This window comes from Xanthomonas sp. DAR33341 (assembly GCF_003992815.1).
Lineage (GTDB): Bacteria > Pseudomonadota > Gammaproteobacteria > Xanthomonadales > Xanthomonadaceae > Xanthomonas > Xanthomonas cissicola.
The window spans coordinates 57432-171992 of the sequence record NZ_QEYV01000026.1 but is presented as its reverse complement, the minus strand read 5'-3'; the positions used below and the strand labels follow the sequence as shown (position 1 = coordinate 171992).

Genomic DNA, 114561 nt, shown 5'->3' with positions numbered 1-114561 from the left:
TTCGCCCGTAGAGCAGCCCAGCACCCAGATGCGCAGGCTGTCGCCGGTGTGTTTGCCCTGAAACAGCCGCGGAATCACCTGTTCCTCGAGGAATTCGAACTCGCGGCGGTCGCGAAAGAACTTGGTGACGCCGATCAGCAGGTCGTTGAACAGCTGCAACGGCTCGTCGAAACGATTGCGCAATATCTCCAGATACTGCTCCAAGGTTTCAACCTGTGCGACCTGCATGCGCCGTTGCACGCGGCGCAGGAAGGTGGCGCGCTTGTAACCATGAAAATCGTGGCCGGTGGTATTGCGCAGGATGGCGGCGACCTGGCTGAGCTTGTCGCTCTCGCTACCGTTGCGCACACCCATCGGTAGCGGATGACCAAAGCCGTGGTGGCGCTGCATGTGCGCAGCGATACGTTCAGCGATCTGCGGCAACGGCAGGATGTCGTCGGTAATGGCGGCCGGGTTGCTGGCGCTGCGCAGGTCCAGCCCATGCAGTGCGGCGTCGTCCACGGCCAGCGCCAGACCGCCGCATTCGCGGATCGCCGCGGTTCCCAGCGTGCCGTCGCCATCGAAGCGCCCCATGATCAGGCTGATCACATTGCCGTCCTGGTCATGCGCCATCGAGACGAAGAAGCTGTCGATCAGCCCGTGGTCGCTCTCGCCGCCGGACAAGGCGCGCAGGCGGATGCGCCCTTCTTCCAGGGTCACGACCGTATCGGCCGGAGGCAGATAGAAGCGACCCGGTTGCAGCCGCTCACCATCATTGGGCACCGACAGCAGGGTGGCCTGACTGCCAAGCAGTTCGCGCAGGCGCGCCTCATCCAACAATTGGCGGTCGCGCAACAGCAGCATGATGGCCAGATTCGAAGCGCCGCCAACCGCATCGAGCACTTCTGCCAGACGATCGGCGTCCATGCCTGCGGCGCCCACGCCAAGCACGAATAAGGGCGGCTGCGTGTTCGCGTCCGTGGCGATGTCGTTGGTGGAAGTTTCGTCGTCGGTCATGGCGGCACTATCGTCGCAGCGCTGGGTTCAAGCGCAATCGGTAATGATTGCGTAAAGCACGCCGGACTGCCATGCAGCACTTATTCCCATCACGCGCGCGCATTGCAGAGACCGGTCTTGGAAGCGTCTGCTTGCGCGCCGCGTTAACCTGCAGTGCGAGCACCATGCTTGCGCGCGTTGCCTGAAACGCCACCGCTCTGGAGCCTGTCATGCACGACACTGCACTCGCCGGCCGCCGCATTCTTGTTGTCGAGGACGATTACTTGCTGGCCGAAGCGCTCAACGACTTGTTGGTGGAAGCCGGCGTCAACGTGGTGGGACCGGTCGGCAATGTGCCCGACGCGCTCTCGCTGGTGGCGTCGGGTCAGGCCATCGATGGCGCCTTGCTGGATGTCAACGTGCGCGGCCAGGCGGTGTTTCCGGTCGCCGATGCATTGATGAAGCGCGGCGTGCCGTTCTCCTTCTGCTCCGGCTACGACCGCTATACGCTGCCGCAGCGCTTTGCGCATCTGTCGTACTGCATGAAGCCCTATAACCCGCGCACGATCGCCAGCTTGCTCAGCCACCAGAGCGAGACGGTCAATCACTGATCGGCGCAGGCGGGCTGGCCGTTATCGCCCGGTTCCACGCCGGGCTGCTGCAGGGCGCGCTCTTGCTCGCCGAGCTGATTGAGCAGTTCGACAGCGGCCTGATGCGCCGTGCGCAGCGTTTCCAGCGGCTTTGACCTCTCGTTGCGCAACGCATACAACGCAAAGCCCATCACGTTGAGACGGTTGCGCAACTGGTGCAGCAACTCGCGCCGCTGCCCACGCGGTGCGTCGCTCACTCCGCATCCTTGTCGCTGAGCCGGTTATGCAAGGTGCGCACGCTGATGCCCAGTTCGCGCGCGGCGGCCTTTTTGTTGAAGCGCGTACGCGCCAGTGCCGATTCGATCATCGCGTCTTCGGCCTGGCGCATGGTCCAGCCGGCAGGAATGAGCAAGCCGTCCTGATCGGCCTGCGGCACGGTCTGCTCCACATCCGGAGCGCTCAACAGATCGCCATCGGAGCGCAGATACAGATAGTGGATGAACGAGCGCAGCTCGCGCACATTGCCCGGCCAGGCATGGTAGGCCAGGTAGCGCAGCAACGATTTGGTCGGCAACTTGCGCTTGCCGTATTTGGCGTTGAGCTCGTCGATCGCGCGCAAGCCAAGCAGGCGCGCGTCGCCGCGGCGCTCGCGCAGCGGCGGCACCTGGATCGGGTATTCGTTGAGACGGTAGAACAGGTCTTCGCGCAGCACCGCCTGCTCGCGCTGCACGTGCTGATGGGTGGCTGCCACCACGCGCGCATCCAGTGCGATTTCCTCGTTGCCGCCCACGCGCATGAAGCTGCGCGATTCGATCGCCCGCAGCAGATACACCTGCAGCCGCTTGGGCATCTCGCCGATTTCATCCAGGAACAGCGTCCCGTCTGCGGCCTGCTCCAGGAACCCGGCATGCCGACGGTCGGCGCCGGTGAAGCTGCCGCGCTCGTGGCCGAACAACTGGCTGGCCAGCAGCTCCTCCGGAATGGCCCCGCAATTGACCGGTACGAAGCGTCCGCGGCGACCGGACACACGGTGGATGGCGCGCGCCACCAGATCCTTGCCGGTGCCGGTTTCGCCGGTCACCAGTACATTCAGATCGGTCGGCGCCACGCGCACGATGTCCTTGCGCAGCATGACGATGCTGTCGCTGTTGCCGACGATGCCCAGGTTGCCCTGTTGCGCTTCGCGCAGTCCCCCGAGCACCCGTTCCAGGCGTTCGGGCGCGAACGGCTTGGTCAGGAATTCGCTGACCCCGAACTGCTGGGCGCGGCCCTGGGTTTCGCGCGCGTAATCGCCCGACACCACAACGATCTGCGGGGTGTGGTCCGGGTCGAGCCGTTCGATCAGATCGAAACCGCTGCCGTCTGGCAGGCCAACATCCACTACCAACAGGTCGGGAAAGTTGATGTCCAGCCAGCGGCTGGCTTCGCCAAGGGTGTGAATGCCCTTGGCATGGAAGCCGCTATCGGTGGCAAGTTCAACCACCTGATCGCAGAACTCCACGTCGTCGTCGATGATGGCGCAGGAAAGACGGTCCATGAGCGCTTCTGTCCGCAATGACTGATACATGTTCAGTTGAGAATTGTGAGGGCCGCGCGAAATGCGCTGACACACCACATCGAAAATTGCCTGTTGCTGTCACGCTCTGTGAATGATGCGGCGCCCTTCCCCCAGTCGAGCCCGCCCTGAGGGTGGTGAGCGAAGTACGCATGGAAGCGCTCGTTCGCGCCAGTGCCAAGCGTCACGCTCTGGGTAGGCCGCCGCGTCGAGAATGCCGAAACGCCAAGGAGTGCAAGGTTTGCCGCGGCAGCGCCAGTCCAACGACGGGTGCCGTCTTGATCGAGCGCTGGCTGAGCTCGCTTGCGTGCCTGTATCGGAGCCAGGATATCAGCCGGGGCTGACGTAAGCCGACGCCACCATGGCGCCGCATGAACCTCAGGAACCGCATCGGGTCTGCTGGGTTACCCACAGCCTACGCACCGCTTGTGGAGGCAGCGTGCACAACGCGCTCACGCATTCCTTCTGGGGTGCGGCGAACACTCGCCCGATCCAGCGAGCGAGGTGTCCCATGCACGCAGTCTCGGCGCCCGTGCAGGCCGATGTGCAAACCGAATTGGACTACTGGCGTGGCGAACACCGCCGAGGCCAGCTTGGCTATTACGCATTCGATGGCATTCCCGAAGGCACGATCCGGGCAGTCTGCGCGGCATACAACGCGCGCCCGCACCTGACCGATGCGGAAGCGATCAAGGCCGTGCGCGATGCGCTGCGCCTTACCCCCGGCTCGATGAATGCCGTGCTCGCCGATTGGCTGGCGCCGCGTTGCCTGCGTCACTTACGCCAAGGATGATGCGCCCACCGGTTGGGCTCGCTTGATTGGTGCGTTGCACGCCTGCCGTGATCGCAGCGGGATTCTAAGGGGGAGCAAGGTGCCCCACGGTGCGCCAGGTCAATCTTTTCCGCGCGTGATGGGCGCAGGCTTGGTGTTGGAAATATGCGTCGGCACGCGGTGGTCTTGCGCTGCCACGTCCCGCTGCTCGCGCGCCGGGCAGGTGCCAGCTGCGCCTGACCGGCCGGCATCCCGTCCCGTGGCCCCTGTGCCGGCACTACCGTACCCGACCAGGCGTTAGGAGAAACCTGTGGAAGCGCTGCTGCTGTCCCGTATCCAGTTCGCCTTCGTCATTTCGTTCCATGTGTTGTTTCCGGCCTTCACTATTGGCCTGGCGAACCTACTCGGTTTTCTGGAATGGCGGTGGCTGCGCACGCACGACGAGACCTGGAAGCGGCTGTACTTTTTCTGGTTGCGCATCTTTGCGGTGTCGTTCGGCATGGGTGTGGTCAGCGGCATCGTCATGGCCTTCCAGTTCGGCGCCAACTGGCCCGAGCTGAGCCGCATTGCCGGTAGTGTGATCGGCCCGTTGCTGAGCTATGAGGTGCTTACTGCGTTCTTCCTGGAAGCCAGCTTCCTGGGGGTGATGCTGTTCGGCTGGGGCAGGGTTTCCGAACGCCTGCATTTCTTCGCCACCTGCATGGTGGCGATCGGCACGCTGGTGTCCACGTTCTGGATCTTGTCGTCCAACAGCTGGCTGCACACCCCGCGTGGCTACGCGATGGTCAACGGCATCGTGCAACCGGTCAGCTGGCTGCAGATCATCTTCAACCCGTCGTTTCCGTATCGTCTGGTGCACATGGCCCTGGGCTCGTTCATCACCACCTGCTTCGTGGTTGGCGGCGTCGGCGCTTACTACCTGCGCAAAGGGCTGCATGTGGATGCCGGCGCCCGCATGTTGCGCTTGTCGGTGGCATTTGCCGCCATCGTGCTGCCGATCCAGATACTGGTGGGCGACCAGCACGGGCTCAACACGTTGGAACATCAGCCGCTCAAGGTCGCCGCGATGGAGGCGCACTGGCACAGCGAAGGCCATGGCGCCGGCGTGCCGTTGGTGGTGTTTGCGCTGCCCAATGCAGAGGCCGAGCGCAACGACTATGAGGTGGCCATCCCGCGCCTGGGTAGCCTGATCCTGACCCACAGCGCAGACGGCGACATTACGCCGCTGACGTCGGTGCCGCCCGATCAACGGCCGCCGGTGGCGCCGGTGTTCTTCGCCTTCCGCATCATGGTGGGTCTGGGGATGACGATGCTGTTGCTGGCGTGGATCTCGGCCATTGCATGGTGGCGTGGACGCCTGCATGCCAGGCCGCTGATCCTGGCATGGAACCTCATGCTGCCGGCGGGATTCATGGCGCTGGTGGCCGGCTGGTTCGTCACCGAGATCGGGCGCCAGCCGTGGGTGGTGTACGGGCTGCTGCGTACTGCCGACGCGGTGGGCCCGCAATCGACTGCGACAGTGGCGGTATCGCTGCTGGTGTATTTGCTGGGCTACGCATTCGTGTTCGGCTTCGGCATCTTTTATCTGACCAAGCTGGTACGCGCCGGGCCGCAACCCAGCCGCGACGGGCCGGATGTGGCCGGTGGCGACCACACGCCGGCACGCCCGCTGTCTGCAGCAGAGACGTCACTGGAACAGGAGAACACGCCATGGAACTGAGTTACTGGTTGCCGGTGGTGTGGTTTGGCGTGATCGGTTTCGGCGTGCTGATGTACGTGGTGCTGGACGGCTTCGTGCTCGGGCTGGGCATGCTGGCGCCGTTCGCGCGCGACGAACAGGAAGTGGACCTGATGATGAACACCGCCGCGCCCATCTGGGACGGCAACGAAACCTGGCTGGTGCTTGGCGGCGCCGGTCTGTTCGCTGCGTTTCCCACGGCGTATGCGGTGATCCTGTCCGGCCTGTACCTACCGGTGCTGTTGATGGTGATGGCGCTGGTGTTTCGTGGGGTGGCGTTCGAATTCCGTTTCAAGGCACAGCGCTCGCGGCGGCTGTGGACCTTGTCGTTCATTGCCGGCTCGATCCTGACCGCGTTCGCGCAAGGCATCATCCTCGGCGCGCTGGTGGAAGGCATGCCGCTTACCAACGGGCGCTATACCGGCGGCGTGTTCGGCTGGTTCAGCCCGTTCACCATCCTCACCGGTGCTGCGCTGGTATTCGGTTATGCACTGCTTGGCAGCACCTGGTTGATCCTCAAGACCGATGGGCGCACCCACACCTTGGCGCGGCAGCTGACCAAGCCGCTGGTGGGCGTGGTGGTGACCTTCGTCGTGCTGGTCAGCGCGTGGCTGCCGTTCCTGAGCTCGCATGTGATGGCGCGTTGGTTCGAGCACGGCAATTTCTGGTGGCTGTCGCCGATTCCGCTGATGACCGCAGGCATAGCGCTTGCGCTATGGCGCAGCAGCGACAGCTCGCGCAGCGATGCATGGCCCTTCCTGTTGACCCTGGCGATCTTCGTGTTGGGCTTCATTGGCCTGGTGTTGGGCATGTGGCCGTATCTGGTGCCGCCGAGTTACACCATCTGGCAGGCGGCCTCGCCGCCCTCTTCGCAGATCTTCCCGATGGTGGGCCTGGTGGTACTGCTGCCGCTGGTGCTCGGCTATACGGTGTGGTCGTACCGTGTGTTCCGCGGCAAGATCGCCGCCGATGTGGGCTATCACCATCACCACTAGGCGATAGTGCGGCGCGCATGCGATATGCAGTGCGTTGAGACACATGCATCCAGGCAAACGAACAGCGCCCGCGCGGCGGGCGCTCCAGCGATACTGGCGGCTTGCTTCAGCGTTTTTCCGATCCGTCCGGCCGTTCGTAGTCGTGTTCGGGATCGGCCTTGTTGACGTCAGGATCATCGTCGGGCATGTCGTGCACCTTCCATTCGACATCCTCGTTGCGACGCTCCTGCGGCGTAAACGGCTTTTTCTGGTCGTCTTCCGGGCCCCAAGGCTTTTTCGGTTCGCTGCCCATGCTCATCTCCTGCGTGGTCGTCATCACCCAACGCTAGGCGCGCAGGCATTGCGGGGTGGTGAACGAAGCCCGGTGGTTGCGTGAAGTGCGTATCTGGCGATTCACTCTCACAGTGGAGCGCGCAGGCCCGGCTTCGCACGCCTCGCCGCCTCGCAAACGGCTCAAGCCGCTTCACCCGCCAGTCTGCGAATGCGGCGCCTCGACCGGCTTGGACTGCGGCGAATCCTTCTGCCGCAACCAGATGGTCAAGACCACCAGCGAGAACACCGCCAGGAACTCGCTCTGCCAGTTCTGCATCGATTCGAACCAGAACGATGCGCTGGTGAAATGCTCCAACACCGTGACCGGTGGCAAGCCCTTCTGCGCACGTTCCGCTACCTCCAGCCGCCAACTGCCGACCAGGTGCAGCGCAAAGCTCATCAGGAATAGCGCCGCGAACGCGATTGCCAGGGAGTGGTCGTACAGCCGTCTCCATACCCCACCGGCACGTACCGGCCAGGGCGTGGGTCCGGATTTGATCTCAACGGTTTCTTCCGTGGGAGCGAGCGGGCGCGATTCGGCAGAGCCCACCTGACGCAACTTCACGGTGAGCAGCACGTACATCCCCATCTGCAGGAATTCGCTCTCCCAGTTTTCGAACAATGCAGACATGAAATGCGGGCTGTGCAGATACGCAGACAGCAGCAGCGTCGGCTGCCCCTGCTCGCGCAACTCATCGTTGTACGCGTGCAATCCGGCATAGACCTGGCAACCGATGAAGAAGATAGTCAACGCAAGCAGACACAACGACAGCCCATTACGACGCAAGAACATGGATGACCTCCTGGCGATGCGCGCAGTATCGAGCGTCCTCGGCAAAACCGCATGAAGTTTACGTGCAGCCGCGCTGTTCTGCATGCCACCGCATTGCCGGTGTACTGCCTGCCGCGCACAGGGCGCGATCGGCAACACACGCCATGCGCACATCGTTTAGCCCGGATATTTACGTTTGCGTCACCACACTGGCGTGCAACCAACAAAGTCACTGCCAGGAGACCACGATGCCCGTACCCAACTATCCACGCCCGCCCTTCAAGCCACAGAAGCAAAGCTTTCCCGGCCGCACCGAGAAGATGGATCCGCGCCCGGACCATGGCGAAGACAGCTACGTAGGCCACGGCCAGTTGAAAGGCAAGCGTGCACTGATTACCGGTGGCGACAGCGGCATCGGCGCTGCGGTTGCCATTGCCTATGCACGCGAAGGCGCGGATGTGGCGATTGCCTTTCTTCCCGATGAGCAGGAAGACGCCGCGCGCATTGGCGCCTTGATCGAAAAGGCCGGCGTCAAGGCGCTGCTGGTGGGATGCGACATCAGCGACCCCAGCCAGGCAGCGGCCTTGGTCGACAAAGTCAACAGCACCCTGGGCGGCCTGGATATTCTGGTCAATAACGCCGGTTACCAGAAGTACTTCGAGACCTTCGAGGACATCACCCTGGACGAATGGCGCAAGACCTTCGACACCAACGTGCATGCGGCCTTCAATCTGGTACGCCTGTCGGTGCCGCTCATGACCGACGGCGGCTCCATCATCAACACCGCCTCGGTGCAGTCGAAGAAACCTACGCCCAACATTCTGCCCTACGCCGCGACCAAGGGCGCGCTGGCCAACCTCACCATCGGCCTGGCCGGTGTGCTGGCGGAGAAGAACATCCGCGTCAACGCGGTGCTGCCGGGCCCGATCTGGACACCCTTCATTCCCTCCGGCATGGACGAAGAATCGGTGGAAAACTTCGGCGGGCAGACCCCCATGGGGCGCCCGGGTCAGCCGGTCGAGCTGGCATCGGCGTATGTCATGCTTGCGGCCGACACGGCCAGTTACACCTCCGGCACCTTGCTGACCATCTCTGGCGGCGCGGTCACGCTGTAACGCTGTCGCATTGTTGCCGGGCCCGCGTCGCTGATCGAGCGACGCGGGCTTTTTATTGGGCCACTTCTTTCGTGGATTCTCGGCGCGCATTAGCGCACGCCACATCGCGCTCGCTTGCCGTGCAGTCACTCGGGGGCATTGCCACAGCGCGCAAAACGCACAGCCGAGGTGAGCTTCCGGTCAACGTTGCGCTCGCGTGGCACACACCCCTTCCTGCGGTTGCGCTCACGGTCGGCCTCCTACCGTAGATGACGTTGGAACGTGATGCACGACCCCTCTTCGAAACAGTGCTGCCCGCCACGCCTGCGTGGCGCAGGTGCAAACCCACTGCTGGCGTGACGACATCACCCCTCGCGCATCGACGCATACGACGTGATGCATCCGCGCCATCGGCAGGCCAGCGCAGTAGCGCCCCTATGAGGCAGACGACAATGAGAATTCTGGTCACCGGCGGCACCGGCTATATCGGCTCGCACACCTGCGTGGAACTGGCGCAGCGTGGGCACGAAGTGTGCATTGTCGATAATTTGAGCAACTCCTCCGAACGCGTGCTCGACCATCTACAGCATCTGATGGGATTTCGCCCGGAGTTTCATCGCATGGATGTGCGTGCGCCCGAGCTTGCCGATTTACTGATCGGCAAGCGCATCGACGCCGTCCTGCATTTTGCCGCGCTCAAGGCCGTTGGCGAATCGGTGCGCGAGCCGCTGCTGTACTTCAACAACAATGTCACCGGCACGCTGGCGCTGCTGCGCGCGATGCGGACTGCCAAGGTGTGCAACCTGGTATTCAGTTCTTCGGCCACCGTGTATGGCGACGCCAACCGCAGCCCGATCGACGAAAGCGCGCCACTGAAGGCGATCAACCCCTACGGGCGCACCAAGCTGATGATGGAAGAAATGATCGGCGACCTCAGCGCCGCCTGGCCGGATTTCAACGCGGCGTTGCTGCGCTACTTCAACCCGGTGGGTGCGCACCCGAGCGGATATCTGGGCGAAGACCCGCGAGGAGTACCGAACAACCTGATGCCCTACATCGCACAGGTGGCAGTGGGGCGTCGCGAGGCACTGCAGGTTTTCGGCGACGACTATCCGACCGACGACGGCACCGGCGTGCGCGACTATCTGCATGTGATGGATCTGGCGCGCGCACATGTGGACGCCATCGATTACCTGCAGCGCCAACGCAAGGGCTTGGTGGTCAATCTGGGCACCGGGCGTGGCTACAGCGTGCGCGAGGTGGCGGCCGCGTTCGCGCGCGCCAGTGGCAGGCGCATTCCGCTGAGCATCGCGCCGCGTCGCGATGGCGATGTGGCGGTGTACTTCGCCAGCACCGCGCTGGCCAACCGGCTGCTGGGCTGGACCGCGGAATACGACCTGGACCGCATGTGTCGCGACACCTGGCGTTGGCAGTCGATGTATCCGGATGGCTATGCCGGTTCGCGTTTGCCGCGCCCGCGCACCGCGGCGGCCGTGCCAGAGCGCGAAGGTGCGCGCGAGCTGCCGGCACCAGCGCCCCGGCTATCGCCCGGCCCGGACACGCGCCGTCGCAGCGAGCCGGTAAGCACGCTCGTGGTCGCCACTGGCTTTTCCCGCGTGTAATGCGCAACGGCCCGTTTCTTTCCTACGAGGGCATTCCATGAGTTGGGCTGGTCAGTTCCAATACGCGATCGGCAAGACCCGCCGCGCGGTTCCATCCGACAGTACGCCGCGGTTCGATCCCGCGCGGCCCACGCTGTTGTGTCTGTCGCATCTGCGCTGGAGTTTTGTCTATCAGCGACCGCAGCACCTGATGTCGCGCTTTGCACGCGATGCCAATGTGCTGTTCTGGGAAGAGCCCATCGCCTGCGATGCAGCCGAGCCCTGGTTGGAGGTGCGTGGCGAAGAGCACGGCGTGCACGTCTTGGTGCCGCGCCTGCCCGCCGGGTGTGAGGGCGAGGATGCCGTGCAGGTGCAACGCCGCTTGCTGGATGGCTACCTGGCCGAGCTGGGCGTACGCGACTTGTTGCTGTGGTACTACACGCCGATGAGCCAGAGCTTCAGTGCGCATCTGCCTGCGCGCACGGTCATCTACGACTGCATGGACGAGCTGTCGGCCTTTCGTGGTGCGCCGCCGGAGCTGGTGCAACGCGAGCGTGCACTGCTGCAGCGCGCCGATGTGGTCTTCACCGGCGGTTACAGCATTTGGGAGGCTAAACGCGCGTTGCACGCCAACGCGCACGCATTCCCGAGCAGCGTGGACGTGGCGCATTTTGCCGCCGCGCGCTTGCCGCAGCAGGAGCCTGACGACCAGGCCGGCATCGCGCACCCGCGGCTGGGCTTCTACGGTGTCATCGACGAGCGATTCGATGTCCAGCTGCTACGCGCGATCGCGACGCAGCGGCCGCACTGGCAATTGGTGATGATTGGCCCGGTGGTCAAGATCGCCCCCTCCGAGCTGCCGCAGGCCGCCAACATCCACTATTTGGGTGGCAAGACTTACGACGAACTGCCTGCTTATCTCTCCGGGTGGGAGGTGGCGTTGATGCCGTTTGCGATGAATGCCTCCACGCGCTTCATCAGCCCGACCAAGACGCCCGAATACCTCGCTGGCGGCTGCCCGGTGGTGTCCACGCCCATCCACGATGTGGTGCGCACCTATGGCGACACCGGCGTGGTGCGCATTGCCGCGACCGCCGATGCGTTCGTGGCCGCCTGCGAAGCGGCACTGCAGGACAGTGCCGATCGCGCACAGTTGCTCGACCGCGCCGATGGCGTGCTGGGCGATATGTCCTGGGACCACACCTACGATTTGATGAAGGAGACGCTTTCTTGGACCCAATGACCCCGCCAGCCGCGGCGCCGCTTGCCGCCCGTCGCACGCGCGGCAACGCGCGGCGCGGTTTCGATTACCTCATCGTCGGCGCCGGGTTTGCCGGCAGCGTGTTGGCCGAACGGTTGGCCGCCGGCCTCGGCAAGCGTGTGCTGGTGCTCGACCGTCGCCCGCATATCGGCGGCAATGCCTACGATTTCCATGACGATGCCGGCGTGCTGATCCATCGTTATGGTCCGCACATCTTCCATACCAATGCGCAGCGCATCGTGGATTACCTCTCCAGCTTCACCCAGTGGCGTCCGTATGCGCACCGCGTGCTTGCGCAAGTTGGCGAGCAGCAGGTGCCGATCCCGATCAACATGACCACGTTGAACCGGCTGTACGGCCTGCAACTGGCCACCGAAGAACAGGCCGCAGCGTTCCTGGCCGGCCGCGCCGAGCCGGTGGCAGACATCCAGACCAGCGAAGATGTGGTGATCAATCAGGTGGGCCGCGAGCTCTACCAAACCTTCTTCCGCGGTTATACGCGCAAGCAGTGGGGGCTAGATCCCTCGCAGCTGGACAAGTCGGTGACCTCGCGCGTGCCGACCCGCACCAACGACGACGACCGCTACTTCACCGACACCTTCCAGCAGATGCCGCTGCACGGCTATACGCGCATGTTCGAGCGCATGCTCGATCACCCCAACATCAAGGTGATGCTCAATACCGACTACCGCGAGATCTGCGACGAGCTGGAGTACGACCAGCTGGTATACAGCGGGCCGGTGGACGAATATTTCGACTACTGCTACGGCAAGCTGCCGTACCGCTCGCTCAGGTTCGAACACAGCACGCTGGACCAGGAGCACTTCCAGGCGGTGGCCACGGTCAATTATCCGGACGAAGCGGTGGCCTACACGCGTATTACCGAATACAAGCACCTCACCGGCCAGCAACATCCGAGTACCAGCATCACCCGCGAGTATCCTTCGGCCGAGGGCGACCCGTATTATCCGATTCCACGCGCGGAGAATGCCGAGCTGTATCGGCGTTACGAACGCCTGGCGGCCGAGACGCCCAAGGTCACCTTCCTTGGCCGGCTGGGCACCTACAAGTACTACAACATGGATCAGGTGGTCGGCCAGGCACTGGCCTTGTACAAGCGCATCGAAGACGCCGAACAGCGTCGCGCCGAGCTGGCGGTCTGACAACGCACGCCCCGCCCTGCAGCGCCGTCGCTGCAGGGCAGTTATCGACGCATCGCTGCAACCCAGCGGCGCGCGCAGCAGGATGTTGGATGCATACCCCCACACTGTTCGAGAGTTTTTTCATGGCGGGGTTCGAGTGTTCGACCCACCGCCGCCGCGATGGGCGCAGGCTCGATCTGATTGCCGCCACCAGGCACGACCGCTGGGCCGCCAAGGACTATGCGGCGTTGTCGGCGCATGGCCTGCGCACCGCGCGCGATGGCCTGCGCTGGCATCTGATCGAGCAACGCCCCGGGCGTTACGACTGGTCCAGCTTCCTGCCGATGCTGCACGCGGCCAACAGCGCAGGCACTCAGGTGATCTGGGACCTGTGCCATTACGGCTGGCCGGACGATGTGGACATCTGGACCCCGCAGTTCGTCGACCGCTTCGCGCGCTTTGCCGCCGCCGCCGCGCAGTGCGTCAAGGACGCCTCCGACGCGGTGCCGTTCTACGCGCCGCTCAACGAGATCTCGTTCTGGGCATGGAATGGCGGCGATCACGCGCGCATGCATCCGCTGGCGCGCGGGCGCGGTTTCGAGCTCAAGCATCAGTTGGTGCGCGCCACCATCGCCGCGATCGACGCGATACGCCAGGTGGATCCTCGCGCGCGCTTCCTGCAAGTGGACCCAGCGATCCATGTGGTGCCGTCCAACGACCGGCCCGGCCCGCGTCGCGAAGCCGAACGCCTGCGGCTGGCGCAGTTCGAAGCCTGGGACATGATCTGCGGCAAGCAGTGGCCCGGACTCGGCGGTGCGCCGGAGTATCTGGACATCATCGGCCTCAACTACTACTCCGATAATCAGTGGTATCTGGGCGGCGTGCCGATCCTGCGCAACTCGCCCGACCACCGCCCGTTCTCGAGCATCATGCTGGAATTCTGGCAGCGCTACCGCCGCCCGATGATCGTCTCCGAAACCGGTGCCGAAGCCGATCAACGCGCACCCTGGCTCGATCATGTCGGCAGCGAGGTTGCGCTGGCCCTGCAGCACGGCGTGGCGATGGAAGGCATCTGTCTGTATCCGGTGCTTGACTACCCCGGTTGGGACAACAACCGGCATTGCCCCACCGGCGTGCTCGGCTATGCGGACGAGCACGGCGAACGACCGTTGCATGCAGGCCTGGCCGATCAACTGCGCCACGAGCACGACCGTTTCGGTCTGCGCGCACCGCAGTTCGCGCTGGCCGACATCGCCCCGTGAGTACGTTCGCCCATTCCGCCTTGTTGCCGGATACGCCAGCGCGGTTTCTCTGGCACTACGTTGGCCAACGACCGTGGCATTTCAGTGGCTTGCTGCTCCTGATCGTAGGCGCAGCCGGCTGCGCGGTGTCGGTGCAATACGGCATGAAAATGCTAGTGGACGCGATGGCCACCGAGCAACGCAGCCAGGCCAACGTGTGGCTGCCGCTAGGCCTGTTCATTAGCCTGATCGCGGTGGAAAACCTGCTGTGGCGACTGGGCGGCTGGCTGGGCTGCCGGACCGTGGTGGCCAGTGTGGTGGATATCCGCGTGGATCTGTTCCGCCACCTCACCGGCCACCCGATGCGCTACTTCACCGAGCATTTTGCCGGTGCGCTGGGCAACCGCATCACCGCGCTCGGCAGTGCCGCCGGGCAGATCTTCGGTGGATTGGCGTGGAAGATCGTGCCGCCCATCGTGGATTTCATCGGCGCCATCGTGCTGCTGCTGACGGTGGACTGGCGCATGGCCGCCACGCTGGTCGGCTTCATTGCGATCGTGGCGGCCATCATCACCAGCTTCGGCATCCGCGGCCGCGCCAAGCATCAACGCTTTGCCGCGCAGGCCGCCCGGGTGGGTGGCGAGTTGGTGGATGCGGTTTCCAACGTGTGGACGATCAAGGCATTCGCCGCGCGCGATCGCGAAAGCGCGCGGCTGGCCGAACAGATCGGTCACGAGGCCGTGGCGCATCGGCGCAGCTGGATGTACGTGGAAAAGGCGCGGGTGATTCACGACATCTGCCTGTCGCTGATGGCCGGCGGCATGCTGATCTGGGCCATCAGCATGTGGCGCTCCGGAGCGGTGAGTGCAGGCGATGTGGTGTTGGTCAGTGCGCTGACCTTCCGCATCCTGCATGGCTCGCGCGATCTGGCGCTGACCCTGGTGGACACCACCCAGCAACTGGGCGCCATTGCCGACACCTTGCAGATCATTCTGCAACCGCACGCCATCGTCGATGCGGACGTGCCGCTGGCATTGGCCGAAGGCGATGTGCGTTTCGAAGACGTGCGTTTTGCCTATCCCGAGCGCGCTGCGGTGCTGGAGGGATTGAACCTGCATATTCCGGCCGGCCAGAAGGTGGGCATCGTGGGTCCGTCCGGTGCCGGCAAGTCCACCTTGATTGCGCTGATCCAGCGCCTGGACGATGTGGAATCCGGGCGCGTGCTGATCGACGGGCAGGACATTCGCGGGGTCAGCCAGGACAGCCTGCGCGAAAAAATTGCGGTGGTGCCGCAGGAAACTGCGTTGTTCAATCGCAGCATCGGCGACAACATCCGCTACGGACGTCCCGATGCCAGCGATGCCGAGGTGCACGAAGCGGCGCGGCATGCATTCTGCGATGGCTTCATCCGGCAATTGCCTGAGGGCTACGACACCCAGGTGGGCGAGCGCGGGGTGATGTTATCGGGCGGACAACGACAACGGCTGGGGATTGCCCGCGCCTTTCTCAAGGACGCGCCGATCCTGATTCTGGATGAGGCCACCTCGGCACTGGACACCGAATCGGAAGCCGAAATCCAGGCTGCGCTGGATCACCTGATGCGCGAACGCACCGTGTTGGCGGTCGCCCATCGCCTGTCCACGGTGATTGGTTTCGATCGCATCGTGGTGCTGCAGGACGGCCGCGTGGCCGAAGACGGCAGCCCTGCGGAACTGCGCGGCAGTGGTGGCGTGTTCGATAGTTTGTGGCAGCGGCAGGCAGCCGGGTTCGAGACTGCAACCGACGCACTGTGAGGCGACTACGCGGAGACGCGCTGGTTGCCTTGCGCGCTGCGTGGTGAGCCACATCAAGCCTACAGCCGACCAATACAACGTGGATGGCGTGAGACGCGCTGTCGGCCCTGAAAGCAATCCACGTTTCGCAAGCGCTGGCGCAGAAAACAGGCAACGTTCGCTGCCTGTTTACGTCCTGCAGGACGCCTCAATGCGGTGGTCGATAGTCGCGTAGTTTGGTCGTCACGTTGCCGACCTCCTGCACCGCGCGCTTGAGGTCGTCTTCGGACATTCCCAGTTCGCGCGCCCAGTACTGCAACTCCCATTCCTCGTTGATGTTTACATTGTGCATGTCGATGGGTTGACGATTTGCATCCTGTGGTTCGCCCATGGCGATCTCCCGTGTAGGGCAACGGGTGGCCGGCTGCGACTCGGGCGGCTCGCACGCTTGCCAGAGCCGCAGTATCGACGCGTTGCCTGGCGACCTGCGGTCAGTGGGGCTGGCCCTGCTTGGCGCGCAGCGCCTTTGCATGTTCCAGATGCTCGGCAATGGTGTCGCGTGCGCGCTGCAACTCTTTGCCCAGGTCGCTGGAGCCCGGCTCGCTGCTCAGCTGTGTGTCGAGCAGGGCCAACGCCTGCTCGTGGCTGTCCACGCTGGCTTGCAGATAGTGCGATTCAAACTGCTGCCCATGCAGCTCCTGCAGGCGCTGGCGCATGCCTTCGGCGCCCGCTCCGGCAGCCTGACCAAGCGTGCCGTTGCGATCCGGCGCAAACCGGCTGAGATCCGTCAACGCGGCGCTGTGGGCCTCGTCCATCTTGCGTGCGAATGCCAGCACCTCTCCTTCCACACCCTTGACCACCGCCAGCTGCGCAAGCGTGCGCTCGTTTTCGTTAAACACTGCCAACGCACCAAGCGCCTGCTTGCGGTCGCGGGCATCGCCCACGCTGTCGCGCAATGGGTCGCCGTGAGGCGGCGTGCTACCGACCACCGTGGGTGTGGTGCTCCGGGGATCCTGTGGATCGCTCGCCTGCCCCTGCCGACGCTGCCAGGCCTTGTACGCCACATAGCCCACCGCCCCAGCGGTCACCATCTTGAAAAGTCCCATTGCTGTCTCCTGTTGATCGCGATCTTGCATCGCATCTGGCGGTCATTGATTGTTGGGTTCGCATGGATTGCGCAAGCCGCATGCCCTGCGTCCCAGCGCGTCGTATGAGCCTGCGAGCGGGGCGGTTATCCAGACGTGACCTGCGCATCAACGCGGCGTCGGCGATCGAGCGCGTCCACACCGCGCCTACGTCATGTGCTGACGGGCTTAACACCGCTGCACCAACACTGATAGTGCGCTGCCGCGTCCCGATGCCCACAGGAGACAAAGATGCTTGCCCTCAACTACCACGGCTCACGCGATGTACGAGTGGAAACCGTGCCCGATCCACTCTTGGTCGAACGCGACGACCTGATCCTGCGCGTCACCGCCACGGCCATCTGTGGCTCTGACCTGCATCTGTATCGCGGCAAGATTCCCGACCTGCGCCCCGGCGACATTCTCGGCCACGAATTCATGGGCATCGTGGAAGAGGTCGGCCCGGACGTCGCGGCGGTCAAGCCGGGCGACCGGGTCGTGATTCCGTTCGTGGTCGCGTGTGGACGCTGTTTCCACTGCGTGCTGCAGGAATTTTCCGCGTGCGAAACCACCAATACCGGCAAGGGCGCGGCGCTCAATCACAAGGACATGCGCCCGCCCGCCGCGCTGTTCGGCTTCAGCCATTTGTACGGCGGATTGTCCGGCGGCCAGGCCGAATACGTGCGCGTGCCCAAGGCCAATGTCGGCCCGCTGGTGGTGCCCGATGCCTTGCACGATGAACAGGTCTTGTTCTTGTCCGACATTCTGCCGACCGGGTATCAAGCCGTCGTCAACGCAGGCGTCAAACAGGGCTCGACCGTTGCCATCTTCGGTGCCGGCCCGGTTGGTCTGATGGCCGCGGCGTGCTGCCGCATGTTGGGCGCAGAGCGCGTCTTCATGGTCGACCGGCACGCGTACCGGCTCGATTTTGCGTCCAGGACCTATGGTGTGATCCCGATCAATTTCGACGAGGTCGACGATCCGGCCGACGTGATCGTCTCGCAAACCGATGGCCGGGGCGTCGATGCCAGCATCGAGGCGGTCGGCTTCGAGGCCGAAGGCAGCGCCATCGAAACCGCACTGACCAACCTGAAGCTGGAAGGCAGCAGCGGCGTGGCGATCCGCCAGTGCATCGCCGCAACCCGTCGCTGCGGTGTGGTGAGCGTGCCCGGCGTATATGCAGGCTTCATCCACGCCTTCATGTTCGGCGATGCGTTCGACAAGGGCTTGACCTTCAAGATGGGCCAGACGCATGTGCAAAAGCACATGCCGCACTTGCTGGAATGCATCGGCAATGGTCAGCTCAAGCCAAGCGCGATCATTTCGCACCGCATGTCGTTGGCTGATGCAGCGCGTGGCTATGACCTGTTCGACAAGAAACAGGACGATTGCCGCAAGGTTGTGCTCACGCCTTGAATGCATGAGTGACGCATACGCAGACGGCGCGATCTCGGCCGCGCCGTCTGCATTTTGTACAGCCGTTGAGCGCTGGGAAGCAGGCTCAGTCCAGTGGCTTGGCCGGCACGAACGGGGACACGGGGTCGCTGGCCGGGAAAGTTTCTTCCACCGCTTCGTCCTGCAGCGCGTCCTGCTTTTTCTTGTCGTGCTGCGCTTGGTCGTGCTGCTCTTGGTCGTGGTGTTCGGCTCGGTCGTGCGCAGAGGGAATCTGGTTGGATGTGCTCATGTGTTGTCCTGCGGCGTGATGCGGGCCACTACTCTACGGTGCGCCGCGTTGGCACAGGTGAAAAACGTCTTCGCACATCAACGACAAAGGCAACGTCCGTGCCGTACTGTGCATGGTGGCGGGCCACCCGGTGCATTTGGTGTGGTTTCGCATTCTTGCCCGATGCGGCGCAACCAGATTTCCTCTCGATCGCGCGCGGCGCCGTGGCGTGACCTGTGCTTGCACAGATGAGGTCACGCAGCTGCAGCAACCAGCAGTGTCGGCGAACTCGGCATCCCACAACCCGCGCAGTTGCGTTTGCACCGTCGCAGCCATGCGACGACGCGCCATGGGTTCACATCGGTGCCCGCCCAGGGTGTATGGTGCATGGGCGGCCGGAATCCGGTGTCGCCCTCATTTCATCTGGCCCTTTCCATCGACAATCTCTGCGAACGTTGCGACGCCGTCTGCTGCCGGCTCACCGTCATGGTCGATCCCTCCGACCGTATCCCACACCATCTCACCAGCGTGACGCCGCAAGGCTGGCATGTGATGGCGCGCGACGAGGAAGGCTGGTGCGTGGCCATCGACGCTGCGCGCATGTGTTGCTCGATCTACGAGACGCGACCGGCGATCTGCCGGCGTTTCGTCATGTCCGGCCCGTATTGCCGCGACGTACGTGCCACCTACGACGATCAACGCCGCCGGGGCATTCCCTTGACGCTGTACAGCGCATGAGGATTTGCGATGCATCATTCCCGCCGCCAATCGATGACCGTCAGTAACCAGCTGGGCAAGCCGCGATTGTCCGAACAGCGACTGGCCGCCGATCTGCAAGCGTTTCAGCAATCCGGCGGCGCAATCGAGCGCCTGGGCGACACACCGCTACGTCGCGAAAAAAAGCGTGGTGCGGTGGAAGCTGCGCCAGCCGCTGCAGTTGCACCGGCCGCCGCAGCCAAGGCCGAGTAAACCCGCGACGGCAACAGGCGTCTTGCGCCTGCCGTGTCAGTGACAGCCTCTGCAACATGCAACATGCCGATTGCAGCGCGACGCCTGCGGGGCGTTCACCGCGAGCGCATCGCACCGTGCAGCGGCCGTCTCGCCCAGTGGAGCCCTTGTCATGCAGGGGCGATTGCGATTGGCCGGCTGTCCCGCGCTTACCGCTGCATCTACGTCGGAGCGGCGTCTGAGCTAGTGCGTTGCCAGATGCCTCGCGGGTGCCTACGCGCATCCGTCCGCGGTCACCGACGCGATGCAACGTAGACGGCAAATCGGCTTCAACCACGCAATCACGGCAGCTGCAGCTCTGCATGGCACTGCAGGCGCCTAAGCGAGCAGCTATTTCATGCAGGGCGCGGTGCTCAAAAACTCAGGCACGCCGCGCAGGCGTCACCGCCCGCACGACATTGGCGGTTACAGCAGTTGCGCGCGCTTGGTCGCACCAAGCCCCTGTGCCAACGAGGCCATTTCGTTGGCCAAGGCGACCATATTGCCGCCGGCCTGCGCCGCGATGCCCATGATGCGCTGGTAGGCGTCCCAGAAGTCGGGCCCATTGCCATAGGCATCGTGGAACCCTTGCAGCTCCAAGACCAGCAGATCGGACACTTGGATGTCGGAGCGGTCCATTGTGGTTACCTCGCTGGGGGATTTCCCCGGCCCGCAGCTTATCCCCGTTCACCTTACAAAACCGGGTCAGCCGGACAGCCGGAAGCCTGGACCTGAATTGGTTACAAACCCTGACGGTCGTCCGCATATCGGGCTTGTGGTTGGGGCTGCTTACCGCCGCTCTACCGGCCGGTGGCGTGCAGCGCCGCACGTCAGGCCGTCCGCCACACACGGCCCGCCGCCCGCACCAGGACGGCTGAATGCCAGCACGCATGGACCCGACAGCTCGCGCGCGACTCCCGCCCGACGCGCCGACCTGCGCGCGTTCCCGTGTAAAATGCCCGGTTTTTGACCGGAAGAATGGCGAAAGTTTCTCCACGGGCGCCCTTGTCGGGCCCGGCGTTCATTCGCCTGCTTGCTCGCCTCAGCAACGCGCACATCGCCCAGTCCAGCCACGCGCTGGCCGACCGGCTGAGCCAGTGGATCGATTGGACGCGCGCGATTGCCGTGTCCAAGGCGCTGGACGGCAAGCTGCCCGACACCGACGACCTGCCCGAACCGCGCCCGCTCGATGCGGAGGCGTGCGCACGCGTGCGCACCGGTCTCGCCACCAGCAGCGTGGCAGAGTTGGACACGCTGGTCGCGCGCATGCGTGCCGAGGCGCGCAACGCCGCGCTCGCGGATGCGCCCGTCGCCGCGCCGGACTTCGCACCATTTCGGCAGCACTACTTGGCCATGCAACGCGCCATGCGCACTGCCACCGGCGATCTGCGCGGGCGCCTGCGCGACCTGCTCGCATTGGTCTCCACCGACATGGCGCGGTTGGCCGAAGTGGATGCGGTGATGGAGCTCACCCTGAGCCCGCGCGAGCAGAGTCTGTTGAACACCGTGCCGAGCCTGCTCGGCGCACATTTCGAACGCCTGCGCGATGCTGCACAGGCGCAGCACCGGCCGACCGCTGACGAGGCCGCGCCACGCGCGGTGCCCGATGGCTGGCTGGATGTCTTCCGCAAAGACATGCAGAGCGTGTTGCTCGCCGAACTGGATGTTCGTTTTCACCCGATCGAAGGCCTGCTTGCAGCGCTTCGTACCCGCTAACTGGGACGTCATGTTCAGAACTCTCGTACACGTGTGTGTGTTTCTCGTCGGCCTGCTGGCGGTTTGCTGGGTCGGCATCGGTTATCTCGGCTCCAACCCGATCGGCGCCTGCGTCGCGGCGGTGATCGGCGCCTGTTATGTGGCCGGCGCGCTGGAGCTGTATCGCTACCGCCAGGCCACTGCGACGCTGGAAGCGGCAGTCGATGGGTTGACCACGGCGCCTTCTGCCCTGAGCGATTGGCTGCAGGCGGTACACCCCGGCCTGCGTAATGCGGTGCGCCTGCGTATCAGGGGCGAGCGCGTGGCGTTGCCGGCACCGGTGCTGACGCCGTATCTGGTCGGCTTGCTGGTGTTGCTCGGCATGCTCGGCACCTTGCTCGGCATGATGGCCACGCTCAAGGGCACCGGCTTTGCATTGCAGAGCGCCACCGATCTGCAGGCCATTCGCGGCTCGCTCGCAGCACCGGTGGAAGGCCTGGCGTTCGCGTTCGGCACCTCCATCGCCGGTGTGGCGACATCGGCCATGCTGGGGTTGTTGTCGGCGCTGTGCCGGCGCGAGCGCCTGCAGGCGGTGCAACGCCTGGACCTGAAGATCGCATCCGAACTGCACCCGCATTCGGATGCGCACCGACGTGGCGAAGCATTCAAGCTGCAGCAGCAGCAAAGCGCCTTGATGCCGGCCTTGATCGACCGGCTGCAGACGCTGATGCACACCATCGAACAGCACAGCATGGCTGCCGAACAGCGCTTGACCGCACAGCAGGCCGACTTCCACGCCAAAAGCGAAGCGGCGTATGCGCGGCTAGCCACAGCCATGGAACACGCGCTGCAGGCCGGTGTTGCCGAAAGCGCACGGGCGGTCGGTGCGGCATTGCAGCCGGCGATGGAAGCCACCATGGCCAGCATCGCGCGCGATACCGCCGCATTGCAGGCACACCTCACGCAAGCCGTGCAGCAACAGCTGGACGGCATCACCCACGGCTTCCAGACCAGTGCCAGCACCACGGCGCAGCACTGGAGCATGGCATTGGCGGCGCAGGAACGCGCCCAGCAGGCCCACAACGCGCAGTTGCAGGCCACGCTGGAACAGATTGCCGCGCACAGCGTGGCCGTGCAGGACAGCGTGAGCAGCGCCGTGCATCAGCAATTGCAAGGAGTCAGTGCAGCCATCGAGCAGAACGCGCACGCGGCGACCGAGCATTGGCAGGTGGCCTTGGCCGCGCAGGAACGCACGCAGGCCACGTTGACCGAGCAGTTGCAGGGCACCCTGGAACAGATCGACCAGCGCAGCATTGCCGTGCAGGACAGCGTCACCCAGGCCGTGCAGCAGCAATTGAGCGCACTCAACGATGGCTTTGCCAGCAGCACCGCGGCCAGCGCCGCCACCTGGACCGCCGTGCTTGCCGAACAGCAACGCGCGACCGAAACGCACAGCGCGCAGTTGCACGCCACCCTCGATCAACTAGTGCAGCAGACCAGTGCCCTGCACGAAGCTGTGCAGCAGGCCGTGCAGCAGCAACTCGATGGGCTGAGCAACGGTTTTGCCGACAGCACCGCCACTGCCGCGGCGACATGGACGGCCGCGGTGGCCGAGCAGCAGCGCGCCAATCACGCGCTCACTCAGGAACTGCAAGGCACGCTCGCGCAATTCGCCAGCACCTTCGAGACACGCTCCGCCGCGTTGGTGGATGCGGTCTCGCAACGCATGCAGCAATCCAGCACTGACGCTGCCAGTGCGTGGAGCGATGCACTGGCCCAGCAACAACAGGCCAGCGCCACGTTGTCCAGCCAGCACCACAGCGCACTTGCCGCAGCCACCGCCAGTTTCGATGCGCATGCCGCGGCCCTGGTCGGCACCTTGCAGCAATCGCACACCGATCTGCAGGCGGCATTGGAAGCGCGCGACACCCAGCGCCTGGCGCTATGGAGCGAGCGCTTCGGCGCGATGAGCACGGCCCTGACCAGGCAATGGGAACAGGCCGGCGAACGCGTCGTCCAGCAGCAGCAGGCCATCTGCGACACCCTGGCCAGCACCGCCAGCGAGCTGTCCACGCAGGCGCAGGCGCAGGCCAGCGCGACGATCAGCGAAGTGTCGCGCCTGATGCAGATCGCCTCAGAAGCGCCCAAGGCCGCGGCCGATGTCGTGGCCGAGCTGCGCCAATCGCTGTCCGAGAGCATGGTGCGCGACACCGCCATGCTGGAAGAACGCAGCAAGCTGCTCGCGACCCTGGACACCTTGCTCAACGCAGTCAATCACGCCTCCACCGAACAACGCGAAGCGGTGGATGCCTTGGTGACGACCTCGGCCGACCTGCTCCAGCGCGTGGGCAGCCAGCTCACCGAACAGATCGGCAGCGAAACCGGCAAGCTGGGCGCAGTGGCCGCGCATGTCAGCGGCAGCGCAGTGGAAGTGGCCAGCCTGGGCGAAGCGTTCGGCATGGCGGTGCAGTTGTTCAGCGGCGCCACCAGCGCGCTCAATGAGCGCCTTCAGCACGTTGCCACCGCGCTCGATGCCTCGCTGGCACGCAGCGACGACCAACTTGCCTACTACGTGGCACAGGCGCGCGAAGTGGTCGACCTCAGCATGCTCTCGCAGAAGCAGATCATCGAAGAACTGCGCCAGCTCGATCGCGGGCGTGGCGAACGCGGCGAAGCAGAAACGGCATGAGCGACGAGATCGAAAGCGACGGCGAGCTGGGCACGCCCATCTGGGCGGCATTCGGCGACCTGATGTCGGTGTTGCTGGGCGCGTTCGTGCTGATCCTGGTCGGCGTGATCGGCGTGCAGTTGCAACTGTCCAGCCGCCTGGACGCGGAGGTCAAACAACGCCAGGCCGAAGCGCAACGTCGGCAAACGCTGGAACAGGCATTGGCCGCACCGTTGGCTGCCGGCCGCGTGACCCTGGTCGATGGCCGTATCGGCATTCGCGGCAATGTGCTGTTTGCGTTCAACTCCGACCAACTGCAGCCGGAAGGACGCGAGGTATTGAAATCGCTGGCGAGGCCGTTGACGCAATACCTGCGCGCGCGCGACGAGATCCTGATGGTCAGCGGATTTACCGACGACCGCCCGGTGCTGGGCGGCAATCGCCGCTACGCCGACAACTGGGAACTGTCCGCGCAACGCGCGCTCACGGTGACCCGTGCCCTGATCGCCGAAGGCGTGCCGGCGTCATCGGTGTTCGCGGCCGCATTCGGCTCGCAGCAACCGGTGGATTCCAACGCCGACGAAGCCCGCCGCGCGAAAAATCGCCGCGTGGAGATCGCGCCGATCGCGCGCCCGTCGTCGCGCGCAGGCGCATCGGCGCAGCCCGCAGCAACCACCGCACCGCGATGAGCAAGCCGGCACTCTCCGTGCGCGCGCAACTGGAGCGCTGGCGCAGCCAGGGCGCCGATCGGCTGGATCCGGCGCGCTTCCATCTGATGGAAACGTTGGCAGCACGTGCCGATGCGCAGGCCGATGCGGTGCGTGAGGTGCTGGAACACAAGCTTGGGGCCATGGTCGATGGCTATGCGACAGCGCTGCAGCAGACAGCGCGTCGCCGTGCCGGGAGCCATGCAGTGCCTGCAGCGTCGCCGCAGCCCAGCGCCTTGGGTACGCTCACCGCGCAGATGGCCGGGCATGCGGCGCTGATGGAAGTGGACAGCCGCAAGACTGGCAGCGCAGATGCCATGCTGTTTCCGGAGCTGCCGGCGCTGGACGACTTTCGTCGCACCTGGACCACCGTGCGCACCGCCAGCCAGGTGCGGCAGTCGCTGCAGGATGCGCCCAAGGATGCCGGCCCGCTCAATTCCAGCGTGCTGGTGCATCGCTGCATCACGCTGATGCGCGAGCGCTCGCCGGGCTATCTGCAGCACTTTCTCGGCTACGTGGATGCGTTGTCGTGGCTGGAGCAGCTGCACACCGGCGGCGCCTTGGCCAACGAGGAGGCTGCACCGGCGACGCCGGGCAGGAAACGCAGCAAGAGTCCGTCGAAACGACGCAGTTAGATCCGCGATCGGTCCCGATCTACGTCGGGCAGCCTTGCGCAGGCTCCGATCGCAGAGATGCATCCCGGCACAGCGTGTGCGGGGCCCCGCTGTGAGCATGACGTCGCTGCACGCTTCTGGCTGCGAATTCTGTTGCATTGGTCACGCCGCAGCTGCAGTTGCACGCAAGCGCACCACGACTTCCAGAAGCCAGCTGCCGGCGCATAGCAGTCGCTGCAGTCAATCCTGAGCGCGATGCATGCTCAACTGGACGTGGCGCCCGCCGGTCACGCTGGCATCCACCACACTGGCGCATGCGCCGATCGCCGCTTGCGCCGTCGCGGAGCATCGCTCAAAACCGCAACTGCGCACCCACCGTCCAGCTCCGCGGCGCACCGGGATACACCCACTGCTCGCTATACGAAAATGCCGCATAGCGGCGATCGGTGAGGTTCTCGACCTTGGCATACAGGCGTAGCCGCTCGCTCAGATCGTAGTGGCCAACCGCTCGCCACACGGTGTAAGCCGGCAGCACGAAATCGGTGTTGCTATCCACCGAGCCCAGCCGCTCGCCCGTGTGCGAGACGCCCACACCCAGCGCCGCGCTACGTTTGCCGGTCAGCGGCTGCTCGTAGTTCAAGAACGCGTTACCGCTCAAGCGCGGCACATTCGGAAACCGCCGGCCTTCGGCCAGCCCGGTACTGGCGGCGGCAGCGCTACTGCGCGTCACCTGCGAATCGGTATAGGCCAGGCCCACCGACGCGGCCAGGCGCGGGCTCAGCCTGCCGAGCAGATCCAGCTCCAGCCCTTGGCTGCGCATCTGGCCCACCGGCAGCGAAAAACTGGTGTCGGCCGGATCCAGGCTCAATACGTTTTTCTTGTCGATGCGGAATGCGGCCACCGTGGCTTCCAGGCCATCGCCGGGCTGCACGTATTTCAATCCGGTCTCCAGCGAGCGGCTTTTCTCAGGTGCAAAGCTTTGCCCGTTGGCGCCCACACCGCTGTTGGGGCGAAAACCCGCCGCGGCACTGGCATACAGCGACAGCGCATCGTCGACATGCAAGGTCATGCCTGCACGCGGGCTCACCACGCCGTCGGATGCGCGCTGCGTGGTGCCGCGCAGGTGGTTGTCCAGGTCTTGCTGATAATGGTCGTAGCGCAGGCCAAGCAAGGCCTTCCAGCGCGCGCCCAGATCGATCTGGTCCTGCGCGTACACGCCCCACACCTGCTGGCGCTCGTCGGTATCGGTGATGGTGGACAGCCGGCCTGGCTGTGCCACGCCATAGCGCGGCGCCAGCACATCGATGCTGTAGGGCGTGGCCGCGGAACGGGCGCGCTGCTGAAAGCGGCTGTCGTCGAAGCGATTGCCATCGATGCCGAACAACACATTGTGCGTGACCCTGCCGGCCTGAAAACCGCCAAGCACTTCTGCACGCGCCGCGATATCGCGGCCCTGGTAATCGCGGTAGCGGCGTTCGCGGCGCAAGCTGCGCTGGTCGGCCTGCAGCGTCCAGGGTTCGGTGGAAAATCCACGCATGCCACTGTCGCGGTAAGTCGCCCCACCCTGCAACGACCAGGTCTGATCCAGACCGTGCACCACGAATACCTGGTGCCCGGTGGAATGCAGGTCGATATCGCCATCACGCGGTTCGCCGAGAAAGCGAGAGGCCGGCAGCCGGTTGGCATCGCCACCGATAGCCGTCACGCCCCGATCGAATGGCGTGTGGAGACGCACCGCCTCCAGCTCATACGACACCGTCGTATCGGGCGCCGGCATCCACAACAGCGACGGCGCCAGCAAGGTGCTGTCGCTGTCGACGGTATCGCGAAAGCTGTGTTGATCCTTGTGCATCACATTCAGACGGTACGCCACGTTCTCGCTCAGTGGGCCGGTGCTATCGATGGCCGCGCGATAGCTGTCGAAGCGGCCTGCCGATACATCCACGCTGTGCTGCGGCTGAAACAGCGGCTTTTTGGTGACGATGTTGACGGCACCGCCCGGCTCGCCGCGCCCGTACAACGCCGACGCCGGCCCCTTGATCACCTCGATGCTCTGCGTGTTGGCCGCATCGCGCAGGCCGTTGTAACCGCGGCTGGCATTGAAGCCGTTGACCATGTAATCCGAACTGAAATTCGGGTCGCCGGTAAAGCCGCGCATCGAATAGCTGTCCCATAACCCGCCCAGGTTGTTGGCCTTGGTGATGCCGCTGGCCAGCTCCAGCGCGCCAGCCAGATCGGTGACGCCCGCATCTTCGAGCAAGGTCCGGTCGAGCACCCGCGCACTGATGGGCAGATCACGCAGCGACGCATCGGTCTTGGTGGCACCGGTAATGCTCAGCGCGCGATAAGGGGTGTACTGGCTGCGCACCTGCACCGCATCCAAATCGCGCGCCTGCGACTGCGCAGCCTGCGCGCAGGCAATGCCGCAGGCGCAGGCCAGCAGGCTGAGCAAAGGGAGCGCGTGCAGCATGCGGCGGCGCGGGAACACGGGCATCGGGCAGAACTCCTGAAGCGCCCCGGCGCAGTCTGTCCGGGGCGCAAGTAAAAGACGCAAGGCAAAAGGTGACACGCGGGCACCGCTATGAAGCAGGGCCGGCCGCTATTTCGAAACGTGGCGCTCGCCCGAAATCGTCGCGCGTGAACGGGCGGTCGCGAAACAGATAGCCGTAGTAGAACGTGCGCAGCGCCCGGTGATAGGCCCGAATGCGATCCTGATACGCCAGCTGTGCCTGCAGATCGGTGCCGGCCAGGCGCGTCAACGCCGCCTGCAACGCAACCGGCGGCAGCACGCTGGCCACGCGTTGCGCCAACGCTTCGCGACGCTGCAGCCCCTGGCGATACGCTGCCACCTGCGGCGCCACCTGCTGGTCGCCATTTTCATGGAATGCGAAGTACCACTTGTAGTGGAACGCCGTCGTCAGCGGCGCCGAATCGGCCCATTGCCGATTGCGCGCGTAGAACGCCTGCATGGTGTCCTGCCGCGGGATGTCCCAGGCATGGTTGACCGCCTCGCGCTGCAACCGCGCGATCTCGGTACCCTGGTTGACCGGCACCGCCTGATTGATCGCCACGTGCGCCAGCGCTGGCGCCACCAACGCCAGCACGACCCAGCAGGTGGCCAACGCTGTGGCATGCGCCGCAGGCCGCCACTGGATGCGCCCGACCAGCACCGACAGCAGCACCCAGAACAACAGGTACGCGCCGCCCAGTGCCAGCACCGCCAGTTGCTGCAGCCATGGCACCGCGTTGAACGTGGCGAACATGACGAACGGCACGCTCAGGCACACAAGCACCGCCGCTGCGCGCACCACCACGCGCCGCACCAGCAGCGCAGCGCCCGCACCGGGCAGTGCGGCAAGCATGCGTGCACGCCCTGCTTCGCGCTCGCCCGAATGCAGATCGAACAGCAGCGCAATCACGAACAGCGGCAGCAGGAACACCAGCACGAACGCGTAGTCGAAGCGGCCAGCCAACGCGAGCTCGGGGTTGTAGCTGTCGCCGTCATGGATCTGCGCTTCCAGCCCCAGCGCGCGCACGCGCAAGATATACGGCGAGACATCGCGCATGCCGACCGCCGCAAACGCCAGTGGCGATGGCAGGTCCCAGGTAGGGTGGAAGCTGTAATAGGCCGCGCTGCCGGCATCGTTGGAACGCGCCACGTAGTCTTCCACCGCGGCGCTGTCTTCGCGCTGCAGCGCTGCAGCGCTGCAATCCTGGCGATGTTGTCGCGCTGCGTCGCCATCACGTGTTGCCCGGACAGCAGGCTGCACACGGTGAGCAGCGCAAGCAACAGCAACCCGGCGAGCGCCGCACGTGCGCGCAGCAGCAACAGCAGTTCGTATTTCCACAGCACCATCAGCGCGCCACTCCCACACCTCGCCCGGCTGCCACCAGCATGCACAGCGCAGCAAGCAGCCAGGCCCCGATCAGGCCGAACGCCGCACCTGCCGTACCGATCACCTCGGTCGCCGACGCCGGCTGGAAGGCGAACACCGGAATCTCATGCCAGTGCTCGGACGAAATCCGCTTGCGGCGATCGGCGCCTGCGTCCTGTGCGGTGTCGTCGGCCATGCTGACCGCGTCGGCCTGCAGTTGGTTGAGCTGCTGCACCAGCGTGTAGCGGTAGCGCTCGGCCTGCGCCAGGAACCGCAGATGCGCGCGCAGGTCGGTTTCCGCCAGCGTCATCGACACCTCGCGCAGCGCCACCGTCGGGCTGAGCAACGCAAATGCACGCATCAGCAGGTTCTGTTGCTGCTGGATGGACGCATCGCGGCCTGCATACCGCTCGAACAGGCTTGCGCTCAGCCGCTCGCCTTCCAGTGCCAGCAAGCCCTTGTAGTTCACCGGCAGGTCTTCCACGCGCTGCACGCCGTAACGGGCCAGCGTCTGCTGCTTGAATTGCGCAAAGTGCGGGTCGTCCGGATTGTGGCTGTCGCCGAGCGTGCGCAGATCGCGCTGGATCGCCACATCGGTTTCCAACCGGGTCGGCAGGCGGTACGCGGCACTGGCCGCGTCCGGCGCCACGCGCGGCACCAGCAAGGCCAGCCACACCCACACCGCCAGCGACACCAACAGCGCATCGCGGCCGTGTCGGCACAGCAGCGACACCACCAGCACCAGCGCACACCACACCAGCAGATACGCGCCATAGGCCAGCACCAGCAGCGCCACCAGCGGCGCTTGCCCTGGCAACAACGCAATCGGTGCCAGGCCGATCAAGGCCGGCAGCAGGCAGGCGCCGGCCACCGCCGCCAGCGCGAGATATTTGCCGCCGAGCAACTGCCGGCGCGTGGCGCCCTGCAGCAACAGCGCGCGCAAGGTGCCGGTTTCCTGCTCGCGCGCCACTGCGCCATAGCCCAGGAAGACCAGCATCAGCGGCGCCAGCACTTGCAGCACGAAGGCGGGCGTCAGCTGACCGAAACGCACCAGCAACGAACTCTGACGCACATCGCCGAAGTTGGCAGTGTTCTGGCGGTGCCCTTCCAGAAACATGCTGTTGCCGGTGAACGCATCCACGCCGGAATCGAATGCAGCCAGCGCCGGCAACGGGCGATAGATGAAATGGCCGTAGTGCACCACGCGGTGCGGATGCCGGTCCGGCTGTGCTTCGAACGCCTGCTGCGCTGCCTGTTGCTGCCGCGCGCGGAAATCGGCCACTTCGCGCTGGTGGTGCGCAGCGGTCAACGTCGCCACCAGGGTGAGCAACATCAGCAACACCACGCCAATGGCCGCGGACCGGTTGCGCGCCATATAGCGCAGTTCTTCGCGCGCGACCAACAACACCGGATTCATACGTGCAGCCTCACGCAGCGCGATCCTGCGGGCGCGCGAAACGCGCATGCAGGGTTCGCACATCGAAGCCGCTGTCGCCGGCACCGATCTCTTCGGCAATCCGACCGTTTTCCAGAAACCCGATGCGGTCGGCCACATCCACCGCACCGAGCAGATCGTGGGTGACCATCAGCACCGCAGCGCCGCGTTCGCGCACGCTGCCGACCAGGCGATTGAAGTCGGCAATGGCGCGCGGGTCCAGCCCGGAGGTGGGCTCGTCCAGCAGCAGCACCGGCACCTCGCGCACTGTGGCCACGGCAATGGCCACCTTCTGCCGCATGCCCTTGGAGAACCCTGCCAGCCGTTGCGCCCAGGCATCGCGCTGCAGGCCAGCGGCCGCAAACGCCTCGCCAATGGCGGCCTGGCTGCGGCGCTGGCCGGCCAGGGCGAGTAGATAGTCGGCATTTTCCAATGCGCTCAGATGCTCGTAGAGCGCCACGTTTTCCGGCAGATAGGCCAAGCGCGCACGCGCCTTGCCGGGGTCGGCGACCGGGTCCACCGCGTCCACGCGCAAGCTGCCGCAGACGGGTTTGACGAAGCCCAGCAACGTGGACAGCGTGGACGACTTGCCGGCGCCATTGCCGCCCAGCAAGGCGTAGACAGTGCCGGGCGCGACACCGAGGTTCAGCCCCTGCAGCACCGCGCGGCCGCGGTAGGCCACGTGCAGGTCGGAGATTGAGATCGCGTGGGTCATTGACGAATTGAAGGGCGTGGACGCGGGTGCATCAAGAAATGATACGTTATCACATTGCCCACACCGCTAAAATCCGCCCGCCGCCGCGGGCAAGGCCTGACCGTCACGGACTTAGCGCCGCGCATTGCGCCTGCGGCAGCGCCTTGCGGCGCGAACGTCCAGCCAGGCGCCTGCGCCGACACGGCTGACCGGCACCGGCACCGGCACAAGCAGCCACCGTTGCCCACCACTCGAGACCCTCATACCCCACATGACCTTCGCAACGCGCAGCTCTAATCCGCCCAATGCTTTCCCTGTCTCCGACCGCCACGCTGCCGCTCATGCCAAGGCCTGCAACACCGCACGCAGCACCCGACGCAGCGCCAGAGTGCTGGCCATCGCGCTGTTCGCTGCCGCCCAGCTCGACGCGCAGACCATCGATACCAGTGCTCCGTTGCCGCCGGTCCGCGCGTGGCACGGTGCGAGCGAGGCATTGATCGTGTCGCCCGACGATCCGTGGATCACGCCGGCCGAGCGCAGCGATTTCGTCAGCACGCCCAGCGACGCGCAAACGCGTGCGTGGTTGCATCGGCTGGTCGCCGCCTCGCCGCTGCTGTCGCTGGAGGTGTTCGGCAAGACCAGCGAAGGGCGCGATCTGCTGCTGGTGCGCGCGCGCAAGGGCAAGCCCGGCAAACCGGTCGTGCTGGCACAGGCCGGCATCCACGGCGGCGAGATCGATGGCAAGGACGCCGGCCTGATGCTGCTGCGCGATATTGCACAACGCGGCAAGGACGATCTGCTGGACGAGGTAGATTTCGTGTTCGTCCCCATCCTCAACAGCGATGGACACGAACAACGCGGCCCACTCATCGGCGCCGCCTTGCGTGGCCCGCAGCAAATGGGCTGGAATACCACGCCGCGCGGCATCAACCTCAATCGCGATTATCTCAATCTGGAAGCGCCGGAGACGCGCGCGATCGTCAAGCTACTGCACACGCTCGACCCCGCGTTGTATATCGACCTGCATGTCAGTGGCGGGCTCGATCATCAGTACGACATCACCTTTACCTTCGCCGGCTGGGGCACCTATGCGCGTTCGCGCGCCACTGCCGGCTGGCTGCAGCGGCGCTTCACGCCAGCCGTCGACGCCGCGCTGCGCCGCCAGGGTCATGAACCTGCGATCTACCCCAGCCTGATCGACGAAGACGCGCCGCGCTCGGGCTTGCGCCATTCGCCCGAAGGCCCGCGTTATTCCACCGGGTATGGCGACTTCGCCGGCATCCCGACCGTGCTGGTGGAAAACCACCGCTTGAAGGCATACCGGCAACGCGTGCTCGGCGATTACGTGCTGCTGGAAGAAGCCCTGCGCGTGGTCGGCCGCGACGCACACGCCATCGCGGCCGCCAAGCGTGCCGATCGCGCGGCGCGCCCGCAGGCATTGATGGTGGCGTGGGAACGCCTGCCGCAGCCGATCGACCACATTCCGTTCAAGGGCGTGACCTACACCCGCGCCCTGTCGCCGGTGTCCGGCCGGCCGGAATTGCGCTGGGAAGGCCGCGACGAAACCTGGTCGATGCCGGTCATCGGCTACCGGCAGACGCAGGCCGTGCAGTACCCGGTGGCCTGGTGGATTCCGCCCGGCAACGACGATGTACTCGCCTTGCTCGATGCGCATGGCATCCACTACGACCGTCTGCACCAGCCAGCCCGGCGCGCGGTGCAGCAGATACGCATCACCAAGACCGGCAGCGATCAGGTCCCGCACACCCACGACGTGGAAGAAATCTTTCCTGCCGGCAGCGTCCGCGTGCCGGCCGATCAACCGATGCGCATGTTGGCCGCCGCCTTGCTGGAACCGCGCAGCAGCGATTCGCTGCTGGCCAACGGACGTTTCCGCCATGCCGGCAGCCCCGACAGCGGGCTGTATGCCACCGAGCTGGTTGAATTCAGCGAACGCGTATTGCGCAGCGATGCCGCGTTACGCAGCGCGTTCGAGCAAAAACTGGCCAACGATGCGGCGTTCCGCGCCGATGGCGATGCGCGCCTGCAGTGGGTTTATGCACGTTCGCCCTATGCAGCGATCAGCGGCTGGCGGTATCCGGTGCGGCGCGAAGTGATGCAATAGCGCGCGCATGCCTGTGGCGCTCACCGCGGTGCAGGCGCCATCACTGGCGCATGCTCGGCCATCAGTGCAATCACCCAATCGATGAATACGCGCAGCTTGGCGCTGACATGGCGGTTGGGCGGGAAAGCGATCGACAGCGGCATCGCTTTCAGCTGCCAGTCCTGGAAGATCGGCACCAGCTCGCCGCTGGCGACATGCGCGTTGGCCATATACACCGGCAGCCACAGCACACCCATGCCGGCCAGACCGGCGGCCAGATAGGCATTGCCATCGTCGGCGGCCACTACGTGGCGGCCGTGCACGCGCACCGCTTCGTCGCCGCGTTGCATCACATACGGCACGGTCGTGCTGCTGCCCCAGCGCATGAAGCCGACGCAGCGATGCCGGGTATTCTCCAGTTCCGTCGGGTGCGTCGGGGTGCCCAACCGCTGCAGGTAATCGGGCGCTGCATACACGCCGGCCTGCAGGTCGCCCACGTGACGCGCAATCAGCGACTGGTCGGTGATGGTGCCGCCGCGTATCACGCAATCGACGTTTTCGCCGATCAGATCCACGCGGCGGTCGCTCACGCCCATGTCCAGCTGGATCTCCGGATAACGCGCATGGAATGCCGGCAGCGCCGGCATCAGGATCAGCCGCGCCAGCGGGCTGGGCACGTCCACGCGCAGGCGCCCGCGTGGCGAGGTGGCTGCAACGGACAGGCTGGTTTCGGCATCGTCCATGTCTGCCAGCAGGCGCAGCACGCGCTCGTAATAGGCCGCGCCATCGGCAGTGACCTGCACCCGGCGCGTGGTGCGATTGAGCAGCTTCACCCGCAGGCGTGCCTCCAGCTGCTGGACCAGCTGGGTCGCGCTGGCGCGGCTCATGTGCAGGTGTTCGGCCGCCTTGGTGAAACTGCCGGTCTCGACCACGCGCGCAAACGCCCGCATTGCATCGAATCGATCCACCACTGCTCCCGCGGCCAAGATTGTTTGGATTCTACAAACAGTGTTGGTCGATGCTGCCGATTTATCGCCACCGTACACGCGCCTACCGTGGGCCTCCATTCTATGCACTTCGATGGAGAGTCCCATGGCCACACGCGACGTCGTTTTCCCGCAGGGGCGCCACGCCCTGTACGAGCGCCACCATTACTCGCCGGCGGTACGCGCCGACGGCCTGCTGTTCGTCGCCGGCCAGGTCGGCAGCCGCGAAGACGGCTCGCCCGAACCCGAGCTGGACGCGGAAATTGCCCGCGCCTTCGTCAACCTGGATGCTGTCCTTGCCGCGGCCGGCTGCACCTCGCAGGATGTGGTCGACGTCACCTTGTTCATGGTCAACCCCGAGGTGGTGTTCGAGGCGATGTGGGACAAGTGGGTCGGCTACTGGGGCCCGGCCCCGTACCCCACCGTCACCGCGGTCGGTGTGACCTGGCTGGCCGGCTTCCAGTTCGAGATCAAGGTGGTGGTCAAGCTGCCGGCGAAGGCCTGACCGCTTCTGTTGGATGCACCGCATCGCTTGCGCTGTCCAACCCGGGGTTTGAGGCAGGCCTGCTGCCTAGCGACAAGTGACTAGCGCGCCCAGTGCGATGCACCGTGTTCGATAGGCCACGCCTGGCTTGCCAGCGCGTGGCGTTGGTGTTCACGCGCGCATCGCCGGTCAGGTCAATGCCAACTTCACCGACAAGTTCACCGGCGTGCTGCAGGTGACCAGCGAATACGCCGAACGCGCCGACTACGCGCCCAAGGTGACCCTGGCACACGTGAAGTACCAGTTCGGCCCGCAATTCGCCGCCCGCCTGGGCCGCATCACCGCGCCGCTGTACATGCTCTCCGAGTACCAGCGCGTGGGCTATGCCACCCCATGGGTGCGCCCGCCATACGAGGTCTACAACTACCTGCTGCCGATGGACGGCGTGGAAGGCGTGTACACCATCAACGCCGGCGAAAGCGTGGTCAGCGTGCAGGGCTTCTACGGTCGCATCAACTCCAAGAAAGCCGATGTGTACGCCATGCGTGGCCTGGCACTGGGCCTGGAATCGGGTGCGTCGACCTTTCGCGCAGCTTATATCGTGGGCACCACCGATTTCGATACACCGTCGCTGCAGCGCCTGTTTTCGGTCTACCAGCGCATCAACCCGGCACTGGCCGATCGCCTGACCACCTACGGCGTGGACGGCAGCTTCGCCAGCGTGGGCTATGCCTACGACCCGGGGAAGTGGTTCCTGCGCAGCGAAGTGATCCAGGCCGATTACTCGCCCTCGCTCAACGGCAAGACCACCTCCGGCTACGTCAGCGTGGGCGGTCGCTTCGGCACGCTGACCCCATCGATCACCTACGGCAGCGTCGATCGCAAGGGCCCGACCATCGCACCCGGCCAGGACCCGGTGGGCGTGATGACGCGTGCACTGGCACAGGCCGAAAGCGGACGGCATAGCTTCACTGCCTCGCTGCGTTGGGATGCGCGCGAAAGCATGGCGTTCAAGCTGCAGGCCAGCCATATCGACAACAACGCGGGGTCGTTCGGTTCGTTGAACAACATCCAGCCGGGCTTCCGCCCGGGCGGCAGCTACAACCTGCTGTCAGCTTCCGTCGACTTCGTGTTCTAAGAGAGCCCTCAATGAAATTTTCCACGTGTTCCGCAGGCTGCGTGCTTGCCGTGTTGTCGATGGTTGCGTTCTCGGCCAGTGCCGATGTCGTTGTGGTGATGTCGGCCAAGGGCGGCCCGGACAGCCTGAGCGCCGCGCAGGTGTCGCAGATCTTCCTGGCCAAGTCCAACAGCCTGCCCGGCGGCGGCGCCGCGGTGCCGATCGACCAGGAAGAAGGCGTCGCCACCCGCGATGAGTTCTACAAGAAAGTCGCCCAGCGCGATGCGGCGCAGCTGAAATCGTATTGGTCGCAGCTGATGTTCACCGGCAAGGCGCAGCGTCCCAAGCGGGTCAGCGGCGACGACGCGGTCAAGAAGGCGGTGGCATCCACGCCGGGCGCCATCGGCTATATCAGTGCCAGCGCCGTCGATCCCAGCGTCAAGGTCGTCCTGAAGCCGTGATCGCCCACCTGCTCGAGAGCCATGTCATGAAACGCATCCTGTCGCTACCGTTGTTCTGGAAAATCCTGATGCCGGCAGCGGTGGCAATCGTTTGCCTGTCGGGCTATGTGGCTTTCAGCACGCTGGTGTTCCATCGCAACAACGATCGCCTGGAAGCGGTGCGCGACGTGCATTTCCCGATGCTCGACGCGATGACGCGCAATGTGGCCGCGCTGGACAAGCTCATCAACGGGCTCAATGGCGCGGCGGCAGCAGGCGATGCCGACATGCTGGCGGCCACCAAGCCGGTGGCCGACGAGATCCACGGCTCTTACGTGAAACTGCAAAAATCCGATCCGGCCAATGCGCAGGAACTGGCCCGTCTGGGCAAGCAGTTCGATCGGTACTACAGCCTGGCGCAGGGCGTGGCGGCGGCATTCGTGGAGCAACGCGAACCCGATGCCGCGCAGATGAGCGCCATGGCACCGGCGCTGGAGACGTACCGCACCAATCTCACCGCCATGCAGAAGCGCGCCGATGCACGCTTCCGCGGCACCGTGCAGGAAGCGGTGGACAGCTCGGTCACCGCCAGCATCACCGGCCTGATCCTGGGCCTGGTCGGTGCGGTGGTATGCATTGGATTCGGCTGGCTCGTGGCGCGCGCCATCACCCAACCGCTCAACCGTGCCGTGGGCATCGCGCATGCGGTGTCGTCGGGCAAGCTGGACAACGCCATCTCGATCGACCGCAACGATGAGGTCGGACAGCTGTTGCAGGCAATGGACAGCATGCAGCGTCAGCTGCGCCGCGTGATCCAGGCGCAGACCGAAATGGGCGAAAAACACGAAGCCGGCGTGGTCAGCCACCGTATCGCCGAACAGGAGTTCCCAGGCGAATTCGGCAGCATGGTGCGCGCCAGCAACGCATTGGTGGCCGGGCATATCGCAGTGACCATGCAAATCGTCGCATTGACCGAGCGCTATGCTGCCGGCGATTTGTCGCAGCAGCTGGAGCCGTTGCCGGGCGAGAAGGCGGTGATCAGCCAATCGCTCAACGACGTGCGCGCCAGCCTGTTGTCGATCAACGGCGAGATCAAGCGCCTTGCCTCGGCCGCAGCGGCAGGCGACTTCACCGCGCGTGGCGACGAAACCGCGTTCGAGCACGACTTCCGCCAGATCGTGGTGGACCTCAACCAGCTGATGAGTACCTCGGACCAGAGCCTGGGTGCGTTGTCGCAGGTGTTGCAGGCCATCGCCAGCGGCGACCTGACCGCACGCATGCACGGCAACTTCGCCGGCGTGTTCGCCCGCATGCGCGACGATGCCAACACCACGGTGGAACGTCTGACCGATATCGTCGGGCGCATTCAACATTCTTCGTCGGAAATCGATACTGCCGCCGGCGAGATTGCGGCCGGTAATCAGGATCTGTCGCGGCGCACCGAACAACAGGCCGCCAACCTGGAAGAAACCGCTGCATCGATGGAAGAGCTCACCGCCACGGTCAAGCAAAACGCCGAGCACGCACGCCAGGCCAACGAACTGGCACGTAGCGCCGCCGGCGTGGCGTCGAAGGGAGGCGAAGTGGTCAGCCAGGTGGTCGGTACCATGTCGGGTATCGAAACCTCTTCGAAGAAGATTGCCGAGATCATCAGCGTCATCGACGGCATCGCCTTCCAGACCAATATCCTGGCGCTCAATGCCGCGGTGGAAGCCGCGCGTGCCGGCGAACAAGGCCGCGGGTTTGCCGTGGTGGCAAGCGAAGTGCGCTCGCTGGCACAGCGCTCCTCCGGCGCGGCGAAGGAGATCAAGGATTTGATCGACGCCTCGGTAGGCAAGGTGGCCGAAGGCTCGGCGTTGGTGCACAAGGCCGGCACCACCATGACCGAGATCGTGGCCAGCGTGAACCGTGTCACCGACATCATGGGGCAGATCACCGCTGCCTCCATCGAACAGTCGAGCGGCATCGAGCAGGTCAACCAGACCGTGATCCAGATGGACGAAACCACCCAGCAAAACGCCGCCCTGGTGGAAGAAGCGATGGCCGCCGCGCGCGCGATGGAAAAGCAATCCAGCACCCTCACCCAGCTGGTGTCGCTGTTTCAACTGGAGCCTGCGACCACCCAGCACCTGGAAAAACACGTCGCCTGATGCGGCGATCCGCCAGGCGGGTCGACATGCTGCAAGCTGAAGACCCCCTTCTGCATGGAATGCAGAAGGGGGTTTTTTATTTGCACCGAGGCGAACGTGAAGCGTCGCGCGCCGCATTGGTGAAAAGAGCTGGCTCACGCTGTACGCGCAGTGGCCTACCTTCGCCGCATCGATTGCCGCTGCAGCATGGTGGACGTTCGGGGATTCGGCGCTGAAGCAGCGAAGTAGTCAGCGGAGTCCGGCCGCCTGGCATCGATCGCAGCACCTGTCGCTCACCAGCGCCGCCTTCGAAACACGCAACGGGCGGCAGCTGCAGGCGTTAGCCATAAGCTTGCGCTTATTTCAGATGCGCCGTATGCGCAAAATATCGAGCATCCCATCACACCTTTTGGCAAAAATCCGTTGCCAGTGCACATTCCTTGGGCATACGTCACCAACAAGCAACATTTGCATGCGATAGCTGTAGCGCTCGCCACGCAGCGGGCCCTCTGTTCTCCCCTTAGCGCGCGTTGTCCAACGTCGATGTGCTGATGCATCGCGACGGCGGTTTCGTGCGTCCGATGATTTCAAGGAGATTGACTCCCATGCGCTTGAAGACCTTTTTCGTCGTTCTGCTTCTCACCACCTTCAGTGCCGCTGCACAGGCCCAGGTGGTGACCCTCAACAAGGGCGGCTATACGCTGACCTACGACTGCACCAACCGCACCGCACTGCGTTACGAATACGTGCTGCAGGCCGACACAGGCTCGGCTGCACGCCCGTCCAGCTTCAATCTGGATACCGAATTGCCCAGCGGCTGTGCCGGGCAGACGTCCACGGCCTCGTATGCCAGCGTGCGTTCCGGCTATGACCGCGGACATCTGGTGACGTCCAACCACATGGACTACAACGCGACCTACATCCGCCGCGCCAACCTCATGAGCAACATCGTGCCGCAGGTGGCCACCTTCAATCAGGGCATCTGGGTGCAGGCAGAGAACGTGGCCGAGTGCTATCGGGACATCGCCAGCGTGCAGGTGTACGGCGGAGTGATCTACAGCGACACCAGCAACGATTACTTCCTCAGCAGCCACGGCATCCGCACACCGGATTTCTTCTGGAAGACCGTCATCACCGCCAACCCGAGCGGCGGCTCGCGCGCCATCAGCTGGCTGATTCCCAATAGTGCCAACCTAGGCTCGCTGGACAGCTATATCGTCAGCATCGACGAACTCGAAGACCTGTACGGCGCCAGCACCATCGGCATCAGCGCACCGGCGGCTGTCAAAGCCATGCTGCCGTCCACCACCTGGCCGCAGCCGAGCAATTGCGACCTGGGCTGAGCCGCCCTGCATCCACGGCATGACGCCCAGCCCGGCCTGTGCCGGGTTGGGTCACGGCGTGGCGAGCGATGCGTGCATGGCGTCATGCCGCGTGTGGCAGCCTACGCGCACCTCGACGCGCCCATCGCAGAGCCGGCATGCCGGTGGAATGGATGGCGGGCGCGGGTACCGGACATATGTCAGATGTGTCAGCGCTGCCACATTTGTCGGCGAGGTCTGCGCTGTTTTGATGACCAATAGCCGACATATGCTGGATCGCACTCTCGCTACCACTCCTGCGATCACGCTCATGCCATCGTCCTTATCTGCCAACGCCGGCCTCGCCTTGCTGAGTGCCCTGTCGATCTTCGCGGCCAGCCCGGCAACTGCCGCACCTGTGCAGGGCTTGCCCACCATCGTGCTGGTGCATGGCGCATTTGCCGATGGCTCCAGCTGGTCGGGCGTGATCGGCGCGTTGCAGCGCCAGGGCTATCGCGTCACCGCGGTACAGAATCCGCTCACTTCGCTGGCGGACGACGTCGCTGCGACCCGTCGCGTGCTGGAGCGACAACGCGGCGACGTACTGCTGGTCGGGCACTCCTGGGGCGGCGCGGTGGTGACCGAGTCGGGCAACGCCGATAACGTCAAAGGCATCGTCTATCTGTCGGCCCTGGTACCCGATACCGGCGAGTCGGTCGGCACGCTGCTGGCACGCCTGAAAGCGCCGATGGAAGGTCTGCAGCCGGATGCGCATGGCCTGGTCTGGCTCGACGATGCGGCGGCCTACCAGCATGTGATGGCCGCCGATGTGCCGCTGGCCAAGGTCAGGCAGCTTGCCGCCGTCCAGCAACCGATGACCGCCGCCGCATTCGACGATACGGTCACGCAGGCTGCGTGGCATCGCAAACCGACGTGGTACCTGATCACCGACAACGACAATGCGTTGCGTCCGGATGTGCAGCGCGCCATCGCCAAACAGATCGGCGCCACCAGCACCAGCATCGCATCCAGCCATCTTTCGCTGGTAGCGCAGCCAGCCAAGGTGGCCGAGTTCATTGCACGTGCCGCGCGCTCCATCGGTACTCCATCGCAGTGAGCGCACGGACCCAGCGTGTCGCGGCGGGCCCTGCATGCGCTAGCCCGACACGCCGTGTTCGGCGCTCTCCAGCACCGCAGGCAGGGCGTCGACCAGGAACTCGATCAAGGCGCGCACGCCCGGCGCCAGTCCGCGACGCGAGGGATACACGGCGTGTAGTTGATGCACCGGCAACGTGTGGTCGCCCAACAGCACCACCAGTTCGCCACGGGCGATGCTGCCCCTGCACAGGGCCAGCGGCAACTGCGCCACGCCCATGCCGGCCAACGCAGCGTGGTGCAGCAGCTCGACGTCCTCGGTGAACAAGCGCGAACGGTAGTCCACCAGTTCGCTGGTGCCTTGCGGGCTGGTGAGCCGCCACCGGGGCGGCTCGCCATTGACGCCACGCGGGCCCATTCCCAGTACCTCGTGCAATGCCGCGGCAGAGACGAACGGCCCATGCGCGTGCACGAAGCCTGGGCTTGCCACCAAGACCTGCCGGCTGACGCCGAACGAACGCAGGATCAAGCCCGAATCGTCCAGGCTCGAACGCACCCGTATCGCCACGTCGATGCTTTCGGCAATCGGTTCCACCCGGCGACTGGTCAGCTCCAGATCCACCTGCACGTCCGGATACGTCAACAAAAAGCGCGGCAAGAGCTCGGCCAGAAACAGATGCGCCACACCGGTCGGGCAGCTCACCCGGATCCGGCCGGAGGGATGCTGCGTGGCGCGCTCGGCCACATCCAGCGCCCATTGCGCCGAGCGGGTGATGGATTTGCAGTGCGTATAGAACTCGGCACCGACTTCGGTGAGGCTGACCGCACGGGTTGAACGCTGCAACAGCCGCACGCCCAGGCGTTGCTCCAGATCTGCCACCCGCCGGCTGACCTTGGAGCGGGGAAACCCCAACGCGCGACCGGCCGCCGAGAAGCTGCCGTGGTCGACCACCGCCGCCAGCAGCGCGAAGTCGTTGAGGTCTTCCATCTGAATCAAACCCCACGCGAGGAGGCCGTCATTGTCCTGCCAGGCAGGACAGTTTGTCATCCGCCAGCGACCTACCTGCGCACGGGACCACTCCGTACAGTGCCGCCACCGACCACAGCACACGAGCCCACCATGCGCTTGCTCCATCTCGATTCCAGCATCCTGACCGACACGTCGGTCTCCCGTCGGCTCACCGCCCAGGTGGTGCAGGACCTGCACGCGGCGATTGGCGATCTCCATGCCACCTATCGCGACCTTGCCGCGGCTCCCATCGCGCACCTTTCCGGCGCGATTGCTGCCGGCTTCCGCCCACTGCCGCAACCCGACAGCGACGCGGCGTCGGTGGCCGAACATGCGTTGTCCGAGCAACTGGTGGACGAATTCCTCGCCAGCGACATCGTGGTGATCGGCGCGCCGATGTACAACTTTTCGGTGCCGACCCAACTCAAGGCCTGGATCGATCGCATCGCCCAGCCCGCCCGCACGTTTCGCTATACCGCGAACGGGCCCGAAGGCCTGGCCGGCGGCAAGCAGCTGATCGTGGCGTCATCGCGCGGGGGCATGTACGCGCAAGGGCCGATGGCTTCACTGGATTTTCAGGAAGCGTACCTGACCGCCACATTCGGCTTTCTAGGCGTGCGCGACGTGTACTTTGTGCGCGCGGAAAATCAGTCGCGCGGTCCGGAGCCGGCTGCGGCAGCATTGATCAGTGCGCAGGCATCCATCGCCGATGTCGTGCGCAGTGTCGCGCGCGGTGTCGTGCACACACGCGTGGAGGCCTGAGCCATGTTGCATCTCATCACCCTCACCTATCGGGTCGCCCCGCCGGCATTGGCCGCACATCTGGACGCCCACAAGCAATGGCTGCGGAAGCATATCGACACTGGGCTGTTCCTCGCGGCCGGCCCATTGGCCGATGGTCTTGGCGGCATCGTGCTGGCAAACAGCACCGATGCCTCGGCACTGGATCGGGTCGTGGCGCAAGACCCGTTCGTGCTGCATCAGTTGGTGGATGTCGGCGTACGCCGTTTCGAGCCCGCGCTGCGTGCCAAAGGATTTTTGCCTGGTTGAAAGAGACGATGCCGATGGGATGCGACCCCACGCCCAGGGCCTGCGTCGTAGCGACACAGGCGTCGTTGTCAAACGCGACCTGCAGGCATGTCGACGCGTGCAGGCTAGGGCGCGGCGCCACTTGCCGCAAACCACGCGGCGTACGGGGTGTTCTTGACCAGATGCCGGTTGAAATCCTTGGCACCATCGCTCCACCACACCGTGCCGCGCTCACCCAAGGCGACCTTGGCTGCATCGACCGCGCGGCGCGCGGCCAGCAGGCGCTGTGCGTCGTCGTCGCGCTTGGCGGCCTTGACCGCGCGTCGCGCATCCATGAGTGCGCTGACCAACGCGGCACGCACCTCTTCGCTCAGGTGCGGGTTGCTGGTGCGCCACAGGCGCGCTCGCACGATGAGGTAACGGCCGTCGGGCGTCTTGAGGGGCGTGGTCGCGGCAGTCATCGCGCGCTCAAGACCAGGCGCGCGGTTGCCGCATCGCGGCGCTCACTCCACGCGTTCGAAGCGAGCGCGGGCAACACCGTCCACCTCGACCTGCTCGACGAACATCGCATACGGGCGCACCCACAACCCGATATCGCTCTCCAGTGGCCGATACAGCACCAGCGGCTCCAGGGTTTCGCTGCTGCGCACCACCCCGAGCACCTCATAGCGGCCGCCTTTGAAATGACGGTAATCGCCCAGTGCGATGGAAGGTAACGGCGGCAGAGTGTCCATGGCGGTAGCAACGCGATCGAAAGGCCCCGGAGTTTAGGACCGCAGGCAAGGTGTGGCGAGCCGTCTTGCGTTGAAGCTGGCCGCCGGCGTAACGGCTGACGTCCACAGGCATCGCATTGTCGGCCGGCCGGGTCCACCGTGTCGCTGGCCGCCGGCCTTGAAAGACGCGGACCGGCGGCAAATCCAGCGGCGGCCGTGGCACCTCGTGCCGTCGACAGCATCGGATGCCTGTCCTGCGCCATCAGGTCGCGCAGCAATCGCGTGCCCACCGTAGAACCAAGCTCAGGCGTCCTCTTCGTCCTCGTCTTCCTCATCCAGCTCGTCCTCGATGCTGTCGTCGTCGTCGATCTCGCTGTCCTGCGCAGGCCCGTCCTGCAGCAGGTCTTCGTTCTTGCCCGGTGCCTTGACGCCGTTGGGTGGCGTCGGGTCGTCGATACCCCGGTTGGCGTTCTGGTTGTTGCTCATGGTCAGCTCCCGCGGCAGAAGACCGCCTGCCCACCCTCCTCCCGGCGGTGTGATGCGCACGTGTGCCGCACGCAAAAAACGCGGCGGCCATCGCAGTATCTGAACCATTCGGGCTTGGGGCCGGATGACGCCGCGCCGGTTTGCATCTGCCCATCGCCTCTCCCCGTAGACAGCAAGACGCCTACCGAGGAAACACCATGCCGAGCTTGATCAGCGATCTGGAAGACCTGCTCGCCTCCTGGAAGGCCGAGGCACGCACCTTCGACGCCTGCGACATGCCGGCCTCCGCACTGGCCTTTCGCGATTGCCATCGTCGCCTGTCCGCGTTGCTGGACGCGCATGCACGCCAATCGGCCTCGCCGACGGCCGCGCTGGCTGGGCGCGAACAACACAGCTCAGTGACCGAGCTGCAGCCGCGCGCCATCGCGCCGATGGGTCCCTAGTTTGTCGATCAGCGTGTCGCTGGCCTGATTCACGCCAGCCACCTCGACCTCGGCGCCGTGCGCGCGCAGTTTGAGCACCACCCGATCCAGCGCTGCCACTGCACTGATGTCCCAATGCCGGCGAGCGCATCGCCACGCACGTTGCCGAGCCACTGCTGGCGCAGCGGGAAACTTCTGGACATTGAACTCCTCCGTGCGCCGGCAACCACACGGCGCATTACATGCACGTCAAACACCTGGACCTTCGCAGCACCTGCGAGCGCGTGAGGCCTTAGGTCAGGGTGGCGTCATGTGTTCAAGGAGATCGTTCTTGACGAGTGGCGATACTAATGCGCTCAGGCCAGCCCGGACAACCCGAGGGCGCGCTTGTGTATCCGCATCGAACATCAGACAACGGTCAACGATGCGCACGCGTGTGCGCAGCCATTGCTGACAGCGGGCGGCTCAGTCGTCGCTCACAACACGTTCGCCCATCAGTTCGCGCTCGCGCTTTCCAGTTCTCCGGCGTAGCGCTTGCGTACGAATCCCTCCGACAGCACGCCCAGTACCTTGCGATCGCTGTCGATCACGGCCAACTCGTCGGCCTGTGTCGTATCGAAGACCTTCATGATCGCCACGATGTCGGCGTCGGCCAGCAGCACCGCATCGTGGTGCTTGGCATAGTCGCCGACCGGCACGTCCGGCTGCACATTGTCGGCGTACAGCACGGCCAGCGGCACCACGCCGGCATCGTGTCCGTCTGCATCGTCCCGCACCATGCGTTGCGTGGAACCCAACGGGAACCGCCGCCGGAAATTCGGCCATGCTGATGTCGCGCGGTGTGGTTGGCATCCTTGGCATCATCTTGCCAGCCGACAGATTGCGCACCCAGCCCACATCGTGCGCACTGCGGATGTTTTCGCCGCGCAGATGCAGCCGCCAGGTGGAGAACGAATAACCCAACACCTGCCGCACGACGGTATTGGCCACCAACACCGCCACCATTACCGCACTGGAGGCACTTCGCCGGGCCGCAAGGTCAACACACGCACGCCAGTACGCGTCACCGCCACGGTATGCTCGAACTGCGCCGACAATTTGCCATCGCGCGTATGCACCGGCCACTGATCCGGTTGCGAGCGGATCGCCGCACGGCCCTGGTTGATCATCGGCTCGATGGTGAACACCATGCCTTCCTGCAATGCCAACCCGGTGCCCGCGTGGCCGTAGTGCAGAATCTGCGGGTCTTCATGCATCTCACGGCCGATGCCGTGCCCGCAGTATTCCTTGACCACGCTGTAGCCGTGCGCGTGCGCGTGCCGCGCAATGGCATGGCCGATATCGCCCAAGCGCGCGCCCGGGCGCACCGCTGCAATCCCTTTCCACATCGCCTGATACGTGGCCTGCACCAGCCGACGCGCTGGGTAAGCGACCTCGCCCACCAGGTACGTAGTACTGGAATCGGCGATATAGCCATTCTTTTCCAGCGTAATGTCCACGTTGACGATCTGCCCGCTCCGCAACACGTCATCGGCCGATGGCACGCCATGGCACACCACATCGTCGATGGATGCGTTGAGTACGAATTCGAAACCGTACTGCCCCTTGCTCGCAGGCCGTGCGTCGAGCTCATCGACAATCATGCGCTCGACAAACTCGTTGAGTTCCAGCGTGCTGCGACCTTCCAGCGGCAAGCGATCCAGCGCATTGAATACCTGCGCTAGGAGCTGACCAGACACCGCCATCAGCGCGATCTCGTCGGGCGACTTGATCACGCCCGGCCCGGTTTCAAGGCTTGCGGTCGCACGCCCGCCGCGCGCAACTGTTCGGCCACGATCTGCTGAAACGTCGTATCAGGATGCATTTCGCACAGCATGCCGACCTTGATCCAGAAATTGGCCTGCGCATTGATCGAGCGGCTACTCACCGTGCACGCACGGCGCAGTTGGTCGTGCAGGTCGTCGTCGATATTGACGATGCCCATGGTGGCTCCTGTTTGATTCGATATACGGATCGTATATGAAACATATATTTGCGCGCAATCGCTTCGGAGCGGGGCGCGCCGTCGAGGGCAATGCCTGTACCTTGTCCTCGTAGGTCAGGGCTTGGCTGTTGTAGCTCAACTGCCGGTTGGCATCATCGAAGCCACTTGCACCTGTGCTGGCTGCCGGTAGCGCCTGACTACTGAAACCGCCGGTCTGGCCGACAATCTGGCCAAGCGAGTTGTAGCAATAGCCGATATTGCCAGTAGAAGCTTGGCCTGCCTTTTGCCAAGCCAGTCCGGTCAGCTGGTCGGCATTGTCACAGGTATGACCAACTGCGACCCCGTTGGGTAGCGTCGTCAGACTCAGACGATCGACATCATCATAGTCAAACAGCACGTTTTCCGTGCCCTGGGCGATCCGTCGCGGGAGATCAGCGGTGTCGTAGGTGTATTAGCCCCTCGGCTGGCCGCCGCCAACATTCCCTTGCGACGCCCTACAAGGGCGTACACGTAAGTGACATTGCCTTGAGGGGTGGACGCAGCAATGACTGCGTCATAATCGTCGTAGTCCCAACTCAACGCACCTGCCGCTGCAGTATCGACCAACTTGCGCAGGCGATTTCCTGCATCGTAGGTTGCGGTGATGGTGTTGCCATCTTGATAGGTCGTTGTCGTTGCACGCCCTAACTCGTCGTAAACGAAGCTGACCACCTTTTTCATGCGATCGATGTGGGTCTTGACCCGATCGGAGAGAGCGTAGATCCATGACTCGACCAAACCTGTCGCATCGGTACGCGTTGGTCGTCACCGAAGGGAGCAGGTTCACTTCCAGCAACTGCTCATCATCAAGATGCGCACAACACCCGATTGCCGCATGGATGCTTATGGTGGGCCCACCATCTACCGAATAAGGTCCGGATACTCCCGTAGAATAAAGGCCCAAGGCAATTCTGCGAGCCATGTTACCGCCATAGTTACCGCCATTGATTCGAGGTGGAGTTCGTTGTCAGGCTACCAGGAGACCTTCCACATCCCGCCGCCCTTACACCTGGCGCAGTGAAGAAAGGACTTCCAACCATCTCGACCCTCGTATCTCTCAACACCCTTCCAGGCTTTGTCGGCCGCATGAGCAGACTCCCAGCGATTGTGCCCGCAATCACCGCGTCGCTGCATGATGTCGTAATTTGGCGTGGAGGAAACTTTCTTGTAAAAGATTGTAGCTCCCGGTTCAATCTCCTCTCTCCCGCTACCGACATCCGCGCCACTTTCATCTGAATCTTCGGACGAAACGTCCTCACTTGGGTAGTTTCCTCCCTGAGCGCCGGAACGTGAGTAGAGCAGCTGAACTTCGGCGTTTTCGGCGCGTGTCGTTTCAACAGAGATTGCGATCTCAAGTTCAACTATTTTACGCTTTGCCTGGTCGAGATCATCAGCCAAGCTATTGGCAATTTCATAGACCTCTTCGATCTTGCCGGCACTGCCCTGCAAGTCCGCTAATTTTTTCCTCGCCTGTGCTCTAAAAGTTCGGCTTACTTCCTCAGGCTCAGAGATTGATAGCGCAGAAGCCGCCATAACCCGCTGCCGCAGCATTTCTCGAAAGCGGTCCTCTGCATTCGCGCTTGCGGGAACATCTAGAATCCTTTCAGGCGTCCACACCGTGCTTACCAGCTGATCAAGGGATGTACCAATATTCGGCCAATAGATCCGGATAGCTCCATCGAAGCATGCCCCTCGCTTACCAAGCCGGTTAGAGATTTCCCACCCTGCGTCGGCGTCTATCGACGCAACGTAGCCGAGTCCTACAAGGTCGGACGCCAATTTCCTGTCAAGCCCATCCCATATGAATTCTTCCTCAAACTCAGAGATGAGGATCAGCGGGAATCTTCGCTGACCGGAAAGAACTATCCGGCAAACTTCTTCGCCTCCTTCGTTACCCAAGAATGCTTGGGGTCGTCCCGAGGGAAGCGCAGCCCCGTCGATCTCCCAATCCCTATGCTCACGTATGACGTCTCGAAGAACTGCAGGGCAACGCGCACTAGTGGGCCTGGGTGCGATCTTAGTGCCCACACTACTTGCGGAAACAGACGCATAGACCGCTACTCGATCAGCTGTCCCTACGAGGCATACACGAGTTAAAAACTCCTGTGCCACGTTAGCTCTCTCGCGCAGGATTACTTCCTCGGCGTAATGCCCGTCCACCTCCACTATTTCGCGCGTGTAGGTTCCTCCACCTCCAGGGGTTTCAGAAGTAAAGGCTCCTGAATTCTGAGAGGCATCTGCCACGCCCTTTGATACGAGCCATCTATCAATGCTCGCATTAACTGAACTCATGCGGACCTGACGAAGGTTATTGCTGAGCCCTTTCTTCTCTAACAGATATGCAGAAATGGTCTGCATTGTGTCCCCCCGCTAACTGACTGTGAGAAGCCATCCTACAGCTTGGAAGTAGAGACGAATCACCCAAGGCAGTCCTTATAGCCGCGCTAGCGGATGCGTCTGCTTGCTCACTACCTCCGCCGAGTAGCCCACCTGGGCGCGCGCAATCGTCGCCCCGCCACGCCTGCACGCTTCGTATGGTGCTTTTGCTGCACCACCTGCAATGCACGCAGACGCAACCGCAGCAACGCTATGGGTGGCACTCCAGGGGTGACGATATCCCTGCGAATCCCTGCACCGGCTAGGTGTGCGGAACGCTAGACCCAGCCAGCAAATGGATGCCAGGTTGGCGGCAGCCTGGCAGACCTAAGAACCACCGTCCAAGCGCGTTCAACAAGAAAAATCCTCTCTACTTACTGAGTTTGACCAACGCTATGGATGGCGGATCAGTATCACCATTGCGGTAACGCTTGCTCTAGCCCAACCAGGCGGGCTGAGCTGTGGTGAGGTGCCCTGCTGCCTTGTGCCGTGGGCCATATCCACCGGCCGGTACCTTCATGTCGCCTGAGCCGTATCTCCGACATGCAGTTTTAGCTGGTAACAGAGGTAACGCCGGTAACTGGCAGGCCGAATTCCTTTGATATCAAAGATCTACGCTCACAGCCTTCGCCCGGCCGCCTGGTAACAATCCGTAACATGGGTAACGGTGTTTCAGGAGCGGAGGTCTTCCTAGCGCATGCTCAGCCACCTGCCTTACAGGCATGCCGCCTATTGCCATAGAATCCCTCAGACCAAAGGAATCAGCTGCGATCTGCGGCGCACCCGTCCACGATGGAAATCACCATGAACGATGAGGCAGCAATCCCCGTCACCGTCGCGAGCGACTCCCACCTGGGGGAATTTTTTGTCCTCCGCCCAAGCTTTCGGGGCAATGGTCAGAGCGCTGGCTTGAAGATTGCCAACGAAGAGCTGCTTCTGCCCCCTGGCATGAACACCATGGATCCACCCAATGGTGATCCAAGCCAGTATCCGGTGAGGCCACACCTAGTGCAGGTGCCGGGACAGCAAGAGATGCCGCGTGATTTCGAGAAGCTGGCGGGCATCTGGATCGTTTCGGAAGCATTGAAGCAGGTGTTCGACGCCATCGATTCGGAAGGCTTCGCCTTTGCGGCTTGCGACTTCACCCTTGCCGACGGCACGCAGGGTCCTCAGTACTACCTCTGCAGTGTGACGCGTTGGCTTGATGCGCTTGATGAGAGTGAATCGCGGGTTCAGATCGAGATCGAACACGATTACGAGACAGGGGAAGACCTCAACTTCTACAGCGTCTCCGGCGGTGCAAGCCTTGTATTTAAGCGCGAAGTCGTTGGTAACGCCCACATCTTCCGTCAATCACGCCTAGGAACCGAGGCCATTTGTGACCGCGTTCTGTTCGATGCCTTGAGCGCAGCCCAACTTAGCGGCCCTTCGCTGCGAGACGCCGCAGACCTCTGACGCGTCAAACCCTCGATACGGATTTCTGAGCGGGAGTTGCACCGATGGCTGATACACCGGCTTTCCAAGGGCACCATGTCATTGAGCAAGCGGCTTTCAGTGAAAGCCGCTTGCTGCAGTCGCTTTCAAGAAGTGGCCTGTTCGAGCTGCATGGTCCACGCAACATCCTCAATCTTCCTGCGGACCAAGCACTGGCCGCGAGGATGGGTTTGTCGCCTCACCCCGGTGGACCGCTTGGGGCGTACTCAGAGGAACTTGCGAATCGGCTTGAAAGATTGGAACTGTCCCCCGACGGGCAAGCAACGCTGCGCGGCGATCAAGCCGCAGCACAGCGCATCGCGGCTAGAGTCAACGGCCTGACCGACACACTCAAGGTGGGCTTGGTCAATGGCGACCTTGTAAGTAACACACCGCAGGGCATGACCCCACAGCAAGCGAACGCAAAGATCCGGGCCTTTCATGGCGATCTCGCGGCTTACCAACAAAGTCATGCTGGGCAGATTGCCGATGTGGGGAAGATGGCCGCAGCAGAGGCGCGCTGGGCCGGCGTGACGCGGTCTGAAGGCAATGTCCAACTTGCGTTGGACGCGATCGATCAGCCGGGAACATCCACCCTCAGTGATAGATGGGGCGGCCGGCAATCACTGGGCGAAGCAGTTGCTGAAGCGAACCAAGCCGGGCGCCTGCCAATCACACAACCGATGGAGGCGCGTCTGCGCCTCACCTTTCCTCAAGAAATGCCACCGATCCTGGCACGGCCACCGACTGCGCCCCGGATGCCCGGCGTCCCAGGTGAAGGCAGCATCGTGGCCGGCGAAGGGCTTGCTGCCGCAGAAACGGCTGGAGCGCGCGGGCTTTCTGGTGCTCGCGTCGCGGGTGCCGCCGGCGTGGCGCTGATGGCTTACGACTTCACCGTAACCGGCCACCGCGTAGTCCAGCTACATACGCAAGGCAACGACACCGGGGCCGCGTCAGCAGCCACGCACTTTGTTGGACGCAATGCTGGCGGTATCGCTGGTGGCTTCCTGCTTGGTGCGGGCTACGGCGCTGCCACCGGCGCCTGGACCGGTCCAGGCGCACTCGCGACCGGCCTGGTCGGCGGAGTAGCCGGCGCCTACCTTGGCGAACGCTGGGCCGAGAAGCAGGACGTCGACCGGATCTATACACAGCCAGACCGCAGCGGCAATGAGTGGACCCGCAACCCAGAGGATCCACAAGGCACTTGGACGCGAACGGTGAGCGCTCCACTACCAAGCGGTGGCTACCAGGAAACACGCCTGGTTGCGGCTGGCCGCCTCGCCGATGAACTCAACTATCGAGCGGCTAACGACTCCTATTCGCTCGGACTGGCAAATTCGCCAAAGCCACAGGATCCGTATCGCCTGGATGCCAAGAACGAAACGCATCCGCCGCGCGAACCGTTTGAAACGGGCCGCGACTATGTGCGCGATGCGCAGACGGGCGGGTGGCAGCTTGAAATCAGGGAAAACATTGACGGCAAGATACCAATCACGCGTAACGCGCCGGTCAGTGCGGAGCGTGCGAGTGGCTTGGAGCAGCAGTCGCAGACGATCATTGCGCAGAACGCCGCCAACACGCCGGAAGCAACAGCGGCCCGCTACCAGATCGCCTACAACCAGTTCGGCTGGAATGAGTTCGCCAATCGCGAACCGGTGCCCCAGGCCATCACGAACGCGCGCACGCAGCCGCAGCCCTTACAGGCTTCTGACGGCAACTCCTATACTCGCGACGCCAGCGGCGAATGGACCACGCCCGGCATGCTCTATGGCACCAATGCAGCTACCGGCAACACGCGCGAGGAATTGAACCGCACGTGGCAGAGCCAACAGGCCGGTCTTCAAGACATGGCGTCGATGGCGGAGGTCGCACGCAGCAATCCCACACCGACACAGAGCGACTTGCACAGCCAGGTGGCCGGGATGTACGCGCGCGCCGGCATTACACGCACCGATGCGCAGATCGATGCGGCAACGGCAGCAGTTGCCCAAGACCATGCGCGCGACACGGGCAAGCAGATGCCCTTCTTCCTGCAGCTGCAGAAAGATGGCTCAATCGCCACGGTGGTTGGCCAGAACGACGACCGCATGGAGATCAGGGCGACCACGACGGCAGCAGAGATACTGCAGGCAGAACGGCAGCAAGCCATACCTGCCAATGCCACCTCGCCCAATCCCCCTGCGCAGTCGCCTCAGACGCAACAGCCTGCAGCACCGCCCACGCAAGCCCCTGTGCCCAGCGGGCCGTCGTCGCAGACAACACCGGGACGCTCCTCTGCGCTGAATGACGACCACGTGCAAGGGCGTGCAGCGTCCACGGACACGACCACAGCACAGGTCAACGCGCCGGGAATGCAGATGGGTGCGCGTTCTGTTGAATCGCAAGATCCTCGTGAAGACGAGCAGCCATCTGTGAATCGTCAGAGCGCCGCCGGTCCGAAGCCGCAAGATGCTGCATTGGTGGAGCAGCTACGCTCTTCCATCGCCAAGCTTGATGAAAGCGCCAACAAACCGTGGGATGAGCGCAGCGATCGCATGGTTGCGAGCGCCTACAAAATGGCCGTGGAGGCGGGATTCAAGCCCGGCGACAAGGTCGATGTCGCACTGAACGTACCGACCGACAAGCTTCCGGGCGGGGTGACGATGTTCGTGATGCGCTCTGGACCGGGCGCGTCCCCGGATCCGTATGCCAACCGCGCGCACATGCCAACCAGCGAGGCACTTGCGGCGGCTCCGGAACACCAATACCTGGCTGCGAGTCAGACGCGCGATACGCAGGAACAGACACGATTGCAGGAGCTAGCGCAAACACGCGACCAGACCCAGAATGACCCGAGCAGGACAGGCCCGAGAATGTCATAGCAGGGTTGATTTTCTGATTGGAAAGAATGCGAGGCTACGGCGATGACGGTAATCACCCGCCATCTGAGTGGCTGCACCACGCTTAACGCTTGGAGAAATAATGGCAAAGAAATCCGACGCAAAACGAAAAGCGAAGCTCAAGGAACGACGCAAAAATGCTGAAGCGTCAGAAGCCCGCATCATGGCGGCGCCAGATGTGCCGTACGAGTACAAGGGACCGACCGGTGATGAGCCTGAAACAATCGCTGCACTCACTTCAGACGACGGTGATCACATTGCGTACATCGAAGGTTATAGCGACGACGGCTGGGAGTTCGTGGTCGACTATCAGACGGCAGCCAGATCAAGTGATGAGCTTGCAATGCTCAAGTTGTTCTTGGATGAGTCGACAAATTATGTGTCCTATGTCAACGTAGCCATGACCTTTTCGCCTTGGTTAATTGAAAAAATAGAAGCGCGATGTCAGGCAGAGAGCATCCAATGGAATGACTTCCTGCGCTCGCTCCTGCCTATTGAGAAGCAGCATATGCAGCTTCCGCAACAGCGCACGCTGTAGCAGCGCCTGCACGGCCCCTTGCTCAGTCAGCAAGGGACGGTGCAACACATCATGCGATCTTCGACATCGCCATTTCTTGCCGCAGGTGCGAACGCCTTGCTGGACTTCTCGCAAGCTCCATGTCCACGCCACCAAGTTCTAGCGCGGGAACACCGATGATGCCTTTGGCAGAGTCTTCGGCGGCCTGCATGTGCGCATCAAGATTGGCACCCAGTTGATGCAAGAACATTGAGCGCAATTCGTCATCAGAGAGCCGCGACCTAGCCAGCACCCGCGCATTCTCGGCGCGCCTGAAGAGCACGAAAGCAGTAGCGATTGCGTCGCCTGATTGCGCCATCATTAACGAGAAGGCCTCACCGGATGCAAGCCTCACGACAGCATCGTGTAGGTCGATACTTTTTTCGGCAAGCTCAGCAACCTCAATTTCCACCACCGCGAGCAACGATTGGATCTCTTGCTGCATCAACACGTATTCCTCTACCAGCGTCAACGCGGAGCGTTCGGCTGCGCGCAGCTTCTGAACGTCACGCGTCAGTACGCCATCGGCGTCTCGCAATAGAGCGCTCCATTGCTGCCGCGCAGCTGTCGCCTCAGCCTCAGCTGCATCGCGAGCGCGTGCCATTGTTGCGGCACGTTCCTTCATCGCGCTTTTCCTGCTCAATCCATCACGCAGGGCTTGCGATGCATCCTCAAACTTCATACGCGCTTGCTCCAATCTACTGAGGATTGGCAATGCCTCGCCGGCGTTGGTGGCTGGGTCTCCGGATGCTACCTGATTGCTATTCATACAATGATTCCTGTTGGTTTGAGGGTTGGCAACCACACTCGATGAGACGTCGTAGCTACCAGCGGTGATGACACGCACTGCACGCAGCTCACAGCGAGCCGTCATGCACCTTGCGCGAGTCGAAGATGTACAGGCGCACCGCGCCCATGCCGGGCACGCGGATGACCTGTGAGGGTTTGCCATCGGCTGCCGGCTTGATCCACCCAGCGGCGATCAGCTCACGCGCGGCTTGGCGCGCGTCATGGCCGGCGCACAATTCGCGGCGAAACGCTTCGGGCAGCACCATGTACTCGGTGACGCCCACTTCATCGAAGCGCCGGAAGCCGGCGCGCTCCCGCACGGGAAGACCGTCCGCTGCGCGGAATCGCTCGAGGCGGCTCTCGCCATGTGCTTCAAAGAACGCGCGGATCCGCGACATCAAAGCGTCAGTGTCAGCGCTGCCCGAGCCACCACGCCGCTGCAGCCATGCTTGGAAGCAAGTCGCCACACCTTTGGTTGCTTCGCCCTTCTGCCAGCCAGTGAGCTGGTGCCGGCAGGTACTGGCTAGCTCGCCGGCAAAGGCGACGATAGCGAAGCGCTCTGCCACGCGGCGTACCTCGCCCGAGGCGTTGTCCGACACGTGCGTTGCCAGGAAGCGGTCTGTTGCCTCGCGCAGCTGCGCGGTGAGCTTGGGGCTGTCCAGCCGCGTTAGGTATTCCATCCACAGCGGCCACGCCGAGCCGTAGGAGCGCGCCGCCGCGTCCTTGAGCAGGGCCGATAGCGCAGCGCCGTCGCCGGCGTCGTGGAGCCGCTCAAAGACGCCGTGGCCGGCCTCGGCCTCGGCCGGCACGTCCGCCAGGCGCACGGCCTGCCCGGCCCTGGCTTGCTTGCCAGCCTCGGCCATGTGTTGGGCCAAGCCCACCTCACCCGCCGACAGGATCATGATGCGCCAGCGCGCCGCCGCGCGTGCGTCACCTGCGCGGTTCGCGCGACTCTTGCCGTTACCGTTGGCGAGCAGATACGCCGCATCGCCGGCCTGCTTAGGATCGATCTGCGCCAGCTCATCCAGGATCAACGTGGCATCGTTGTGCAGCACCGCCACGCCCTCTAGTCCGTTGGCGGTGCTGCGCCATTCGCGGGCGTACTCAGGTGGGCCGACCACGCTAGCCGCTACGCGAAGCGCGGTAGTCTTGCCGCTGCTGCTGCCCCCGACGATATGGAAGCCACCACCCGTCGCGCCAGTGAAGCGCAGCAGCGGGCCGGCAAACATGGTCGCCACCGCCAGCACCAGCCGCGAATTACCGGCGCAGCGTGCTGCCACATCACGTTTCCAATCGTTCAGCGAGCCCACCGCCGCGTAGTGGTGCTGCAAGCCGCCGCTGTGCTGGTAGACCAGCAACTCCTCGCCGGCACCGTAGCTCTCACCACTAGGCAGCACATAGCTGCTGTCGTGCCAGCCCGGCACGGCCACGTTGCGGGCACGTGCGTCGATGCGCTCTTGGATGATGTAGGCAAGCAGCCGCTGCATCGTGCTGCGGTGCGCGGACATCTCCACACCACCGGCTGCTAGCTGGCGGACGAACTCGCGCGGGTCGCCCACCAGCATTTCGGCTGGCGCGGCCCATTGGTGGCGATGACCATCGGCATCGGTCCAACTCAGCAGCCGGCCCCATTCCTCACTTTGGCTATTGCGGGTCTTGGCCTCGACTTTCAGCGGCGAGCAGATGAATTGCGGCTCAGCCTGCTCGCCGTCCTCGTTGACGCCGACGTAGAACACGCCGGCATCGCTCAGGCGGTAGTGCGGCTTAGCTCCGGCAGCGCTATCGGCGCGTGCCTTGCTGGTCCCACTGCCCTTGCGCACGGCCGCCTCGATCGAACTGCGCACGGCCTTTTTGCCCACAGCTTTGGCAGCATCGTTGAAGTCTACGGATTTGATGGTGTTGCTCATGCACGAGGCTCCATTGCCACGTCGGCGCGTTGCGCCTTGGGTTGAAGGGTCACAAAGGTGAGGCGCTTAGGGGTGATCGGGTGAGCGCGGCGGCAGTGCCACGACACCGCCGACGGCGTGCGCTGCGCGTTGGGCATTGGCTAGGCCCGGATTGATGCCGCGACACAACGCAGTCGCCGCGTCGTCGTCAGCGCACAGCACAATCAAGGCATCTGGGAACTTGCTGCGTAGCTCCCTCGCTACAGGTTCGAGGTTGCCGGCGTCGAAGGCCACGGCGGTTGGATAGCCAGTCGCCTCGTAGATGCTGGCAGCGGTGGCATAGCCTTCGGCAATGCACACCACCTCCGAGACCTCTCGCCCGATGGCGTAATACAGGCCACGCTTTCGACCGCCTGCGAGGAAGCGCTTGCTTCCATCGGCCGCGATGGTCTGCATGCTCCATAGGTGCCCTTCGGCGTCGCGCATGGGCACCAGCAGATGCCCATTTGATTGCCGTAGTCCATGGGACGCCACGCCCTTGGCGACCAGATAGGCATGCGTCGCGCTGGCCGCATCCGCCTGTCGCCATTGCGCCAATGCCGCCTCGCGTGCTGCTGCATGGCGCCGTGCACATTCGGCCTGCTGTTGTCGCTGTGCGCGGCGCGCTTTCTCGCGGATCTCCGCCAACTCAGCAGCCGATAGCGAGCCACCCTCGCTGTCGCGCCATTGCGCGCTCGCGCCGGTCTTCCAGTTGCCATAGGCGCCGGCCAGCGGCGGACCAACATGCAAGACATACCAGCCGCTGCGCTGGCCGCTGCCGTCGCCTTCGGCGCGTACGCGCCGGAGACAACCGTCGGCAACAACAGACGCCACCAGCAAGCCTGCCGATTGCATGGCAACCACGAAACCGTCAGCACGACGCATCGTCAGCCACCAACTCGGTGCTATGTGTGGCGTCGTTCATGACCGCAGCCAGATCCTCGTGGATGTAGAGCGTGCTGGCGGCCATCGACTCGAACGACAGCGCCATACGTTCAGCCATGCCATCACCCATGCCGCTCAACATCAACGCCGTCCAGCGGGCGCGCCTGAGCCGGTTATAGCTGTCCTCACTCATCCAGTAGCCGAAGGGCAACTCCGGCGCAGTGCACGCGCATGGTGCCTCTGCATCGCTGGCCGCTCGCTCGGCCTGGATGTCCTCCAATTGCAAGGCCATGCAGTCCTCGAACTGCTTCTGTGATTGGGCAGGAGTGAACAGCGACAGGCGGCACTGCACGCGTTTAAAAACGCGGGCCAGCTCTGTGCACTCATGTTCCAGCGGCGCGAAAAAGCGCGTGCGCAGCCGATCTTCAAGCGGATGGCCCTGCAGCGCTTCATCGAGCTCTGCGCGTGCGGTTGACAGGTGCTTTTCGGCCTTGCAACGCAAACGATCAATACGGCGGGCGTGGCGCAAAATGCTCTCCGCGCACTCGGCATCAAGCACTGCATCTAGCACCGTGGCGCTCACTTGGCCGTCGCCCATGTTCGGCACGCCCGACAGTCCAACGGTCTCGTGCGTCATGGGGTGACCTCCACGCTGCCGACCATTATCAAGAGTTCGCCCAGCGACAGGTCTTCCATGGAACCGGCGCGACGCTCAAGCGCCTCGACCAGCTGGAACAGCGCGGTCATCGGCATCTCATAGATGCGCAGCAGCTGACGGGTCGCACTGAACAAGTCGTGCATCACCGCATCGTCGTTACCGACCAAGGCATCAAGGTGCGAACCGATCATCGCGCAACCTCCTGCGCGGCAGCGGCAATGGCGCGCTGGATCTCGGCAAGCGTCAGTGCGTCGGGCTGCTTCCCGGTGGCTTGCAAGCACGCATCGAGCGCCAGCCAACGGGTGTGATCCCAATCGAGGGTGTCGGCGATCTCGCCAAAATGATGGGCAATGCGAACGCTGAAACGCGTAGGCGCAACTAGGGTGTCGTGAGACATGGCTGGATTCCTCAGGTGAGTTGGAATCCGCCGCTCCGCTGCAAAACGGGGTGACGGACGGTACGCGGTTTGCAGACCGGCCTGAGGACCGGCAGGCCTTGCGGCCTCCGCGCACCGCCCGCCATAAAGCTGGCAAGCAGTCGCCCACGACAACACAGCGGGCAATAAAAAAGCGCCGTGCATCGGTCGATGGGCGCTGGTGCGCCTCAGGGTACGGGCTGCAAAACCCGGTCGCCGATGTGCGGCGACGTGGGAATGCTGCACGCACTGGCCGCGCACTGTCAACCGGAACATCACGCACTCTTCCCGACCAGCTGCTTTTCGATCAACTTCGCCTTGAAGGCGGCCTTCTCTGCTGCGCTGCTGATCGGCAGGCAGATTTCGGGGCTTGGGCACGCGCTTGGGGAGATGGTGCGGACGATTTCGGTGTAGGCGGTGAAGGTGTGCCCGCAAAGTGCGTTGCGACACTGAAGCATCGATTCACGGAGCAGCCTGTTGTGGGACACGCTCGACCGGACGATGGCAGCAGCATCACAGTGCGGGCAGCGAAGAAACGCGCGAACGGGAGTGGTCATAGGCACCTCAGCAGTCGGTCAAGATCGTGGGAGTGCCGCGCGTCAACACGATCTCGCCAATCCGGCCAGGTCGGTGATGGATGAAGTGCAGGCCAAGGTTCGGCTGTGCGATTGCGGTGCGCAGGTGTTCGGCAAGGAACTCTGCTTCGGCACGCGTCAGCGTGAAGCGCTTGCCGGAGATGGTCAGGTGGATGTCGTCGGTCATGGCTGTACTCGCGGATGGGTGGCGGGAATCTGGGCTGCGATCCAGGCATCAACGTCTGACTCAAGCCAGACCGTGACGCGGGGAGAGAGCGGGATGGACTTGGGAAACCGGTCGCGATCCATCAGCCAGTACAGGTGGGATCGGGAAATGCCGGTGCGGCTGAGCACTTCGGGTTTGCGCAAGAAGCGTTCGCTGCGGCCGGCATCGGGACGTGGCGCGGTGGCCGGCGTGCCTGGTGAGGCGGCGGGTGTTGTTCGGGAAGCGAGCATTGTTTGAGGTGGCGCTTTGACCTGTCGGTCAACGACTGCCATGTGTTTTGGGCTTGCCAAGAGACTAGAAGCCGACGCGTCAGAGTTCACGCGGATAGCTGTGTAAAAACTTTTTTTACAAACTCTGTTGGACGCGGCCGGAATCAGGTGGACAACGGACAGGCGTTGCCGGCCCGCGTAGACGATGCGAGCAAGGCGCTAACGTGCAGGTGCGGCGATACAGCCGGTGAACGACAGTAAGGAATTGGCAGCGAAGGGCGGCACGCGCGCCTGATGAGATCCGCACCGGCCTAGCGGTGAAGGAATTTGACGCCCGGAAAGGGGATCGCCGGAGAATCACCTCGGCTGAATTCGCCGACCTGCGTCGCGCTAGGCGCGGCATGATCCGGAGTCCGGGCGCGTCCGGCATCGTCTCAACGCGAGGTGATTGCTACACGAGTTACAGGACGTTACGCGACCGCCGCAACGCCATTAGAACGCTCAACCAACTGAATTTATTGGGTTATTCCGCAGACGTTACGCGCGTTACAGCGGTTACCCCGAAAAATAGAAAGTCCGGAATGAAGTGGGCAGATAGCGGGCTAAAGGGATGCCCTGAGACTGTCCAAATAGTCTGCCCAGGCTTGCATCATCTTTCGGCGCTCGACCAGATGAGCAGTGCGGTTGTAGGCGCGTCCGTTGGGATCTCGGACGGCGTGCGCAAGTTGGTGCTCGATGTAGTCGGGACGAAAGCCCAGAACCTCGTCCAAGACTGTGCGTGCCATTGCTCGGAAGCCATGACCCGTCATCGTGTCTGAGTCGTAGCCCAGCCGCCGCAGCGCCGCGTTGATGGTGTTCTCGCTCATCGGGCGCCCTCTCCCACGCACGCTAGGGAAAACGAACTCACCGCGCCCCGTCAGCGGATGTAGGTCGCGCAAGATGGCAACCGCTTGCGAGGACAATGGAACCACGTGGGACTGAGCGGTCTTGCTCGCAATGAATCGCCATTCGCTCGAATCAAGATCAATGTTCTCCCAGCGTGCTCGCCTCAGTTCTCCTGGGCGCACGAATACGAGTGGAGCCAGTTGCAGCGCTCCCATCACCACTGGTGAACCCCGATAGCCATGGATCGCTCGCAATAGCTTACCTACCAAGGCTGGCTCGGTCACGCTGGCGAAATGACGACCCTCCGGTGGGGTCAAAGCGCCCTTCAGATCAGAAGCAGGGTTGCGCTCCGCTCGGCCCGTAGCAATGGCATAGCGAAAAACTTGGGCGGCAAGCATTCGCGCGCGATGAGCAGTTTCCACCGCCCCACGCGCCTCAATCTTCCGCAGTGCCTGCAGTAGATCGCGAGCCGGTATTGCATCCACTGGACGGCTACCGATGTAAGGACCGAGATCGTTTTGAAGTAGGCGCTGCTCACGCACGACTGAGCCGGCAGACAACTTGTTGGCTCGCATAGCTAAGTGCTCGGCAGCGACCGCCTCGAACGTGTTGGCCGAACGTTCCAAGGTTGCTGATTTTTCGGCCTTGCGTTGCTCGCCAGGATCGATGCCTTCCGCCAACAACTTGCGCGCCGCCGCATGCCGCTCACGTGCCGTAGCCAAGCTGACATCCGGATATGTCCCAAGCGATAGCGTGTTGCGCTTGCTCGTCACCGGGCGGCGGTAGTCCCAACGCCACCACTTTGCACCGTCAGGGCGCAGTAGCAGATACAGGCCGCCGCCGTCGCGAAGCTTCTGCACTGTGGCGGCGGGCTTTGCCTTACGAACGGCTGTATCGGTCAAAGGCACTTTGGCGGTAACTGACTTTGGGGGGCGGTAGCTTACCGCCAAACTTACCGTCATCAAACTTGGGATTTAAGCAGACCCCATAGGACGCGATCAGACACAAAAAAGGCCGAAACCCCTTGTTTTATGCGGGTTTTCGGCCTTCTTAGGACGCTACTGGATCTTAAAATGGTGGGCCCACCAGGATTCGAACCTGGAACCAAAGGATTATGAGTCCTCTGCTCTAACCGTTGAGCTATAGGCCCGTGTGTCTGTCGGCGAGATGGCGAGCATGTCGGGCCGTGCAGCGGACGCGAAAGTTTACCTGTCTGTACGTCGCCGTGTCTGCCATGTGCCCTCTGCCGGAAGCGATCCAGCGCTCATAGCCGCGAGATCACGTATCGGCTGTCCACAACGAAAAAGCCCAGCACCGGCTGGGCTTTGCGCATCAGATTTCAGGGTTATGTCCCGCCGCCTTACAGACGCCTTCGACGGACCGGTGCGGTGCAACCAAGCAGATTGCAGCCCGGTGTGGAGCTTGGTGGTGCCGAAGCTGGTTTAGTTAGCAGCCCGTCGCAGCGCATGTGTGCGTGACCGGTGGCGAGCCTTCGGCGCAAGCTTGGCAATCAACACGACGTGGCAGCGGGCACGATGATCGCGATAACGCGCGGGGTGGCGTTGGGAAACGCAATATCTCGAAGCAACCAGCAAACCCTACCAATCCCGAATCCCCAGTCCGCCAATCCCCAATCCTCGCCCTCAGGCATCAGCCGTCTCAAACTGCCCATCGATCAACTGCCGACCTGCACGAAACCCGTGCGCAATGGCCTCCTGGTACGTCGCATAGGCCAGCCCGTTGCAGCCGATACGCGGCTTGCGCTTGCCGCCGAGCGCATACACGTCCACCCAGAGCGTCCACTTGGCATCAGGGGAAGCCTGCTCGGCGCGTACGCGGATCTCGTGTTCGCGGTACGTGGTGGTTTCAAAGCGGCTTTGCCTGCTCATAAAGCAATCTCGTCTCCATTCGTCGGCCAACTTAAAAGTCGCTGTCAGAACGCCACGTGAGGTTTGCAGAAACATCTGTTTAATGTTGCATGGCCGTGTAGCTTCGTCGGCGGTGCGTGAAACATCGGGGCTGCACCGCTGACCCGCGCCTGGCATGCGACCGATCGCAGCCCAGGTACCAAGCATAGCCAACTGCCTGAGCCATAACGCAACAGCCCCGCATGAGCGGGGCTGCTGTGTGATCACTGCACGGTCTCGACCGAGGACTCAGTCGATATCCAGGAACGAGCGCAGCTGTTCCGAACGGCTCGGGTGACGCAGCTTGCGCAATGCTTTGGCCTCTATCTGACGAATCCGCTCACGGGTGACGTCGAACTGCTTACCGACCTCTTCCAGCGTGTGATCGGTGTTCATGTCGATACCGAAGCGCATGCGCAGTACCTTCGCCTCGCGCGGGGTGAGGCCGGCCAACACGTCACGCACCGTCTCGGAGAGATTGATGTTGGTGGTGTTGTCGATCGGGGACTCCACATTGGTGTCCTCGATGAAGTCGCCCAGATGCGAATCCTCGTCGTCGCCGATCGGGGTTTCCATCGAGATCGGCTCCTTTGCGATTTTCATCACCTTGCGGATCTTGTCCTCGGGCATGTCCATTTCCTTGGCCAGTTCCTCCGGCGTGGCCTCGCGGCCGAACTGCTGGAGCATCTGACGGGAAATGCGGTTCAACTTGTTGATCGTTTCGATCATGTGCACCGGGATACGGATGGTGCGCGCCTGATCGGCGATCGAACGGGTGATGGCCTGACGGATCCACCACGTGGCATACGTCGAGAACTTGTAACCGCGACGGTATTCGAACTTGTCCACGGCCTTCATCAGGCCGATGTTGCCTTCCTGGATCAGGTCCAGGAACTGCAGGCCGCGGTTGGTGTACTTCTTGGCAATGGAGATCACCAGACGCAGGTTGGCTTCGACCATTTCCTTCTTGGCCTTGCGCGCCTTGGCTTCGCCATAGGCCATCGCACGGCTGATTTCCTTGATCTCGCCCAGGGTCAGGTAGTTGGCCTTCTCCATCTCGATCGAGCCCTGCTGCTCGGAGATGATCTGATCCTTGACGTCGCGCAGCGCCGAGGACCACTTCTGCTTGCGCTTGAGTGCGTCCTCCACCCATTCCAGGTTGGTCTGGTTGCCTTCCCAGGAGCGGATGAAATCCTTGCGCGGCATGCGGGCCACGGTGGTGGCCAGGTGCAGCACCTTGCGCTCGTGGTCCTTGATGCCATTGACCACGCCACGCAGCTGGGTGACCAGCGCGTCGGTCAGCGGCAGCGGCAGCTTGAGCGTGGTGAAGATGGCGGCCATGTCTTCGCGCGCCTTGACCACCAGCTTGTGCTCGGCGCCGTTCTTGGCATAGACCTTCTTGAACTTGGCGTATTCGTTGGCCAGGTTCTCCATGCGCGTGGCCACTTCCACCGGGTCCGGACCGGTCGGGCCGGCCTCTTCTTCGGCGGCCTCGTCATCGCCGTCTTCGTCGTCGTCTTCGTCGACTGCTTCATCGTCGGACACGGCGACCGGGCCGGCCGCGGCGAGCGCAGCAGCGGCCGCATCGGCTTCTTCGATCAGGTCGTTGAAGCCGACCACGATCTCGGCCAGACGCTTCTTGCCCTCCTTGTGCGCTTCGTAGTCGGCCAGCAGCATTTCGGTCGACAGCGGGAACACGCCCAACGCGGCCTGGACCTGGCTCAGGCCTTCTTCGATGCGCTTGGCGATGGCGATTTCGCCTTCGCGGGTCAGCAGCTCGACCGTGCCCATTTCGCGCATGTACATGCGCACCGGGTCGGTGGTGCGGCCACCTTCGGTGTCGAGCGCGGTCAGCGCGGCGGCAGCTTCTTCGGCTGCGGTGTCGTCGACCTCGCGGTTGCCGGTGTTGCCATCGTTGAGCAACAGGGTTTCGGCATCGGGTGCAACTTCATGGACATCGATGCCCATGCCGTTGATCATGCTGATGATGTCTTCGATCTGCTCCGGGTCGACGAGGTCGTCGGGCAGATGGTCATTGACTTCGGCGTAGGTCAGATAGCCCTGTTCCAGGCCCTTGCTGATCAGTAGCTTGATGTCGGATTGCTGGGCAGGACGTTCGTTGGCCATGAGTGCTCGCGCCACCGGCTTTGAGATTGGAAAGAGAACCTAGCATTATACCAGCGTGAAGCCCGGTCTGCCGGATTCAAGACGGGACCGCTGGTGGACGTGTTGTATCTAGGGTCTGAGAAGGAAGGTCACCGGGCCATCGTTGACCAGGTCGACAACCATATGGGCACCGAAACGCCCGGTTTCCACCCCGCCGCGATGTTTTTCGCGACAGATCGCCGCCAATCGATTGAACGCCGGTTCAGCCTCCAGTGGCGGCGCGGCGGTGCCGAAGCCTGGGCGGTTACCGGAACTGGTGTCCGCAGCCAGGGTGAACTGGCTGACCAGCAGCAGGCCGCCGCCGGTGTCGGCGAGTGAGCGGTTCATCTTGCCAGCGTCGTCGCCGAACACCCGGTAGCTCAGCAGCCGCTCGGCCAGGCGCCGGATCTGCGCATCGCTGTCGCCGGGCTCCACGCCGATCAGCGCCAGCAGCCCGGGACCGATCTGCCCGACGATCTGGTCATCGACCGTGACGCTGGCGCGGGTGACGCGCTGGATCAGTGCAAGCATGGGCATTCTCGGGCAGCAAACTGTGCCGCGCAGCATGCCCAGCGCCGCCGGCACTGTCACGCGCGGGCCTTCGCGGTCTGCGCTGTTTAGAATTGCGCGGATGAAACCTGATGTTCGCGCTCGCCTGTTGTACGCAACCGCCGCCACCGTGGGCCGCTTGCCGTGGCCGTTGCTCAAGCGCGTGGCCGACACGCTGGCCTGGAGCTGGCGCAAGCTCAATGCACGCGAATCACGCGTGGCGCGCCGCAATCTGGAGCTGGCGTATCCGGAACTGAGCGCCGAGCAGCGCGCGCGCTTGCATGCGCAGATCCTGCGCTCGACCGCGCGGCAGACGCTGGAAGTGCTGCGCACCTGGACCCGCCCGCCGGCGGAGAACCTGGCACGCCTGCAGCGCAACGGCCAGGAACTCTACGACGCTGCGCTCGCCTCCGGGCGCGGGGTCATCGTGGCGGCGCCGCATTTCGGCAACTGGGAACTGCTCAACCAGTGGCTGTCCGAGCGCGGGCCGATCGCGATTGTCTACCGTCCGCCGGAGTCCGAGGCGGTGGACGGCTTCCTGCAGCTGGCACGCGGCGGCGACAACGTGCGCCAGGTACGCGCCGAAGGCCCGGCGGTGCGGCAGTTGTTCAAGGTGCTCAAGGACGGCGGCGCGGTCGGCATCCTGCCCGACCAGCAGCCCAAGGCCGGCGACGGCGTGTTCGCACCGTTCTTCGGCATTCCGGCCTTGACCATGACCTTGGTCAACCGGCTGGCCGAGCGGACCGGGGCGATCGTGCTGTACGGCTGGTGCGAGCGCGCCGGCGACGATCTGCAGTTCGCGCTGCATGTGCAACCGGCCGACCCCGCGGTGGCCGATGCGGACCCGGTGCGTGCGGCCAGCGCGCTCAACGCCGGCATCGAACAGATCGCCCGGCGCGACCCGGCGCAATATCAGTGGACCTACAAGCGCTACACCCTGCGCCCGCCGGGCAGCGGCGAAGCCAATCCGTATGCGACCGAGCGGCATCCGCATTGAATGCAGCGCCACATCTCACTTGATTGCTCAGCGCATCTACCAACACGTAGCGGGCAGTCGTAAGGTGGGTGCGGACGTCGCGCTCAGAACCGCAGTGTAAGAGTGGTACATGCCGATTCCGGGCATCGGCCGCGCCCGCCTGGCGCGTGCGTAGCTTTGGTAACCGCTCAGTCGTCGTGCGGATCGGCAGGTGTGTCCAGGATGCGTTGATAGAACGCCAGGTCCAGCCAGCGCCCGAACTTGAACCCGGCCTCGCGCACGGTGCCGGCATGGGTGAAACCGAACTGTTCGTGCAAGGCGATGCTGGCCTGATTGCTGGCATCGATGCCGCCCACCAGCACGTGCACGCCACGCGCTTGCGCCGCTGCGATCAGGGCCTGCAGCAGCAGGCGCCCCAGCCCTTTGCCACGATGGTCGCGATGCACGTAGATCGAATGCTCGACGCTGTACTTGAAGGCGGGCCAGGCGCGAAACGTGCCGTAGCTGGCAAAGCCCATCAGGGTGCCGTCGTCGTGCTCCACGCCGATCACCGGAAAGCCGCCCGTCTGCTTGGTGGCGAACCAGCCGACCATGCTTTCCGGTGGCCGGGGACGGTAGTCGTACAGCGCAGTGGAATTGGCGATGGCTTCGTTGAAGATGTCCAGAATGGCGCTGGCATGGCGCGCTTGGCTGCAATCGACAATGTGCATGGGGCCCAACGAACATGGAGGTCGCCCGATTAGAAAGCATTGCCGGACCCTGAACAACGCGGGCAGCGGGGCAACCAAGCGGCGCGGGCCTGCCCACTCAATCGGCAGCGGCTGGATGCAGCGTTCTACCCGGTTGTGGCGACTGCCTGTTGCCAGGCGCGCGACAATGGGCAGAGACGATCACGCAATGACCGCGGCGGCGTCCGCCTTGAAGCGGCCGTGGCAATCCCCATCTGGAGTCGTGCATGAGCAGCCCCCTCCCCTCCCCCAGCACACAGGCCTTCGGCGATCCGGCGGCGATTCGCTGTGAGCGCGCCGCTTCCGAACTGCGTGCCGGGCGCCCGGTCTTGCTGACGGCGGCGAATGGGCAGGCGCGTGCGGTGCTGGCGCTGGATAGCAGCACGGCACAGTCGTATGCGGCGTTCGCCCGTGCCGCACGGGGCCGCCACTATCTCTTTGTGACGCCCACTCGCGCCCAGGTGCTGGGGCTGAGCGCGCCGCAGGGTGCGCGCGTGGGCTTGATCGATCACAGCTACGACCAGCTCGCCGCGTTGGCCTACCTGCGCGACACCCCGGTGCCTGCGCAGTGGACGGCCGGCGATGCGCTGGATGCCGGCGGCGTGGAGATCGCGCGGCTTGGCCTGCTGCTGCCGGCGTTGCTGGCGGTGGAGCTGCGCGATGTGCACGACCATGCCGCGTTCGCCGGCTGCCAGTCGCTGGCGCTGGACGATTTGCTCCGCGGCTGTGCCACCTCCGCGGCTGCCGGCTACGAGCTGGTGACCCGCACCCCGGTGCCGCTGCGCGGCCTGGGCATGAGCGAGTTCGTGGTGTTTCGCGGCGGTGTGGCGCAGCGCGATCAGGTGGCGATCGTGGTCGGCCAGCCGGACCTGGGCACTGCCGTCCCGGTGCGCGTGCATTCGTCGTGCCTCACCGGCGACCTGTTCGGCTCGCTCAAATGCGATTGCGGCGACCAGCTGCAGCACGGCCTGGCAAAGTTGAAGGAGCTCGGTGGCGGCGTCCTGCTGTATCTGGACCAGGAAGGTCGCGGCACCGGCATCGCCGCTAAGATGCGCGCCTACGGCTATCAGCATGCGGGCCTGGACACCATCGACGCCGACGCGCAATTGGGCTTTGGTCCGGACGAGCGCCGCTACGGCAGTGCGGTGGCGATGCTGCGCGGGCTGGGCATCGGCCGGATCCGGTTGTTGACCAACAACCCGGCCAAGGCCGAGCGCCTGCGCGCGGCCGGCATCGTGGTCGAAGACCGCATCGCGATCACCGGCGACATCACCGCCGAAAACGAGCAGTACCTGCGCACCAAGGCCGCACGCGCCGGCCACGCGCTGGATGTGGATGCGTTGATCCTGGCCGCGCAATAACGCGCCCGGCGCCGGGTGCGCCTGCACTGGGCAGCCGGCTATGCTTGCGCATCGCTTCTGCAGGCCCGCCTCGTGCACGACGCTCCACCGCCGCACCCCGACGTCTTGGTCCAGCCCGCTCCGGCAGAAGCCCCAGCCGTGACGCACAGCCAGTGGCAGTCGCTGCCGCGTCGCGGTGCGTATGTGGCGGCGATCAATGGCACGCTCGGCGGCGGATGTGCGGGCCTGATCGCAGCCAGTGTCACGGTTGTCTGGCTGCACGCCTGGCGTTACTGGCCAGCGGTGCTGGGCGTGACCGCGGTCATCGCCCTGCTGGGCGCCTGGTTGGCGGTCAAACGGCACCGGCTGACGCAATGGAAACTCGATCAGCATGGCCTGGCGCTACAGCGCGGTCATCTGTGGCAAAGCGATACGCGCGTTCCGATTTCGCGCGTGCAGCATGTGGACCTGCGCCGCGGGCCGATCGAACGCGCGACCGGCCTGACCACGCTGGTGGTACACACCGCCGGCAGCCGGCTCAACGCGGTGGCGCTGTCGGGGCTGGATCAGGACGATGCCGAGCGCCTGCGCGACCGCCTGGCCCGCCAGCTCGATCACGACGACGACGCGCTATGAGTGCCGTTGCACATCCCGGCAACGACGAGCAGCGCCTGCATCCATTGTCGTGGGTGTTCGTGTTGCTGCAGCAGATCCGTCAGTTCCTGATTCCGCTGGCCGCACTGATCCTGTTCGGCAGCCGCGACGGCAATCGCGATGTTGCCGACCAGATCGCCACCGGCGTGGTGATTGCGGTGCTGGTGGCGATTTCGGTGCTGCGCTACTTCACCTACCGCTACCGCATCGGCAGCGATAGCGTGGCCATTCGCAGTGGCCTGCTGGAACGCAGCCGGCGCGATATCCCGTTTGCGCGCATCCATAACGTGGTGGTGCATCAATCGCTGCTGCACCGTCTGGCCGGCGTGGCCGAGGTGCGGCTGGAATCGGCCGGTGGGCACAAGCCGGAAGCGGAAATGCGTGTGCTGCGACTGGATCAAGCGCTGGCGCTGGAAGATCTGATACGGCGCCGTGCAAGCGACGCAGGCATGCCGGCGCCGCAAGTCGAAGAAGACAGCGGCAGCTTGCTGCGCCTGCCGATGGCCGAGGTCATCCGGCTGGGCCTGATCTCCAATCGCGGCATGGTGGTGGTGGCGGCCGGCTTTGGCGTGATCTACCAGATGATTCCGCGCCGCACGGTGTCCAACTTCGTCGAGCATAACGGCGAGCTGGCCTATCGCTACGTCAGCCAGATCCATCCCGGCGTCGCGGTCATGGCAACGCTGGTGACCCTCGCCACGCTTGCCCTGTTGATGGCCATGCGCGCGCTGTCGGTCGCCCTGGCGGTGACCCAGTACCACGGCTTCCATCTGAGCGAATCCGAGCGCCGCCTCACCGTGGAGCGCGGGCTGCTGACGCGGATCCGCAGCAGCGTGGCGTTGCGGCGGATCCAGTCGTGGACGTTGTACGAGGGCCTGCTGCATCGCCTGTTCGGTCGTCGCCAGTTGCGGGTGGACACCGCAGTGGCCGGCACTGGCGACACCCACGGCGGCGCATTGAAAGAACTCGCGCCCATTGCCGACCCGCAACAATGCGACGCCTTGCTGCAACGCCTGCTGCCCGGCATCGCCTGGCCGCCGACGCAGTGGCGGACGATCGCCACGCATTGCTGGTGGCGATTGAGTCTGCCCGCCGCGCTGATGCTGCTGCCGCTGACGGCGGGCCTGGCGTGGCAGTTCGGCAGCAAGGCCTTGTGGTTGCTGGTATGGCTGCCGTGGAGCGCGTTCAAGGCGCAGCGCCAGGTGCAGCGCATGGCCTACGCGGTGGATGCGCGTTACGTTGCCGTACGCGGCGGCTGGTGGAAGCGCTGGTGGCGGCTGGCCGAGCTGGACAAGCTGCAGGCGCTGCAACTGCAACGCTCGCCGCTGGATCGGCTCTCCGGCACCGCCACGCTATGGCTGGATACGGCCGGCGCCAGCGCCACCGGCCCGGCATTGCGGCTGCGGTTTGTGCCGTTTGCGCAGGCGCAGGCGCTGCAGGCGCAACTCGGTGCCGCGTTGGCACGGCGCAAACTGCGCTGGTGATCACCGCCGGCGATCAGTCATGGTGCTGATCCGTCTTTGGTGATCTGCGGTTGTGCTGGTCGAGTGGGCCGCTCGGTTTCGTGATCCGATCATTGACGGCGATCAGCTTGGGCGATGCCTTGCAGTGCTCACCGACGTGGTCACGGCTGATGCAGCTCGGCGCGGCACCAGACGTCGCGAGCCGTCGGACCGCGCGGGGCACTGCAATCCACGCGTGGTACATGCCGAATCCGAGCACCGACCACGACCGCCTGACGGCTGCGCAGTCGTGGCATGAGCTGCGCTTAGCGCTGCGCCGGCCCCCAGTAGCCCAACTCGCGACGGATCTGCAACCCGCGCCACACCGCACCGAGCGGTTTGCGGCGCAGTCCGCCGAGCTTGCCGGCGATGAAGTCTTCGGTGGCGGCAATCACCCGCTCGGAAGAATGCCCGTCGCGATACGGGTGAATCGCATCGGCGTAACTGGCAAGCGCGCTACGCAATGCCGCATCCGGCGCCAGCGCGCGCGCCAGCTGCTGCGGCAATTGCTCTGCCTGCTGGAAGTCGAGCATGTGCGGCTGCGGCACACGGTTTCGAAAGGTCACCACCGGTTTGTGCTGCACCACGAACTCGGACACGATCGATGAGGTATCGGAAACCAGCACGTCGGCCGCACGTTGCGCGGCCATGACCTCTTCGGGCTCGATGAAGCGAGCGTTGGCGCCTGCCAGTGCGCGATAGCGGTCGAACAATTCCTGCGCGCACTTCGGGTGCAAGGTCAGCAGCCAGTAATGCGCGCCGCGCGCGATGTCGGCGGCGATCTCGTCGTAGAGTGCGGGCGCTGCGCTCAGCCGCTCGGTGAAGGTGGAACCGAACAGGATCACCGGGCGGCCGGCGGCCGGCGCACGCAAGGCCGCGCTACGGCCGCCATCGTCGCGAAAGACCGGGTCGAGCTTGGGCCAGCCTGTTTCCACCACGGCAAAATGGCCCTCGCGCTGCGCCAGCGCGCGAAACGGCGCCGTGGTGGCGGGGCCTTGCGTGCAGTACAGATCGAACAGGCCACGCACCCGGAAATGGCCGCGATTGTCCTCGCGCTTTTGCACATTGAAACCGTGAAACAGCTGCACTTTCGCGCCGGACACAAACGGTGGCACCCAATTGGCGGCACTGAAAACCGCACGCGGACGCAGCGCCAACGCCTCGTGCAGGCCGACCTCGCGCACGCCCGGCAGCGCCAGCCCGCGCGCGCCACCTTCGAACCAGGCCGACACCGCGTGCCCGCAGGCCTGTAACGCCTGCGCCAATGGCGCCAGAATAGGCAACGCGTAACGCTCCGTTGCGAACAGCAGGTAATCGGCCATCACATGTCCTCTTCGACCGCACCCGACGAACGGCCTCGCATTAGCGCCTGCATTATCGCGTTCAACGAGGCCGATCGCCTACGCGACTGTCTGACCTCGCTGGCGTTCTGCGATGAGATCGTGGTGGTGGACTCCGGCTCGACCGATGCCACTGCCGCCATCGCCAGCGCACACGGCGCGCGCTTGCTGCAGCGCGCCTTCGATGGCTATCGCAGCCAGAAGGCGTTCTGCGTGGCACAGGCCAGCCACGACTGGGTGTTGTGTCTGGACGCCGACGAACGCGTCAGCGATACCCTGCGCGCCTCGATCATCGCTGCGCGCGATGCCGGGTTCGCCACGGCGGCCGGCTACCGCTTCGCACGCCTGTCCGATTACTTCGGCCGCTTCCTGCGCCACGGCAACGCGTATCCGGACCGGGTACTGCGCTTGTTCGATCGTCGCCGTGGTGACTGGCGCGGCAAGCGCGAAATCCACGAAGCGGCCAGCGTGGATGGCCCCGTGGAGACCTTGCCGGGCGATCTGATCCATTACCCGTACCGCTCGCTGATGCAGCAGCTGGCCAAGACCCAGCGCTACGCGCAGATGATGGCCGAACACGAACACGCACGCGGCAAACGCGCCACCTGGAGCAAGCTGGTGCTGGCACCGGCCTGGCGCTTCTGGCGCGGCTATCTGTTGCGCGGCGGCTTTCGCGATGGCTGGCATGGGCTGATCTACGCGTATGTGCGCGCCAACTACGTGCGCCAGAAGACCATCATGTTGTGGCTGCTGCAGCACAATCAGCCGGTGCAGGATCCGCCGCCCGCGCCGGAGCGGCGCAGCGAGTAGGCGCAGTTGAAAAGCCTGGCGAGCAGTCATCAAGCCGCTGCAAATAGTGCGCAGACGTCGGCATATCCAGGGGAGAGATGCCGATTCCAGCAACAAGTGCGCCGATTCGGCATCTGCGCAGTTGTCTTAGCAGTCGCTCAAAACGCGCGCATGCCTGCGCATGCAACATATGCGGCTGATTGATCACCTGCCGCTAGCGAGCGCTTGTCGCAGCGAGCTCGGTCTGCTGCGCCTGCCGCGCCGACAGACCCACCAGCACGCCGAGCGTGGCCGTGTAGAAGCTTGCCGCCACCTGATGCGCGAACATCGACTGGGTCAGCCCGCACAAGGCATAACTGATCACGATCATCACCCCCGCTGCGGCCGGGCCGCGGAACTGTTTCTGTCCACTGCGCCGATGCAGGCGCACGAATAGCCACAGCGGCACGCCGTAGACGGCAAGCAGCAGCAACAGCCCGGGCACACCCTGGGTTGCGCCCCATTCGGCCAGATCGTTGTGTGCATGTCCCAGATGACAGCGAACCAATGCCGGATCGGCGGCACAGGCCGGCAGGTCCTGCATCGCATCGTCGAAACGGCCAACGCCTACACCGGTCAGCGGATGCGCCTTCACGGTATCCCAGGCCACGTGCAAGCGTTCGATGCGGGCACCGGCCGACGAATCGCTATCGCCAACTTCGTAACGTTGCAGGTCGCTCTGCAATTCGCCCAGGCGCATCTGATCGGTCAGCCCCGGCACGCTGAGCACCACACCCATCGCCAGCACCGCGCTGCCGATGAAGGTGAGCAAGCGCATGCGCGTGCTGTGCCACGGCGCGCCCCAGATCAGCACGCCCAGCGTCGCCAGCAATGCCAACCAGACCCCGCGGCTGCCACTGAGCACGATCACCGCCACCGTGGCGACCGCAGCGCCCACTAGCCAACGCACATTGCCGGGCGGGCGACAGAACACCACCACCACCAGCAACATCAGCGCAATGTCGGCAAACACGATCGCGTTGGTGAAGCCTTCCGCGCGGTCGGCGCCGTTCATCACCTGCAACAACGCAATCAACATCGCCGCGAACACGCCGGCTAGCGCGCCACGCCACAGCCAGAGCTGGCGCGGCTGCAATGCATAGGCCCATAGCGCCGCCCACGGCAGTACCAGGAAGCGCGAGCGGTTGCCCACATCGCGCAGCCCATGTTCGAACAAGGCGATCGACAGCAGCGACATCGCAATCACCGCCACGGTCAGCCAGCCCACCACGCGCAACGACCATTCGCGCGCAGCAATGCCGTCGCGCAGGCTGCGCCAGCCGATCAGCGAACCAAGCAACAGGCACAGGCCGAACGGCAGCAGCCCGCTCGGCATGCTGACCACCAGCGCGGTCAACACGAACACGCCCAGCTCGGCAATGCGCACACCTGCCCGCGATGTGGTCTGAGCAGACGGCGAAAGCGATGCGGGCTGGGTACGCAAGGAATTCATCTAGAGATCGGCGGTGAAAGGGAGGTAACGCAGCGGACGGGCGGCGGCAACGCCGGCCAAGCTAACGATGCGCCGCATGAATCCCTGCTAGACGGCCGCCATCTGGCGCATTGACGCCGTACAAAGGGCGCCCGGCACGTGCGCATGCCTGTGGGTTGCGCTGGCTCATTCGGTATCCAGGTTGCCCTGTTCTTTTGCTTCCACCGCGCGCTCGCTGGAGCTGGCCACGCAGTCGCCATGCACCGCATCGCCCGGCACCAGCCACCAGCGTCGGCGATTGGCCACGCCCACCAGCTGGCTGCGACTGCGATCCACGCAGGCCAGCAACGCGGTTTCCTGCGCCATCAGCCAGCGCTGGCCGGGTTGCTGTGCCTGCCAGGCCACGCCGCGCTGCAATTGGGTTTCCCACGGCACCTTGAAGCCGAAGGTCTGCGCCGGGCGGTCGGCCATCAGCAGGTTCTGCTCCTTCCATGCCACGAGCCCGAGTTGCGCATCCGGGCCGATGCGGCGCCCGGCCTCGCGCATCACCGCGCCGGCCGAACTGGAATCGTTGAAGATCGGGTAGCAGACCAGCCCGAAGGCCACCCACCATGCACCAAGCAGCGAGACCACCGCGAATGCGGAGCGGCGCACCCGCGTCAGCAGCAGGCTGGCAACGCCCCAGGTACCGACCGCCAGCAGCAGCCAGCCCAATGGGTCGGTGGCTTCGCTGCCGACCCCGCGGCTGTCCATGATCTTCTGCTCGAAGCCCGGATGGCCGATCAGCATCGCCGTGCCACCGGCGCTGAACACCAGGGCCAGCAGCACCCCGAACCCGAACAGCAGCCGCTGCACGCCAGCACGGCGCAGCAGGCCTGGCACCAGCGGCGCCAGTGCCAGGCAGAACATCGGCAGGGCCGGCAGGATGTAGACATCGCGCTTGCCGCTGGGAATAGTGAAGAACACCAGCACCAGCAGCCACCAGGCCAGCGGCAGCAGATAGCGCGGGTCGCGCCGCTTGAGCCGGCGCCGCCACGCCGGGATCGCCCACGGCAGCAGCAGGATGGTCGGCAGCCACATCGTGGCCATGCTTTGCAGGTGGTACCAGACCGGCTGCGCGTGATCCCAGGAGCTGGCGTAGCGCTTGGCGGTCTGGCGCAGCAGGATGTCGTTGAGATACACGCGGTATTCGGGCTGGCCGGCGGTCAGCGCCGTCACCATCATCGGCACGAACCACAACAGGATCGCCACGAAGAAGAACAGCGGCCCCAACCAGAAGCGCCGGTCGCGCACATGCACGCGCACACCCGCCCAACCACGCGCCGCGGCAATCCCGGCCGGGATCAGCATCAGCAGCGCGATGATGCCCACACCCTTGGTGATCACGCCCAAGCCGGCGGAGAACCAGCCCAGCGTCCACCAGCGCCAGGCCGGGCCCATCAGCAGATGGCGCAGCAATCCGTAATTGGCCAAGGTGATCCAGAACACCACCAGCGGGTCGATCTGCGCCTTCTTGGCCTGGAAGGTGAAGTGCAGCGTAAACAGCAGCATCCAGGCCGCATAGAGACCGACGCGCCGGGTCCACATGCGCCGGCCCAGATCGTAGACGCAGGCCAATGTGCCCAACGCGGCCAGCAACGACGGCAGCAGGAACGCCACGCGCCAGTTGCCCAGCAACGTGTAGGACAGCGCCTGCAGCCACATCAGCATCGGTGGCTTGTCCGAATACAGCTCGTTGCCGCGATGCGGGAACAACCAGTCGCCGCTCAACACCATCTGCTTGGCCACCAGCGCAAAGCGCGGCTCGTCCGCCGGCCACGGGTCACGCAAACCCAGGCCGGCACCGATCACCAGCACGGCGGTCATGGCCAGCAACCAGACATCGGTGGAAGCGCGATTCTTGAACATGTCGGGCGGCAGTCGGTCGCAGAGGGTGGAGCGCTGGACTTCGCGCGCGATCAGGAGGCTTTTAGCAAAAGCGCGTAGAAAAATCCGTCGCAGTGCTGCTCGCCTGGAAACCGCTGACGTCCGGCGCCCGCGGCATGCCCGAACTGCGCACCCAAAGTCTGCGCGCGTGCGTCGGGAGTGCGCTGCAGGAATGCCTCGACCTGCGCCTGGTTCTCGCGCGCCAACAGCGAGCAGGTGGTGTACAGCAATTGTCCGCCTGGGCGCAGCGTGCGCCAGGTCGCATCCAGTAGCCGCGCCTGCAGCGCGCACAGCGCCTCGATATCGTCGGCGCGCCGGTGCAGCAGCACATCCGGTTGACGACGCACCACGCCGGTGGCCGAACATGGCGCGTCCAGCAGTACCGCATCGAACGGCCGGCCGTTCCACCATGCGTCCGTATCGGCGGCGTCGGCCGCCTGCAACGCAACTAGCGCATTGGGGACCGTGCGCTGCAAGGTCTGCTGCACGCGCTCCAGGCGGCGCGCATCCACATCCAGCGCCACGAGCTGCAATCCGGGATGGCGCTCCAGCAGATGCGCCGCCTTGCCACCGGGCGCGGCGCAGGCATCGAGCACGCGTGCCGACGGCGCCAGGGTCAACGTATCGGCCACCTGCTGCGCGGAGCCGTCCTGCACCGAAACATCGCCTTCGGCGAAGCCCGGCAACTGGCTCACCGGCACGGCATTGTGCAGGCGCACCGCATCCGGCAATACAGCATCGGTGTGCGCGACGATATCCAGTTCGGCCAGTCGTGCGACATATGTCGCAGGGTCGGTGCGCGAACGCTGCACGCGCAGCCACATCGGCGCCATCTGCGCACTTGCGGTGAAAATGGCTTCGGCACGATCGCCCCAGTCCGCGCGCAACTGCTTGCGCAGCCAAGACGGCCAACCGGCATCGTCGGCCACCGCGGGAAATCCTTCGCGCTGGGCACGCCGCAGAATCGCGTTGACCATGCCGGCCTGACGGGGCCGGCCCAGTGCGCGACACGCATCCACGGTGGCCGACAACGCGGCGTGCGCGGGCAGTTGCAGCACCTCGAGTTGCGCGAAACCGACCATCAGCAGCGCCTTGAGTTCGGCATCGCGGGGCGGCAACGCGCGTTCCAGCCATTGCCGCAACGCGACCTCATACGCCGGGCGCCGGCGAATGACCGCAAAGCAGATCGCCTCCACCAGCGCGCGATCACGCGGATCGCCGATGCCGGGCAAGGTCGCGGCAAGTTCGGCCTTCAACGACCGGCCTTGATCGAACACCGCCGTCAGGACGCGTGCGGCAGCCAGGCGCGAGGCGACGCCGGCGGTTGCGGTGTCGGCCGACATCAGCGCAGCGCCGGCAGGTCGCGTCGCGCGTTGAGGTAATCGGCGGCGGTAATCGCCTTGCCGCCCTCGCGCTGGAGCACGCGCACCCGCAGCGCACCCTCACCGCAGGCGATATCGATGCCCTGCTTGCTGGCCGCCAGCAGGGTGCCCGGCGGCTGTTGATGGGCCAGTTCAAGCGCCACCGCGCCATGCAGGCGCACGCGCTCGCCCGCAAGGATCGCCTCGGCCACCGGCCACGGGTTGAACGCCCGCACGCGTCGCGCCAGTTCCTGCGCCGGCTGTGCCCAATCCAGCCGCGCCTGCGCCTTGTCCAGCTTGTGCGCATAGGTCACCCCGTCGGCCGGCTGCGGCTGGGCCACCGGACGGATGCCGGCGCGCAACAGGCCCAGGCCATCGGACAGCACCTGCGCGCCCAGCGCGGCCAGCCGGTCGTGCAACTGCCCGCCGGTGTCCTGCTCGCCAATTTCGATGCGCTGCGACAGCAGCACCGGGCCGGTGTCCAACCCGGCTTCCATCTGCATCAGACACACCCCGGTCTCGGTGTCGCCGGCCTCGATCGCACGCTGGATCGGCGCGGCGCCACGCCAGCGCGGCAGCAACGAGGCATGCACGTTCCAGCAGCCGTGCGTCGGCGCGGCCAGCACTGCCTTTGGCAGGATCAACCCGTACGCCACCACCACCATCAGGTCCGCATCGAGCGCGCGCAACGTCGCCAATGCTTCGGGCGAACGCAGCGTCTGCGGCTGGAAGACCGGAATGCCGCGCGCGATCGCCTCCAGCTTGACCGGCGAGGGCGTCAACCCGCGACCACGTCCGGCGGGGCGATCGGGCTGCGTGTACACCGCCACCACCTCATGCCGCTGCGCGGCGGCGCGTAGCGACGGGACGGCAAAATCCGGCGTACCGGCGAAGATGATTCTCATAGGGCTGGGATTCGGGATTCGGGATTGGGGAGTCGCAACGGCAGGTGTGCTGGCCGGGGCGAGAATGGCGTGGAGCTGAGAGGTGGAAACGGGATCTGCGCTGGAAGATTCGGCAACCCGGTGCCAGCACCTGCGTGGCCCATCCTCGATCGAGCGCGTCGAGAGGCAGGCCTGGCAACCGAGAATTGAATGCCCGCTGCAGGCAGCGGCTCATCCATCACGACGTCCGCATCCGAAGTTTCACGGCCATCCGCCCGCAGACGTGGCGCCATGGCAATGCACCGCCATCGCCATGAGTTCGCACCGAGATGAGCGCTCAACGATTTGAAACCAGCGGACTCAAAGGCCAGCAAAAACCCGCTTCTGCCAATCCCGAATCCCCAATCCCCAATCCCCAATCCCGGCCCTCAAGCCACATGCTTGCGCTGTTTGGCCAGCTTCTTGCGCACCATTTCGCGCTTGAGCGGCGAGAGATAATCCACGAACAGCTTGCCGTCCAGGTGGTCCATCTCGTGCTGGATGCACACGGCCAGCAGCCCGTCGGCATGCAGTTCCTGCGGCTGGCCCTGGCGGTCGAGATAGCGCACGGTGATCGCATCGGCGCGGCTGACATCGGCATAGATGCCGGGCACCGACAGGCAGCCTTCCTGATACAGCTGCTCGCCCTGTTTGCTCACGATCTCCGGGTTGACGAACACCTGCGGCAGGTTTTTCTCGTCGCTGATGTCGATCACCATGAATCGCTTGTGCACGTCCACCTGACTGGCAGCCAGGCCAATGCCGGGCGCCTCGTACATGGTCTGGAACATATCGTCCAGCAGCGTCTGGAACGCCTGGCTGGTGACCTCGGCAGCATCGACCGGCACGGCCTTGGTGCGCAGCCGCGGATCGGGAAACTCAAGAATTGGGAGCAAAGCCATGGGGTTACCCGTCTGGAAACACCGGCGCGGCGCCGGCAAGACGGTGTCATTCTAGCGCAATGCTTGCGTGGCGCCCCGGTTTCTAGACTATAGTGCGCAGACCTGTTGGGGAATCAGGCAAGAAGGCACCTATGTTGAACCGACTTCGTACGGTCGTCGCTGCGGCGATGCTGACCGTCGCGACCTACGCTGCCGCGCAAGCGGTGGGCGAGCATCCAGACACCTATGTGGTCCGCAAGGGCGATACCTTGTGGGACATCGCTGGGCGTTTCCTGCAAAAACCATGGCTGTGGCCGGAAATCTGGCAAGCCAATCCGCAGATTCAGAATCCGCACCTGATCTATCCGGGTGACGTGATCAGCCTGGCCTATCTGGACCGGGTCGGCAAAGGCACCATCCAGCCCGGCCCGCGCCAGGAAGCGCCGATCAACGCCATTCCGCTGGCCGACGTCGAGCCGTTCCTGAAGAACCTGCGCGTGGTCGATGACTTCGACCAGTTGCCGTACGTCGTGGGTCTGGAAGGCGGTCGCACGCGTGCCACCACCGGCCAGGTCGCCTACGTGGTCGGGCTGGACAACGCTCAGCCGGGTCAGCGCTTTGCGGTGGTTCGCCCGACCGTGAAGTTCAGCCTGCCCAAGCACAACGAAGATCTGGACATGGCCGGCAACATCACCGCCGGCTCCGGCAACATCTGGAAGAACTTCATCGCGCCGAGCACGCGCCGCGAGTTCCTCGGCTACGAGATGGCGCAGGTCAATGTCGGCACCATCACCCGCAGCGCGGCAGGCGGCAACTCCAAGGCGGCCACCCTGCTGTTGCAGGACAGCGGCCGCGAAGTGCGCGCCGGCGATCGCATCGTTGCGGTCGAAGCGCAGCCGTACGATTTGCAGTTCATCCCGCATCCGCCGTCGGAACAGGCGCTGCAGACCGAGCTGCGCGTGCTGGCCATCTCCGACGCCTTCACCGTTGGCGGCACGCGCGATGTGATCGCCATCTCCGGCGGCGCTCGCGAAGGCATCAACAACGGCACGGTGTTCTCGATCTGGCGCAAGGGCCGCACGGTCAGCGACCGCGTCAAGCACTCGCGCTTCTCGCGGACCGACGACGATTTCAGCGGCCCGTCCGGCTCCACCGTCGGCCTGCCCGACGAGTACGCCTCGCATGCCATGGTATTCCGCACCTTCGACAAGGTCAGCTATGCGCTGGTGATGGAAAGCGTCAAGCCGACCGGCCTGGGCTATTTCGTCAAGCATCCTGACGCGCAATAAGCGAAAGATCCGATGCATCAACGCGACGGCGCCCGAGGGCGCCGTCGTCGTTTGTGGCCTAGCCTGGGTGTATGGCCCAAACCGCTCCCGACCTACGCGCACTGCTGATCCTGCTGCTGGCTGGCGGCCGCAGCCCACCGCGACGAAAATTGTTGACTTCGTACGGGTCAGCGTCCGAGATGCTGGCCGCCGGGCCTGGGGCGTGGCGTGCCGCTGGTTGCGATGAGGTGCAAGCTGCGCTGCTGCAGAGCCCCGATCCACATGCGCTGGAGGCCGCGCTGCGCTGGTGCGAACAGCCCGGCCATCACCTGATCGGCTGGCGCGATCCGGATTACCCGGCGCTGCTGCGGCATATCGCCAACCCGCCGATGGCCTTGTTCGTGGACGGCGACCCCGATGCCCTCTGGCACCCGGGCGTGGCGGTGGTCGGCAGCCGCGCGGCCACTGCCGGCGGCCGCGACCACACCCGCGCATTCGCCTCGAGCCTGGCCTGCGCCGGGTTAAGCATCGTCAGCGGCATGGCCGCCGGCGTGGATGCGATCGCACACGAGGGCGCACTGGCCCAGCACGACGGCATCACGGTGGCGGTGGTCGGCACAGGTGTCGATGTCGCCTATCCCGAGCGGCACCAAGGCTTGCGCGATCGCATCGCCGAACGCGGCGCGGTGGTCAGCGAATATCTGCCGGGCACTGCCCCGGTCGCGGCGCACTTTCCGGCCCGCAACCGGATCATTGCCGGGCTGGCGCTGGGGACGCTGGTGGTCGAAGCGGCGATGCGTTCGGGTGCACTGATTACCGCCCGGCTGGCGGCCGAAGCAGGCCGCGAGGTGTTCGCCCTACCCGGCTCGCTGCACAATCCGCTCGCGCGCGGCTGCCATCACCTGATCCGGCAGGGCGCCACGCTGGCGCAGGAGCCCGCACAGGTCATCGAGGGACTGGGCCAGCTGTCTGGCGAATTGGCCAGCGCCTTGCGCGAGCGCCTGGCCGCCCCCATTGAGTTGCCCAGGAAGGCTACGACCAGCGCTGGCCCCGGTCCTGCCCGCTCTGATCCCGACTACCAGCGCTTGTGGCAAGCGCTGGACCACGACCCAACCCCTATGGATTCATTGGTGCAGCGCACCGGATTGACGGCCGCCGCGCTGTCCTCCATGCTGCTCATCATGGAACTGGAGGGAGACGTGGTCACCGAGCACGGTCGCTATACCCGCAATCCTTAGTTTCTTCACCTCCACAGCGTCGCGCGACGCAGGCCGAGGGCAATGAAAGAGAGCATTCTCGATGTACTGCTGTACCTGTTTGAACATTACTTCAGCGAAGACGCGGACCTGGTCCGTGACCGTGACTCGCTTCAAAATGGCCTGATCCAGGCCGGTTTCAGTCCCGCAGAAATCAGCAAAGCCTTCGATTGGCTGGACGCGCTTTCCGAGCAGCGGCCCAGCGTCGCGCGCCCGCATGTCGATGGACCGGTGCGTATCTATCACGGGCCGGAGCTGGACAAACTCGATGTCGACTGCCGCGGATTTCTGCTGTTCCTGGAGCAACACCGCATCCTCGACGCCGACCAGCGCGAATTGGTGCTGGACCGCGCCATGGCGCTGGATCAGGACGAACTGGATCTGGACGACCTCAAGTGGGTGGTATTGATGGTGTTGTTCAACCAGCCCGGGGCGGAAGCGGCCTACGCCTGGATGGAAACCCAGATGTTCCTGGACGAGCCTGAACCCGTACACTGAGCGTTGAAGCCGCCACGGATGTGCGTGCAGGGGAACGGGATGCGCAGTTGGTATTACGCCGATGGCCACCGCCATCGGCATGGCCCGGTGGCCGACGATGCCTTGCTGGGCCTGTATCGCGATCGCGTGATCGCCCTGGATACGCTGGTCTGGCGCGAAGGCCTGGACCATTGGGTGCCGCTGTCGGCGTGCGCCGACACCCTGGGTCCGCCTGTTTCCACTGATGTGCGGGCGGGCGCGGTTCCACCGCCGTTGCCGCCTGCCGCGGCGTACATCACGCCAGCCCATCCGTCCATCGCGCCAGCGCAGCCGCGCAGCGTTCGCTCAGGCTGGCCGCTGGTTGCAGTGCTAGGTGCGGTGGTCGGTGTCTTCGTGATGGTGGGCGTCATCGGCATCCTGGCTGCGATCGCATTCCCGGCCTACAACGATTACCTGAGCCGCGCCAAGGTCGCCGAGGCGATCGGCGAGTTGGCGAGTTGGCGGCATTGAAGCCGCAGATCACCGAATTTCTGGCCAGTGAAGGCCGCTGCCCGGCCAATGACGACACGGGGTTCAAGCCACCCGAGCAGTACGCGAGCGAGCGGCTGAGCAGCGTGCGCATCGGCCGTTTCGAGGGCAGCGAATGCGGCATCGAAGCCGTGCTCCACGCGCCCAAGTCGGCCAGAATCGACGGCAAGGCAGTATGGCTGGAGCTGGATGCGGATGCCGGCAGCTGGCGGTGCAGTTCCGAAATCGACGACACCCAACTTCCACCGGATTGCCGCGGCTGACCGCCTGCTGCATGCCGATCGCGACACGCTAAGGGGACAACATGACGCAGTGGTACTACGCCGACGCACAGCGGCAGCGCCAGGGGCCGGTGGACACGGACACGCTTCGTGCGCGCCTGTCGCAGGGCATCGTCGACGGCTCCAGCCTGGTCTGGCGCGAAGGTCTGGCGCAGTGGGTGGCACTGCACGAGGTCGAGGGCGAGCTAGGCTTCGGCGGCGCAGCGCCGGCCGCGGGCCCGGAAGCCAGCGGGCCGATGCCGGCGGATGCGACACGCCATGCGCCACTGTCGGCTGCGTATCCCGGCGACAACCCGCCGGCCACAGCCTCGGCTTCCGCAACCTTGCCGATCGACGACCACGCCGCTGAAACATCGCGCTGGCCGCCGGCAGTTGCCGGCGGCGGCATTGCCGGTGCGAGTGCCAGCACCAATGATGCCGGCGCGACTGACGATGCCGGTCACCACCCGGCAATCGACTCCCCACTACATCCGCCGCGCGATCAATCCCCGTTATCGGACCCGTCGGCATGGTCCACCGCGCCGCTGGCGTCAGATCCAAGCCCGACCACGACCTCGAGCACCACGCCGACACCGGGTCACACCCCGGCAGCGGCGACCGCGCCACCTCCAGGGGCCTGGGATGCCCCGCCCCCCCCTGCCGCCGCAGCAGGCCTGGCGCTGCAGGATGCGCCAGTGGTCTACGCCGGTCTTTGGCGGCGCGTGGCCGCCAGCATTCTCGATAGCCTGATCACCACCTTTGCGGTGTACCTGATCGTGATCCCGCTGGTGTTCGTGGTGGCGCTGGTCACCACGCGCGGCGATTCGGGTTCGGCGTTGGACGACGGCAGCGCGCTCGGCATCGCCATCGTGGTGATGTCCTATGGCATCGGCCTGGCCATCCCGACGCTGTATTTCGCCTGGATGCAGTCCAGCCGGCATCAGGCCAGCCTGGGCAAGCTCGCCTGCGGCATCAAGCTGGTGCGTGCCGACAGCAACGGCGGCCGGGTCGGATTCTGGCGCAATGTGCTGCGCTATCTGGCCTACATGCTGATCAGCGTGCTGACCCTGGGCATCGGGGTGATCGTGGCGGCCTTCATGGCCGGCATGACCGAGCGCAAGCAGGCCCCGCACGACAAGGTCTGCGACACCCTGGTCGTGGACCGTTGGGCGTTCACCGAGCATCCGGAGCGGCAATCCAGAGGATTGGATACCGTGTCCATCGTGGTTCTGGCCATTTACGGGCTGATCCTGGTGCTCTCGGTGGTGGTCGTGGCCTTCATGCTGGCGGCGATCGGAATGAGTCAAAGCTAGCAGTTCACGGCGCTGGCCGCTTGACACGGCGACGCCCGCCGTGATCTTTCTAATAAGAGAACTGAACGCCCGGGAGTCCTTCCCGGGCGTTAACGCGTGGGAAACGGTCGATCCGCTTCCCTCGACCGGCCAATTAGGCCACGCTACCCGCCCCCCGGGCTCCGCCCCAAGAAGTTGCCACCATGCCCAAGCACCTGCTCATCGTCGAATCGCCCGCCAAGGCCAAGACGATCAATAAATACCTCGGCAAGGACTTCACCGTCCTGGCCTCGTATGGGCACGTGCGCGACCTGGTCCCCAAGGAAGGCGCGGTCGATCCGGACAACGGCTTTGCGATGCGTTACGACCTCATCGAGAAGAACGAGAAGCACGTCGAAGCCATCGCGCGTGCCGCCAAGGGTGCCGACGACATCTTTCTGGCGACCGACCCGGACCGCGAGGGCGAGGCGATCAGCTGGCACATCGCCGAGATCCTGAAGGAGCGCGGCCTGCTCAAGGACAAGCCGATGCAGCGGGTGGTGTTCACCGAAATCACCCCGCGTGCGATCAAGGAGGCGATGGCCAAGCCACGCATGATCGCCGGCGACTTGGTGGATGCGCAGCAGGCGCGCCGCGCACTCGATTACCTGGTCGGCTTCAATCTGTCGCCGGTGCTGTGGCGCAAGGTGCAGCGCGGCCTGTCCGCTGGCCGCGTGCAATCGCCGGCGCTGCGTATGATCGTCGAGCGCGAAGAAGAGATCGAAGCCTTCATCCCGCGCGAGTACTGGTCCATCGATGCGCATTGCCGGCATCCCTCGCAGGCGTTCAACGCGCGACTGATCAAGCTGGATGGGCAGAAGTTCGAGCAGTTCACCGTGACCGACGGCGACACCGCCGAGGCGGCGCGCCTGCGCATCCAGCAGGCCGCACAAGGCGTGCTGGATGTCACCGACGTGGCCAGCAAGGAGCGCAAGCGCCGCCCTGCCCCGCCGTTCACGACCTCCACGCTGCAGCAGGAAGCCTCGCGCAAGCTCGGCTTCACGACCCGCAAGACCATGCAGGTGGCGCAGAAGTTGTACGAAGGCGTGGCACTCGGCGACGAAGGCTCGGTCGGCCTGATCAGCTATATGCGTACCGACTCGGTGAACCTGTCGCAGGACGCCCTGGCGGAAATCCGCGATGTGATCGCGCGCGACTTCGGCACCGCTTCGCTCCCCGACCAGCCCAACGCCTACACCACCAAATCCAAGAACGCGCAGGAAGCCCACGAAGCGGTGCGCCCGACCTCCGCGCTGCGCACCCCTGCGCAGGTGGCGCGTTTCCTGTCCGAGGACGAGCGCCGCCTGTACGAGCTGATCTGGCGCCGCGCAGTGGCCTGCCAGATGATTCCGGCCACGCTCAATACCGTCAGCGTGGATCTGTCGGCCGGCAGCGAGCACGTGTTCCGCGCCAGCGGCACCACCGTGGTGGTCCCGGGCTTCCTGGCCGTGTACGAAGAAGGCAAGGACACCAAGAGCAGCGAGGACGAGGACGAAGGCCGCAAGCTGCCGCTGATGAAGGCCGGCGACAACGTCCCGCTGGACCGCATCGTCACGGACCAGCACTTCACCCAGCCGCCGCCGCGTTTCACCGAAGCGGCGCTGGTCAAGGCGCTGGAGGAATACGGCATCGGCCGTCCCTCCACCTACGCCTCGATCATCCAGACCCTGCAGTTCCGCAAATACGTCGAGATGGAAGGCCGCAGCTTCCGTCCCACCGACGTGGGCCGTGCAGTGTCCAAGTTCCTGTCCGGGCATTTCACCCGCTACGTCGATTACGACTTCACCGCCAATCTGGAAGACGATCTGGACGCGGTGTCGCGCGGCGAAGCCGAGTGGATCCCGTTGATGGAGAAGTTCTGGGGCCCGTTCAAGGAATTGGTCGAAGACAAGAAAGACTCGCTGGACAAGACCGATGCCGGCAGCGTGCGCGTGCTCGGCACCGACCCGGTCAGCGGCAAGGAAGTCAGCGCGCGCATCGGTCGCTTCGGCCCGATGGTGCAGATCGGCACGGTCGAAGACGAGGACAAGCCCACCTTCGCGTCGCTGCGTCCGGGCCAGAGCATCTATTCGATCTCCCTCGAAGATGCGCTGGAACTGTTCAAGATGCCGCGCGCGCTGGGCCAGGACAAGGACCAGGATGTCAGCGTGGGCATCGGCCGTTTCGGCCCGTTCGCGCGGCGCGGCAGCACCTATGCCTCGCTGAAGAAGGAAGACGACCCCTACACCATCGACCTGGCGCGCGCGGTCTTCCTGATCGAAGAGAAGGAAGAGATCGCACGCAACCGGGTGATCAAGGAATTCGACGGCAGCGACATCCAGGTGCTCAACGGCCGCTTCGGCCCCTACATCAGCGACGGCAAGCTCAATGGCAAGATCCCCAAGGACCGTGAGCCGGCGTCGTTGACGTTCGAAGAAGTGCAGCAGCTGCTGGCCGACACCGGCAAGCCGGTGCGCAAGGGCTTCGGCGCCAAGAAGGCCACCCTGAAGAAGAATACGGTCAAGGATTCGGCGCCGAAGAAGCCTGCCGTCAAGAAGACCGCGACCAAGACCGCGGCCAGCAAGACCGCTGTCAAGAAGGCGCCAGCCAAGAAGACGGCCACCAAGAAGGCCGCCAAGCGCGTGGTCAAGAAAACCGTGAGCAAGGCCGCGGGCTGAGAGGCGCAGCATGACCGACACACTCGACCTGGATCGCGCCGTCGCCGCACTGACGCAGGGCGGCGTGATCGCCTACCCGACCGAAGCGGTGTGGGGACTGGGATGCGACCCGCGCCAGCAAGCGGCCGTGATGCAGCTGCTGGAGATCAAGCGGCGCCCGGTGGAGAAGGGCGTGATCGTGGTGGCGTCGAGCGTGGACGTACTGCGCGACTGGGTCGACATCGACGCACTGGAGCCGGCACGCCGGCAGGACGTGCTGACCAGCTGGCCCGGCCCGCACACCTGGATCCTGCCGATCACCGACCGGGCGCCGCGCTGGGTCACCGGCGAGCATGACGGGCTGGCGGTACGCATCAGCGCGCATCCCGTGGTGGCGGCCCTGTGCGGGGCCTGGGGGGCGCCGCTGGTGTCAACCAGCGCCAACCTGGCCGGCGAGCCGCCAGCGCGCAGCCGCGCCGCCCTGGATCCGGCGTTGCTGGCGACGATCGACGGCGTGGTGGATGGCGAGACCGGCGCCCTGGCGCAGCCGACCCAGATCCGCGACGCACGCAGCGGGCAGATCCTGCGCGACTGAGTGCGGCCGACAAACGACCGCGCAGTCATCAGGCGAGCGCGGCCGGTCCATCGATTCGTCTGTCCCATGCCGACTGTTCCGGGCGGTCGCCCTTGTCGGCCTACCTGGCGACTGCCCGCCCCTTCGGCAGCAGGCCGCCGCCATCTGGCGCGTCGTCGCCCCGACCCTGCACACCGTTCAGCCGCTCCCCCTTTGCGACGGCCGCACAGACGCGCACACTGCGGCCATGCGCATCGTCCTGACTGTTCTGCTGCTCGCCGCGGCGCTGCCTGCGTCGGCCGCCACCGCCGCGAGCAAACCCGACCCGAATGTGCGGGTCTATCGCTGCGTGAGCAGCACCGGCACCGTCGCCCTGCAGGATGCGCCTTGCAGCAGCGGTCGCCAGCAGGTGCTGGATCTGCAACGGCCGCAAGACCCACCACCGCGTCCGGCCCGCGTGGAGCCGGCACCGGTCGTCGCAGCGCCCACGCATGAAGTCCGTATCGTCACCGTACAACCGCCACAGCCAATGTACGAGTGCACCACCGAAGACGGCAACCGCTACACGAGCGACAGCCCGGAAGGCAATCCGCGCTGGGTGCCGACCTGGGGCCCCGCCTATGTGGGCAATACCATTGCCCCCCCGGTCGGCGGCGGTGGCGGTATCCAGCGCCCCCCGATCTCGGTGAACCCGCGTCCGGCGATCTCGGTGCAGGGCGGCTCCGGACGAGGAAGCATCCGCGGCAACGCAAGCTTCGGCGTAGATAGCTACCAAGGCGGCTATCAGGGCGGTTACAACGGTGGCCGATACGGAGGCACGGTCATCGTGCCTTACGGCAACGTGCAGATCCGCGACGAATGCCACGCCCTGCCCGCGCAGGAAGTCTGCGCGCGGCTGGCCGACCGCCGTTGGGAGCTGATCCGCCGCTACAACAGCGCGCTGCAGAGCGAGCGCGAAGATCTCAGCCGCGAACAGCGCGGTATCGAGGCGCGCCAGCAACGCGACTGTGGCGGCGCATGAGGCGCTGGCCGCTGTTGGGCGCAATGACGCTCGGCATGATGGCGCTCGGTTCGCTGGCCGGCGCGCAGGAAGTGGCCATCTATCGCTGTACCGATGCGGCTGGCGCACTGACGGTGCAGAACATGCCGTGCCCGAAGGGCATGCAACAACAGAAGAAGCTGATGACCGCACCGGCAGCGGTGCCATTCGCGCCAGGCGGCGCGACCAACCCATCGCCTCCACATGCGATGCCAGCGGCGCAACCACGGGCTACCGCGCAGGCGGCTGCCTCGGCGCCCGTTGCACCGGCTACGCCCGCCGCACCGCCAGCACCGACGGTCACCTCGACGTCGACCCTGCCACCGCCGCCGCTGTTCGAGTGCACCGCACACGACAACGGGCGTTACTTCACCGAAGACCGCGAACCGGCCACGCGCTGCCTGCCGATGCAGACCACCAACCTGGCCGGCGGGCCGGCCACTGGGGGCGGCAGCGCCTGCGAGGTGGTCACCGACCGCTGCGCGCCGGTGCCAGACCAGAGCCTGTGCGAGGCCTGGCGCAAACGCACCGAGCAGGCCGAATCCACCTGGCGCTTCTCCGATGAAGCGCAGTCGGCCGAACGCAAGCAACGCTATGAGCAGATGCGCCGGGTTCTCGACGAGAGCCGTTGCGCCAATCCAGCCGCCACACCCTGAACACGCCTGTCGCGTCATTGAGCCAACGGGTCTGGACGGCGGGCGAGCGATCGCCATTTGCTGAAAGAAGACGCGTGCAGAACCGGCGTGTGCATGAACATGCCGGCTCTGCGTCCATGCGCATCCAATCGGAACCAGGCGGTATTTGTTGCCTGCGCTAGAACCCGTAGCGCAAGAAGCCGCCGTCCACCGCGATGCATTCGCCGGTGATGTAACTGGCGGCTGGCAGGCACAAAAAACCCACTGCAGCGGCCACTTCTTCCGGTTCGCCAATGCGGCGCATCGGGGTGCGTTCGATCACCTGCTCGTAGTAATCCGGATCGGACAACGGCCCGGAGGTGCGGCGGGTGCGGATATACCACGGCGCCACCGCATTGACGCGGATGCCGTCTTCGGCCCACTCCACCGCCAGGTTGCGCGTCATCTGCTGCAACGCCGCCTTGGTCATGCCGTACGGCGCGCCGCTACGTACATGGGTGATGCCCGAGACGCTGCCGACGTTGACGATTGCCGACGCAGCATGTTGCGTCAGCAACGGATGCGCATAACGCGACAATTCAAATGCGGAAAACACGTTGGTTTCGAAGATGCCACGCCACTGGTCTTCGGTGTAATCGATCGCGGCGCGGGTAATGTTGCCGCCGGCGTTGTTGATCAGCAGATGCAGGCCATCGGCATGGTCTTCCACCCAATCCAGGATGGCGCGGCGCTCTTCATCGTCGGAGACATCGGCGGCCAGCCCATGCAGCTCGCGCTCGGGAAACTCGTCGGCAAGCTCATCGCGCGCCTGCGCCAGGGCATCGGCATCGCGTGCCACCATCAGCAGGTCGGCACCGAAGCCGAGCAGTTCGCGCGCGATGGCCAGGCCGATGCCGGCACTGGCGCCGGTGATGAGGGCGGTCTGTCCATCCAGCCGCCAACGGTGCGTTGTCACGTGGGTGATCCTCTTCAAAAGCGCAGGAAACGGCCGCTGCAACGCAGTTGACGCGCATGCGTGGCCCGGGCGTTAGAGCATGTTATGCACGTTGAGATGAGATGCGTTGGCCGTCAGCGGTGCGGAGCGGGTGCCGCGGAGCGCCGGCTTGGCTGGCGCCAAGGCAAGCCGCGCGGCGCCCGCGCCGTGCCGCTGACGGCCAACCCTCCGGAAAGCACTCACCCCAAAGTACATAACACGTTCTAGGATAACGCCACCCCAGGTGAGGTCACGACGATGAAGATGCATTGGATGCTTGCGGTTGGTCTGGCGTTGTCGCTTGGCGCCTGTCAGCGGCCGCAGCCCGCGCCCACCGATCAGAAGCCCGACCCGCAGGCCACCGTCTTGCGCGACCACATCCAGCAACCGTTGAACAAGGCGCACGCGGTGCAGGCCGCAACCGACCAGGCGGCCGACGATCAGCGCAAGGCGATCGATGCCGCCACGCAGTAGCGGAACCTCGGCGATCTACTGGCGTCGCGTCCTCAAGCGTCTGCGTTTGTATTTAGCCGGCTGCCACCACAGGACGACTTGGTGCACCAAGCAGCACGTGCGTGCAGAAGCGCACGTGGACCGCGCACCAATGTGCAAATACCTGTGCGAACGGCGGCCGAACCTGCAAAGGCGTTCACCGCAATATGCGTCATAGCTAGTTGCTGATGGCTGATGGCTGATAGCTTGAACGCTAGACGATTGAATCATGCGTCCTGCCATCTACTTCGTTCGTTTGTGCGTTCAAAACGCCGCATCTCCCGACTTTAGAAACAACAACGCCGGCACATGGCCGGCGTTGTCGATGCATCACTCGCTCACTGAGCGCAACGCGTCAGAACCCGCAGAAGCAATAGGCCAGCGACTTGACCGGCGTGCCGCCTGCCTTGCTGTCGTGCACGGCGCTTTCGACAAAGCGCAGTTGGCTGTCCACTTCCGGCAACGAGCGGGCCAGCAGCGCGCGCGCCATGCCCGAGTCGCTCAGCATCCAGGCACCCATGCGGCTGCCGGCAAACCCGCTCATGAACTGCGAGAACGGCGTGGCCGGCTTTTCCACATAGCGCACGCGGAACTTGCCGCGGCTCAGCTTGGCGCGGTCGGCCGCATCGGCCACCGCTTCCTGCATGCCGCCGAACGCATCCACCAATCCACGCTCCTTGGCCTGCGCACCGCTCCACACACGGCCACGCGCAACCTTGTCGATCGCGTCCACCGACTGGTGACGCGCCTGCGCCACCTTGCCGGTGAAGTCGGCGTAGCCCTTGTTGATCACCGCCTGGATGACCTGGCCGGCAGCCGGATCCAGCGGACGGGTGATGTCGAACGCACCGGCGAACCGCGTGGTGGCCACGCCGTCGGTGTGCACGCCGATCTTGTCCAGCGCACGGGTCAGATTCGGCACCATGCCGAAGATGCCGATGGAGCCGCTGATGGTCGACGGGTCGGCGTAGATGCGATCGGCGTTCATGCTGATCCAGTAACCGCCGGAAGCGGCAAGATCGCCCATCGACACCACCACCGGCTTGCCGGCCTGCTTGAGCGCAACCACTTCGCGGCGGATCTGCTCGGAGGCGAAGACTTCGCCACCGGGCGAATCCACGCGCAGCACCACCGCCTTCACGTCATCGTCGTCGCGCGCCTGGCGCAGCAGCGCCGCCGTGGACTCGCCACCGATGCGCCCGGCCGGCTGTTCGCCACCGCTGATCTCGCCCGCCGCCACGACCACCGCCACCTGCGGGCGACTGTCCATGGGCGAACGCTGCGCCTGCAGCTGGCTCAGATAATCGTTGAACCCGATATTGCGGAAACCGCTGTCGGCATCGCTGTCGGCGACGCCGCGCTGGACCAGCAGCGCATCGACTTCCTCGCGCGTCTTGAGCCCGTCCACCAGCTTCTGTTGCAGCGCGAACTTGGCCAGGTCGCCACCGGCGGCGGCCACGCCTTCGGGCAGCGTGTCGATACCGGCAGCCAGCTGCGCCGGGCTCAGCTTGCGTGCGGTGCCCACGTCGGCCAGGTAGCGCCGCCACACATCGTTCATCCAGAACAGATCCGCTTCCTTGGCATCGGCCGAGGCCGCGTCCAGGATGTACGGCTCGGCTGCAGACTTGTACTCGCCAACGCGGAACAGATGCACGTCCACGCCGAGCTTGTCCTGCAGGCCTTCGCGGAAGTACTGGCGATAGCGGCCAAGACCTTCCAGCAACACGCTGCCCATCGGATCCAGATACACCTCGTTGGCCTGTGCGGCGAGCAGGTACTGGCCCTGGCTCATGCTCTCGCTGAAGGCCACGATCTGCTTGCCGGAGGCGCGCAACTTCTGCAATGCGGCGGCCACTTCGCGCTGGGAAGCGAATCCGGACGGTTGCAACTTGTCCAGGTTCAACAGCACGCGCTCGATCTTGCGGTCCTTGCCGGCCGCTTCGATCACGCGCACCAAGTCGCGCAGTTGCACTTCTTCGGCACTCTTGTCGCCGACCGCCTTGGCCAGCGACCGGCTGACCGGGTCGGCACTGAATTGTTCGACCAGCGTGCCTTCCGGGTTGATCACCAGGGTAGTGCGCTCGGCCAGCGGCTTGGTGCCATCACCACGCGCGAGCGCCACCACGAACACCAGCAGCAGCAAAAACAGGAAACCGAAGAACACCAGGTTGAAAATCAGGCGCCGGGTGAAATTCATCACATCCCACAGGCCGACGAAGAAGCTGGCGATGGGATTGCGACGCACGGGGTGGTTCATGGAAAGCTCCGTCGAAAGACGCTGCATACAGATCGATGGCGCCCAGCATACCGGCTGCGCAGCGCGCGCGGGATGCGCTGGAAGTCAGGGTGTCACGGTGGCGGTCAGCCGCCGGCTGGTCTGGCGAAAGCGCAGCCCCATCAGGATCGACGCCACCGTCAGGCCCAAGATCAGGCCCACCCACATGCCCTTTGGTCCCCAGCCCAGCCCCAGGCCGAGCCCGGCGCCGATCGGCATGCCCACGCCCCAGTACGAAAACATCGCCAGGAACATTGGCACGCGGGTGTCCTTGAGCCCGCGCAGCGCGCCGGCCGACAGCACCTGGATGCCGTCGGGAAACTGGAACGTGGCGGCAAACAGCAGCAACACCGAGGCCAGCGCGGCCACGGCCACGTCGTCGGTATAGACGCCGACGATGGCATCGTGGCCCAGCAGCAGCGCGCTGGCCGATAGCGCTTGCGTGCCCAGCACGATGGCATAGCCGGCCCAGGCTGCGCGCCGCATCGCCTGCGGGTCGCCGCGGCCCACTGCGTGGCCCACGCGCACGGTGGTGGCCTCGGCCACGCCCATCGGGATCATGAAACACAGCTGCGCGACGTTGATCGCAATCTGGTGCGCGGCCGCTTCGGTGGAGCCCAGCCGGCCGATCAACAGCGCGGTGACGATGAACAACCCGCCTTCCATCAAAACCGTAATGCCGATCGGCAAGCCGGTGCGTAGCAACTCGCCGATGGCGCGCCAGCGCGGCCCTTCCAGGTGGGCGAACAATTGCAGATGCGCAAAACGTCGCGCGCGCCACAAATACAGCGCGAACACGCTCGCCTGCACCCACATGGTGATGGCCGAGGCCATGCCAAGCCCTTCGGCACCGTGCTCGGCGAAGCCGAACTTGCCATAAGTCAGCGCATAGCCCACCGGTGCCAGGACCAGCAAGCCGCCAAAGCCCAGCAGCATGGTCGGCAGCGTCCAGTGCATGCCCTCGCTGAGGTAGCGCATGCAGAAGTAGAACGTCAGCGCCGGCACGCCCCAGCGGACCGCGTGCAGGAACGCGGTGGCACCGGGCACGATGTCCGGCGCAATCCCGAAGGTGGGCAGCAACGGCGGCACCACGCTCAGGAACACGAACATCAGCGCACTCAGCCCCAGCGACAGCCACAGCGCCTGTCGGAACAGCGGCCCGATCTCGCGCTCGCGGCCGGCGCCGAGCAATTGCGAGACCGAGGCGGTCAACGAAATCAAGGTGCCGATCGGCACCAGCATCGGCAGCCACAGCAGCGAAGTGCCGATGGTGACTGCAGCCAGCGTGGCGGTGCCGTGGTGGCCGGCGATGACGTTGTCGACAAAACCGATCAGGCCGGTGGAAACGTGGCCGAGCACCAGCGGCAATGCAAGCAGGCCGGTGGTGCGCACTTCCGAGGCGAAGCCTGGCGTCGCGGACGGGGGTGCAGAAGAAACAGACATGACAACCGATCGCTGCGCGGACTACGGCCGTGCCGGGAGGCGCTGGCACCGGGTCGCGCGGGCCGGCTATCTTACGCCTACTTTCCGACTGCGGCCTTGCCGCGCAGCTGGGTAGAGCCCGCTGCGCGACTGCGCGCGCGGGCAAAAACGCGAAGGCTGCTGCAACCGGGCCGGCGCGGGATACCGTTGCACGCGTGCGCCAAACGCCGGTCTTTCGGGATCAGGTCGACGGCAACGCGCCTTCCCCGACTCGCCAACCGGACCTGGCTCATGTCACCGCATTCGACCGCGCACCATCCCACGGCCTGCGAAAATTGTGCGACTGCCTTGCATGGGGCGTACTGCCACGCCTGCGGGCAAAGCGCGCACAACCCGGTGCGCAGCGTCGCCCATGCAGTGGAAGAAGTCTTCGAATCGTTCTGGCATCTGGATGGGCGCATTTTCCGCACCCTGCGCGACCTGCTGGTGCCCGGACGCGTGGCGCAGCGCTTCCTGGGCGGCCAACGCGTGCGCTACGTGGCGCCGATGCGGCTGTTTCTGGTACTGAGCCTGTTGACGTTCTTCATTGCGCGCATCGCCGTGCATGCGTCCGACGCAGACAGCGATATCGCACCGGCGCCCGGCACCAGCCAGACCGCGGTTCCCAAGGATTTCGCACACGCACGCACGCCGGCGCAGGTAGAAGCGGTACGCAGGCAATTGGTCGACACGCTGACGCAGACACGCGCGGCGGTGCCGACCGGCATCGCACGCGACAGCGTGGACGCCGGCATCGCGCGTGCCAACGCGCAAGCGCAACGCCGTCTGACGCAGTTGCAGGCCGACGCGCGTCCGACCAGCGCCGTGCCCATCGCAGAGGCAAACAGCGACAGCACGTTCTTTTCGGTGACGGGCAAGCCGTGGGACCCGGTGAGCAACCCACTGCACTATGCGGCGCTACCGCAGTTCGCCAACCGCTGGATCAATACCCAGCTTCGCCATATCCGCGACAACCTGCCGCGGCTGCGCAGCGATCCGCAGCTGCTCTACAACGCGTTCTTCGCAGCGGTACCGTCTGCACTGCTGGTGCTGGTGCCATTGTTTGCGCTGCTGTTGCGGGTGTTCTACGTGCGCAGCGGGCAGGTGTATCTGGAGCATCTGGTGGTGGCGCTGTACAGCCACGCCTTCCTGTGCCTGAACCTGCTGACGCAGCTGCTGTTGTCGCTGCTCAGCGATGCGCTGGCGCACGTCGCCAGCCCGATCACCTGGAGTATCGGACTTGCGCAGTTCGGGCTGACGGCCTGGATGCCGGTGTACCTGCTCTGGATGCAGCGGCGCGTGTACGCGCAGTCCTGGCCGGTCACCGTGCTCAAGTACCTCGGCCTGAGCGGAGTGTATCTGGTGTTGGTGACGGTGGCCGCGGCGCTATTGATGGTGGCGAGTCTGGCGCGTCTTTGACGCGACGAATCTGCGCAGACGGTTGTGCGAAAACGCCCGCATAGCAGCGCGAGGCAGCGATGCCGGGATTGGAGGTGGGGCATTTTGGAGCGGCAGTGCGCAAACAGGCTCCCGCTTGAACCGATGTGACCGGCGCAACGCTAAAAAGCATTGCGCGCGCTGACGGCGCCGAACCGGCGGCGCGAGCGATCAACGCGCCAGTTGGCGCTTCAACCAGGTGCTGCGCGTGGCCGGCGCTTCGGCCAGGAAGGCCGCGCGCAAGCCGTCGCGTTCCTGGGGCGGGGTGCGCTGCGCCAGCACTGCCAGTTGCTCCAGCTGACCGGCGTCCATGCTGCGCAGCGCGGCCAGCATGGCCTCGCGCTGGGCAGGCGGCACGTAGCCGATCAACGGCTGCAACTGGGCATAGAACGCCCCTACCTGCGATCCCAGGCGCCAGCCATCGCGATGCAGGCGATCCATCGCGCCGAACTGGGTGCGCAACGCGCGTTGCTGATCCTCGGGCAAGGCTTGCAGCCGCTCGCGTGCCTGGCGCAACACCACCCGGTCGGTAGCAGTCAGACCCTTCCAGGCAGCGTAGCGGGCGCGCAGCTCGGCTTGCTGCGCAGGCGTCATCGCCGCCCAGCGCGCGACCTGCTGCGCGGCGCTGGGCGATGTACCCGGCGCTGCGGCAGCGGACGTGGACGCGGCCGGCGCAGCGGCGGATTCTTCCAGCGGCGTCGGCAAGCGCTGCGCGCCGGCGACGGCGGCAATCGCGCAAAGCAGCAGGCCGCACCATTTAGTTGGTTTCATCATCGACCGTCTCCAGAGGGGCGGAAGGCTGCTCGGCCGCGGTGGCATGCGCACCGGATTCATCAACCGGCACCGGGTGGCCGGCGGCATACCAGGCATAGACGTCCGCAGCGCGGGCCAGCTCCAGATCCGGGTCGGCCAGCATCGCCTGGTCGCGTGGATCCAGGCCCGGGGCGGCCACGGCATCCGGCAGGTCGGCCGCCGGGAGTTCTTCCACCAGTACCGGTGCCGCGTCGGTCACGTGCAGCACGCCGGCAGGCGCCTGCGAAACGGGCTCGGGAGGAAGCGCGGGCCGGCGGTGGGTCCACCACCAGCCCAGTACTGCCAGCAGCAGTGCCACCGCCAGCACGCCCAGTGCCACGCCGGCGTGGCGGCGCTCCAGCTGGGGCCACTGCCATTGCCGCCGGGCCCGCGCGCGCGCGGCGGCTGGACGACGCGGCGCCGGTGCCGGCTCGGCCGGCGCGGCAGCCTGCAACGGCAGTCCGGCCAGGGCCGAATCGCGGAGCTGGCCCAGCCGGGCCAACTGGGCCGGGCTCAGGTCGCGCAGTTCCACTTGCGCCGCCTCGGCCAGGGCCCGCCAGGCCTGGGCATCCGGATTGCCTGCGGCGTCGCGCGGGCAGGCACGCGCCAGCAACTGCCGGTAGTCGGCCGTTTCGACGCCTTGCACCTCGCTGGCCACGCCTTCTTCCAGCCCGGCCACGATCCGCAGCAGCAGCGCCAGGCGGTCGGCAGTCTGCATCCGGCCCAAGGCGGTGAACGGGGGCAGCCACGTGCCCGGCATCGGCTCGCGCCGCAGCGGTGGCGCGGTGGCCAGCAGGCTCCAGAAGCGCATCGGCCAGCCTGCCATCGGCCGACCTGCCGCCTGGCTGCTGAAGGCGCGCAAGGCCGCTGCGAGGGCGCGCTCGGCGGCGGCCACATCGCCGCACTGCAATTGCGCGAGCACCAGTCCCCGGCGTTCCACACCCCGCAAGAAGGCAGATAGCGCGGCGGGGGTCACAGGGGCGTCGGGGACTACGGTCATGAGAACTCCAGCATCGGCCGGCATGATACCGACGCGATTGCCCCCCGCCGATGGCTTGACAGATCGGCTCGGCCCCGCTCCGGCTTCACATCGGCCGCGCCTGCCGCCGATGCGGGTTGTGCACAGCGGCAGACATACCGATACGCAGGCGTCTGTCAACTGTTGTTTTTTCTTTGTTGCAATCGTGTTTCACGCCTAAGTGATTGAAATTTATTGATTTATGGATGTTGGCTAAAAAATGTCCAAGAGGTTGCAGAGGCTAGTGAATCCATCGTCACAGCGTGGAGCACGAGACTAATTCACAGGTTTATCCACAGCCGGTGTGGATAAACCCCTTTCCTTAACCCTCACATAGGTTTACGTCGTATTTATCACTTCCGTCACAGAAACGCGGCCGCTGCCCCGGCGTGGATCTGGGCCGATTCGGGGTCGGCCGCCGGCCTCTGGACAGGGTGAGTAGACTGGTCGGATGTCTTCGACCGTCGCCACCCTGCGCGTCGCCTTGCCGGTGCCGCTGCCCCAGTTGTTCGACTATCTGCCTCCGGCCGATGCGGCGCCGACCGATCCGGCGCGGGTCGGCTGCCGGGTGCGGGTGCCGTTCGGGCCGCGCGAGCTGGTCGGGGTTGTGGTGGAGATCGGGCAACTGCCCGCGGCCGACGGCTTGCGCCCGGCACTGGCGTGGTGCGACCAGGCCCCGCTGCTGGTCGATGAACTGGCCCGCTCGCTGCACTGGCTGGCCCGCTACACCCACGCCCCGCTCGGCGAGGCCCAGGCCAGCGCCCTGCCCGGCCCGCTTCGGCGCGGCGAGCCGCTGGCCGATACCCACGCCTGGGCCTGGCAGCTGACCGAAGCCGGCCGCACCGGCTCAACCAGCCTGCGCGCAGGCAGCCGCCCCGCCCTGCTGGCAGCCCTGCTGCGCACCGGTGCGGTCGGCGAGGAGCAACTGGACCCGCTGCTGCCGCAGTGGCGCGAAGCCGCGCGCAGCCTGGCCAAGCGCGAGTACGCCGAGCGCGTGGCGGTGCCGGCCGACACGATTCCGCCACGCCCCGGCAACGGCCCGCCGCTCAACGACGAACAACAGGCCGCCACCGCCGCGATCCGCGCGCATAGCGGCTTTGCCACCTATCTGCTCGACGGCGTCACCGGCAGCGGCAAGACCGAGGTCTACCTGCAGGCGCTCGCCGATTGCCTGGCCGCCGGCAAGCAGGCGCTGGTGCTGGTGCCCGAGATCGGGCTGACGCCGCAGACCCTGGGGCGTTTCCGTGCGCGCCTGGGCGTGCCGGTGCATGCGCTGCACTCGGGTCTGTCCGATGGCGAACGCGCGCGGGTTTGGGCGGCGGCCTGGCGCGGCCAGGCACAGCTGATCGTCGGCACCCGCTCGGCGGTGTTCACCCCGCTGCCCAACGCCGGCCTGATCGTGATCGACGAAGAACACGACGGCAGCTACAAGCAGCAGGACGGCATCCGCTATCACGCGCGCGATTTCGCGCTGGTACGCGGCAAGGCGCTGGATGTGCCGGTGATCCTGGGCAGCGCCACGCCATCGCTGGAAAGCCTGCACAACGCCTACGCCGGTCGCTACCAGCATCTGCGCCTGTCGCAGCGCGCCGGCGAAGCGCGTCCGCCGCGCGTGCGCGTGCTCGACGTGCGCAAGCGCCCGCTCAAGGACGGCCTGTCGCCCGAGGTGCTGGCCGGTATCGGCACCACCCTGGCGCGTGGCGAACAGGTCCTGGTGTTCAAGAACCGCCGCGGCTATGCACCGGTGCTGCTGTGCCACGACTGCGGCTGGACCGCTGCCTGCCAGCGCTGCAGCACGCCGCTGCACCAGACCCCGATGACCGTGCATGCAGGCGGCCGGCGCCTGCAGTGCCACCATTGCGGCGCGCGCCAACCCGCACCGCTGGCCTGCCCGGCCTGCGCCAGCCTGGCGCTGCAGCCGCAGGGCATCGGCACCGAGCGGCTGGAAGAACGCCTGACCGAGGCGTTTCCGGACGTCCCGGTGGTGCGCATCGACCGCAGCACTACCCAGCGCCGCGACGCACTGGAAACCCAGCTCGCCCGGCTCGGCACCGAGGCCGGCATCCTGGTCGGCACGCAGATCCTGGCCAAGGGCCACGACCTGCCGCGGCTAACCATGGTCGTGGTGGTCGGCATCGACGAAGGCCTGTTCTCGGCCGACTTCCGCGCCGCCGAAAAACTGGCCCAGCAGTTGATCCAGGTGGCCGGACGCGCCGGCCGTGCCGACCGGCCGGGCGAAGTCTGGCTGCAGACCCATCACCCCGAACACCCGTTGCTGCAGACCCTGGTCAATGGCGGCTACCACGCCTTCGCCGACGCCGAACTGCAGCAGCGCGAGGCCGCGGGATTTCCGCCGTTCGCGCATCTGGCGCTGTTCCGCGCCGAGGCCAAGGACGTGGCCGCGGCCAACCAATTCCTGATGGCGGTGCGTGGCCTGACCACGGCAGACAGCACCGCACAATCGCCTGCCTTTGCCGCAGTGGAGTGCTACGGCCCGATGCCGGCACCGATGCCACGCCGCGCCGGTTTCCAGCGCACCCAGTTGCTGTTGTCCGCGCAACAGCGCTCGGCGCTGCATCGTCTGCTGGATGCGCAACTGCCTGCGATCTATGCGCTGCCGCAGGCGCGGCGCGTACGCTGGTCGCTGGATGTGGATCCGATCGATCTGTATTAGTGCGGGCGTATCGCACGCGGAGCAGCAGCTAGATCACCGTGTACCCAGCTTGCGTAGGAGCGCACCTGGGCGCGATGTGGCGTTACCGAAAATGCCCTCGCGCACCAGTGCGCTCCTACAGAAAACGCGGGCTATTTAGTCGCGCGATGTACAAGGCCCATGTCCTTGCAGCAACGTGTCGGGTCGGCAGCACGTGCGGCGCCTGCCATGGACCATGCTGGCCTGAGCGGAAACGCGAAACTCAAGTCAGCGCGGTCATCACCCCACGCTGGTACGCCGGCCGCACACGCAAGCGCGCGTACCACGCCTGCAGATGCGGCAATTCGGGCCGCTCGATCGGCATTTCGAACCACGCGTAGATGAAGCTGCCCAGCGGTATATCGCCCATCGCGAACCGTCCGCCGGACAGGTACGGCTGCTGCGCCAATGCCGCATCGGCACGTGCGAGCAACTCGCCCGACTGGGTCAACGCCGCAGCGATGCGTGCGTGATCGCGCTCGGCCTCCGGCGTGCGCACAACGCCCCAGAACAGGTCGCGAAACACACCGGCGAACGTGGAGGTGGTCCAATCCATCCAGCGGTCGCCCAGCGCGCGCTCGGCCGGTGCCTGCGGATACAGGGCCGGCGCATATTGCGCGGCTAGGTAGCGCACGATCGCATTGGACTCCCACAGCACCAGCGCACCATCCTGCAAGGTCGGCACCACGCCGTTCGGATTCAATGCGCGATAGGCCGGCGTGTCGTTGCCGCCGAACGCACCGCCCACTTCGATCGAGCTGTAGGCCACCCCGGCTTCTTCGGCGCACCACAACGCCTTGCGCACATTGCTGGAATTGCGCCGCCCCCAGATCGTGATGGCGGGCATCGCTGCGGTGGGCACATTTGCGTCCTGCGTCATGCTCAGCCCCCTGCTGCAGGTTTGGCCGGCGCACGTGCCGGGCGCTTGGCAGCCGCCGGTTGCGCCGGTTTGCCGCGGCCGTTCTTGGGCGTGTCGCGCATCCACAACGCCTGTTCGTCCTGCCTGATCTCGAACAAGCCGATCGCGCGCACCAGATCGCTGAGTTTGCGATAGCCATAGTTGCGTGGATCGAACGAGGCCTGGTTGGCCACCTGCTTGCCGACTGCACTCAGCAGCGCCCAGCCATCGTCTTCGCAGGCGCTGACGATCGCATTGCGCAGCATTTGGACCAGACGCGTATCGCGACGTAATGCGGTGGCGTCCTTGCGACCGGCAGCCGTCTCGCTGGCGGCTGCAGCTTGCTCGCCGAGCGCCTCGACATAGGTGAACTTGGAGCACGCATTGACGAACGGCGCCGGTGTCTTCTTTTCGCCGAAGCCATAGACCTTCATGCCGTCGGTCAGCAGGCGCATCACCAGCGGCGTGAAATCGGCATCGCTGGAGACGATCGCAAATCCATCCAGATTGCGCGCGTACAACAGGTCCATCGCATCGATCACCATTGCCATGTCCGAGGCGTTCTTGCCGGAACTGTAGGCAAATTGCTGGATCGGCCGGATCGCGTAGTCGTGCAACGCCGCCTCCCAGCCTTTCAGGTGCGGACTCTTCCAGTTGCCGTAGGCGCGGCGCACGTTGGCCACGCCGTAGCGCGCCACTTCGGCCAGCACCACGTCGATCTTGCCGGCCGGCGCATTGTCCGCATCGATCAGCAGCGCGATGCGTTTGTCAGGGTTGTCGCTCATGCTCATTGCTCCAGGGACTTCGCAGATTCGGTCTTGAAGTCGGTACCGGTGTCGGTGTCGGTGTCGGTGTCGGTGTCCATCTCACTCTCCTCCACGTCGGTCTCGGCCGGCAATGTGTACTCGGTGCCATCGCGCAGCGTGAGCACGCCCGTACTCAGGATCTCGCGTTCTGCCCCGTCGCTGACCCAGGTAGCGTGCACGCGCCCGGTGCCGCGATCGCCTTCCACATCGAACACGAACTCGTCGCTACCCGGGGCCAGACTGGTGCGATACAGATCCACCTGCATGTCGCGGATGTGCCCGATATGTTCCTGCACCACGGCATCGGCCTGCAGCGCACTGCGCGCCTGATCGGCAAACAGCGACCAACCGATCGACATCAGCCAGATGAGCGCGCCGAGCACCAGCGTCCCGAACAGCACTACACACGTCGCCACGCCAATCAGCCCGATCGCCACACTGCTGAGCGGCTTCTTGACGCCCGCTGCCCGCGACGGTGCAGCGGGCGGCACAGACGACAACGGCGGCAACGGCGGCGGGAGCGACGACATGGGGGTGGCCGGAAGCTGGAGATGCGACATGATGCCGCAGGCGGGCCACGCTCACGCGGCATGTTCATTGCCGATGCGGCATCCTGATACGCCCGCGTCGCACTCCATCGGACCTTACGATGACCTCTCTCCCCTCCCAAGCTCCGCTGCATCTGGTTGTGGTTGGCGGCGGATTCGCCGGCTTATGGGCGACCCGCGCGCTCGACGACCCCGGCATCCGCATCACTCTGGTCGACCGTCAGAACCACCACCTGTTCCAGCCCCTGCTGTATCAGGTGGCCACCGCCGGCCTGTCGGCACCGGACATCGCCGCGCCGCTGCGGCACATCCTGCGCGAGCAACGCAATGTCGAAGTACTGCTCGGCGATGTCACCGATATCGCACCAAGCCGCCGCGAGGTGGTGTTGGCCGATGGCGGCACGCTCGGCTACGACATGTTGCTGCTGGCCACCGGCGCCACCCATGCCTATTTCGGCAACGACCAATGGGCCGAACACGCCCCTGGCCTGAAAACGCTGTACGACGCGCTGGTGCTGCGGCGCAAGCTGCTGCTGGCCTTCGAACGCGCAGAAGCCGAATCCGACCCTGCCGCACGCGCCGCCTGGCTGAGCTTTGCAGTGGTCGGCGGCGGGCCCACCGGCGTCGAACTGGCCGGCACTCTGGCCGAAATCGCCCGCCACACACTCAAGAACGAGTTCCGCCACATCGACCCGCGGCAGGCGCGCGTGCGGCTGGTCGAAGCCGGTCCGCGCGTGCTGCCCTCGTTTCCGGAAGATCTCACCGCCAAGGCGCGCAAGCAGTTGGAACGTCTGGGCGTGGAGGTGCACACCGGAACTCCGGTCACGCAGATCGATGCATTGGGCTACCAGCTCGGCGACACCTTCGTGCCGGCACGCACCGTGGTGTGGGCCGCCGGCGTGGCCGCCTCGCCGCTGGCGCGTACGCTGGGCGTGCCGCTGGATCGCGCCGGCCGCGTGCTGGTCGAAGCCGACCTCAGCGTGCCGGGCCACCCGGACATCTTCGTCGGCGGCGATCTGGCCTCGGTGCAGCAGGACGGCCGCCCGGTGCCGGGCGTGGCACCGGCCGCCAAGCAGATGGGCAAGCACATCGCCAAGGCGATCCGGGCGCGGCAGCGCGGCCAGACCGCGCCGGCGTTCCGCTACCAGGACTACGGCAACCTGGCCACGATCGGCCGCATGGCCGCCATCGTGCATGTGGGCAAGCTCAAGCTGTCCGGCGTCGTCGCCTGGTGGTTCTGGCTGGCTGCGCACGTGTACTTTTTGATCGGCTTCCGCAACCGGTTCGTGGTGCTGGTGAACTGGGCGATGGCGTACTGGAGCTACCAGCGCGCCGCGCGCATCATCTTCGGCGGCGCCACCGACGATCCTCCCCCCAGCAGCAAGGACGGATGACAGCGGCGCAAGCCGTGCGCGATGCTGTGCGGCCTGATGCGATGGCCTGACCGTGGCAACTGTCCTGTTCCTGCTGGATCTGCTCGGCACCTTCGTGTTCGCCCTGAGCGGGGCGACCGTGGCGGTACGCAACCGTCTGGACCTGTTCGGCGTGCTGGTGCTCTCCTGCGCGGCCGCGGTGTCCGGCGGCATCGTGCGCGATGTGCTGATCGGCGCCACCCCGCCGGCCGCGCTGGTGCAGCCGCAGTATCTGCTGGTGGCCTGCCTGGCCGGCGTGGCCGGGTTCTATTGGCATGCAGCGGTGGAGCGCCTGCGCAATCCGGTGCAGATCTTCGATGCGGCCGGGCTGGCGCTGTTTGCGGTCTATGGCACCAGCAAGGCGCTGGACTATCACCTCACCCCGTTGAGCGCGACATTGCTGGGCATGCTCAGCGGCATCGGCGGCGGCATTGCGCGCGATCTGCTGGTGGCGCGCACGCCGGTGGTGTTGCAGGCCGAACTGTACGCGGTCGCCGCGCTTGCCGGTGGCGGGCTGGTCGCGGTCGGGCACGTCCTGGATGTGCCGCAGGCCTGGTCGTTGGCGACCGGCGCCGGCGTGTGCTTCGGCCTGCGCTTCATGGCGATCCGCTACGGCTGGCATCTGCCGGTGGCGCGCTCGCCGGAGTAGCAATCGCGTAGCCCCACATAGGCAGACGGCCCGGAAAACCGGGCCGTCTGTGCAAACACTCGCGCAAGACCGACAGGATCAGGCGACGAACAGCGCCTTCATCTTCTTCAGCGCATTCGCTTCGATCTGACGGATGCGCTCGGCCGACACGCCGTATTCGTCTGCCAGTTCCTGCAGCGTCACCTTGGAATCGGAATCCAGCCAGCGGCGCTTGACGATGTCGCGCGAGCGGGCGTCCAGGCCAGCCATACCTTCGCGCAGCAGCTGCAGCTGGTTGTCTTCGCTGTCGTGACGCTCGTACGCCTGCGACGGATCTTCTTCATTGGCGACCAGGTAGCTCACCGGCGACGGCGGGCCGTGATCGTCGTCTTCGTCCGACGACGCGTCGAAACCGATATCGCGACCGGACAGGCGCGACTCCATTTCCATCACCTCACGCTCGGAGACGTTCAGGTCCTTGGCAACCGCAGTCACTTCCGACGCATTGAGCCAGCCCAGACGCGTCTTGGACTTGCGCAGGTTGAAGAACAGTTTGCGCTGCGCCTTGGTCGTGGCGACCTTGACGATGCGCCAGTTCTTCAGGATGAACTCGTGCATCTCGGCACGGATCCAGTGCACCGCGAAGCTGACCAGGCGCACGCCCATGTCCGGGTCGAAGCGCTTGACCGCCTTCATCAGGCCGATGTTGCCTTCCTGGATCAGGTCGCCCAGCGGCAGGCCGTAGCCGTTGTAGCCGCGGGCCACGTGCACCACGAAGCGCAGGTGGGAATGGACCAGTTCGCGCGCGGCGTCCAGATCCAGCTCGTCGCGAAAGCGACGGGCCAGATCCTGCTCCTCATCGACCGACAGCACCGGGATCTGGTGCACGGCACCGATGTAGGCGTCCAGCGAACCGAGCGCACTGGGAATCGGGAGATTGTTTGCCACAAGGGCAGTCGAGGTAGTCTGGTTCATAGGCACCATCTTAGCAGTCGAACTATTGGACTGCCGGGTACAGAAAGAGTTCCCAGCATTCCATTTATAGGACGTTCGGGCTTTTGGCATCGCCGGTGTTCTACAGCCCGGCACCCCGAATTCGAGGCTTACCGTACCACCAAGCCCCTATGCAAACCGTGACAAACTGGTTGCGCAACGGAATGTACGGGAGCGTCGTTCAGGCGCCGGCGGAGGTGAGGTCCAGCGCGCTGCGCGGTGGCAGCGACCAGTCGATCGGGCTCAGACCACGCCGCCGCAAATGGTCGTTGGTCTTGGAAAAATGCTGGCAGCCCAGGAAGCCGCGGTGCGCCGACAGCGGCGAAGGATGCGGCGCCTTCAAGACCCGGTGGCGCGTCTGGTCGATGACCTTGCCCTTGGACTGCGCATAGCTGCCCCACAGCAGGAACACCAGCCCTTCGCGCTCGCGGTTGAGGGTTTCCACCACATGATCGGTGAAGCCTTCCCAGCCCTTGTTCTGGTGGGCCCCGGCGCGTCCCTGCTCCACCGTCAGCACCGCATTGAGCAGCAGCACGCCCTGGCGCGCCCAGGGCATCAGGTAGCCGTGATCCGGCCGCGCGATCCCCAGGTCGTCCTGGATCTCTTTATAGATATTGAGCAGCGACGGCGGCACCGGCACGCCGGGCAGTACCGAGAAGCACAGCCCATGCGCCTGACCTTCGCCGTGATACGGGTCCTGGCCCAGGATCACCACCTTGACTTGCTCGAACGGTGTCGCGTCGAAGGCGGCGAAGATCTGCGGGCCAGGCGGAAACACCCGCGCCCCGGCCGCCTTGCGCTGGCGCAGGAACGCCGACAGCTCCCGCATCTGCGGGCGCAGCAGCCAGTCGCCCACCCTTGCCTTCCACGACGGTTCCAGCTGGATGCGTCCTTCCCCTTCAGTCATAGCGTGACAGCCTGATCCTCCAGGCGTGCCAGGCGCAGCTGGAACAACACCTTGGTCACCAGCAGGCGCTCTTCGATCGGTTTTTGCACCAGATCGTTGGCACCGGCGCGCAGCAATTCGGACTGATTGCGCGGGTTGGTGTCGCCGGTCATCACCAGCACCGGCAGGCGGCGCTTGCCGTAGGCGAAGTCGATGCGGATACGCTCGACCACGTCGCGGCCGTTGAGCTCGCCCTTCAGCGTCACGTCGGTCAGCACCACGTCGATGCGGCGCTCGGTGCGGCCCAGCGATTCGGCGGTGAGCAGCGCAAAGGCATCTTCGGCGGTGAGCACGTGCACCACTTTCAGGCTCTGGCGTTCGAGCATGCGCTTGGTCGCCTCGGCCACCACGCGGCTGTCTTCGATGTAGAGCACGGTCGCGCCCACCACCGGCTCGGGCTGCACGTAGCCGCGGATGAAGGTCGCCAGGGCTTCATGGCCCAGCGCCTTGTCGAAATAATCGGTGACGTACTCGGTGAAACGGCGCTCCACCAGATGCTGCTGCGCATCGCCGGAGACCACGATCACCGGGACATAGGCCTGCCCGGCGGTTTCGCGCACGCTGCGCGCCAGGGTCAGGCCGTCGCCATCGGGCAGCGACAGCGAGGTCGTGACCAGATCCACCGCGCCGGCTTCCAGCGCCTGACGCGCTTCGGCAATGTTGGAACAGCCGATCACCTGCACATTGGGCAGGTCGCGCTTGAGCACGTCGGCAATCAGCTTGCGCACCAACTTGGAGCCATCGACCACCATCACGCGCGGCGCGTCGCTGATCAGGTGTTTGAGATCTGGTGGATGCATGGCAGGCCTCAGGTCTCGGTAGGACGGGTCTGGCGAAGGAAATGGCCGGTCACCAGCCAGGCACCCAACCAACCCAGGACTAAGGTGCCGACCAGCACCATCGCAGAATGCAACAGATCCAGCCCGTGCAGGGTAAAAGAACTGCCGTAACTGTCGGCCAATGTCGCCAACGGCGCACGCAATGCCAGGCCCGAGGCGGCGATCAGAGCGAGCGCGACAGCGCCGGCGCCGAGTCCGTACCACGCGCCCAGATACAAGAACGGACGACGGATGAAGCCATCGCTGGCGCCGAGCAACTGCAGCACGCCGATTTCTTCGCGCCGCGACTGGATGTCCAGCCGCACGGTGTTGCCGACCACCAGCACCGCACCGATCCCGAGCAGGGCAGACAATACCTGGACCAGGCGCTCGCCGAAATGCAACCAGCCATCCAGGCGCTTGCGCCACAGCGCGTCGTGCTGCACCTGATCGGTCTGCGGCAGCGCCTGTAGCGCACCGGCCAGCTGCGCGTCGTCGGTCGCATCGGCGGGAGTGACGATCAACAAGGTGGGCAGCGGGTTGTCGCCCAGCGCATCGGCCGCTTCATCGAGCTTGGCGCTCTCGCGCAGCTCGGCCAAACCCTGTTCGGGCGTACGCAGCGTGACCTTGGCCACATCCGGACGTGCACGCAGCTCGCCGGCCAGCGCCTGCGCCGCATCGGCGGCCACGTCGACCTTCAGGAACAGATTGATCTCGCGCGATTGCTGCACGCTGCCGGCCAGCAGCTTGACGTTATCCAGCGCGATCGACAGCCCCAACGGCAGGGCCAGCGCCAGGGCCATCACCACGATGGTCAACAAGGTGGCCCACGGCTTGCGCATCGCACGGCCCAGGCTGAAGGCGATGCTGTGCAGATGATGGTCGATCCACACGCCGAACCGCGACGGCGCGACGGTTTCGGTATTGGCGGGCTTGCTCATTCGGCCAGGTCCTGCGGCGAGATGTCGTCGACCAGGCGGCCGTGATCCAGAATCAGCACGCGCTTGCGCATCTGCTTGAGCAGCGCCAGGTCGTGGCTGACCACCAGCACGCTGGTGCCACGGGCCGGGAGTTCGGCGAACAACTGCATGATTTCCGCGGCCAGTGCGGGGTCGAGATTGCCGGTGGGCTCATCGGCCACCAGCAGCCGCGGTTCGCCGACGATGGCGCGCGCGATGCCAACGCGTTGCTGCTCACCGGCAGACAATTGCGACGGCAGGGCTTTCTCGCGATGGGCCAGACCGATGCGCTCCAATGCCGAGCGCACGCGTTTGCCGATCTCGGCACGCCGGGTGCCGCGCAAGATCAGCGGCAAGGCCACGTTCTCGGCGATGCTGCGGTCGTTGAGCAGACGGTGGTCCTGATAGACCGCGCCCACCTGACGCCGATGCAGCGGAATCTGCCGGCCACGCACCTTGAGCAGGTTACGTTCGCCCAGCAGCACCGCGCCCTGACTCGGGCGTTCGCTGAGGTGGATCAGTTTGAGCAAGGTACTTTTGCCGGCGCCGGAATGGCCGGTCACGAACAGCATCTCGCCATCGGCCACTTCGAAGCTGACATCGGTCAGCGCCTGGTGGCCACCGGCGTAGTGCTTGCTGACGTTGTCGAAACGCAGAACGGTCATTCAGCGATTATGCCGGAGCGCCAGTGCTTGCGTCGCATCGCCGATGCGCGGCGATGCGATCAGTGCCGCAAACGGTCAGTTGCCGGAGACCAGCGAACGCAGTCGGCGGCCGATCCGGCTGAGCAGCGACGGGCTACCCGACGGCTTGGCGGCGGCACGCACCGGCTTGGCAACCACCTGGGTGGGCTTGCGCGGTGCGGCAGGCGCGGGAACCGGCGTGGATGCCACTGCCGGCTCGGCACCCTCGACCGGACGACCGTTACGACGACGCCGACGCTTGCGTGGTGCGCGCTCGGCATCGGCCACGCCCGCGGAAGGTGCCTGTGCCGCTACTGCAGCAACCACCGGATGTTCGGTCGACGCCGCAGCTGCAGGCGCTTGGCCTTCCACCCGTGGCTTGCGACGCGGACGCGGCTTGCCATCGGCACCTGCGCCATCGCGGCGACCACCGCCACTGCCGCTGCGCGACCCGCCGGGGCCACCGCGCCCACCACCGCGACGCTGTTCTTCGGCGGCACGCTGCTCGCGCGCTTCGCGGAAGATCGTGCCCACACTGTCGCCAGCAGCGTCATCGTCGGCCTCTTCGCCTTCCACCGGCACGCGTGGCGCGCGCGGCAGCGGCGTCAGCAGTTCGGACGTCACCGGCTCGACCGGAATCTTCTGCTCGATGTAGGCCTCGATGTCGGGCAGGCTCATCGCATAGCGTTCGCAGGCGAAGCTGATCGCATCGCCTTCCTCGCCCAGACGCGCGGTGCGGCCGATGCGGTGGACGTAGTCTTCGGCGTCGAACGGCAGGTCGTAGTTGTAGACGTACTTGACGCCGTCGATATGCAGACCGCGCGCGGCCACGTCGGTGGCGACCAGGATTTCGAGCTGGCCTTTCTGGAAGCGGTTGAGCAGCGACTCGCGCTTCTTCTGCGGCACATCGCCCGACAGCACACCCACCCGGTAGCCATGCCGCTCCAGGGTGCGCGCCACGCGCTCCACGAAGGCCTTGGTGTTGACGAACACCATGGTGCGCGCGCCTTCGCTGCGCGACAGCAAGCCCAACAGTAGCGTCTGCTTCTCTTCGTCGGACGGGAAATAGATGCGCTGGCGCACCCGCGCGGCGGTGATGCTTTCGGTTTCGACAACGAGCTTCTCCGGCTCGTTCATGTGCTCGTAGGCCAGCTCCAGCACGCGGTGGCTGAGGGTGGCCGAGAACAACAACGTCTGCCGGGTGCCGCGCTCGGGCATGCGCCGCAGCAGGAAGCGGATGTCCTTGATGAAGCCCAGGTCGAACATGCGGTCGGCTTCGTCCAGCACGCAGATCTCGCAGGCGTGCAGCGAGACCACCTTGTGCTGTTTGACGTAGTCGATCAGGCGGCCCGGGGTGGCGATGATCACGTCCACGCCCTGCTGCAACAGTTCGCGCTGCTTGTCGTAATCCACCCCGCCGTAGACCAGCGCAAAGCGCAGGCCCAGGTCGGCGCCAAACTTGACCGCATCCTTGTGGATCTGGATCGCCAGCTCGCGGGTCGGCGCAAGGATCAGCGCGCGCGGGTCTTCCGGCTTGCGGTCGGCCAGGGCCGGGCGGATCAGCAGCCGATTCATCACCGCGACCAGAAATGCCAAGGTCTTGCCGGTACCGGTCTGGGCCTGGCCGGCGACATCGCCGCCCGGCAGCGCGACCGGCAAGGTCAGCGCCTGGATCGGGGTACAGCGGGTAAACCCGGCGCTCTCCAGCCCGGCGATCAAGGCCGGATGCAGGTCGAACGAGGAAAAGGTCACATCGGTCAGCGGTTTGTCGCTCATTATTCCGTCTTCGTGAGGCGCCCTGGGCAGCCCGGGCGCGGCTTGCATCGATGCCGACAGCGTCGCAAACTGCGGCTGTTGTGGCGGACAGCGCGGCTTCAGGACTGACACTTGATTCAGTCGCGCAATGCCCCAGTTTAGCGCAATGTAGCGGCCTGCCCGTTCGGGTGGGCCGTTTTGGTTTCCAGGAGACCCAAGGTGAGCGATAAGGTTCAACATGTCGGCGATGCCGACTTCGACACAGCTGTACTGCAATCGGGCGAACCGGTTCTGGTGGATTTCTGGGCCGAGTGGTGCGGCCCATGCAAGATGATCGCCCCGGTGCTGAACGATCTGGCCGACACCTATCAGGGCCGCCTCAAGGTTGCCAAGGTCAATGTGGACCAGAACCGTGCGCTGGCCATCAAGTACCACGTGCGCTCGATTCCGATGCTGTTGCTGTTCAAGGACGGGCAGGTGCAGGCGACCCAGATCGGTGCCGTCGGCAAGGGCCAGCTGACCCAGATGATCGACAAGACCCTGGGTGGCGCGGCCGCCTGAGCAAGCGGGCGTCCAGCAATGGGCGCCCGATGATGCGCCGGCAGTTAAATCGTGCCCGGCAAGACGCTTGCGCGGCAACGCGCGGCGGTGATAGTGTCAGTTGGTCCGGCACACGTTCGTGCGCCGCCGCACCCTCTAGAACCTCTTCTAGACTCCCATCTACCACCAGTTCGCCCCCTAGTTGGGCGCTCGCACCTTAGCGAGGAATCACGCACTTGTCCGATCATCCTTCCTCCGATACCGGGAGCAGCGTCGACGCTCCCGTCGAGAAGCGCGTGCGCAAGCCGCGCGTGAGCAAGACCGCCGCCGCCACTGAAGAGGCTGGCGCACAGCAGCCCAACCTGCCCTTGCCCGCCAGTCCCGTACCCGAAGCACCCCGTGCCGCGCAGGCACCGTCGCGCGCTGCCGATCCGGCACCGGCGCAGACGTCCAGCGATGGCGCCCAGGCCGGTCAGGCGCCCAGCGCCGGCCACGGCAGCGACACCCACGGCGAGCCCCGCGAGGGCGGCCAGTCGCAGCAGCAGCGCTTCAATCAGGCGCAGCAACAGCAGAACCAGAATCAAGGCCAGAACCAGGGCCAAGGCCAAGGTCAGCAGCAGGGCCAGAACCAGAACCAGAACCAAAACCAAAACGCCGGCCAGCATCAGCAAGGCCAGGGCGGTCAGGGTCAGGGTCAGGGTCAGGGTCAAAACCAGCAAGGCCAGAACCAGCAGGGCAACCGCCGTGACCGGTTCCGCAACCGCCGCGATCGCGGCCCGCGCGACCGCTTCGGCAACGACGGCGGCATGCCCTCGTCCGACGGCAGCAACGAACCGTTCATCGCGCGTCCGCATCCGGCCGTGCCGGAAGGTTTTCCGGTGTATTCGCTGAGCGACCTCAAGCGGATGCCGGCGCAGAAGCTGCTGGATATCGCCGACCAGCTCAATATTCAGGAAGGCGTGGCGCGTGCGCGCAAGCAGGACGTGATCTTCGCCCTGCTCAAGGTGCTGACCCGTCATGGTGAAGGCGTTGCCGCCGACGGCGTGCTGGAAATCCTGCCCGACGGCTTCGGTTTCCTGCGTGCGGCAGAAGCCAGCTACCTGGCCGGCCCGGACGATACCTATATTTCGCCCAGCCAGATCCGCCGCTTCAACCTGCGTACCGGCGACCACCTCTCCGGCCGCATCCGCTTCCCGAAGGACGGCGAACGCTATTTCGCGCTGTCGATCGTCGACACCATCAATGGCGAGCCGCTGGAAGCGAGCAAGAACAAGGTCCTGTTCGAGAACCTGACCCCGCTGTTCCCGCGCCGCCGCTTCCGTCTGGAGCGTGGCGATGGCTCCACCGAGGACATCACCGGCCGCATCCTCGATCTGATGGCACCGCAGGGCAAGGGTCAGCGTGCGCTGATCGTCTCCCCGCCCAAGGCCGGTAAGACGATGATGATGCAGCAGGTGGCCACGGCCATCACCACCAATCATCCCGAAGTGCACATGATCGTGCTACTCATCGACGAGCGCCCGGAAGAAGTGACCGAAATGCAGCGCACCGTGCGCGGCGAAGTCATCTCCTCCACGTTCGACGAGCCGGCTGCGCGTCACGTGCAGGTCGCCGAGATGGTGATCGAGCGGGCCAAGCGCCTGGTCGAGCACAAGAAGGACGTGGTGATCCTGCTGGACTCCATCACCCGCCTGGCGCGCGCCTACAACAACGTAGTGCCCAGCTCCGGCAAGGTGCTCACCGGCGGTGTGGATGCCAATGCGTTGCACCGCCCGAAGCGCTTCTTCGGCGCGGCGCGTAACGTGGAAGAAGGCGGCTCGCTGACCATCATCGCCACGGCGCTGGTGGAAACCGGCAGCAAGATGGACGAGGTGATCTACGAAGAGTTCAAGGGCACCGGCAACAGCGAAGTGCATCTGAACCGTCGCATCACCGAAAAGCGCGTGTACCCGGCAATCGACATCAACCGTTCGGGCACGCGTCGCGAAGATCTGCTGATCGAGCCGGAGTTGCTGCAGAAGATCTGGATCCTGCGCAAGCTGCTGCACCCGATGGACGAAATCGCAGCAATGGAATTCCTGTTGGACAAGATGAAGACCACCAAGTCCAACGACGAGTTCTTCAGTTCGATGAAGCGCTGAGTTCAATCGGTTTATCGAGACGAAAAAGCCCCGCATTGCGGGGCTTTTTGTATGAGGCGACTGTCGCGCAGCCTTTAGTGTCCTCCGTCAGCCGCTCTCAACTTACTTGCAGCGGTGTGACCAGGCGAACACCTTCTCCGCGTGCGGAGAACAATCCACTGGCAGGCAGCGCATCCGGGCCGTCGCTCGTCCTGCCGCTGCCGGTAAATCGCTAGAGCGTGTGATGCACGTTGAGATGAGATGCGTTGGCCGCCAGCTGTGCGGAGCGGGTGCTGCGTGGCGCCGGCTCGGCTGGGCTGGGCTGGGCTGGGCTGGCGCCAAGGTAAGCTGCGCGGCGAGCGCTCCGCAACGCTCTAGGCCAGCCTGCGCGACTCCGCATATGGCGGGGTGTCGGGATAATCGTCGTCGCGAAGCCGGCTCTGCAGGTCGCGCCACCAGCGTGGGTCGAACAGTTCCGGGTGCTGGTGCTTGACCGCTTCCAGTTGCGAGGAGGGCAGGCCCATGAACAAGGCGAAGCGCTCGGGAAAGACGTCGCGCGGGCCGACATGGAACCAGGGTTCTGCGGCCATCTGTTCTTCGTAGGTGGCGGGTGTCGGCCAATCGCGGAAGTTGCATTCGGTGATCAGGCACAGCTCGTCGTAGTCGTAGAACACCGCGCGCTGATGGCGGGTAATGCCGAAATTCTTCAGCAACATGTCGCCGGGAAAGATGTTGTTGCGCGCCATGTCCTTGATGGCTTGGCCGTAGTCCAGCGCTGCGGCATGCGCGGCTTCGGGCAACTGTTCGCGCAGGTACAAATTCAACGGGCGCAACCGGCGCTGCACATAGCACAGTGCGATCAGGACATCGTCGCCGTCTTCGCTCAGGCTCATCGCGCAGCTGGTCTGCAGCTCTTGCAGCAGCGCCGGCGAAAAGCGCGCCTTGGGGAAACGCAGGAAACGATACGGCTGCGCGTCGAGCAGGCGGCCGATGCGGTCGAGCTGGAAGACCAATTCGTACTTACCCTCCACCTGCGCGCGGCTCATGGTTTTGGGATACGCAAAGCGGTCGCGAATGAGTTTGAAGACCAGCGGATAACTAGGCAGCGTAAAGACCACCATGACCATGCCGGGAGTGCCATCGGCGTGCACCAGCTGTTCGGACGGATGCGCTTGAAAATGGCTGAAAAACGTGCGGTAACGCTCGGTCTTGCCCTGCTTGGCGCGGCCCAGCATCGTGTATAGCTCATCGACCGGCTTGTGGGTGAGCAGGCTGCGCAGGAACACCACCGCATCGCCGACAGTGGACAGGTCGGCTTGAAAATAGCTGCGCGAGTTACTGAACAATT

Annotated in this window: 105 protein-coding genes, 1 tRNA gene, 1 other RNA gene and 5 pseudogenes (2 of these 112 running past the window's edge); 51 read left to right on the top strand and 61 right to left on the bottom strand. The window is 65.0% G+C overall.

Annotation, left to right across the window (positions count from 1 at the left end; translation table 11 throughout):
- Positions 1–996 carry the start of a CheR family methyltransferase gene (locus EO156_RS12090; protein ID WP_016849355.1) on the bottom strand. The gene continues 2547 nt to the left of window position 1, outside the view, so only the first 996 of its 3543 coding nucleotides appear in the window; its start codon is at positions 994–996; its stop codon lies off the left edge, out of view.
- Positions 997–1205: 209 nt separating this feature from the next.
- On the opposite strand from EO156_RS12090, the gene EO156_RS12085 reads away from it, so the two are divergent.
- Positions 1206–1586: a response regulator gene (locus tag EO156_RS12085; protein WP_016849354.1), complete on the top strand. Its 381-nt coding sequence runs from the start codon at positions 1206–1208 to the stop codon at positions 1584–1586.
- On the opposite strand, the gene EO156_RS12080 is transcribed toward EO156_RS12085, so the two are convergent.
- Both EO156_RS12080 and EO156_RS12075 read right to left on the bottom strand, forming a co-directional pair.
- Positions 1580–1822: a hypothetical protein gene (locus EO156_RS12080; protein WP_003490034.1), complete on the bottom strand. Its 243-nt coding sequence runs from the start codon at positions 1820–1822 to the stop codon at positions 1580–1582. The genes EO156_RS12085 and EO156_RS12080 overlap by 7 nt on opposite strands.
- Complete coding sequence (locus EO156_RS12075) at positions 1819–3102, bottom strand: sigma-54 dependent transcriptional regulator (protein WP_005921984.1); 1284 nt, start codon at positions 3100–3102, stop codon at positions 1819–1821. The genes EO156_RS12080 and EO156_RS12075 overlap by 4 nt, the downstream gene beginning before the upstream one ends.
- Positions 3103–3631: 529 nt before the next feature.
- Between EO156_RS12075 and EO156_RS12065 the strand changes: the two genes are divergently transcribed.
- The 3 genes from EO156_RS12065 (at position 3632) to cydB (ending at position 6625) form a co-directional block, all read left to right on the top strand.
- Positions 3632–3913, top strand: coding sequence for a hypothetical protein (locus tag EO156_RS12065; RefSeq protein WP_016849353.1), 282 nt, complete (start codon positions 3632–3634; stop codon positions 3911–3913).
- Between the two features lie 289 nt (positions 3914–4202).
- Positions 4203–5612 (top strand): cytochrome ubiquinol oxidase subunit I, encoded by a 1410-nt coding sequence (locus tag EO156_RS12060; RefSeq protein ID WP_003490039.1) that lies wholly within the window; start codon positions 4203–4205, stop codon positions 5610–5612.
- A complete protein-coding gene (gene cydB, locus EO156_RS12055) occupies positions 5603–6625 on the top strand; it encodes a cytochrome d ubiquinol oxidase subunit II (protein WP_016849352.1) in 1023 nt (340 codons plus the stop codon). Before EO156_RS12060 ends, cydB begins: the two co-directional genes overlap by 10 nt.
- A 106-nt stretch (positions 6626–6731) precedes the next feature.
- Here the strand turns inward: cydB and EO156_RS12050 are convergent, their stop codons facing one another.
- A complete protein-coding gene (locus EO156_RS12050) occupies positions 6732–6941 on the bottom strand; it encodes a hypothetical protein (protein WP_005926675.1) in 210 nt (69 codons plus the stop codon).
- A 147-nt stretch (positions 6942–7088) separates the two neighbouring features.
- Positions 7089–7730: a DUF6766 family protein gene (locus EO156_RS12045; protein ID WP_016849351.1), complete on the bottom strand. Its 642-nt coding sequence runs from the start codon at positions 7728–7730 to the stop codon at positions 7089–7091.
- Positions 7731–7957: 227 nt separating this feature from the next.
- On the opposite strand from EO156_RS12045, the gene EO156_RS12040 reads away from it, so the two are divergent.
- The 6 genes from EO156_RS12040 (at position 7958) to EO156_RS12015 (ending at position 15841) form a co-directional block, all read left to right on the top strand.
- Positions 7958–8824 (top strand): SDR family oxidoreductase, encoded by an 867-nt coding sequence (locus EO156_RS12040; protein WP_015463646.1) that lies wholly within the window; start codon positions 7958–7960, stop codon positions 8822–8824.
- A gap of 431 nt (positions 8825–9255) precedes the next feature.
- The gene (gene galE, locus EO156_RS12035) at positions 9256–10425 is read left to right on the top strand and encodes a UDP-glucose 4-epimerase GalE (RefSeq protein WP_005911297.1); all 1170 of its coding nucleotides are present in this window, start codon (positions 9256–9258) and stop codon (positions 10423–10425) included.
- A gap of 37 nt (positions 10426–10462) precedes the next feature.
- Positions 10463–11647 carry a glycosyltransferase family 1 protein gene (locus tag EO156_RS12030; RefSeq protein ID WP_016849566.1) on the top strand — a complete coding sequence of 395 codons (1185 nt, stop codon included), beginning with the start codon at positions 10463–10465 and terminating at the stop codon, positions 11645–11647.
- The gene (glf, locus tag EO156_RS12025; protein ID WP_026006929.1) at positions 11644–12828 is read left to right on the top strand and encodes a UDP-galactopyranose mutase; all 1185 of its coding nucleotides are present in this window, start codon (positions 11644–11646) and stop codon (positions 12826–12828) included. Before EO156_RS12030 ends, glf begins: the two co-directional genes overlap by 4 nt.
- An 89-nt stretch (positions 12829–12917) precedes the next feature.
- Positions 12918–14069 carry a beta-glucosidase gene (locus tag EO156_RS12020; protein ID WP_029829470.1) on the top strand — a complete coding sequence of 384 codons (1152 nt, stop codon included), beginning with the start codon at positions 12918–12920 and terminating at the stop codon, positions 14067–14069.
- Positions 14066–15841: an ABC transporter ATP-binding protein gene (locus EO156_RS12015; protein ID WP_016849563.1), complete on the top strand. Its 1776-nt coding sequence runs from the start codon at positions 14066–14068 to the stop codon at positions 15839–15841. The genes EO156_RS12020 and EO156_RS12015 overlap by 4 nt, the downstream gene beginning before the upstream one ends.
- Positions 15842–16028: 187 nt before the next feature.
- Here the strand turns inward: EO156_RS12015 and EO156_RS12010 are convergent, their stop codons facing one another.
- A complete protein-coding gene (locus EO156_RS12010) occupies positions 16029–16211 on the bottom strand; it encodes a DUF3606 domain-containing protein (protein ID WP_016849562.1) in 183 nt (60 codons plus the stop codon).
- Between the two features lie 100 nt (positions 16212–16311).
- A complete protein-coding gene (locus tag EO156_RS12005) occupies positions 16312–16926 on the bottom strand; it encodes a DUF4142 domain-containing protein (protein WP_016849561.1) in 615 nt (204 codons plus the stop codon).
- 270 nt (positions 16927–17196) lie between these two features.
- Here EO156_RS12005 and EO156_RS12000 point away from each other — a divergent pair, with 270 nt between their 5' ends.
- Positions 17197–18360, top strand: coding sequence for a zinc-dependent alcohol dehydrogenase (locus EO156_RS12000; RefSeq protein ID WP_016849560.1), 1164 nt, complete (start codon positions 17197–17199; stop codon positions 18358–18360).
- An 85-nt stretch (positions 18361–18445) separates the two neighbouring features.
- Here the strand turns inward: EO156_RS12000 and EO156_RS11995 are convergent, their stop codons facing one another.
- Positions 18446–18628 (bottom strand): hypothetical protein, encoded by a 183-nt coding sequence (locus EO156_RS11995; protein WP_003489250.1) that lies wholly within the window; start codon positions 18626–18628, stop codon positions 18446–18448.
- 291 nt (positions 18629–18919) lie between these two features.
- Between EO156_RS11995 and EO156_RS11990 the strand changes: the two genes are divergently transcribed.
- Positions 18920–19345 carry a YkgJ family cysteine cluster protein gene (locus EO156_RS11990; RefSeq protein WP_026006928.1) on the top strand — a complete coding sequence of 142 codons (426 nt, stop codon included), beginning with the start codon at positions 18920–18922 and terminating at the stop codon, positions 19343–19345.
- Between the two features lie 9 nt (positions 19346–19354).
- Positions 19355–19576 (top strand): hypothetical protein, encoded by a 222-nt coding sequence (locus tag EO156_RS11985; protein WP_003489254.1) that lies wholly within the window; start codon positions 19355–19357, stop codon positions 19574–19576.
- 444 nt (positions 19577–20020) lie between these two features.
- Here EO156_RS11985 and EO156_RS11980 read toward each other — a convergent pair whose 3' ends face one another.
- Entirely contained in the window at positions 20021–20233 is a 213-nt protein-coding gene (locus tag EO156_RS11980) for a hypothetical protein (protein WP_005911311.1), read from the bottom strand.
- A 339-nt stretch (positions 20234–20572) separates the two neighbouring features.
- On the opposite strand from EO156_RS11980, the gene EO156_RS11975 reads away from it, so the two are divergent.
- From EO156_RS11975 to EO156_RS11960, 4 genes are read left to right on the top strand one after another with little or no spacing between them, the layout of a single operon-like run.
- Complete coding sequence (locus EO156_RS11975; protein WP_033482970.1) at positions 20573–21310, top strand: DUF3348 domain-containing protein; 738 nt, start codon at positions 20573–20575, stop codon at positions 21308–21310.
- A 10-nt stretch (positions 21311–21320) separates the two neighbouring features.
- A complete protein-coding gene (locus tag EO156_RS11970) occupies positions 21321–23978 on the top strand; it encodes a DUF802 domain-containing protein (protein WP_016850208.1) in 2658 nt (885 codons plus the stop codon).
- Positions 23975–24646 carry an OmpA family protein gene (locus EO156_RS11965; RefSeq protein WP_005911315.1) on the top strand — a complete coding sequence of 224 codons (672 nt, stop codon included), beginning with the start codon at positions 23975–23977 and terminating at the stop codon, positions 24644–24646. Before EO156_RS11970 ends, EO156_RS11965 begins: the two co-directional genes overlap by 4 nt.
- Positions 24643–25299, top strand: coding sequence for a DUF2894 domain-containing protein (locus tag EO156_RS11960; protein WP_016849878.1), 657 nt, complete (start codon positions 24643–24645; stop codon positions 25297–25299). Before EO156_RS11965 ends, EO156_RS11960 begins: the two co-directional genes overlap by 4 nt.
- 331 nt (positions 25300–25630) lie before the next feature.
- Here the strand turns inward: EO156_RS11960 and EO156_RS11955 are convergent, their stop codons facing one another.
- The 4 genes and pseudogenes from EO156_RS11955 to EO156_RS11940 form a co-directional block, all read right to left on the bottom strand.
- Entirely contained in the window at positions 25631–27772 is a 2142-nt protein-coding gene (locus tag EO156_RS11955; protein ID WP_005911317.1) for a TonB-dependent siderophore receptor, read from the bottom strand.
- 85 nt (positions 27773–27857) lie between these two features.
- Positions 27858–29134, bottom strand: a pseudogene (locus tag EO156_RS11950) (DUF3526 domain-containing protein).
- Positions 29134–30570: a DUF3526 domain-containing protein gene (locus tag EO156_RS11945; RefSeq protein WP_126936748.1), complete on the bottom strand. Its 1437-nt coding sequence runs from the start codon at positions 30568–30570 to the stop codon at positions 29134–29136. The pseudogene EO156_RS11950 and the gene EO156_RS11945 overlap by 1 nt, the downstream one beginning before the upstream one ends.
- 10 nt (positions 30571–30580) lie before the next feature.
- Positions 30581–31303, bottom strand: a complete 723-nt coding sequence (locus tag EO156_RS11940; protein WP_003489275.1) for an ATP-binding cassette domain-containing protein — start codon at positions 31301–31303, stop codon at positions 30581–30583.
- Between the two features lie 250 nt (positions 31304–31553).
- Between EO156_RS11940 and EO156_RS11935 the strand changes: the two genes are divergently transcribed.
- The gene (locus EO156_RS11935) at positions 31554–33407 is read left to right on the top strand and encodes a M14 family metallopeptidase (RefSeq protein WP_016849876.1); all 1854 of its coding nucleotides are present in this window, start codon (positions 31554–31556) and stop codon (positions 33405–33407) included.
- 20 nt (positions 33408–33427) lie between these two features.
- Here EO156_RS11935 and EO156_RS11930 read toward each other — a convergent pair whose 3' ends face one another.
- Positions 33428–34372: a LysR family transcriptional regulator gene (locus tag EO156_RS11930; RefSeq protein ID WP_016849875.1), complete on the bottom strand. Its 945-nt coding sequence runs from the start codon at positions 34370–34372 to the stop codon at positions 33428–33430.
- A gap of 106 nt (positions 34373–34478) precedes the next feature.
- Here EO156_RS11930 and EO156_RS11925 point away from each other — a divergent pair, with 106 nt between their 5' ends.
- The 6 genes and pseudogenes from EO156_RS11925 to EO156_RS11900 all read left to right on the top strand — a co-directional run bounded on the left by EO156_RS11925 (position 34479) and on the right by EO156_RS11900 (position 40960).
- Positions 34479–34877 (top strand): Rid family hydrolase, encoded by a 399-nt coding sequence (locus tag EO156_RS11925; protein WP_003489283.1) that lies wholly within the window; start codon positions 34479–34481, stop codon positions 34875–34877.
- 154 nt (positions 34878–35031) lie between these two features.
- Positions 35032–35994: pseudogene (locus tag EO156_RS11920) on the top strand (hypothetical protein); the annotation flags it as partial.
- A gap of 11 nt (positions 35995–36005) precedes the next feature.
- Complete coding sequence (locus EO156_RS11915; RefSeq protein WP_011052505.1) at positions 36006–36434, top strand: substrate-binding domain-containing protein; 429 nt, start codon at positions 36006–36008, stop codon at positions 36432–36434.
- The gene (locus EO156_RS11910; RefSeq protein WP_016849873.1) at positions 36431–38563 is read left to right on the top strand and encodes a methyl-accepting chemotaxis protein; all 2133 of its coding nucleotides are present in this window, start codon (positions 36431–36433) and stop codon (positions 38561–38563) included. Before EO156_RS11915 ends, EO156_RS11910 begins: the two co-directional genes overlap by 4 nt.
- Before the next feature lie 584 nt (positions 38564–39147).
- Positions 39148–39885, top strand: a complete 738-nt coding sequence (locus EO156_RS11905) for a DNA/RNA non-specific endonuclease (protein WP_015463657.1) — start codon at positions 39148–39150, stop codon at positions 39883–39885.
- Between the two features lie 289 nt (positions 39886–40174).
- On the top strand, positions 40175–40960 hold the full coding sequence (locus EO156_RS11900; RefSeq protein WP_016849872.1) for an alpha/beta hydrolase: 786 nt from the start codon (positions 40175–40177) through the stop codon (positions 40958–40960).
- Positions 40961–40999: 39 nt separating this feature from the next.
- Here the strand turns inward: EO156_RS11900 and EO156_RS11895 are convergent, their stop codons facing one another.
- Positions 41000–41926 (bottom strand): LysR family transcriptional regulator, encoded by a 927-nt coding sequence (locus EO156_RS11895; protein WP_016849871.1) that lies wholly within the window; start codon positions 41924–41926, stop codon positions 41000–41002.
- A gap of 132 nt (positions 41927–42058) precedes the next feature.
- Between EO156_RS11895 and EO156_RS11890 the strand changes: the two genes are divergently transcribed.
- Together EO156_RS11890 and EO156_RS11885 are read left to right on the top strand one after the other, a co-directional pair.
- On the top strand, positions 42059–42709 hold the full coding sequence (locus EO156_RS11890) for an NAD(P)H-dependent oxidoreductase (protein WP_016849870.1): 651 nt from the start codon (positions 42059–42061) through the stop codon (positions 42707–42709).
- 3 nt (positions 42710–42712) lie between these two features.
- Entirely contained in the window at positions 42713–42997 is a 285-nt protein-coding gene (locus EO156_RS11885; RefSeq protein WP_003489298.1) for a YciI family protein, read from the top strand.
- Between the two features lie 104 nt (positions 42998–43101).
- Here the strand turns inward: EO156_RS11885 and EO156_RS11880 are convergent, their stop codons facing one another.
- From EO156_RS11880 to EO156_RS11870, 3 genes are all read right to left on the bottom strand, one after another.
- Positions 43102–43437 (bottom strand): hypothetical protein, encoded by a 336-nt coding sequence (locus EO156_RS11880; protein WP_016849869.1) that lies wholly within the window; start codon positions 43435–43437, stop codon positions 43102–43104.
- A 42-nt stretch (positions 43438–43479) separates the two neighbouring features.
- Complete coding sequence (locus EO156_RS11875) at positions 43480–43710, bottom strand: DUF1653 domain-containing protein (protein ID WP_016849868.1); 231 nt, start codon at positions 43708–43710, stop codon at positions 43480–43482.
- Between the two features lie 282 nt (positions 43711–43992).
- Positions 43993–44175 carry a hypothetical protein gene (locus tag EO156_RS11870; protein WP_016849867.1) on the bottom strand — a complete coding sequence of 61 codons (183 nt, stop codon included), beginning with the start codon at positions 44173–44175 and terminating at the stop codon, positions 43993–43995.
- A 197-nt stretch (positions 44176–44372) separates the two neighbouring features.
- Here EO156_RS11870 and EO156_RS11865 point away from each other — a divergent pair, with 197 nt between their 5' ends.
- Entirely contained in the window at positions 44373–44618 is a 246-nt protein-coding gene (locus EO156_RS11865; protein ID WP_003489305.1) for a hypothetical protein, read from the top strand.
- Here EO156_RS11865 and EO156_RS11860 read toward each other — a convergent pair.
- The 6 genes and pseudogenes from EO156_RS11860 to EO156_RS11825 form a co-directional block, all read right to left on the bottom strand.
- A pseudogene (locus EO156_RS11860) lies at positions 44571–44732 on the bottom strand (anti-anti-sigma factor); the annotation flags it as partial. The gene EO156_RS11865 and the pseudogene EO156_RS11860 overlap by 48 nt on opposite strands.
- 330 nt (positions 44733–45062) lie before the next feature.
- Positions 45063–45614 (bottom strand): annotated as a pseudogene (locus EO156_RS24375) (chloride channel protein); the annotation flags it as partial.
- Entirely contained in the window at positions 45602–46372 is a 771-nt protein-coding gene (gene map, locus EO156_RS11845; RefSeq protein ID WP_011052519.1) for a type I methionyl aminopeptidase, read from the bottom strand. The gene map and the pseudogene EO156_RS24375, both read right to left, overlap by 13 nt.
- Positions 46369–46581, bottom strand: a complete 213-nt coding sequence (locus EO156_RS11840) for a ParD-like family protein (RefSeq protein ID WP_014091192.1) — start codon at positions 46579–46581, stop codon at positions 46369–46371. The genes map and EO156_RS11840 overlap by 4 nt, the downstream gene beginning before the upstream one ends.
- Positions 46582–46944: 363 nt before the next feature.
- The gene (locus EO156_RS11830) at positions 46945–47301 is read right to left on the bottom strand and encodes an RHS repeat domain-containing protein (protein WP_124632102.1); all 357 of its coding nucleotides are present in this window, start codon (positions 47299–47301) and stop codon (positions 46945–46947) included.
- Positions 47302–47592: 291 nt separating this feature from the next.
- Complete coding sequence (locus tag EO156_RS11825) at positions 47593–48978, bottom strand: hypothetical protein (protein WP_124632103.1); 1386 nt, start codon at positions 48976–48978, stop codon at positions 47593–47595.
- Positions 48979–49788: 810 nt separating this feature from the next.
- Between EO156_RS11825 and EO156_RS11820 the strand changes: the two genes are divergently transcribed.
- The 3 genes from EO156_RS11820 to EO156_RS11800 all read left to right on the top strand — a co-directional run bounded on the left by EO156_RS11820 (position 49789) and on the right by EO156_RS11800 (position 53886).
- Positions 49789–50451 (top strand): DUF1629 domain-containing protein, encoded by a 663-nt coding sequence (locus EO156_RS11820; RefSeq protein ID WP_016849863.1) that lies wholly within the window; start codon positions 49789–49791, stop codon positions 50449–50451.
- A gap of 44 nt (positions 50452–50495) precedes the next feature.
- A complete protein-coding gene (locus tag EO156_RS11805) occupies positions 50496–53330 on the top strand; it encodes an XVIPCD domain-containing protein (RefSeq protein WP_155270884.1) in 2835 nt (944 codons plus the stop codon).
- Positions 53331–53430: 100 nt separating this feature from the next.
- The gene (locus EO156_RS11800; protein WP_016849860.1) at positions 53431–53886 is read left to right on the top strand and encodes a hypothetical protein; all 456 of its coding nucleotides are present in this window, start codon (positions 53431–53433) and stop codon (positions 53884–53886) included.
- A gap of 49 nt (positions 53887–53935) precedes the next feature.
- Here the strand turns inward: EO156_RS11800 and EO156_RS11795 are convergent, their stop codons facing one another.
- The 14 genes from EO156_RS11795 to dtd all read right to left on the bottom strand — a co-directional run bounded on the left by EO156_RS11795 (position 53936) and on the right by dtd (position 65054).
- The gene (locus tag EO156_RS11795) at positions 53936–54673 is read right to left on the bottom strand and encodes a hypothetical protein (protein ID WP_026006982.1); all 738 of its coding nucleotides are present in this window, start codon (positions 54671–54673) and stop codon (positions 53936–53938) included.
- Positions 54674–54761: 88 nt separating this feature from the next.
- Complete coding sequence (locus tag EO156_RS11790; protein ID WP_033482971.1) at positions 54762–56600, bottom strand: DUF927 domain-containing protein; 1839 nt, start codon at positions 56598–56600, stop codon at positions 54762–54764.
- A gap of 66 nt (positions 56601–56666) precedes the next feature.
- A complete protein-coding gene (locus EO156_RS11785) occupies positions 56667–57503 on the bottom strand; it encodes a toprim domain-containing protein (RefSeq protein ID WP_016851211.1) in 837 nt (278 codons plus the stop codon).
- Complete coding sequence (locus EO156_RS11780) at positions 57490–58140, bottom strand: hypothetical protein (protein WP_016851210.1); 651 nt, start codon at positions 58138–58140, stop codon at positions 57490–57492. The genes EO156_RS11785 and EO156_RS11780 overlap by 14 nt, the downstream gene beginning before the upstream one ends.
- Positions 58137–58352 (bottom strand): hypothetical protein, encoded by a 216-nt coding sequence (locus EO156_RS11775; protein WP_016851209.1) that lies wholly within the window; start codon positions 58350–58352, stop codon positions 58137–58139. Before EO156_RS11775 ends, EO156_RS11780 begins: the two co-directional genes overlap by 4 nt.
- Positions 58349–58558: a hypothetical protein gene (locus tag EO156_RS11770; RefSeq protein WP_016851208.1), complete on the bottom strand. Its 210-nt coding sequence runs from the start codon at positions 58556–58558 to the stop codon at positions 58349–58351. Before EO156_RS11770 ends, EO156_RS11775 begins: the two co-directional genes overlap by 4 nt.
- A 293-nt stretch (positions 58559–58851) precedes the next feature.
- On the bottom strand, positions 58852–59133 hold the full coding sequence (locus EO156_RS11765) for an ogr/Delta-like zinc finger family protein (protein ID WP_080573082.1): 282 nt from the start codon (positions 59131–59133) through the stop codon (positions 58852–58854).
- Positions 59134–59140: 7 nt separating this feature from the next.
- Complete coding sequence (locus tag EO156_RS11760) at positions 59141–59338, bottom strand: hypothetical protein (RefSeq protein WP_016851206.1); 198 nt, start codon at positions 59336–59338, stop codon at positions 59141–59143.
- A complete protein-coding gene (locus tag EO156_RS11755) occupies positions 59335–59607 on the bottom strand; it encodes an AlpA family phage regulatory protein (RefSeq protein WP_078585676.1) in 273 nt (90 codons plus the stop codon). The genes EO156_RS11760 and EO156_RS11755 overlap by 4 nt, the downstream gene beginning before the upstream one ends.
- A 581-nt stretch (positions 59608–60188) precedes the next feature.
- Positions 60189–61379, bottom strand: coding sequence for an integrase arm-type DNA-binding domain-containing protein (locus EO156_RS11750; RefSeq protein ID WP_026007245.1), 1191 nt, complete (start codon positions 61377–61379; stop codon positions 60189–60191).
- Positions 61380–61545: 166 nt separating this feature from the next.
- Positions 61546–61621: transfer RNA gene (locus EO156_RS11745), tRNA-Ile, on the bottom strand.
- A gap of 493 nt (positions 61622–62114) precedes the next feature.
- Positions 62115–62435: a hypothetical protein gene (locus EO156_RS11740; RefSeq protein WP_011052523.1), complete on the bottom strand. Its 321-nt coding sequence runs from the start codon at positions 62433–62435 to the stop codon at positions 62115–62117.
- Positions 62436–62627: 192 nt separating this feature from the next.
- Entirely contained in the window at positions 62628–64505 is a 1878-nt protein-coding gene (gene rpoD / locus EO156_RS11735) for an RNA polymerase sigma factor RpoD (protein ID WP_005921936.1), read from the bottom strand.
- 108 nt (positions 64506–64613) lie between these two features.
- Positions 64614–65054 (bottom strand): D-aminoacyl-tRNA deacylase, encoded by a 441-nt coding sequence (gene dtd, locus EO156_RS11730; protein ID WP_003484398.1) that lies wholly within the window; start codon positions 65052–65054, stop codon positions 64614–64616.
- On the opposite strand from dtd, the gene EO156_RS11725 reads away from it, so the two are divergent.
- Entirely contained in the window at positions 65053–66069 is a 1017-nt protein-coding gene (locus EO156_RS11725; protein WP_016849277.1) for a lauroyl acyltransferase, read from the top strand. The genes dtd and EO156_RS11725 overlap by 2 nt on opposite strands.
- 34 nt (positions 66070–66103) lie before the next feature.
- Here the strand turns inward: EO156_RS11725 and EO156_RS11720 are convergent.
- Positions 66104–66180, bottom strand: a non-coding RNA gene (locus EO156_RS11720) — sX9 sRNA.
- A 56-nt stretch (positions 66181–66236) separates the two neighbouring features.
- Positions 66237–66758 (bottom strand): GNAT family N-acetyltransferase, encoded by a 522-nt coding sequence (locus tag EO156_RS11715; protein WP_003484403.1) that lies wholly within the window; start codon positions 66756–66758, stop codon positions 66237–66239.
- A gap of 245 nt (positions 66759–67003) precedes the next feature.
- On the opposite strand from EO156_RS11715, the gene ribA reads away from it, so the two are divergent.
- From ribA to EO156_RS11695, 3 genes are all read left to right on the top strand, one after another.
- Complete coding sequence (ribA, locus tag EO156_RS11705; protein ID WP_016849278.1) at positions 67004–68137, top strand: GTP cyclohydrolase II RibA; 1134 nt, start codon at positions 67004–67006, stop codon at positions 68135–68137.
- A gap of 138 nt (positions 68138–68275) precedes the next feature.
- Positions 68276–68752, top strand: coding sequence for a PH domain-containing protein (locus tag EO156_RS11700; protein ID WP_003484425.1), 477 nt, complete (start codon positions 68276–68278; stop codon positions 68750–68752).
- Positions 68749–70254, top strand: coding sequence for a PH domain-containing protein (locus EO156_RS11695; RefSeq protein WP_016849279.1), 1506 nt, complete (start codon positions 68749–68751; stop codon positions 70252–70254). Before EO156_RS11700 ends, EO156_RS11695 begins: the two co-directional genes overlap by 4 nt.
- Positions 70255–70538: 284 nt before the next feature.
- Here the strand turns inward: EO156_RS11695 and EO156_RS11690 are convergent, their stop codons facing one another.
- Positions 70539–71597, bottom strand: coding sequence for a CDP-glycerol glycerophosphotransferase family protein (locus EO156_RS11690; RefSeq protein ID WP_016849280.1), 1059 nt, complete (start codon positions 71595–71597; stop codon positions 70539–70541).
- Here EO156_RS11690 and EO156_RS11685 point away from each other — a divergent pair, their 5' ends adjacent.
- Positions 71598–72422, top strand: a complete 825-nt coding sequence (locus EO156_RS11685) for a glycosyltransferase family 2 protein (RefSeq protein ID WP_016849281.1) — start codon at positions 71598–71600, stop codon at positions 72420–72422.
- A 193-nt stretch (positions 72423–72615) separates the two neighbouring features.
- Here EO156_RS11685 and EO156_RS11680 read toward each other — a convergent pair whose 3' ends face one another.
- The 5 genes from EO156_RS11680 to def all read right to left on the bottom strand — a co-directional run bounded on the left by EO156_RS11680 (position 72616) and on the right by def (position 78984).
- The gene (locus tag EO156_RS11680) at positions 72616–73893 is read right to left on the bottom strand and encodes an O-antigen ligase (protein ID WP_003484433.1); all 1278 of its coding nucleotides are present in this window, start codon (positions 73891–73893) and stop codon (positions 72616–72618) included.
- 165 nt (positions 73894–74058) lie between these two features.
- On the bottom strand, positions 74059–75780 hold the full coding sequence (locus EO156_RS11675; RefSeq protein WP_016849282.1) for a glycosyltransferase family 39 protein: 1722 nt from the start codon (positions 75778–75780) through the stop codon (positions 74059–74061).
- 50 nt (positions 75781–75830) lie between these two features.
- The gene (gene rsmB / locus EO156_RS11670; RefSeq protein ID WP_016849283.1) at positions 75831–77141 is read right to left on the bottom strand and encodes a 16S rRNA (cytosine(967)-C(5))-methyltransferase RsmB; all 1311 of its coding nucleotides are present in this window, start codon (positions 77139–77141) and stop codon (positions 75831–75833) included.
- On the bottom strand, positions 77141–78064 hold the full coding sequence (fmt, locus tag EO156_RS11665) for a methionyl-tRNA formyltransferase (RefSeq protein WP_005921922.1): 924 nt from the start codon (positions 78062–78064) through the stop codon (positions 77141–77143). The genes rsmB and fmt overlap by 1 nt, the downstream gene beginning before the upstream one ends.
- 407 nt (positions 78065–78471) lie before the next feature.
- The gene (gene def / locus EO156_RS11660; RefSeq protein ID WP_005911379.1) at positions 78472–78984 is read right to left on the bottom strand and encodes a peptide deformylase; all 513 of its coding nucleotides are present in this window, start codon (positions 78982–78984) and stop codon (positions 78472–78474) included.
- A gap of 131 nt (positions 78985–79115) precedes the next feature.
- Here def and EO156_RS11655 point away from each other — a divergent pair, with 131 nt between their 5' ends.
- The 9 genes and pseudogenes from EO156_RS11655 to EO156_RS11615 all read left to right on the top strand — a co-directional run bounded on the left by EO156_RS11655 (position 79116) and on the right by EO156_RS11615 (position 88988).
- Positions 79116–80252 carry a LysM peptidoglycan-binding domain-containing protein gene (locus EO156_RS11655; RefSeq protein WP_005927359.1) on the top strand — a complete coding sequence of 379 codons (1137 nt, stop codon included), beginning with the start codon at positions 79116–79118 and terminating at the stop codon, positions 80250–80252.
- Between the two features lie 71 nt (positions 80253–80323).
- On the top strand, positions 80324–81469 hold the full coding sequence (gene dprA / locus EO156_RS11650) for a DNA-processing protein DprA (protein ID WP_029996391.1): 1146 nt from the start codon (positions 80324–80326) through the stop codon (positions 81467–81469).
- Positions 81470–81511: 42 nt separating this feature from the next.
- The gene (locus tag EO156_RS11645) at positions 81512–81985 is read left to right on the top strand and encodes a DUF494 family protein (RefSeq protein ID WP_003484452.1); all 474 of its coding nucleotides are present in this window, start codon (positions 81512–81514) and stop codon (positions 81983–81985) included.
- A gap of 39 nt (positions 81986–82024) precedes the next feature.
- Positions 82025–82755 (top strand): annotated as a pseudogene (locus tag EO156_RS11640) (pilin).
- A gap of 41 nt (positions 82756–82796) precedes the next feature.
- On the top strand, positions 82797–84065 hold the full coding sequence (locus EO156_RS11635; RefSeq protein ID WP_029829534.1) for an RDD family protein: 1269 nt from the start codon (positions 82797–82799) through the stop codon (positions 84063–84065).
- Positions 84066–84247: 182 nt separating this feature from the next.
- Positions 84248–86740 carry a DNA topoisomerase I gene (locus tag EO156_RS11630; protein ID WP_016850507.1) on the top strand — a complete coding sequence of 831 codons (2493 nt, stop codon included), beginning with the start codon at positions 84248–84250 and terminating at the stop codon, positions 86738–86740.
- A gap of 10 nt (positions 86741–86750) precedes the next feature.
- On the top strand, positions 86751–87314 hold the full coding sequence (locus tag EO156_RS11625; RefSeq protein ID WP_029829536.1) for a Sua5/YciO/YrdC/YwlC family protein: 564 nt from the start codon (positions 86751–86753) through the stop codon (positions 87312–87314).
- Between the two features lie 226 nt (positions 87315–87540).
- Positions 87541–88314: a hypothetical protein gene (locus EO156_RS11620; protein WP_003484461.1), complete on the top strand. Its 774-nt coding sequence runs from the start codon at positions 87541–87543 to the stop codon at positions 88312–88314.
- A 23-nt stretch (positions 88315–88337) separates the two neighbouring features.
- On the top strand, positions 88338–88988 hold the full coding sequence (locus tag EO156_RS11615) for a DUF4124 domain-containing protein (protein ID WP_026007319.1): 651 nt from the start codon (positions 88338–88340) through the stop codon (positions 88986–88988).
- A 157-nt stretch (positions 88989–89145) separates the two neighbouring features.
- On the opposite strand, the gene EO156_RS11610 is transcribed toward EO156_RS11615, so the two are convergent.
- Positions 89146–89922, bottom strand: a complete 777-nt coding sequence (locus EO156_RS11610; protein ID WP_003484465.1) for an SDR family oxidoreductase — start codon at positions 89920–89922, stop codon at positions 89146–89148.
- Between the two features lie 276 nt (positions 89923–90198).
- Between EO156_RS11610 and EO156_RS11600 the strand changes: the two genes are divergently transcribed.
- The gene (locus tag EO156_RS11600) at positions 90199–90414 is read left to right on the top strand and encodes a hypothetical protein (RefSeq protein ID WP_026007199.1); all 216 of its coding nucleotides are present in this window, start codon (positions 90199–90201) and stop codon (positions 90412–90414) included.
- 373 nt (positions 90415–90787) lie between these two features.
- Here EO156_RS11600 and sppA read toward each other — a convergent pair whose 3' ends face one another.
- Positions 90788–92689, bottom strand: a complete 1902-nt coding sequence (gene sppA / locus EO156_RS11595; RefSeq protein ID WP_005921900.1) for a signal peptide peptidase SppA — start codon at positions 92687–92689, stop codon at positions 90788–90790.
- Positions 92690–92773: 84 nt separating this feature from the next.
- The gene (locus EO156_RS11590; protein ID WP_011052541.1) at positions 92774–94150 is read right to left on the bottom strand and encodes an MATE family efflux transporter; all 1377 of its coding nucleotides are present in this window, start codon (positions 94148–94150) and stop codon (positions 92774–92776) included.
- Positions 94151–94336: 186 nt separating this feature from the next.
- Between EO156_RS11590 and EO156_RS11585 the strand changes: the two genes are divergently transcribed.
- The gene (locus EO156_RS11585) at positions 94337–95587 is read left to right on the top strand and encodes a DUF3667 domain-containing protein (protein WP_029829537.1); all 1251 of its coding nucleotides are present in this window, start codon (positions 94337–94339) and stop codon (positions 95585–95587) included.
- Positions 95588–95776: 189 nt separating this feature from the next.
- On the opposite strand, the gene EO156_RS11580 is transcribed toward EO156_RS11585, so the two are convergent.
- Positions 95777–96379, bottom strand: a complete 603-nt coding sequence (locus EO156_RS11580) for a DUF3106 domain-containing protein (protein WP_029829540.1) — start codon at positions 96377–96379, stop codon at positions 95777–95779.
- Complete coding sequence (locus EO156_RS11575; RefSeq protein WP_029829543.1) at positions 96363–97397, bottom strand: hypothetical protein; 1035 nt, start codon at positions 97395–97397, stop codon at positions 96363–96365. Before EO156_RS11575 ends, EO156_RS11580 begins: the two co-directional genes overlap by 17 nt.
- Before the next feature lie 469 nt (positions 97398–97866).
- Here EO156_RS11575 and EO156_RS11570 point away from each other — a divergent pair, with 469 nt between their 5' ends.
- Positions 97867–100089, top strand: coding sequence for a primosomal protein N' (locus EO156_RS11570; protein WP_029829545.1), 2223 nt, complete (start codon positions 97867–97869; stop codon positions 100087–100089).
- 241 nt (positions 100090–100330) lie between these two features.
- Here the strand turns inward: EO156_RS11570 and EO156_RS11565 are convergent, their stop codons facing one another.
- Genes EO156_RS11565 through EO156_RS11555 form a run of 3 tightly spaced genes read right to left on the bottom strand, consistent with a single transcriptional unit; the run spans position 100331 to position 102341 of the window.
- On the bottom strand, positions 100331–100954 hold the full coding sequence (locus tag EO156_RS11565; RefSeq protein WP_026006891.1) for a glutathione S-transferase: 624 nt from the start codon (positions 100952–100954) through the stop codon (positions 100331–100333).
- Between the two features lie 35 nt (positions 100955–100989).
- The gene (locus EO156_RS11560; protein WP_016849334.1) at positions 100990–101796 is read right to left on the bottom strand and encodes an NYN domain-containing protein; all 807 of its coding nucleotides are present in this window, start codon (positions 101794–101796) and stop codon (positions 100990–100992) included.
- Entirely contained in the window at positions 101793–102341 is a 549-nt protein-coding gene (locus EO156_RS11555) for a hypothetical protein (RefSeq protein WP_026006890.1), read from the bottom strand. Before EO156_RS11555 ends, EO156_RS11560 begins: the two co-directional genes overlap by 4 nt.
- A 119-nt stretch (positions 102342–102460) precedes the next feature.
- Between EO156_RS11555 and EO156_RS11550 the strand changes: the two genes are divergently transcribed.
- Both EO156_RS11550 and EO156_RS11545 read left to right on the top strand, forming a co-directional pair.
- The gene (locus EO156_RS11550; protein WP_029829546.1) at positions 102461–103753 is read left to right on the top strand and encodes an NAD(P)/FAD-dependent oxidoreductase; all 1293 of its coding nucleotides are present in this window, start codon (positions 102461–102463) and stop codon (positions 103751–103753) included.
- Between the two features lie 52 nt (positions 103754–103805).
- Positions 103806–104420 carry a trimeric intracellular cation channel family protein gene (locus EO156_RS11545; RefSeq protein ID WP_005923058.1) on the top strand — a complete coding sequence of 205 codons (615 nt, stop codon included), beginning with the start codon at positions 103806–103808 and terminating at the stop codon, positions 104418–104420.
- Between the two features lie 78 nt (positions 104421–104498).
- On the opposite strand, the gene rpoH is transcribed toward EO156_RS11545, so the two are convergent.
- From rpoH to rhlB, 6 genes are all read right to left on the bottom strand, one after another.
- Entirely contained in the window at positions 104499–105374 is an 876-nt protein-coding gene (gene rpoH / locus EO156_RS11540) for an RNA polymerase sigma factor RpoH (protein WP_005911428.1), read from the bottom strand.
- A 199-nt stretch (positions 105375–105573) separates the two neighbouring features.
- A complete protein-coding gene (gene ung / locus EO156_RS11535; RefSeq protein ID WP_005911429.1) occupies positions 105574–106299 on the bottom strand; it encodes a uracil-DNA glycosylase in 726 nt (241 codons plus the stop codon).
- A complete protein-coding gene (locus EO156_RS11530; protein ID WP_005927293.1) occupies positions 106296–107138 on the bottom strand; it encodes a response regulator in 843 nt (280 codons plus the stop codon). Before EO156_RS11530 ends, ung begins: the two co-directional genes overlap by 4 nt.
- A gap of 8 nt (positions 107139–107146) precedes the next feature.
- Positions 107147–108097 carry a permease-like cell division protein FtsX gene (ftsX, locus tag EO156_RS11525; protein ID WP_003484495.1) on the bottom strand — a complete coding sequence of 317 codons (951 nt, stop codon included), beginning with the start codon at positions 108095–108097 and terminating at the stop codon, positions 107147–107149.
- Positions 108094–108780 (bottom strand): cell division ATP-binding protein FtsE, encoded by a 687-nt coding sequence (gene ftsE, locus EO156_RS11520; RefSeq protein WP_003484499.1) that lies wholly within the window; start codon positions 108778–108780, stop codon positions 108094–108096. Before ftsE ends, ftsX begins: the two co-directional genes overlap by 4 nt.
- 75 nt (positions 108781–108855) lie before the next feature.
- Positions 108856–110574 (bottom strand): ATP-dependent RNA helicase RhlB, encoded by a 1719-nt coding sequence (gene rhlB, locus EO156_RS11515; RefSeq protein WP_003484502.1) that lies wholly within the window; start codon positions 110572–110574, stop codon positions 108856–108858.
- Positions 110575–110772: 198 nt separating this feature from the next.
- Here rhlB and trxA point away from each other — a divergent pair, with 198 nt between their 5' ends.
- Entirely contained in the window at positions 110773–111114 is a 342-nt protein-coding gene (trxA, locus tag EO156_RS11510; RefSeq protein WP_016849348.1) for a thioredoxin TrxA, read from the top strand.
- A 215-nt stretch (positions 111115–111329) separates the two neighbouring features.
- Complete coding sequence (rho, locus tag EO156_RS11505) at positions 111330–113234, top strand: transcription termination factor Rho (RefSeq protein WP_016849347.1); 1905 nt, start codon at positions 111330–111332, stop codon at positions 113232–113234.
- 353 nt (positions 113235–113587) lie between these two features.
- Here rho and aceK read toward each other — a convergent pair whose 3' ends face one another.
- On the bottom strand, positions 113588–114561 hold the 3' portion of the coding sequence (gene aceK / locus EO156_RS11500; protein ID WP_003484508.1) for a bifunctional isocitrate dehydrogenase kinase/phosphatase. Its footprint extends 766 nt past the window's final position; only the last 974 of its 1740 coding nucleotides appear in the window; its start codon lies beyond the right edge, outside the window; it ends in the stop codon at positions 113588–113590.

Bases quoted from the DNA above. Each gene is read 5' to 3' on its own strand.
- EO156_RS11575 (WP_029829543.1), bottom strand. From the start codon at position 97,397: ATGACCGTAGTCCCCGACGCCCCTGTGACCCCCGCCGCGCTATCTGCC.
- EO156_RS11895 (WP_016849871.1), bottom strand. From the start codon at position 41,926: ATGGAAGACCTCAACGACTTCGCGCTGCTGGCGGCGGTGGTCGACCAC.
- EO156_RS11560 (WP_016849334.1), bottom strand. From the start codon at position 101,796: ATGAGCATGAGCGACAACCCTGACAAACGCATCGCGCTGCTGATCGAT.
- def (WP_005911379.1), bottom strand. From the start codon at position 78,984: ATGGCTTTGCTCCCAATTCTTGAGTTTCCCGATCCGCGGCTGCGCACC.
- EO156_RS11795 (WP_026006982.1), bottom strand. From the start codon at position 54,673: ATGAATAGCAATCAGGTAGCATCCGGAGACCCAGCCACCAACGCCGGC.
- EO156_RS11740 (WP_011052523.1), bottom strand. From the start codon at position 62,435: ATGTTTCTGCAAACCTCACGTGGCGTTCTGACAGCGACTTTTAAGTTG.
- rpoD (WP_005921936.1), bottom strand. From the start codon at position 64,505: ATGGCCAACGAACGTCCTGCCCAGCAATCCGACATCAAGCTACTGATC.
- EO156_RS11935 (WP_016849876.1), top strand. From the start codon at position 31,554: ATGACCTTCGCAACGCGCAGCTCTAATCCGCCCAATGCTTTCCCTGTC.
- EO156_RS11635 (WP_029829534.1), top strand. From the start codon at position 82,797: ATGACGCAGTGGTACTACGCCGACGCACAGCGGCAGCGCCAGGGGCCG.
- EO156_RS11785 (WP_016851211.1), bottom strand. From the start codon at position 57,503: ATGCGTCGTGCTGACGGTTTCGTGGTTGCCATGCAATCGGCAGGCTTG.
- EO156_RS11945 (WP_126936748.1), bottom strand. From the start codon at position 30,570: ATGAATCCGGTGTTGTTGGTCGCGCGCGAAGAACTGCGCTATATGGCG.
- EO156_RS11940 (WP_003489275.1), bottom strand. From the start codon at position 31,303: ATGACCCACGCGATCTCAATCTCCGACCTGCACGTGGCCTACCGCGGC.
- EO156_RS11770 (WP_016851208.1), bottom strand. From the start codon at position 58,558: ATGTCTCACGACACCCTAGTTGCGCCTACGCGTTTCAGCGTTCGCATT.
- cydB (WP_016849352.1), top strand. From the start codon at position 5,603: ATGGAACTGAGTTACTGGTTGCCGGTGGTGTGGTTTGGCGTGATCGGT.
- EO156_RS11765 (WP_080573082.1), bottom strand. From the start codon at position 59,133: ATGACCACTCCCGTTCGCGCGTTTCTTCGCTGCCCGCACTGTGATGCT.
- EO156_RS11865 (WP_003489305.1), top strand. From the start codon at position 44,373: ATGCCGAGCTTGATCAGCGATCTGGAAGACCTGCTCGCCTCCTGGAAG.
- EO156_RS11975 (WP_033482970.1), top strand. From the start codon at position 20,573: ATGGCGAAAGTTTCTCCACGGGCGCCCTTGTCGGGCCCGGCGTTCATT.
- EO156_RS11970 (WP_016850208.1), top strand. From the start codon at position 21,321: ATGTTCAGAACTCTCGTACACGTGTGTGTGTTTCTCGTCGGCCTGCTG.
- EO156_RS11890 (WP_016849870.1), top strand. From the start codon at position 42,059: ATGCGCTTGCTCCATCTCGATTCCAGCATCCTGACCGACACGTCGGTC.
- EO156_RS12005 (WP_016849561.1), bottom strand. From the start codon at position 16,926: ATGGGACTTTTCAAGATGGTGACCGCTGGGGCGGTGGGCTATGTGGCG.
- EO156_RS11680 (WP_003484433.1), bottom strand. From the start codon at position 73,893: ATGAATTCCTTGCGTACCCAGCCCGCATCGCTTTCGCCGTCTGCTCAG.
- EO156_RS11755 (WP_078585676.1), bottom strand. From the start codon at position 59,607: ATGCTCGCTTCCCGAACAACACCCGCCGCCTCACCAGGCACGCCGGCC.
- fmt (WP_005921922.1), bottom strand. From the start codon at position 78,064: ATGAGAATCATCTTCGCCGGTACGCCGGATTTTGCCGTCCCGTCGCTA.
- EO156_RS11900 (WP_016849872.1), top strand. From the start codon at position 40,175: ATGCCATCGTCCTTATCTGCCAACGCCGGCCTCGCCTTGCTGAGTGCC.
- EO156_RS11555 (WP_026006890.1), bottom strand. From the start codon at position 102,341: ATGTCGTCGCTCCCGCCGCCGTTGCCGCCGTTGTCGTCTGTGCCGCCC.
- glf (WP_026006929.1), top strand. From the start codon at position 11,644: ATGACCCCGCCAGCCGCGGCGCCGCTTGCCGCCCGTCGCACGCGCGGC.
- EO156_RS12000 (WP_016849560.1), top strand. From the start codon at position 17,197: ATGCTTGCCCTCAACTACCACGGCTCACGCGATGTACGAGTGGAAACC.
- ribA (WP_016849278.1), top strand. From the start codon at position 67,004: ATGAGCAGCCCCCTCCCCTCCCCCAGCACACAGGCCTTCGGCGATCCG.
- EO156_RS11580 (WP_029829540.1), bottom strand. From the start codon at position 96,379: ATGATGAAACCAACTAAATGGTGCGGCCTGCTGCTTTGCGCGATTGCC.
- EO156_RS11985 (WP_003489254.1), top strand. From the start codon at position 19,355: ATGCATCATTCCCGCCGCCAATCGATGACCGTCAGTAACCAGCTGGGC.
- EO156_RS11655 (WP_005927359.1), top strand. From the start codon at position 79,116: ATGTTGAACCGACTTCGTACGGTCGTCGCTGCGGCGATGCTGACCGTC.
- EO156_RS11790 (WP_033482971.1), bottom strand. From the start codon at position 56,600: ATGAGCAACACCATCAAATCCGTAGACTTCAACGATGCTGCCAAAGCT.
- EO156_RS11805 (WP_155270884.1), top strand. From the start codon at position 50,496: ATGGCTGATACACCGGCTTTCCAAGGGCACCATGTCATTGAGCAAGCG.
- dprA (WP_029996391.1), top strand. From the start codon at position 80,324: ATGGCCCAAACCGCTCCCGACCTACGCGCACTGCTGATCCTGCTGCTG.
- EO156_RS11905 (WP_015463657.1), top strand. From the start codon at position 39,148: ATGCGCTTGAAGACCTTTTTCGTCGTTCTGCTTCTCACCACCTTCAGT.
- EO156_RS12030 (WP_016849566.1), top strand. From the start codon at position 10,463: ATGAGTTGGGCTGGTCAGTTCCAATACGCGATCGGCAAGACCCGCCGC.
- galE (WP_005911297.1), top strand. From the start codon at position 9,256: ATGAGAATTCTGGTCACCGGCGGCACCGGCTATATCGGCTCGCACACC.
- EO156_RS11830 (WP_124632102.1), bottom strand. From the start codon at position 47,301: ATGAAAAAGGTGGTCAGCTTCGTTTACGACGAGTTAGGGCGTGCAACG.
- EO156_RS11715 (WP_003484403.1), bottom strand. From the start codon at position 66,758: ATGCACATTGTCGATTGCAGCCAAGCGCGCCATGCCAGCGCCATTCTG.
- EO156_RS11915 (WP_011052505.1), top strand. From the start codon at position 36,006: ATGAAATTTTCCACGTGTTCCGCAGGCTGCGTGCTTGCCGTGTTGTCG.
- EO156_RS12075 (WP_005921984.1), bottom strand. From the start codon at position 3,102: ATGGACCGTCTTTCCTGCGCCATCATCGACGACGACGTGGAGTTCTGC.
- EO156_RS11995 (WP_003489250.1), bottom strand. From the start codon at position 18,628: ATGAGCACATCCAACCAGATTCCCTCTGCGCACGACCGAGCCGAACAC.
- EO156_RS11955 (WP_005911317.1), bottom strand. From the start codon at position 27,772: ATGCCCGTGTTCCCGCGCCGCCGCATGCTGCACGCGCTCCCTTTGCTC.
- EO156_RS12020 (WP_029829470.1), top strand. From the start codon at position 12,918: ATGCATACCCCCACACTGTTCGAGAGTTTTTTCATGGCGGGGTTCGAG.
- dtd (WP_003484398.1), bottom strand. From the start codon at position 65,054: ATGCTTGCACTGATCCAGCGCGTCACCCGCGCCAGCGTCACGGTCGAT.
- EO156_RS11615 (WP_026007319.1), top strand. From the start codon at position 88,338: ATGACGCTCGGCATGATGGCGCTCGGTTCGCTGGCCGGCGCGCAGGAA.
- EO156_RS11685 (WP_016849281.1), top strand. From the start codon at position 71,598: ATGTCCTCTTCGACCGCACCCGACGAACGGCCTCGCATTAGCGCCTGC.
- EO156_RS11880 (WP_016849869.1), bottom strand. From the start codon at position 43,437: ATGACTGCCGCGACCACGCCCCTCAAGACGCCCGACGGCCGTTACCTC.
- EO156_RS11625 (WP_029829536.1), top strand. From the start codon at position 86,751: ATGACCGACACACTCGACCTGGATCGCGCCGTCGCCGCACTGACGCAG.
- EO156_RS11925 (WP_003489283.1), top strand. From the start codon at position 34,479: ATGGCCACACGCGACGTCGTTTTCCCGCAGGGGCGCCACGCCCTGTAC.
- EO156_RS11965 (WP_005911315.1), top strand. From the start codon at position 23,975: ATGAGCGACGAGATCGAAAGCGACGGCGAGCTGGGCACGCCCATCTGG.
- EO156_RS11675 (WP_016849282.1), bottom strand. From the start codon at position 75,780: ATGTTCAAGAATCGCGCTTCCACCGATGTCTGGTTGCTGGCCATGACC.
- EO156_RS11980 (WP_005911311.1), bottom strand. From the start codon at position 20,233: ATGGACCGCTCCGACATCCAAGTGTCCGATCTGCTGGTCTTGGAGCTG.
- EO156_RS11820 (WP_016849863.1), top strand. From the start codon at position 49,789: ATGGAAATCACCATGAACGATGAGGCAGCAATCCCCGTCACCGTCGCG.
- EO156_RS11590 (WP_011052541.1), bottom strand. From the start codon at position 94,150: ATGTCTGTTTCTTCTGCACCCCCGTCCGCGACGCCAGGCTTCGCCTCG.
- EO156_RS11885 (WP_003489298.1), top strand. From the start codon at position 42,713: ATGTTGCATCTCATCACCCTCACCTATCGGGTCGCCCCGCCGGCATTG.
- EO156_RS11875 (WP_016849868.1), bottom strand. From the start codon at position 43,710: ATGGACACTCTGCCGCCGTTACCTTCCATCGCACTGGGCGATTACCGT.
- ftsE (WP_003484499.1), bottom strand. From the start codon at position 108,780: ATGACCGTTCTGCGTTTCGACAACGTCAGCAAGCACTACGCCGGTGGC.
- EO156_RS11725 (WP_016849277.1), top strand. From the start codon at position 65,053: ATGGGCATTCTCGGGCAGCAAACTGTGCCGCGCAGCATGCCCAGCGCC.
- EO156_RS11630 (WP_016850507.1), top strand. From the start codon at position 84,248: ATGCCCAAGCACCTGCTCATCGTCGAATCGCCCGCCAAGGCCAAGACG.
- EO156_RS12050 (WP_005926675.1), bottom strand. From the start codon at position 6,941: ATGACGACCACGCAGGAGATGAGCATGGGCAGCGAACCGAAAAAGCCT.
- EO156_RS11960 (WP_016849878.1), top strand. From the start codon at position 24,643: ATGAGCAAGCCGGCACTCTCCGTGCGCGCGCAACTGGAGCGCTGGCGC.
- EO156_RS11870 (WP_016849867.1), bottom strand. From the start codon at position 44,175: ATGAGCAACAACCAGAACGCCAACCGGGGTATCGACGACCCGACGCCA.
- EO156_RS11570 (WP_029829545.1), top strand. From the start codon at position 97,867: ATGTCTTCGACCGTCGCCACCCTGCGCGTCGCCTTGCCGGTGCCGCTG.
- EO156_RS11825 (WP_124632103.1), bottom strand. From the start codon at position 48,978: ATGCAGACCATTTCTGCATATCTGTTAGAGAAGAAAGGGCTCAGCAAT.
- EO156_RS11620 (WP_003484461.1), top strand. From the start codon at position 87,541: ATGCGCATCGTCCTGACTGTTCTGCTGCTCGCCGCGGCGCTGCCTGCG.
- EO156_RS11800 (WP_016849860.1), top strand. From the start codon at position 53,431: ATGGCAAAGAAATCCGACGCAAAACGAAAAGCGAAGCTCAAGGAACGA.
- EO156_RS12040 (WP_015463646.1), top strand. From the start codon at position 7,958: ATGCCCGTACCCAACTATCCACGCCCGCCCTTCAAGCCACAGAAGCAA.
- ung (WP_005911429.1), bottom strand. From the start codon at position 106,299: ATGACTGAAGGGGAAGGACGCATCCAGCTGGAACCGTCGTGGAAGGCA.
- rhlB (WP_003484502.1), bottom strand. From the start codon at position 110,574: ATGAGCGACAAACCGCTGACCGATGTGACCTTTTCCTCGTTCGACCTG.
- ftsX (WP_003484495.1), bottom strand. From the start codon at position 108,097: ATGAGCAAGCCCGCCAATACCGAAACCGTCGCGCCGTCGCGGTTCGGC.
- EO156_RS11695 (WP_016849279.1), top strand. From the start codon at position 68,749: ATGAGTGCCGTTGCACATCCCGGCAACGACGAGCAGCGCCTGCATCCA.
- EO156_RS11600 (WP_026007199.1), top strand. From the start codon at position 90,199: ATGAAGATGCATTGGATGCTTGCGGTTGGTCTGGCGTTGTCGCTTGGC.
- EO156_RS11550 (WP_029829546.1), top strand. From the start codon at position 102,461: ATGACCTCTCTCCCCTCCCAAGCTCCGCTGCATCTGGTTGTGGTTGGC.
- sppA (WP_005921900.1), bottom strand. From the start codon at position 92,689: ATGAACCACCCCGTGCGTCGCAATCCCATCGCCAGCTTCTTCGTCGGC.
- EO156_RS11760 (WP_016851206.1), bottom strand. From the start codon at position 59,338: ATGACCGACGACATCCACCTGACCATCTCCGGCAAGCGCTTCACGCTG.
- EO156_RS12010 (WP_016849562.1), bottom strand. From the start codon at position 16,211: ATGGGCGAACCACAGGATGCAAATCGTCAACCCATCGACATGCACAAT.
- EO156_RS11565 (WP_026006891.1), bottom strand. From the start codon at position 100,954: ATGCCCGCCATCACGATCTGGGGGCGGCGCAATTCCAGCAATGTGCGC.
- EO156_RS11530 (WP_005927293.1), bottom strand. From the start codon at position 107,138: ATGCATCCACCAGATCTCAAACACCTGATCAGCGACGCGCCGCGCGTG.
- EO156_RS12065 (WP_016849353.1), top strand. From the start codon at position 3,632: ATGCACGCAGTCTCGGCGCCCGTGCAGGCCGATGTGCAAACCGAATTG.
- EO156_RS11645 (WP_003484452.1), top strand. From the start codon at position 81,512: ATGAAAGAGAGCATTCTCGATGTACTGCTGTACCTGTTTGAACATTAC.
- EO156_RS12085 (WP_016849354.1), top strand. From the start codon at position 1,206: ATGCACGACACTGCACTCGCCGGCCGCCGCATTCTTGTTGTCGAGGAC.
- EO156_RS11780 (WP_016851210.1), bottom strand. From the start codon at position 58,140: ATGACGCACGAGACCGTTGGACTGTCGGGCGTGCCGAACATGGGCGAC.
- EO156_RS11775 (WP_016851209.1), bottom strand. From the start codon at position 58,352: ATGATCGGTTCGCACCTTGATGCCTTGGTCGGTAACGACGATGCGGTG.
- rsmB (WP_016849283.1), bottom strand. From the start codon at position 77,141: ATGTCGGCCGACACCGCAACCGCCGGCGTCGCCTCGCGCCTGGCTGCC.
- EO156_RS11840 (WP_014091192.1), bottom strand. From the start codon at position 46,581: ATGGGCATCGTCAATATCGACGACGACCTGCACGACCAACTGCGCCGT.
- rpoH (WP_005911428.1), bottom strand. From the start codon at position 105,374: ATGAACCAGACTACCTCGACTGCCCTTGTGGCAAACAATCTCCCGATT.
- EO156_RS12045 (WP_016849351.1), bottom strand. From the start codon at position 7,730: ATGTTCTTGCGTCGTAATGGGCTGTCGTTGTGTCTGCTTGCGTTGACT.